At 45.9% G+C, this 115343-nt stretch carries 82 protein-coding genes, 3 tRNA genes and 5 pseudogenes (2 of these 90 only partly in view); 62 read left to right on the top strand and 28 right to left on the bottom strand.

Annotated elements, in window-relative coordinates:
• On the bottom strand, positions 1-1006 hold the 5' portion of the coding sequence (locus tag B5G04_RS02150; protein WP_087395523.1) for a glycoside hydrolase family 125 protein. 476 nt of this gene lie to the left of the window's left edge; only the first 1006 of its 1482 coding nucleotides appear in the window; it begins with the start codon at positions 1004-1006; its stop codon lies off the left edge, out of view.
• A 16-nt stretch (positions 1007-1022) separates the two neighbouring features.
• Positions 1023-2162, bottom strand: a complete 1140-nt coding sequence (locus B5G04_RS02145) for a glycoside hydrolase family 76 protein (protein ID WP_239414004.1) — start codon at positions 2160-2162, stop codon at positions 1023-1025.
• Between the two features lie 642 nt (positions 2163-2804).
• On the opposite strand from B5G04_RS02145, the gene metK reads away from it, so the two are divergent.
• The 10 genes and pseudogenes from metK to B5G04_RS02095 all read left to right on the top strand — a co-directional run.
• The gene (gene metK / locus B5G04_RS02140) at positions 2805-4100 is read left to right on the top strand and encodes a methionine adenosyltransferase (RefSeq protein ID WP_022039956.1); all 1296 of its coding nucleotides are present in this window, start codon (positions 2805-2807) and stop codon (positions 4098-4100) included.
• Positions 4101-4207: 107 nt separating this feature from the next.
• A complete protein-coding gene (locus B5G04_RS02135; RefSeq protein ID WP_087248991.1) occupies positions 4208-4795 on the top strand; it encodes a TIGR00730 family Rossman fold protein in 588 nt (195 codons plus the stop codon).
• The gene (locus tag B5G04_RS02130; RefSeq protein WP_087395516.1) at positions 4792-5595 is read left to right on the top strand and encodes a DUF4271 domain-containing protein; all 804 of its coding nucleotides are present in this window, start codon (positions 4792-4794) and stop codon (positions 5593-5595) included. Before B5G04_RS02135 ends, B5G04_RS02130 begins: the two co-directional genes overlap by 4 nt.
• Positions 5596-5599: 4 nt before the next feature.
• On the top strand, positions 5600-6346 hold the full coding sequence (locus tag B5G04_RS02125) for a uroporphyrinogen-III synthase (protein WP_022039953.1): 747 nt from the start codon (positions 5600-5602) through the stop codon (positions 6344-6346).
• A 107-nt stretch (positions 6347-6453) separates the two neighbouring features.
• Positions 6454-6849, top strand: a complete 396-nt coding sequence (gene rnpA / locus B5G04_RS02120) for a ribonuclease P protein component (protein WP_087248987.1) — start codon at positions 6454-6456, stop codon at positions 6847-6849.
• A 3-nt stretch (positions 6850-6852) separates the two neighbouring features.
• Positions 6853-7074: a membrane protein insertion efficiency factor YidD gene (yidD, locus tag B5G04_RS02115; RefSeq protein WP_013618288.1), complete on the top strand. Its 222-nt coding sequence runs from the start codon at positions 6853-6855 to the stop codon at positions 7072-7074.
• A gap of 44 nt (positions 7075-7118) precedes the next feature.
• Positions 7119-7760 (top strand): TatD family hydrolase, encoded by a 642-nt coding sequence (locus B5G04_RS02110; protein WP_087395512.1) that lies wholly within the window; start codon positions 7119-7121, stop codon positions 7758-7760.
• Positions 7761-7835: 75 nt separating this feature from the next.
• Positions 7836-9128 carry a tyrosine--tRNA ligase gene (tyrS, locus tag B5G04_RS02105; protein WP_013618290.1) on the top strand — a complete coding sequence of 431 codons (1293 nt, stop codon included), beginning with the start codon at positions 7836-7838 and terminating at the stop codon, positions 9126-9128.
• 299 nt (positions 9129-9427) lie between these two features.
• Positions 9428-11551: a M3 family metallopeptidase gene (locus B5G04_RS02100; protein WP_162612713.1), complete on the top strand. Its 2124-nt coding sequence runs from the start codon at positions 9428-9430 to the stop codon at positions 11549-11551.
• A gap of 113 nt (positions 11552-11664) precedes the next feature.
• A pseudogene (locus B5G04_RS02095) lies at positions 11665-11859 on the top strand (sigma factor); the annotation flags it as partial.
• Here the strand turns inward: B5G04_RS02095 and B5G04_RS20350 are convergent.
• Positions 11843-12187 (bottom strand): transposase, encoded by a 345-nt coding sequence (locus B5G04_RS20350; RefSeq protein WP_255395939.1) that lies wholly within the window; start codon positions 12185-12187, stop codon positions 11843-11845. The pseudogene B5G04_RS02095 and the gene B5G04_RS20350 sit on opposite strands and share 17 nt — an antisense overlap.
• Positions 12184-12579, bottom strand: a complete 396-nt coding sequence (locus tag B5G04_RS20345) for a hypothetical protein (protein ID WP_239414003.1) — start codon at positions 12577-12579, stop codon at positions 12184-12186. Before B5G04_RS20345 ends, B5G04_RS20350 begins: the two co-directional genes overlap by 4 nt.
• Positions 12580-12808: 229 nt before the next feature.
• Between B5G04_RS20345 and B5G04_RS02085 the strand changes: the two genes are divergently transcribed.
• From B5G04_RS02085 to B5G04_RS02075, 3 genes are all read left to right on the top strand, one after another.
• Positions 12809-13348 carry an alpha-L-fucosidase gene (locus B5G04_RS02085; RefSeq protein WP_255395960.1) on the top strand — a complete coding sequence of 180 codons (540 nt, stop codon included), beginning with the start codon at positions 12809-12811 and terminating at the stop codon, positions 13346-13348.
• A 66-nt stretch (positions 13349-13414) separates the two neighbouring features.
• Complete coding sequence (locus B5G04_RS02080; protein WP_087395506.1) at positions 13415-15997, top strand: glycosyl hydrolase 115 family protein; 2583 nt, start codon at positions 13415-13417, stop codon at positions 15995-15997.
• 94 nt (positions 15998-16091) lie between these two features.
• A complete protein-coding gene (locus B5G04_RS02075) occupies positions 16092-16739 on the top strand; it encodes a DUF1847 domain-containing protein (RefSeq protein ID WP_087395503.1) in 648 nt (215 codons plus the stop codon).
• Positions 16740-16808: 69 nt separating this feature from the next.
• Here the strand turns inward: B5G04_RS02075 and B5G04_RS02070 are convergent, their stop codons facing one another.
• The gene (locus tag B5G04_RS02070) at positions 16809-18818 is read right to left on the bottom strand and encodes a cytochrome c biogenesis protein CcdA (protein WP_087210603.1); all 2010 of its coding nucleotides are present in this window, start codon (positions 18816-18818) and stop codon (positions 16809-16811) included.
• Positions 18819-18889: 71 nt separating this feature from the next.
• On the bottom strand, positions 18890-20263 hold the full coding sequence (miaB, locus tag B5G04_RS02065; RefSeq protein ID WP_087248970.1) for a tRNA (N6-isopentenyl adenosine(37)-C2)-methylthiotransferase MiaB: 1374 nt from the start codon (positions 20261-20263) through the stop codon (positions 18890-18892).
• A 668-nt stretch (positions 20264-20931) separates the two neighbouring features.
• Between miaB and B5G04_RS02055 the strand changes: the two genes are divergently transcribed.
• Both B5G04_RS02055 and B5G04_RS02050 read left to right on the top strand, forming a co-directional pair.
• The gene (locus B5G04_RS02055) at positions 20932-22428 is read left to right on the top strand and encodes an acetyl-CoA hydrolase/transferase family protein (RefSeq protein WP_087395496.1); all 1497 of its coding nucleotides are present in this window, start codon (positions 20932-20934) and stop codon (positions 22426-22428) included.
• A 121-nt stretch (positions 22429-22549) separates the two neighbouring features.
• Positions 22550-24580 carry a glycoside hydrolase family 65 protein gene (locus B5G04_RS02050; protein WP_087395493.1) on the top strand — a complete coding sequence of 677 codons (2031 nt, stop codon included), beginning with the start codon at positions 22550-22552 and terminating at the stop codon, positions 24578-24580.
• 33 nt (positions 24581-24613) lie between these two features.
• On the opposite strand, the gene B5G04_RS02045 is transcribed toward B5G04_RS02050, so the two are convergent.
• From B5G04_RS02045 to B5G04_RS02025, 4 genes are all read right to left on the bottom strand, one after another.
• On the bottom strand, positions 24614-25600 hold the full coding sequence (locus B5G04_RS02045; protein ID WP_239414002.1) for a DUF3089 domain-containing protein: 987 nt from the start codon (positions 25598-25600) through the stop codon (positions 24614-24616).
• Positions 25593-26609 carry a tRNA dihydrouridine synthase DusB gene (gene dusB / locus B5G04_RS02040; RefSeq protein ID WP_022039134.1) on the bottom strand — a complete coding sequence of 339 codons (1017 nt, stop codon included), beginning with the start codon at positions 26607-26609 and terminating at the stop codon, positions 25593-25595. The genes B5G04_RS02045 and dusB overlap by 8 nt, the downstream gene beginning before the upstream one ends.
• A gap of 807 nt (positions 26610-27416) precedes the next feature.
• Positions 27417-29051 carry a RagB/SusD family nutrient uptake outer membrane protein gene (locus tag B5G04_RS02030; protein ID WP_087395490.1) on the bottom strand — a complete coding sequence of 545 codons (1635 nt, stop codon included), beginning with the start codon at positions 29049-29051 and terminating at the stop codon, positions 27417-27419.
• A 16-nt stretch (positions 29052-29067) separates the two neighbouring features.
• Complete coding sequence (locus B5G04_RS02025; protein ID WP_087395488.1) at positions 29068-32169, bottom strand: TonB-dependent receptor; 3102 nt, start codon at positions 32167-32169, stop codon at positions 29068-29070.
• Between the two features lie 270 nt (positions 32170-32439).
• On the opposite strand from B5G04_RS02025, the gene B5G04_RS02020 reads away from it, so the two are divergent.
• From B5G04_RS02020 to B5G04_RS01975, 11 genes and pseudogenes are all read left to right on the top strand, one after another.
• The gene (locus B5G04_RS02020) at positions 32440-33702 is read left to right on the top strand and encodes a peptidase U32 family protein (protein WP_087395485.1); all 1263 of its coding nucleotides are present in this window, start codon (positions 32440-32442) and stop codon (positions 33700-33702) included.
• Positions 33703-33994: 292 nt separating this feature from the next.
• Positions 33995-34572: pseudogene (locus B5G04_RS02015) on the top strand (RHS repeat-associated core domain-containing protein); the annotation flags it as partial.
• A gap of 32 nt (positions 34573-34604) precedes the next feature.
• A pseudogene (locus B5G04_RS02010) lies at positions 34605-35099 on the top strand (M91 family zinc metallopeptidase); the annotation flags it as partial.
• Between the two features lie 87 nt (positions 35100-35186).
• The gene (locus B5G04_RS02005; RefSeq protein WP_143270415.1) at positions 35187-35921 is read left to right on the top strand and encodes a hypothetical protein; all 735 of its coding nucleotides are present in this window, start codon (positions 35187-35189) and stop codon (positions 35919-35921) included.
• Between the two features lie 374 nt (positions 35922-36295).
• The gene (locus B5G04_RS02000) at positions 36296-37249 is read left to right on the top strand and encodes an IS30 family transposase (RefSeq protein WP_087395476.1); all 954 of its coding nucleotides are present in this window, start codon (positions 36296-36298) and stop codon (positions 37247-37249) included.
• Positions 37250-37273: 24 nt separating this feature from the next.
• Positions 37274-37468 (top strand): annotated as a pseudogene (locus tag B5G04_RS20180) (IS30 family transposase); the annotation flags it as partial.
• A 48-nt stretch (positions 37469-37516) separates the two neighbouring features.
• Positions 37517-38080: pseudogene (locus B5G04_RS19260) on the top strand (RHS repeat-associated core domain-containing protein); the annotation flags it as partial.
• A 51-nt stretch (positions 38081-38131) separates the two neighbouring features.
• Complete coding sequence (locus B5G04_RS20710) at positions 38132-38608, top strand: M91 family zinc metallopeptidase (protein ID WP_343211140.1); 477 nt, start codon at positions 38132-38134, stop codon at positions 38606-38608.
• The gene (locus B5G04_RS01985; protein WP_143270414.1) at positions 38568-39167 is read left to right on the top strand and encodes a hypothetical protein; all 600 of its coding nucleotides are present in this window, start codon (positions 38568-38570) and stop codon (positions 39165-39167) included. Before B5G04_RS20710 ends, B5G04_RS01985 begins: the two co-directional genes overlap by 41 nt.
• Positions 39168-39375: 208 nt before the next feature.
• A complete protein-coding gene (locus B5G04_RS01980; protein ID WP_087395470.1) occupies positions 39376-40710 on the top strand; it encodes a hypothetical protein in 1335 nt (444 codons plus the stop codon).
• 220 nt (positions 40711-40930) lie between these two features.
• Positions 40931-43525, top strand: coding sequence for a glycoside hydrolase family 2 TIM barrel-domain containing protein (locus B5G04_RS01975; RefSeq protein WP_087395467.1), 2595 nt, complete (start codon positions 40931-40933; stop codon positions 43523-43525).
• Positions 43526-43587: 62 nt separating this feature from the next.
• On the opposite strand, the gene murI is transcribed toward B5G04_RS01975, so the two are convergent.
• The 7 genes from murI to ribD form a co-directional block, all read right to left on the bottom strand.
• The gene (gene murI / locus B5G04_RS01970; protein WP_087395464.1) at positions 43588-44415 is read right to left on the bottom strand and encodes a glutamate racemase; all 828 of its coding nucleotides are present in this window, start codon (positions 44413-44415) and stop codon (positions 43588-43590) included.
• A gap of 102 nt (positions 44416-44517) precedes the next feature.
• Positions 44518-45075 (bottom strand): OmpH family outer membrane protein, encoded by a 558-nt coding sequence (locus tag B5G04_RS01965; protein WP_022040406.1) that lies wholly within the window; start codon positions 45073-45075, stop codon positions 44518-44520.
• Positions 45076-45159: 84 nt separating this feature from the next.
• A complete protein-coding gene (locus B5G04_RS01960; protein WP_087211810.1) occupies positions 45160-45675 on the bottom strand; it encodes an OmpH family outer membrane protein in 516 nt (171 codons plus the stop codon).
• A gap of 17 nt (positions 45676-45692) precedes the next feature.
• Positions 45693-48413, bottom strand: coding sequence for an outer membrane protein assembly factor BamA (bamA, locus tag B5G04_RS01955; RefSeq protein WP_087248432.1), 2721 nt, complete (start codon positions 48411-48413; stop codon positions 45693-45695).
• Between the two features lie 5 nt (positions 48414-48418).
• On the bottom strand, positions 48419-49162 hold the full coding sequence (locus B5G04_RS01950) for an isoprenyl transferase (protein ID WP_087395461.1): 744 nt from the start codon (positions 49160-49162) through the stop codon (positions 48419-48421).
• Positions 49163-49178: 16 nt separating this feature from the next.
• The gene (locus tag B5G04_RS01945) at positions 49179-50651 is read right to left on the bottom strand and encodes a DUF6242 domain-containing protein (RefSeq protein WP_143270413.1); all 1473 of its coding nucleotides are present in this window, start codon (positions 50649-50651) and stop codon (positions 49179-49181) included.
• A 98-nt stretch (positions 50652-50749) separates the two neighbouring features.
• Positions 50750-51820: a bifunctional diaminohydroxyphosphoribosylaminopyrimidine deaminase/5-amino-6-(5-phosphoribosylamino)uracil reductase RibD gene (gene ribD, locus B5G04_RS01940; RefSeq protein ID WP_022040401.1), complete on the bottom strand. Its 1071-nt coding sequence runs from the start codon at positions 51818-51820 to the stop codon at positions 50750-50752.
• 38 nt (positions 51821-51858) lie between these two features.
• Between ribD and prmC the strand changes: the two genes are divergently transcribed.
• From prmC to B5G04_RS01900, 8 genes are all read left to right on the top strand, one after another.
• Positions 51859-52701 (top strand): peptide chain release factor N(5)-glutamine methyltransferase, encoded by an 843-nt coding sequence (prmC, locus tag B5G04_RS01935; RefSeq protein WP_087395454.1) that lies wholly within the window; start codon positions 51859-51861, stop codon positions 52699-52701.
• Positions 52698-53177 carry a regulatory protein RecX gene (locus B5G04_RS01930; RefSeq protein WP_022040399.1) on the top strand — a complete coding sequence of 160 codons (480 nt, stop codon included), beginning with the start codon at positions 52698-52700 and terminating at the stop codon, positions 53175-53177. The genes prmC and B5G04_RS01930 overlap by 4 nt, the downstream gene beginning before the upstream one ends.
• Entirely contained in the window at positions 53161-53850 is a 690-nt protein-coding gene (locus B5G04_RS01925) for a ComF family protein (protein ID WP_087211799.1), read from the top strand. The genes B5G04_RS01930 and B5G04_RS01925 overlap by 17 nt, the downstream gene beginning before the upstream one ends.
• A gap of 97 nt (positions 53851-53947) precedes the next feature.
• On the top strand, positions 53948-54583 hold the full coding sequence (gene pyrE, locus B5G04_RS01920; protein ID WP_013618064.1) for an orotate phosphoribosyltransferase: 636 nt from the start codon (positions 53948-53950) through the stop codon (positions 54581-54583).
• Positions 54584-54814: 231 nt separating this feature from the next.
• Positions 54815-55240, top strand: a complete 426-nt coding sequence (locus tag B5G04_RS01915) for an SRPBCC family protein (protein ID WP_087211796.1) — start codon at positions 54815-54817, stop codon at positions 55238-55240.
• A 119-nt stretch (positions 55241-55359) separates the two neighbouring features.
• Positions 55360-56700, top strand: a complete 1341-nt coding sequence (argH, locus tag B5G04_RS01910; protein WP_087395451.1) for an argininosuccinate lyase — start codon at positions 55360-55362, stop codon at positions 56698-56700.
• 195 nt (positions 56701-56895) lie between these two features.
• A tRNA-Gly gene (locus tag B5G04_RS01905) sits at positions 56896-56968 on the top strand.
• Positions 56969-56987: 19 nt separating this feature from the next.
• Positions 56988-57073, top strand: a tRNA-Leu gene (locus B5G04_RS01900).
• A gap of 164 nt (positions 57074-57237) precedes the next feature.
• Here the strand turns inward: B5G04_RS01900 and B5G04_RS01895 are convergent.
• The 3 genes from B5G04_RS01895 to B5G04_RS01885 all read right to left on the bottom strand — a co-directional run bounded on the left by B5G04_RS01895 (position 57238) and on the right by B5G04_RS01885 (position 58975).
• A tRNA-Ala gene (locus tag B5G04_RS01895) sits at positions 57238-57311 on the bottom strand.
• Positions 57312-57398: 87 nt separating this feature from the next.
• The gene (locus tag B5G04_RS01890; RefSeq protein WP_022040389.1) at positions 57399-58106 is read right to left on the bottom strand and encodes an ATP-binding cassette domain-containing protein; all 708 of its coding nucleotides are present in this window, start codon (positions 58104-58106) and stop codon (positions 57399-57401) included.
• Positions 58103-58975 (bottom strand): zinc ABC transporter substrate-binding protein, encoded by an 873-nt coding sequence (locus tag B5G04_RS01885; RefSeq protein WP_087395448.1) that lies wholly within the window; start codon positions 58973-58975, stop codon positions 58103-58105. The genes B5G04_RS01890 and B5G04_RS01885 overlap by 4 nt, the downstream gene beginning before the upstream one ends.
• A 138-nt stretch (positions 58976-59113) precedes the next feature.
• Between B5G04_RS01885 and B5G04_RS19580 the strand changes: the two genes are divergently transcribed.
• The 4 genes from B5G04_RS19580 (at position 59114) to B5G04_RS01870 (ending at position 65427) form a co-directional block, all read left to right on the top strand.
• Positions 59114-59368, top strand: a complete 255-nt coding sequence (locus B5G04_RS19580; protein WP_158100014.1) for a hypothetical protein — start codon at positions 59114-59116, stop codon at positions 59366-59368.
• A gap of 226 nt (positions 59369-59594) precedes the next feature.
• The gene (gene nhaA, locus B5G04_RS01880; protein ID WP_204246987.1) at positions 59595-60956 is read left to right on the top strand and encodes a Na+/H+ antiporter NhaA; all 1362 of its coding nucleotides are present in this window, start codon (positions 59595-59597) and stop codon (positions 60954-60956) included.
• A 418-nt stretch (positions 60957-61374) separates the two neighbouring features.
• Positions 61375-64707 (top strand): DUF2723 domain-containing protein, encoded by a 3333-nt coding sequence (locus B5G04_RS01875; protein ID WP_087395445.1) that lies wholly within the window; start codon positions 61375-61377, stop codon positions 64705-64707.
• 108 nt (positions 64708-64815) lie between these two features.
• Positions 64816-65427, top strand: a complete 612-nt coding sequence (locus B5G04_RS01870) for a polysaccharide deacetylase family protein (protein ID WP_022040384.1) — start codon at positions 64816-64818, stop codon at positions 65425-65427.
• Positions 65428-65720: 293 nt separating this feature from the next.
• On the opposite strand, the gene B5G04_RS01865 is transcribed toward B5G04_RS01870, so the two are convergent.
• From B5G04_RS01865 to B5G04_RS01850, 4 genes are all read right to left on the bottom strand, one after another.
• Entirely contained in the window at positions 65721-66308 is a 588-nt protein-coding gene (locus tag B5G04_RS01865) for a non-canonical purine NTP diphosphatase (RefSeq protein ID WP_087395442.1), read from the bottom strand.
• Positions 66309-66421: 113 nt separating this feature from the next.
• Positions 66422-67318 carry a YitT family protein gene (locus B5G04_RS01860; protein ID WP_013618261.1) on the bottom strand — a complete coding sequence of 299 codons (897 nt, stop codon included), beginning with the start codon at positions 67316-67318 and terminating at the stop codon, positions 66422-66424.
• Positions 67319-67411: 93 nt separating this feature from the next.
• Positions 67412-70246 (bottom strand): leucine--tRNA ligase, encoded by a 2835-nt coding sequence (leuS, locus tag B5G04_RS01855; RefSeq protein WP_087395437.1) that lies wholly within the window; start codon positions 70244-70246, stop codon positions 67412-67414.
• Between the two features lie 131 nt (positions 70247-70377).
• Entirely contained in the window at positions 70378-70890 is a 513-nt protein-coding gene (locus B5G04_RS01850) for a hypothetical protein (protein WP_087395434.1), read from the bottom strand.
• A 479-nt stretch (positions 70891-71369) separates the two neighbouring features.
• Here B5G04_RS01850 and B5G04_RS01845 point away from each other — a divergent pair, with 479 nt between their 5' ends.
• The 14 genes from B5G04_RS01845 to B5G04_RS01780 all read left to right on the top strand — a co-directional run bounded on the left by B5G04_RS01845 (position 71370) and on the right by B5G04_RS01780 (position 90964).
• Positions 71370-71801: a DUF3592 domain-containing protein gene (locus B5G04_RS01845; RefSeq protein ID WP_087211189.1), complete on the top strand. Its 432-nt coding sequence runs from the start codon at positions 71370-71372 to the stop codon at positions 71799-71801.
• Positions 71802-72040: 239 nt separating this feature from the next.
• On the top strand, positions 72041-72946 hold the full coding sequence (locus B5G04_RS01840; protein ID WP_022040379.1) for a class I SAM-dependent methyltransferase: 906 nt from the start codon (positions 72041-72043) through the stop codon (positions 72944-72946).
• Positions 72943-73812: a permease-like cell division protein FtsX gene (locus B5G04_RS01835; protein WP_022040378.1), complete on the top strand. Its 870-nt coding sequence runs from the start codon at positions 72943-72945 to the stop codon at positions 73810-73812. The genes B5G04_RS01840 and B5G04_RS01835 overlap by 4 nt, the downstream gene beginning before the upstream one ends.
• Before the next feature lie 109 nt (positions 73813-73921).
• Positions 73922-74146, top strand: a complete 225-nt coding sequence (locus B5G04_RS01830) for a DUF3098 domain-containing protein (RefSeq protein ID WP_087211202.1) — start codon at positions 73922-73924, stop codon at positions 74144-74146.
• Between the two features lie 199 nt (positions 74147-74345).
• A complete protein-coding gene (locus tag B5G04_RS01825) occupies positions 74346-75203 on the top strand; it encodes an undecaprenyl-diphosphate phosphatase (protein ID WP_087395429.1) in 858 nt (285 codons plus the stop codon).
• On the top strand, positions 75203-75901 hold the full coding sequence (truB, locus tag B5G04_RS01820) for a tRNA pseudouridine(55) synthase TruB (protein WP_022040375.1): 699 nt from the start codon (positions 75203-75205) through the stop codon (positions 75899-75901). The genes B5G04_RS01825 and truB overlap by 1 nt, the downstream gene beginning before the upstream one ends.
• A 146-nt stretch (positions 75902-76047) precedes the next feature.
• Complete coding sequence (queA, locus tag B5G04_RS01815) at positions 76048-77103, top strand: tRNA preQ1(34) S-adenosylmethionine ribosyltransferase-isomerase QueA (RefSeq protein ID WP_022040374.1); 1056 nt, start codon at positions 76048-76050, stop codon at positions 77101-77103.
• Between the two features lie 11 nt (positions 77104-77114).
• Entirely contained in the window at positions 77115-77606 is a 492-nt protein-coding gene (gene folK / locus B5G04_RS01810) for a 2-amino-4-hydroxy-6-hydroxymethyldihydropteridine diphosphokinase (protein WP_087395426.1), read from the top strand.
• A 475-nt stretch (positions 77607-78081) separates the two neighbouring features.
• A complete protein-coding gene (locus tag B5G04_RS01805; RefSeq protein ID WP_087395422.1) occupies positions 78082-81240 on the top strand; it encodes a TonB-dependent receptor in 3159 nt (1052 codons plus the stop codon).
• 22 nt (positions 81241-81262) lie between these two features.
• Positions 81263-83266, top strand: coding sequence for a RagB/SusD family nutrient uptake outer membrane protein (locus B5G04_RS01800; RefSeq protein ID WP_022040371.1), 2004 nt, complete (start codon positions 81263-81265; stop codon positions 83264-83266).
• A gap of 37 nt (positions 83267-83303) precedes the next feature.
• Complete coding sequence (locus tag B5G04_RS01795) at positions 83304-86171, top strand: SusC/RagA family TonB-linked outer membrane protein (protein WP_087395812.1); 2868 nt, start codon at positions 83304-83306, stop codon at positions 86169-86171.
• A 19-nt stretch (positions 86172-86190) separates the two neighbouring features.
• The gene (locus B5G04_RS01790; protein ID WP_087395419.1) at positions 86191-87909 is read left to right on the top strand and encodes a RagB/SusD family nutrient uptake outer membrane protein; all 1719 of its coding nucleotides are present in this window, start codon (positions 86191-86193) and stop codon (positions 87907-87909) included.
• A gap of 97 nt (positions 87910-88006) precedes the next feature.
• A complete protein-coding gene (locus B5G04_RS01785; protein ID WP_239414001.1) occupies positions 88007-88789 on the top strand; it encodes a hypothetical protein in 783 nt (260 codons plus the stop codon).
• Between the two features lie 117 nt (positions 88790-88906).
• The gene (locus B5G04_RS01780; RefSeq protein WP_087212377.1) at positions 88907-90964 is read left to right on the top strand and encodes a hypothetical protein; all 2058 of its coding nucleotides are present in this window, start codon (positions 88907-88909) and stop codon (positions 90962-90964) included.
• A 286-nt stretch (positions 90965-91250) separates the two neighbouring features.
• Here the strand turns inward: B5G04_RS01780 and B5G04_RS01775 are convergent, their stop codons facing one another.
• From B5G04_RS01775 to B5G04_RS01765, 3 genes are read right to left on the bottom strand one after another with little or no spacing between them, the layout of a single operon-like run.
• Positions 91251-92426 carry a thioredoxin family protein gene (locus B5G04_RS01775; protein WP_087395810.1) on the bottom strand — a complete coding sequence of 392 codons (1176 nt, stop codon included), beginning with the start codon at positions 92424-92426 and terminating at the stop codon, positions 91251-91253.
• A gap of 52 nt (positions 92427-92478) precedes the next feature.
• Positions 92479-93969 carry a RagB/SusD family nutrient uptake outer membrane protein gene (locus B5G04_RS01770; protein ID WP_239414000.1) on the bottom strand — a complete coding sequence of 497 codons (1491 nt, stop codon included), beginning with the start codon at positions 93967-93969 and terminating at the stop codon, positions 92479-92481.
• A gap of 21 nt (positions 93970-93990) precedes the next feature.
• Complete coding sequence (locus B5G04_RS01765; RefSeq protein WP_087395416.1) at positions 93991-97068, bottom strand: TonB-dependent receptor; 3078 nt, start codon at positions 97066-97068, stop codon at positions 93991-93993.
• Between the two features lie 249 nt (positions 97069-97317).
• Here B5G04_RS01765 and B5G04_RS01760 point away from each other — a divergent pair, with 249 nt between their 5' ends.
• The 5 genes from B5G04_RS01760 (at position 97318) to B5G04_RS01735 (ending at position 104977) form a co-directional block, all read left to right on the top strand.
• Positions 97318-98013 carry an AraC family ligand binding domain-containing protein gene (locus B5G04_RS01760; RefSeq protein WP_087395411.1) on the top strand — a complete coding sequence of 232 codons (696 nt, stop codon included), beginning with the start codon at positions 97318-97320 and terminating at the stop codon, positions 98011-98013.
• Positions 98014-98263: 250 nt separating this feature from the next.
• Positions 98264-98893, top strand: coding sequence for a ferredoxin family protein (locus B5G04_RS01750; RefSeq protein WP_204246986.1), 630 nt, complete (start codon positions 98264-98266; stop codon positions 98891-98893).
• Between the two features lie 204 nt (positions 98894-99097).
• A complete protein-coding gene (locus B5G04_RS01745) occupies positions 99098-102346 on the top strand; it encodes a SusC/RagA family TonB-linked outer membrane protein (protein WP_087207971.1) in 3249 nt (1082 codons plus the stop codon).
• A 19-nt stretch (positions 102347-102365) separates the two neighbouring features.
• The gene (locus tag B5G04_RS01740; RefSeq protein WP_087248381.1) at positions 102366-103784 is read left to right on the top strand and encodes a RagB/SusD family nutrient uptake outer membrane protein; all 1419 of its coding nucleotides are present in this window, start codon (positions 102366-102368) and stop codon (positions 103782-103784) included.
• Positions 103785-103804: 20 nt separating this feature from the next.
• Entirely contained in the window at positions 103805-104977 is a 1173-nt protein-coding gene (locus tag B5G04_RS01735) for a TlpA disulfide reductase family protein (protein WP_087248379.1), read from the top strand.
• Positions 104978-105121: 144 nt separating this feature from the next.
• Here B5G04_RS01735 and B5G04_RS01730 read toward each other — a convergent pair whose 3' ends face one another.
• Positions 105122-107464 carry a glycosyl hydrolase 115 family protein gene (locus B5G04_RS01730; RefSeq protein WP_087248436.1) on the bottom strand — a complete coding sequence of 781 codons (2343 nt, stop codon included), beginning with the start codon at positions 107462-107464 and terminating at the stop codon, positions 105122-105124.
• Positions 107465-107705: 241 nt separating this feature from the next.
• On the opposite strand from B5G04_RS01730, the gene B5G04_RS01725 reads away from it, so the two are divergent.
• The 5 genes from B5G04_RS01725 to B5G04_RS01705 form a co-directional block, all read left to right on the top strand.
• Positions 107706-108386 carry a hypothetical protein gene (locus B5G04_RS01725; RefSeq protein ID WP_140406875.1) on the top strand — a complete coding sequence of 227 codons (681 nt, stop codon included), beginning with the start codon at positions 107706-107708 and terminating at the stop codon, positions 108384-108386.
• Between the two features lie 351 nt (positions 108387-108737).
• A complete protein-coding gene (locus tag B5G04_RS01720; RefSeq protein ID WP_087395400.1) occupies positions 108738-110600 on the top strand; it encodes a hypothetical protein in 1863 nt (620 codons plus the stop codon).
• 25 nt (positions 110601-110625) lie between these two features.
• Positions 110626-112845 (top strand): hypothetical protein, encoded by a 2220-nt coding sequence (locus B5G04_RS01715; protein WP_087395397.1) that lies wholly within the window; start codon positions 110626-110628, stop codon positions 112843-112845.
• A 39-nt stretch (positions 112846-112884) separates the two neighbouring features.
• Positions 112885-113787 (top strand): hypothetical protein, encoded by a 903-nt coding sequence (locus B5G04_RS01710; protein ID WP_143270412.1) that lies wholly within the window; start codon positions 112885-112887, stop codon positions 113785-113787.
• A 17-nt stretch (positions 113788-113804) separates the two neighbouring features.
• A protein-coding gene (locus tag B5G04_RS01705; protein WP_143270411.1) for a hypothetical protein crosses the window boundary here: on the top strand, positions 113805-115343 show its 5' portion. Its footprint extends 753 nt past the window's final position; the window shows 1539 of its 2292 coding nt (coding positions 1-1539); its start codon is at positions 113805-113807; its stop codon lies beyond the right edge, outside the window.

The raw sequence follows: 115343 nt of genomic DNA, 5'->3' as shown, positions 1-115343 counted from the left end.
GATTGAAGGTGGCATATTGGTCTAAAGCCTGCGCCACTTCATCGGCAAGTGCCGTACATTCGTCGGCAAGTTCCTGCTTTTGGTTGACTTCCGACAAAATCCGAGCTGCTTTCCGCAGAGAAGTTACAGCAAAAAAGTTGGCAGGTATCAGGAACTGGTAGGTTGAGGCATCATCAGAGGGGCGGAAAGAAGAGACAATCAGTCCTACAGGTTTTACTGGATGACCATATCCGTTATTTGACATGGTATCCAGTTGCCGTTCCGTTTTTCGTTGAAATGTATAAGGACCGGGACCGTCCTTTCGTTGTTGTTCACGGAAGGTCTTTACAATGTTGCCGATAGCCTCCAGCCATTCTTCCCCGAAGATAGATGCATCTCCCGTCACTTCCCAATAATGATAGGCAAGCCGTAAGGGATAGCATAAAGAGTCTATTTCGTATTTGCGTTCGTGCAGTTCGGGTTTCATGTCCGTCAGATCATTCATCCACGGACCTCCGGTAGGTCCGTCGTTGAACCCATTGGCATACGGGTCGATGTTGATACATTTCCATTGCCTGAGAATGACACCACGAATCATCTTTTTCAAATCTGCATCTTCGTTGGCAAACAGTACATAAGGCCAGACCTGTGCTCCGGAGTCGCGGAGCCACATGGCATGAATGTCGCCGGTATAGACGAACGTGTCGTCTTCCCCGTCTTGTGTCCGGTAATGAACAGTTGTATCCAGGGTATTGGGAAAGCAGTTTTCGAACATCCATGCTAAGTAAGGATTGGTCAGCATCTGCTTGACCTCCTTTATTTTTTTCTCGATGATTTCCGAATGGAAAAGGCGCTCTTCTTTGGGCGGACGTTTCGATACGAATTGTCCGATATTGTCGCGCACAGCTATCCAGCTGCTTTCTGCCGGTACCGGAGCATGCTCCGATGCGAAGATCGGATAGGAAGTTAAGGCAAGACAGATACAAAGTCCTGCCCGCAATTTGTTGTTGACGAGTTGTTTTTTCATGATAGTGATAGTTTGGTTATTGTTTTTCTATGTCAAAAGCGGATAACCGGGCATACATCTCGATAAGGGCAGCCTGGGTCAGTAACCATTTATGCGTGTCTCCATTTCCGTCGGAATCGGCAAAACGGTTATCATCAAACAATCCTTCTTTATTCTTGTTGCATGCCCATAGTTGGTCCAGTGTCGTGATGAAATCATGCAGATAACGCGGATTGTGATCAATGCGGTACATCTCTTCGAAGCCACGCAACAGGATAGCGGTAAACCATATATTCCCGTCTTTCAATACCTTGTGTGAAGGTTCTTGGGTAGAATGTTGGAAAAAATAAGTGCCGCAGGCTTGAGCCAGCTTCTTGATGGCTTCCAGATATTGCGGTTCGCCGGTCAGCTGGTAAAGCAAGGCACCTGCCTGCAACATTTGTCCGCTATTATAAGCATACTTGGTTTTCCCGATATGGGCATGGGCATCTGCCAATCGGATATTATCGAAATACAAGTCATCCGCCATATCCTGCAAGGTGTTCTTGGTCCAGTGATACAGCTCCTTGCCGGCTTTCAGATATAGCTCGTTCTTCGTAGCACGATAGAGTTTCAAAGCCAATACGGCGGCAGGTGCATTGGAGCAAGTATTTTTCGAGAATTTCTTTTGTTCGCACCAATAGATGCCGTCTCCCAGCAAGGTATCCCGTCCACTTTCAAGGAAATGCCAGATAGCTTCAGCGGACTCTAAGAAAGCAGGCTTTTTAGTCAGTTCATAACTTTCCACGAAGTCGATGCCCAACCAGATGTTATCATCATAATAGCGGTCGGAAAGTCCGGACGATGTCAGATACGACTGGTAAGCATCCGGCTTGCGGACAGTATCGTGGTAGCATTGAAGACCCGGTAGAATCAGGCTGTCCAGCAGGGTGGCATACCGTTCGTCTCCTGTAACTTTGAGCAGGGCATTTATGGCGGAAAACATGCCGGATGTAGGCCATAGATAAGCGGCTTTATGTACGTGTGCCGTATCGGGCTCTGCCAGATACGTGGCGGTTGCATTCTGTTCGGGAGGATAATTTTCCGAGAAAAGATAAGTCTCCTTTATATGATAATACTGTAATGTACTGTCAAGGAGTGAAGTGGCATGTTGTATGAGCAGTTCTTTTGTAGACAAATGTTGTTTACATGCTGTTTGGTTGCATAGATATGTTATTCCTAACAATATAAATAAAAGTGTTTTTGTTTTTACCATATGCGTTAACTTTATATTTAGGATACGCAAATGTAGTATATGATTTTTGTTTTACTAGTTCTGGTATTGACAATAATGTATGTTGTTATTGTTTTTTTTAAAGATGGAACGGCAGAATGTATTCGTTTTTGCAAAAAGTATATGCTTTTAGTCATCCTTATATGCTATTGTTCTTAGGCTAGAATGAAATGTCCTTCATGTTATCTTGCAAAAACTATTTGATTCTTATTGGTAAAGAGAAGAAAAATCCGTACTTTCGTAATCGGATATGTGGTTGATTTTTTTTCGGAAAATTAAAAGCTATATGTATTTTTGTTGTGTCCCAGCTTATTGTCCAGGCAGAAGAGGAAGGTCGTTGCGCCGATATGTTAAATAAGTTTTCACCACACCTGTATTTCAAGGAATATGCGTATCTTTGCATCGAATTTAAAAGTGGAAAGATTTGAGTAGCTTGCAACCACGGAAAAAAATGCTAAAACACATTCATCAGATTCTCCCGCATCTTGCGATTCCTACTCTGTCCGTACACGGCATTTATTAATCCTTTTAATTTATAAAACAGAAATGGGATATTTATTCACATCCGAATCGGTGTCTGAAGGACACCCCGACAAAGTGGCGGATCAGATTTCCGACGCTGTGCTTGACAAACTGTTGGCGTACGACCCCAGTTCGAAAGTAGCTTGCGAAACATTGGTCACTACCGGACAGGTGGTGCTGGCAGGAGAAGTGAAAACAAAGGCTTACATCGACCTTCAACGAGTAGCACGTGAGGTGATTAACCGTATCGGTTATACCAAGAGCGAATATATGTTCGAAGGCAATTCGTGCGGGGTGCTCTCTGCTATTCATGAACAAAGCCCCGACATCAACCGTGGCGTGGAACGTGAAGACCCTATGAATCAGGGTGCGGGCGACCAGGGGATGATGTTCGGTTATGCAACGAACGAGACCGAAAACTATATGCCGTTGTCGCTCGATCTGGCACACAAGTTGCTGATTGTGCTTGCCGAAATCCGTCGTGAAGGTAAAGTGATGACTTACCTCCGTCCGGATGCGAAAAGTCAGGTGACTATCGAATATGATGACAACCGGCGTCCGGTACGTATTGATACAATCGTAATCTCTACGCAGCATGATGAATTTATTTTGCCAGAAGACGATACGCCGGAAGCACAGGAAAAGGCAGATCGGGCAATGTTGGAACAGATTCGCAAGGACGTAATCGGTATCCTGATTCCCCGCGTGATAGCCGAGATTCATCATCCGGAAGTGTTGAAGTTGTTCAACGACCAAATTACGTATCATGTGAATCCTACTGGTAAGTTTGTTATCGGAGGACCTCATGGAGATACGGGATTGACCGGGCGTAAAATTATTGTGGATACTTACGGAGGTGCAGGTGCACATGGTGGTGGTGCCTTTTCGGGAAAAGACCCCAGTAAAGTGGATCGCAGCGCTGCATACGCCGCACGTCACATAGCCAAGAATCTGGTAGCAGCGGGTGTGGCCGATGAGGTATTGGTACAGGTGTCGTATGCCATTGGCGTGGCACGTCCTATAAATATCTACGTCAACACTTATGGACGAAGCCATGTAGCCATGAGTGACGGTGAGATTGCGAAGAAAGTAGACGAGTTGTTCGATATGCGTCCGTATGCCATCGAGGAACGTCTGAAGCTCCGTAATCCTATTTATAGTGAGACAGCCGCTTACGGTCATATGGGACGTGAACCGAGAAAGGTGATCAAGCATTTCGAATCGCTTTACGAAGGCAACAAAGATGTGGAAGTGGAGCTTTTCACATGGGAAAAACTGGACTATGTGGATAAAGTGAAAGCGGCTTTCGGGCTGAAGTAAAATAATTATAATGGAAACGCAGATTTTCGCAGATTAACGCAGAAAGAATTTTTTAATTTATCTGTGAAAATCTGTGTTAATCTGCGTTTCATGAATCACTTGACATTATGAGTGAAATAAAGAATATCTGTGTATATTGTGCATCCAGCCCGCAAATTGCTCCGGTTTATTTTAAAGCTGCCGAAAGGCTGGGATATCTTTTGGCGGAAAAAGGGATAAACTTGATTGATGGGGCAGGTAAGGTAGGGTTGATGGGGTGCCTTAACAATACAGTCCTTGCTGCAGGCGGTACGGTAACGGGTGTTATTCCCCGGTTTATGGTAGAGCGGGGCTGGCATCATTCCGGCTTGACACAGTTGGTGGAGACAGAAACGATGCACGAGCGTAAGAGCTTGATGGCGCGTATGTCGGATGCTGTCATTGCGCTTCCTGGAGGATGTGGCACGATGGAAGAATTGTTGGAAGTCATTACGTGGAAGCAACTGGGACTTTACCTTAAACCGATTGTTGTCTTGAATATCCAAGAGTTTTATAATCCGTTGATAGAAATGTTAGAGAAAGCCATCGGCCAGCAATTTATGCGTCGCGAACACGAATCGCTTTGGCAAGTGGCCTTTACTCCCGAGGAAGCTGTGGAGCTATGCGTTTCTCTTCCGGCATGGGACAAGAAAATCTGTAAATTTGCAGCTGTATGAACGATACATGCTCCGTCGGATTCGAATACATTGTCGAAAAGGTACACGAAGAGTCCTTGCAACTCGATAGTGCCTTGGTGAGAAGTATGCAGACTGTTTCTGGTATGCCGGGTGAGGTTTTACCTTACCAGATTCGTTCCGAATGGTCGGTTACGTGCCTGCTTTTGTTTTGTTTCCTTGTGTTTTCGCATATTGTGAAGAATGGAAAGAAATATATCATCCAGCATATCAGAAGCCTGTTTCAGCGCAAGGACCGCAGTAGCCTGTTCGATGAGGTGCAAGGTACGGACAATGGGTATACGATGGTATTTCCACTCTTGACTTGTATTTGTTACGGTCTGTTTTTCTATTATTATTCGGTGGAGTCATTTCCGGCATTGGTTTATATTACTCCTCACGAGGCATTGATTGGTGGGTACATTTTGTTGTCGATTTTTTATATGTTGTTCAAGTGGGGAAGTTATAATTTTGTCAACTGGGTTTTCTTTGAGAAGGAGCAAAGCAAGGCGTGGATTCAGACATACTTCGACCTTCTTAGTGCCCAATGTTTCCTGTTGTTGCCTATTATCTTGTTCATTATTTACTTTCGTCCCGATGTCATTATTAGTAATATATTGATAGCTTTTACGTTGATTTCCGCTAAAATATTGTTATTTTATAGGGGATTTAGGAACTTTTTCAACCAAAGTTATGGTTTTCTACATTTTATTCTGTACTTTTGTGCCCTCGAAATGGTACCCCTTTTGCTGTTGGCGAAAGGTATCCTCTATATGAACCAGATTGTGATTTTAAATTTTTAGTGCCTTGAAGATTAAAAAAGTCCTCGTTTCTCAGCCTAAACCTACATCAGAAAAGTCACCTTATTTTGACATTGCTGAGAAGTACGGAGTGAAAATAGATTTTCGCCCGTTTATAAAAGTTGAGAGTTTGTCGGCAAAGGAATTTAGACAACAGAAGATTTCCATATTGGATCATACTGCCGTCGTATTTACTTCGCGTCACGCCATAGACCATTTTTTCAACCTTTGTGCGGAGTTGCGTGTAACTGTCCCTGAGACGATGAAGTATTTCTGTACTTCGGAAGCCATAGCTTTGTATATTCAGAAATATGTTCAATACCGTAAAAGAAAAGTATTCTTCGGCGCTACGGGCAAGTTTGTCGATTTAGTGCCTGTAATTGTGAAGCACAGTACGGAGAAGTATCTGATTCCGATGTCGGACGTGCATAACGATGAAGTGAAAGACTTGTTGGATAAACATCACATCCAACATACTGAAGCGGTGATGTACCGTACCGTAAGTAATGATTTCACACCGGAAGAAGATTTTGATTATGATATGCTGATTTTCTTCAGTCCGGCTGGAATCCAATCATTGATGAAGAACTTCCCTAAGTTCGAGCAGAAGGATATCGCCATCGGAAGTTTCGGACCGACTACGGCAAAGGCGGTAAAAGATGCAGGATTGCGTCTGGATTTGGAAGCTCCTACGGTAGCTGCTCCTTCGATGCCTGCCGCATTGGATATGTTTATCCGCGAACATAATAAATAAGATTCATCGGTATATATTGAAACGCAGATTAACGCAGGTTGGCGCGGATAGTATAATATAAATCTGTGAAAATCTGCGTTAACCTGCGTTTCTTTAATATTCAAATTATGACAGAACCGGTAAAAAAAACTTTTCCGAAAAAGGAACATTTAAGCAGCTTGCTGGTGATTGACAAATTGTTTGCAGGAGGCAGCAAGTCATTGGCTGTTTTTCCTTTGCGTGCTGTTTATATGCCGGTGGAAAATGCAGGTCTTCCTGAGGTCTCTGTCTTGATTAGTGTCTCTAAAAAGCGTTTCAAGCGTGCGGTAAAGCGCAATCGGGTGAAACGGCAAATCAGGGAAGCCTACCGTAAAAACAAGTCTCTGCTGACAGATGCTTTAGAAGCGAAAGGCAAGAAACTTGCGGTCGCTTTCATTTGGCTCGATGATGAGCTTCATGCTTCTCCGGAAGTAGATGAAAAGGTGAAAAAGTTGCTCCAGCTGATAGCGGAGCGTGTCGGATGAAGCATGAAAAAGATACTTTCGTTTTTGCTTTTACTTCCCATTTATTTTTATCGGAACTGCATTTCTCCCTTTACGCCTCCATCGTGCCGGTTTACACCCACATGTTCGGAATATGCCGTTCAGGCAATAAAGAAACACGGTCCGTTCAAAGGGCTTTACCTTGCCATACGCCGCCTGTTGCGGTGCCATCCGTGGGGAGGTTCGGGATACGACCCTGTTCCTTAGTTATTCACTACAGAGGACTCTTAATTCTTCATTCTTCATTTATTATGATGTGTTTTGATGTCCATACTCATCACTTATCTGCATGTCCTTCCGAAGCTATATTCAATGCCGATAGCAAGTATATTCCCTTACCCGATGAAGCTATGTGGCTTTCGGTGGGGATACATCCGTGGTATCTTACTTCCGAGAATTATCCGATGCAGCTCCGGTGGATAGAATCTGTGTTGGGAAAAGACAAGCGGGTGATTGCTTTGGGAGAAGCGGGGCTTGATAAGTGTTGCCATGCGCCTTTTTCCTTGCAAGAGGAAGCTTTCCGCATGATAGTTTCTCTTTCCGAACACTACCGCCTGCCTCTGGTTATCCATGCCGTAAAGGTTTATAATGAATTGATTGCCTTGAAAAAAGAAATTCATCCTTCCCAGCCTTGGATTGTCCACGGCTTTCGGGGGAAAAAGGAATTGGCGCAGAGCCTCGTAAGGCAAGGGTTTTACCTCTCTTTCGGCGAACATTATCACGCGGATGCATTGCGGTATATGCCTGAAGGAACCTTCTTGCTGGAAACCGATGAGAGCCGTGTGCCTATCCATATCTTATACCATAGGGCGGCAGAGATACGCGGAATCCATCCGGAATTATTGGCGGATAATGTCAGCCGGACGGTTAACTCGCTCTTTTTTAACCGGTAAAAATTGGTTATTCAGATAAAGTGTCGTACTTTTGCCGTTGACTTTAATATAATGTTAAACTAAGAATCTCATTCGATGAATTTTGTAGAAGAATTAAAATGGCGCGGAATGGTGCATAACATGATGCCGGGCACAGAAGAATTGTTGGAAAAAGAAATGGTAACGGCTTACTTGGGTATCGACCCTACTGCCGACTCCTTGCATATCGGACACTTGTGTGGTGTAATGATGTTGCGGCATTTCCAGCGTTGCGGACACAAGCCTTTGGCTTTGGTGGGCGGAGCTACGGGTATGATTGGCGACCCTTCCGGCAAATCGCAGGAGCGGAATCTGCTGGACGAAGAAACCCTGCGCCATAACCAAGAGTGCATCAAGAAACAGTTGGGCAAGTTCCTCGACTTCGAGTCGGATGCCCCGAACCGTGCAGAACTGGTGAACAATTACGATTGGATGAAAGACTTCACCTTCCTCGATTTTGCCCGAACCGTAGGCAAGCACATCACTGTCAACTATATGATGGCGAAAGACTCGGTGCAGAAACGTCTGAACGGCGAGGCACGCGACGGACTTTCATTCACCGAGTTCACGTATCAGCTGCTCCAGGGATATGACTTTTTGCATTTATATGAAACCCGCGGATGCAAGCTCCAATTAGGTGGAAGCGACCAGTGGGGGAACATCACTACGGGTGCCGAATTGATTCGCCGTACCAATGGGGGAGAAGTGTTCGCCCTTACCTGTCCGCTGGTAACGAAAGCCGACGGCACGAAGTTCGGCAAGACCGAAAGTGGAAACGTATGGTTGGACGCACGTTATACCTCTCCTTATAAATTCTACCAGTTCTGGCTGAACGTGAGCGATGAAGATGCCGAACGCTACATCAAGATATTCACTTCGCTTACGAAAGAAGAAATCGATGCGTTGATTGCCGAACACAAGGAAGCTCCACACTTGCGTGTGCTCCAGAAACGTCTGGCACGAGAAGTTACCGTCATGGTACACTCTGAGGAAGATTATAATGCAGCGGTAGAAGCATCGGGCATTCTTTTCGGAAACGCCACTTCCGATGCCTTGAAGCGTCTGGACGAAGACACGTTGCTTTCCGTATTCGAAGGTGTGCCTCAGTTTGAGGTGGCTAAGAGCGAAATAGAAGCCGGCATCAAGGCTGTAGACTTGTTTGTGGAGAAAGCCGCTATTTTCCCCTCGAAAGGCGAGATGCGTAAGATGACGCAAGGCGGAGGCGTATCGCTGAACAAGGAAAAGCTTACCGCATTCGACCAAGTGATTACCGCCGATGATTTGCTGGATGAGAAATACTTGCTCGTTCAGCGCGGCAAGAAGAATTATTATTTGATTATCGCGAAGTAAGTATAAAGCTATTCACCACAGATTACACGGATTTTAAAGTTATAGTCAATCAGAAATGAGCGAAAAATCCGTTAATCTTTTATATTGAACACAGAGACGCAGAGACACGGAGAAATTGACAATAAAAAAACTCTGTGCCTTTGTGTCTCCGTGTTCAATTTTATTCATAATCAGTTGGGTTTGGCTATTATTTTTACAAAGATAGCGTATTTTGATTTCCTTTTCTTGAAAAATTCCGTAATTTAGCGCACGAAATGAAAAATAAAGGAATTATGAAGATAAATGTTTGTAAAAGACTGATGTTTGTCGTATGCTTTGCTGCAGGCGTGGCGGTTTACGGACAAGACGCAACGGGACATGTCAATCCGTTCCTGAGCGAATTCAATACGCCTTACGGGGTTCCGCCGTTCGAACAGATTACGGTTGCGGATTACCGTGAAGGGTTCCTGAAAGGGATGGAAGAGCAGAAACAGGAAATCGATGCCATAGTAAACCAGCGCTCGATGCCCGATTTCGAAAATACCATTGTGGCACTCGACCGTAGCGGAGCGATGCTGAACCGGGTAGCTTATGTATTCTTTGGGCAGAGCGGATGCAATACGAATGCAGAGATGCAGGCGTTGGAGCAGGAAATGGCTCCGTTGCTTTCGGCTCATAGCGATGATATTTCGCTGAACAAACGTTTGTTCCAGCGGATGAAGGAAGTGTATGAGAACCGTGCGAAATTCAATCTCGATAAGGAACAGGCTAAGTTATTGGAGGAAACGTATAAAAGCTTTGTACGGAGCGGAGCCAACCTGAGCGATGCCGACCAGCAGAAGCTTCGGGCGTTGAACGAGAAGATTTCGACGCTTCAGATTACGTTCGAGCAAAATATGCTGAAAGAAACCAACGCTTTCAAGCTGGTCATTACGGACGAGAAAGACTTGAGCGGGCTGCCAGCCAGCTTGATAGCACAGGCCGCCGAGACCGCTAAGGGCATGGGTGAAGAAGGCAAATGGGTGTTTACCTTGCATAACCCCAGCATCATGCCTTTCTTGCAATATGCCGATAACCGTGTGTTGCGCGAGCGTATTTATAAGGCTTATATCAATCGGGGAAATAACGGGAACGATGCCGACAACAAGCAAGTGGTGCGCGACCTGATTACGGCACGTCTGGAAAAAGCCAAGCTGATGGGCTATGAAGACTATGCCTCGATGGTGTTGGAAGACCGTATGGCGAAGAACGAAAAGAACGTGTACGACCTGCTTAACCAGCTTTGGACACCTGCTCTTGCCAAGGCGAAGGAAGAGTTGGCTGATATCAAGGCGGAAATCAAGCGCGAGGGCAACGATTTTGAGCCGGAAGGCTGGGACTGGCGTTATTACTTCGAAAAAGCGAAAAAGCATAAATACGACATGGACGAGAACGAAATCCGTCCGTATTTGGAACTGAACAACGTGCGCGACGGTGCTTTCTATATGGCAAAACGCCTGTATGGCATTACGTTCCGTCCCTTGGAATACATGCCGAAACCGCACCCCGAAGCGCAAGTATTCGAGTGTATCGACAAGGACGGAAAGCCCTTGGGCATCCTTTATTTCGATTTCTTCCCACGTGCCAGCAAGAGCGGAGGCGCATGGTGCGGCGAATACCGTCCCCAGTCGTATGATGAGAACGGCAACAAGGTGGTGCCTGTAGTTACGATTGTATGCAACTTCACCAAGCCATCGGCAGGTGAGCCTGCCCTTTTGAGCCCGGATGAAGCGACTACGCTTTTCCATGAGTTCGGGCACGGGCTGCATTCGCTCTTTTGCGATGTGCACTATACAGGCGTGAGCGGTGTGCCCCGCGATTTCGTGGAGCTTCCTTCTCAAATCGACGAGCATTTCACCTTCGAGCCGGAAATGTTGCAGGTATATGCGAAACATTACAAGACAGGCGAGGTCATGCCGACCGAACTGGTAGAGAAATACGACAAGAGCAGTAAGTACGGACAAGGTTTCGCTACGGTGGAATACCTTGCCGCATCGCTTCTGGATATGGATTTCCACACGCTGAAGTCGGTGCCTGCCGATATGGACGTGATGGAGTTTGAAGCCAAGACTTTGGGCGACCGTGGTTTGCTGAAGCAGATACCGTCGCGTTACCGCACTACGTATTTCGCGCATACCATGGGCGGGGGTTATACCGCCGGATATTATAGCTACATCTGGGCGGAAGTGCTCGACTGTGATGCGTTCGGAGCATACGTAGAGAGCGGAAACCTGTTCGACCCCGAAGTGGCAAGCAAGTTCCGCAAGTATGTCCTCACGCCGGGCGGTATTGATGACGCGATGGATATGTACGTCAATTTCCGCGGAAAAGGTCCCGATATCAAGTGGTTGCTCGAGAAGCGTGGCTTGGATACTCCTGCGCCTTTGAAACAAGATAAGGAATAAACATAGTTAATTAACAATTAAAAGTGAATAGTTAATAACGGCAATCAGAGACATCCACCGTTATTAACTATTCATTGTTCATTATTAATTATTCACTCTTAATTATCTCCGACATGCCGGACCTATCATTTTCGTTTATCTATACCTCCTATTATAAGAAAGCGTTTAGCTTTGCCAAGTCGTATGTCCACGATGAGGCGGTGGCAGAAGATATTGCTTCGGAAGCGCTGATAGCTTTGTGGGAGAAAACAAAGGTAGAGTCTGCCGAGCAGGTGGCACCTCTTTTGCTGACTATTCTGAAAAATAAGACATTCTTTTGCGCATGTAAATATTGCTCAGATAGGCCTTTAGCAGTCCGATGGAAAGCGAGGGATAGTATCGTTGGCGCATGACCTTTGCGGTGTTTACCGATGCCAGTGAAGCATTGAAAGCGAAATCAAGTTTCCTCAAGTCCCTTGCCTGACAATCGTTGAGTCCGGTGAACTGCTTGGAATCCCGAAAGCAAAACTCAATCTGGAATCGTGTACGGTAGTATTCGATGATGTCTTTGGCCGACATGTCAAGATCGGTGGAGAAATAGATTTTATGTCCTCCTGATCCCGGATAATGAACCACGACTTTGATGTTGCGTTTCATTGCCTTTGAATATGCCTTGACTGAGTAAGCCCTTCCTCCTTCAATGTCGAGAATCTCGCAACGCTGAAGGTCGAGTTTCTCAAAATCAATCTTCCCGCCTTTGATACGCGGCCGTCCACGCTTGCCTGTGCGGACACCGTCATGTGCATACCACAAGGCGGCATCATGCAGTCCCGACTGTCAATGTTGATAATGCCGATGCTGAGAATTTCCACTCCCCGTTTCACCTGAGAAGCACATCCCGACCAGAACTTGCCGATATAAGGAGTCTTCTTTCCAGACTTTGAAATGTAGCTCACGTCTATGGCAATGGCTTTTCTAACGCTTTCTCCAAACCGCTGCCGCATAAGGAAGAGATTGAACTGTATCCAGTCAAACTCACGTTCGAACAACTGCCGGAAGCGTTGTTCCGAGCTGTCTGCGTAACTTTGCTGAACAACTTTTCAAAGCATCGGTTACGAGTTCCTCATATTGGTCAAGTGCTGTTCTGTTCATTGCTTTAATGTGTGGTTAGATACCATTAAAGATACTGAATTTCAGCCACTTGACCTATTTTATTCTGCTAAACTTTATTAATTAACTTATTTGCTATCAAAGGATTAGATATTAATTTAACGAAGTATTAGTTATGATACCTTATATAAAAAACCAGATATGATTATACGTTATTTAACGGATATAGTCAGCAAAGGGGGAAATATGTTATTAAATGTGGCTCCTAATGGTAAGGGAGCTTTCCCTAAGCAGACATTTCCGATTATAAAAGAGTTGCACACTTGGATGCAAATGAATGGCGAAGCTATTTATGGGACGAGGCCTTGGCGTATTTACGAAGAAAAAATGAATCCTAACCAACCTGATGAAGAGATAAAAGCAGAATTTGACGATGCTGTTTTCAATGGGTTTCCTCAGCAACGGATTCCAGACGTGCGCTATACGAGCAAAGGGAATAAAGTATATGTCATTGTGCGCCATGTACAAGATACAGTCTTTAAATTGAGAGCTTTTACAAAACAGGACAAAATAGAAATGGTGAAATGTTTGTCGGAAAGGCAGGATGTGAATTGGAAATTGGATGAAGATGGCTTGATGATTCGTATGGGGGAATTGGTTGATTCTTATCCTATTTACGTATTAGAAGTTTCATTAAAAAATTCTTAAAGAGAGGATTAAATTCGGTTTCAAACTTAATTAATTCATATATTCGTATTAAAATCAGTAAATAGTATGAAACATCTATTCGTTATCTTATTTCTATTCTGTGGATTATCCGTTTTCGCCCAGCCGAAAATAAACGATAAACCTAAATCATCGGTGGACTTCCCTTTATGTGCAGGTGGAGAGTCTTGTGATATTTTTGTAAGTCCTGAAGATTTTGAGGTGGTAAAAAAGGCGGCTTCTTTATTCGCGGAAGACATTGGGCGGGTAACCGGTACAAAGGGGCATGTCCAGGTCGGAAATCCGGGTGAAGGGCAAAATATCGTTGTTATTGGTACATTGAACCATAACTCTTTTATCGACAAATTGGCAGGTGATAATCAGATAGATGTGACTGGTATCCAAAATGGTTGGGAACAATATCTTATTAAGACCGTTGAGAATCCCGTTAAAGGCATAAAACGGGCTTTGATAATTGCCGGATGCGACCGTCGCGGAACGGCATACGGGACGTTTGCTTTATCAGAAGCCATCGGTGTATCTCCTCTTTATTGGTGGGCGGATGTGCCGGTTAAGAAAAAGAATGCTTTATATCTTCAAAAAACAGATTATGTTTCTAAGGCTCCTAGTGTTAAATACCGGGGCTTCTTTATCAACGATGAAGGGTGGGGTATTACACCGTGGGCTTCGAAGACATTCGATAAGGAACTAGGAGACATCGGTCCGAAAACGTATGCGAAAGTCTGTGAACTGATTCTTCGTATGAAAGGAAATATGCTGGCTCCAGCCATGCATCCCAGTTCGGGATCATTTAACAAATATCCTGAAAACAAATTGGTGGCAGACAGTTTTGCCATTGTCATGACTTCTTCGCATTGCGAACCCTTGCTTTTCAACAATGTGACAGAATGGGACGAGAAAACAATGGGTGAATGGAATTATGTAACCAATAAAGACGGCATCAATAAGGTGCTTGATAAACGTATCTCGGAGAATGCTCCTTATGAGAATTTCTATACCCTTGCCATGCGAGGCATTCACGATGCCGGATTGGTGGGAGTGCCTAAGGAACGTGAGGTAAGTTTGATAGAAGAAGTGTTGGCAGATCAACGGAACATTTTGTCGAGATATATTCCGCATCCGATTGACTCCATTCCGCAACAGTTCGTTCCTTATAAAGAAGTGCTGGACATTTACGAACGTGGTTTGAAGGTACCCGATGACGTGACTTTGGTATGGGTAGACGATAATTACGGTTATATGAAACGCTTGAGTAATCCGCAAGAGCAACAACGTAGCGGAAGGGCAGGCGTTTATTACCATACTTCTTATCTGGGTGCTCCGCACGATTATCTTTGGGTATGCACCACTCCTCCTGTGTTGATGTACGAAGAATTGAAGAAGGCTTACGATACGGGTGCCGACCGTTACTGGCTGCTGAACGTAGGCGACATCAAGCCGGCGGAGCTTGCTATCAAGACGTTTTTCGATATGGCATGGGATATAGACAAATATGATATCCATTCCATCAATGAACATCAGTCGGCGTTTATGGCGAAGTTGTTCGGAGAGGAGTACAAGCCTCGTTTCCAGCGGATGCTGGATGAATATTATCGGTTGGCATGGAGCCGTAAGCCGGAATTCATGGGATGGGAACGTGAATGGGATGAGCCGGAATACACAGAATTGGCTTCTACCGACTATTCGTTCCAAAATTATAATGACGCGCTCCGTCGCTTGGACGATTACCAACGTTTGTCGGACGAAGCGTTGCATTTGTATCATGAGCTTCCGGAGGCTTCTCGTCCGGCATTCTTCGAACTGATAGGTTATCAGGCTTTGGCTTCATATCAGATGAACCGAAAGTTCTTGATGGCGCAATTAAATCGTGAATTGCTTGCCGAAGGCAAGGTTGAGCAAGCTAATTGGGCGGCAAGCCAATCGCAATTGGCATACGACAGCATCGCTTCGTTGAACCACCGGTATAATACGCAATTGGATGGGAAATGGAACTACATGATGACGCTGGCACCGGGATGGGTGGCTAAGTATCAGCATATGCCGGAAGTAACTTATACGAAAGGAAAAGGGGAAATGCCTGTGGACTTGTCTCTCCGTCTTGAACAAGATGTGTTGGAGCGTTGTACGCTGGTAGACTTGACACGCTATCAGGTCAAGTCGGCTTCCGGTCATACGTTGCGTTTGGTAAAAGGATTGGGTTACGACTGGAACATCATTCAGTTAGGAGAGGCGACAGAAGCTTTGGCCGATCCCACTTCTCCTTCGGCTCCTCAGATTGAGTATGCATTGCCACAGATAGATGCCGATTCGGTAACCGTACATGTTTATTCGTTGCCGGTATTCCCTATATATAAAGGTAGAGGGACGCGCTTTGGTGTGTCAGTAGACGGACATCCGGTGCAAGTGACGAATAACATACCTAAAGAATACTCTAAATCTTGGAAAGACAATGTGTTACAAAATGGAGTAAAAGCTACGTTTTCTTTCCCGATAGACCCTAGGCGTAAATCACACACTTTGACTTTAAGTTGTGGTGACCCCGGTGTGATGATACAGCGTATCATTGTAGACTGGGGCGGACTGAAGGAAACATACGTCGGGCCGGATATTCGTTTATTGAAAAGCAAATAAGAGAATAGAAAATCGGAGATCATCTTTAACTTCTGATTAGCCTAAGTAAGTAAAAAGCATTATTGTTGTGTAACAAAACATTTTTTCGAAAGTTATGAGTGAGGAAGAAAACAGGCACGATTGGAGTTGTGTGGATTGTGGTACACAGAATTGTAAGTATAAAGACCGTACATATCCCGATTTTTGCCTGACAACCAGTCTGGACACAGAAGATGATGCCTGGGCAATGAATAAGTATGAAGAAGGGAGGAATCATGACATTATGGTGGCAAGTGCTGAGGTGGAATACGAAGGTTATTGCCAGTGGACGCGAGTGCAGGAGATTATGGAGTTTGCCCGGAAGATAGGAGCACACAAGATAGGTATTGCCAACTGCATAGGATTGATTAACGAGGCACGCATTTTTGCGCGTATATTGCGTGTTAATGGTTTCGAACCTTATTCGGTTATTTGTAAGGTGGCAGGAAAGGCAAAAACTTCGGTGGGTATACCGGAAGAATGCGAACGCATTGGCAGTGCGATGTGTAATCCTATTCTGCAGGCAAGGTTGCTTAATCGGGCACAAACCGACTTGAATGTAGTCATCGGTCTTTGTGTAGGTCATGACAGCTTGTTTTACAAATATTCGGATGCGTATGTCACTACGCTTGTAACCAAAGACCGGGTGACTGGAAATAATCCTGTTGCGGCACTTTATACTGCACAATCCTATTACAGGAAAAAGTTTGGTCTTGATAAATGAGGCATGGTGTCCTGATAAGCCAGACGCCTGTTGTTGATGAAACCTACATCAAACAACAGGCGTCTGTTTTTATTTCTTGTAGTTCTTCAGTCCTGTCTGAAGGAAATCAATGTATTTTGCTACATCCTCGTCGTACGAATACGACTTGTTGAGCGGATTGCCTTCATTGTCTAACAAGACATAGAATGGCTGGGCGTTGGCACCAAACTTAGACCGTTGCAGGTAACTCCACTTATCACCTACAGTACGAAGCGTGCGTTCCTTGCCGTTTTCCATTACCTTGATAGGTTCGGGCAACTTGGTCTTTTCGTCTACATAGAGTGTAATCAGCACGTAATCTTCGGTAAGAAGCTTACTTACTTGCGGGTCTGTCCATACTGCAAGTTCCATCTTACGGCAGTTCACACATCCGTATCCCGTGAAGTCTATCATTACCGGTTTGCCTTGTTGGCGTGCATATTCCATGCCGGCATCGAAATCCATGAATTTGGCGTGTACTTCATTCTTGTAAAGATTGAAGTCTTGCGTCTGCATGGGAGGTGCAAAGGCACTTACAGCTTTTAAGGGTGCTCCCCATAGTCCTGGTATCATATAGACAGCAAAGGCGAGAGATATAAGCGCAAGGAAAAAACGACCTACACCTACTTTGTTGCTATCATCATCGTGCGGGAACTTGATTTTACCCAACAGGTACATGCCCAGCAGTCCGAAGATGACAATCCACAGGGCAAGGAAAGTCTCGCGGTCCAGCAGGCGCCAACCGTATGCCAAGTCTGCCACCGAAAGGAACTTAAGGGCAAAAGCCAGTTCGAGGAAGCCCAAGACTACCTTGATAACGTTCATCCAGCCTCCCGACTTCGGCATCGACTTGAGCCACGAGGGGAACATCGCAAAGAGTGTAAACGGCAAGGCAAGCGCTATGGCAAAGCCCAACATGCCCAATGCCGGGGCGATAATACTGCCCGTAGTAGATACCTCTACCAACAGGAAACCGATAATCGGTCCGGTGCAAGAGAAAGATACCAGCGACAAGGTAAATGCCATCAGGAAAATGCTAAGCAAACCTGTTGTGGATTCTGCTTTGCTGTCAACCGCATTGCTCCACTTCGAAGGCAAGGTGATTTCGAACGCGCCGAAGAACGAAGCGGCAAATACCACCAGCATCAGGAAGAAGAAAATATTGAAGATGGCATTGGTCGATAAGGCATTCAGTGCACTTGCGCCGAATATCAATGTAATGGCAAGTCCTAATGCCACGTAAATTACTACAATAGACGCACCGTATGTCCACGCATCGCGGATGCCTTTTTTCTTGTCTTTCGAGCGTTTCAGGAAGAAGCTGACCGTCATCGGAATGATAGGCCATACACAGGGAGTGAACAAGGCGAGCAGCCCGCCGATGAATCCGGCGAAGAAGATGTATACCCACGAATGCGTATCCTGTTGCTGGGTCTCGCCGAACTCGGATAATTCCTTAATAACCGGCTTCCAGTAGTCTGTCGTTCCTTTCAGCTGTGCAGAAGGAGCGGGAACATCGGCTGATGCTACTGAAGTTGTATCGGCAGGAGCAGACGAGACAGGTACCACGTCGCTCTTTACCGGTGCGTTTGCCGAAGGTGCATCAAGTTTTCCACTGTATGAGAAGTCAACAGCGGTAGGAGGCAGGCAGTTTTCATCGTTGCAGGCTCCGTATTCCAAGTAACCTTTTACAGTATAGTCACCTCCTGTAAGTCTCACCTTTTGAGTAAACTTTGCCGTTCCTTCAAAATAACGCACTTGCATGTTGAATATCGGGTCAATCTGCTCTATTTCTCCATTACCAGGAATGAGTTTGCCCACCAGTTCTGCTCCAACTATTTCGTCTACATTAAATGTCGCAGAAGTGGGTCCTCCTTCTTCAAGGTTGGTAGAATATACATGCCAGCCGGCATCGATTGTACCTGTAAAGACAATTTCGGCTTCTGTGGCCGAAAGATTTTTCCATTCAGCTTTGAACTGTACCGGGTCTTGCATTTGGGCAAATATCGGCAAACAGCACAAAAGGGCAAACAGCCAACTGAGTGTCATTCTTTTTTTCATTGTTCGTTTGGTTAATTTTTAGTTAGATTCTTATTTATATTACTTTATTAAATGTAGTGTTCTGCTTTTTCTCAAACCACTTCTATTCCTTTGAGTGTAGCCGAACTTGAGTCGGTAATACGGACTTTTACGAAATCTCCTATCCGATGCATGCCACGGTCGAACACTACGACTTTGTTCTGTTCCGTCCGTCCGAACAATTGCTCTTTCGAACGTTTGGAAACTCCTTCTACCAATACTTCGAATGTCTTGCCTACGTCTTTCGCATTGCTTTCTGCCGAAAGTTGGTTCTGAAGTTCTATCAGCTCATTCAGCCGGCGGATTTTTACCTCTTCGGGTACATCATCGGGCAAATGTTTCGAGGCATATGTGCCGGGACGTTCCGAATACTTGAACATAAAAGCAGAATCGTAGGCACATTCGCGCATCAGCGAAAGGCTCATCTGGTGATCTTCTTCCGTTTCCGAATGAAAACCGGAGAAAATGTCAGTACTCAGTCCGCAATCTGGAATGATGCGTCGGATGGCTGCTACCCGTTCCAAATACCATTCACGGGTATATTTCCGGTTCATCAGTTTCAGAATACGTGAACTGCCGCTCTGCACAGGAAGATGGATATGTTTGCACACATTGGGCACTTCGGCTATTACGTGAAGTGTCTCGTCGCTCATATCCTTGGGATGTGATGTGGTAAAACGGACACGCATATCAGGTATCGCCTCTGCCACTGTGCGCAATAGTATTGGAAAAGTAATAACGCTGCCGTCTTCCTGCTCGAAACGGTACGAGTTTACGTTTTGTCCCAATAAGGTCACTTCCTTATAACCTTTCTGTCGAAGGTCATTCACTTCATTCAGGATGCTTGCCACATCACGGCTCCGCTCACGTCCGCGGGTATAAGGAACAATGCAGTAATGACAGAAGTTATTGCATCCGCGCATAATCGATACGTATCCTGAGATGCGGTTGCCACAAATGCGTGAAGGTATCACATCGCGATATGTCTCGGTAGTAGAAAGTTCCACATTGATGGCTTTCTCTCCTGCTTCTACCGAAGCAATCAGGTCAGGCAAAGCGAGGTAAGCGTCTGGTCCTGCCACTAAATCGACGTGGTGATTAGTTATCAAGTCTTCTTTCACCCGTTCAGCCATACAGCCCAACACACCTACAATAAGGTGTTTACGCTTCTTCCGCAAGGCATGGAAAAATTCCAGCCGGTTTAGGATTTTCTGTTCGGCATTGTCGCGGATGGAACATGTGTTCATAAACACAGCATCGGCTTCATCCAGTGTGTCGCAAGGCGTGTATCCGGCCATCTGCATAATGGAAGCCACCACTTCACTATCGGCTACGTTCATCTGGCATCCGTAGGTCTCGATAAACAATTTTTTTGTTTCTTTTCCGGTCGCGGATTTAAAGTCCGTTCCCGCAATCTGGTTTGTCATACGATTAATTATTTATATTATAGATTCTAAGCACGGCGGGAATGGATGACAAAATTATCTGCCATTCGCCATGTATTATTAATTATTAACAAATTCAAAGTCATCAAGACAGATTGAAATACACAAAAACAGAACCTTTGTTACCCATTTCCCGCATTTCTGCCCACCTGTGACTCACTTTCCTATTATAATGCATACCCAAAACGGGTGCAAAGATAATAATTCTATTCCGTATCGCACAATAAGCAAACAGTTCTTATGATTCTTCGGTGAAAAATTACTATCTTTGGCAAAATCCTTTTTTAATAATACGAATATGTCGAATTTCCTTATCATACTTGCCATTATTGCCATTGCTATTTATAAGCAAGCGACAAAGGAACCTAAGAAACGGCCGTCCAAACAACCGAAAACGAGGGTTCCATTTCTTATAGAATCTGTAGAGGAAGCAGAAAATGTTGTAGAGAAAGTACAACCGGCACAGCCCATTAAGCCGGCACGTCGTGTCTCAAAACCACAGAATACACCACCTCCTGTTTCGTCAGACTTTTCTTGCCAGCCCCGGTCTGGCATTCGGTTCCGTACTCCTTCGGAAGCACGGAAAGCATTCATTTATTCGGAGATATTCAAACGGAAATACTAATACATATTTTTAATACCTGAACACTATGAACTACAACAGAATGACGGCGGCAGAAGCTGCCAGCCTGATACAAAACGATGAAATCATAGCTCTTAGCGGCTTTACTCCGGCAGGAAGTCCCAAAGCCGTTACGGCCGAACTCGCTAAACAAGCCGAAGAAAAACATGCGCGGGGTGAAGAGTTCCGCATTGGAATCATCACAGGAGCCTCAACAGGCGACTCGTGTGATGGGGTATTGACACGGGCACATGCTATCAAGTTCCGTGCCCCTTATACCACCAACACCGATTTCCGCAAAGCGGTGAACAATGGAGAAATCAATTACACCGACATTCATCTTTCGCAAGTGGCTCAACGCTTACGGTCCGGTTTTTTGGGACATGTCACTACTGCCATTGTGGAAGCTTGTGAATTGACTGATGACGGACGTATTTACCTTACTGCCGGCGTAGGCATTACACCTACCATCGCCCGTCTTGCCGACCGGGTCATTATTGAACTGAACGCTGCACACAGTAAACGCATCATTGGTATGCACGACTTGTACGAAATGGAGCGTCCTCCCTACCGTCGTCCGATTCCCATCGTACGTCCCAGTGACCGTATCGGACTTCCTTACATTCAGGTAGATCCTCAAAAAATCGTGGGAGTGGTAGAAGTAGACATTCCCGACGAAGCACGCGGATTCAGTGCCCCCGATCCGGTAACGGATAAAATCGGGCAAAACGTTGCCGATTTCCTTTCGGCAGATATGAAACGGGGCATTATTCCTTCTACGTTTCTGCCTTTGCAATCGGGGGTAGGCAACATAGCCAATGCTGTATTGAGCGCCTTAGGCCGTGATTCGAGTATTCCTCCTTTCGAAATGTATACTGAAGTTATCCAGAATTCAGTCATTACCCTTATTAAAGAGGGACGTATCAAGTTCGGAAGTACCTGTTCGCTCAGTGTAACAAATGATTGCCTGGAAGACATTTACGAAAACATGGACTTCTTCGCCCACAAGCTGGTGCTCCGTCCGTCCGAAATATCCAACTGTCCCGAAGTAATCCGCCGCATCGGAGTCATCTCGATGAACACCGCCATCGAAGCCGATATCTACGGCAATGTAAACTCCACCCACATTTGCGGCACGAAGATGATGAACGGTATCGGTGGTTCAGGCGACTTCACGCGCAGCGCCTACATTTCCATATTCTCATGTCCTTCTACTGCTAAGGGCGGGTGTATCAGCTCTATTGTGCCCATGGTATCGCATCTTGACCACAGCGAACATTCGGTTAATGTCATCATTACTGAACAGGGTATTGCCGATTTGCGTGGAAAAAGCCCGATGGAGCGTGCACAGGCCGTCATTGAAAACTGTGCACACCCCGATTACAAACAACTTCTATGGGATTACCTGAAGATTTCTACCAAAGGACAGACTTGTCATAGTCTTTCTGCTGCTCTGGGTATGCACCAGGTATTCTTGAAGAAAGGCGACATGCGGCTTACCGATTGGAGCGAATTTGATTCTTGAACATATACCAATGAATAAAAAGACACGGAGACACAGGAAAATGTAACGTAAAAAAACAGTGCGTCTTCGTGTCTTTTTGTTTTCATTCATTTTGTTGTAATAACTTCAGTTGCTAAATATTATGAATCTACGTTGGTTAGGTATAGCTTTGTCGTGTATATTCAACTGGAATATAATGAAAGCAAGTGTAGAAAACGATGCCTTGTGGCAGGTACGGGCTACAGATTTGCATGCTTCGTATGCTTCGGCTCCGATGGCAAGCGGATGTATTGGCATTTTGCCGGATAAAGAACCTTTCCGCATAGGGCAGGTAGTGCTGAATCATGTGTTTGATGCAGCTGCTCCAGGTGTGGTGAGCCGGGTGATGAAAGGAATCAATCCTTTTGGAATACAGATGAAAATAGATGGCATGATAATAGATACTACCTGTATCAGGGCTTGGGAGCAGACGGTAGATATGCGCCGGGCAGTGCACCGCACAACATTTGGGGTAGGACAGAAAGTGCAAGTAGTGTCTGAATTGCGTGCTTTGCGAAACCTTCCATACGCTGGATTGGTATCGGTGCAGGTGAAAGCACTGACGGATGTAGTGCTGGAGATACGGAACAGTATGAATGTGCCCGATGACTATGCTGCCGATACCGTACGCTATCGCGAACTGGATGCCGATGGTACACGCTTGTATCTGTTGGAGGCAGAAGCTGTTTCTGCAAGAAAGTACAGGCAGGTAGCAGCGGCATCGACTTTTATGTTCGACGGTGCTGAACACTGGAAACCTTCGTTTGATAAAGCAACCGGCGAGCTGCTTTTTATGTTGTCTCTGAAAAAAGGTGAAACACTTTCGTTCTCGTTGGTAGGCAGTATTTGTTCGTCACGAGACTTTACGGACCCTTATAATGAAGCCGAACGCCAGGTTGTATACGCTGTTCACGAAGGAAAGGCGCAATTGATACAGGCACATGAACGGTTATGGAATACCTTGTGGCAAAGCGATATTCGTATCGAAGGAGATGATGATGCCCAGCGGTTGGTACGTTTCGCCTTGTTCAATTTATATGCATCCTGCCGTGCCGGAAGCCGGTTGAGTATTCCACCGATGGGACTTTCTTCGCAAGGTTACAATGGACATATCTTTTGGGATACTGAACTTTGGATGTATCCTCCGATGCTTTTGCTGCAACCCGATATGGCACGGTCGATGCTTGATTATCGTGTAGACCGAAAAGAGCCTGCACGCCGGAAAGCAATGGCATACGGATATAAGGGAGCAATGTATCCGTGGGAAAGTGATGATACGGGCGAAGAGGCGACACCGACATTTGCCCTGACCGGGGCATTCGAACATCATATCACAGCAGATGTGGGCATTGCTTGCTGGAATTATTATTGTGTGACCCGTGATTCTGTCTGGCTGAAGCGTGAAGGTTTTCCGTTGCTGAAGGAGATAGCAGAGTTTTGGGTAAGTCGTTCGGTATGTAATGCCGACGGTTCCTATTCGATTGTCGGGGTAACTGGAGCGGATGAATATGCCAATGGTGTAACCGATAATGCCTTTACCAACGCTTCTGCCTCGTTGGTATTAGACTATGCTTCCCGTGCCGGATGGGTATGTGGTGAGCAAGTACCTTCTATATGGGGTAAAGTGAGCCGTGGTTTGCGTATCTTGCAGTTTGAAGATGGAGTTACGCGTGAACATGCCACGTATCAAGGTGAAACCATCAAACAGGCAGATGTCAACCTGCTGGCTTATCCGTTGGGAAAAATCACCGATGTCAGGCAGCAGCAAAAAGACCTTGCCTATTATGCTGAACGCATTGACCAGCGCGATGGTCCAATGATGTCGTATGCCGTTTTTTGTGTACAATATGCACGAATGGGCAATGCGGCAAAAGCCTATGAAATGTTCTGCCGTTGTTATCAGCCTAACTGGCGTCCTCCTTTCGGGGTACTGTCTGAAACACCTTCAAGCAACAACCCTTATTTTATGACTGGAGCAGGAGGCTTGCTTCAAGCCGTGCTGAATGGATTTTGTGGGCTTCAAGTAACCGAAGAAGGCATTATACAGTTGCCTTCGGTTTTGCCTTTGCACTGGAAAAAGGTTACGGTGACAGGGGTAGGCGTGGAAAAGAAAGTCTATGTACGGGAGCAGTAAAAGGGTATTCATCTCTTTTCATAGGGAAATGCATTACTGTGCCTGACGGAATGCCCGGATGCGTTGCAATACGTTCTTGCGCAGGTCTTCGTTATAAAGGTTGAACTCTTGCACGTGCAGGTTTCCTTTAGGCAACAGGGCTGCTACGCTGGGGATGAAATACTGCTCTTCATCGATGCCCGTCACGATAAGTGTATGAATCGTAGTGTCTTGCGCGACGGTAAATCCTTGGTAAGAGGTAGCTGGGGTAGCATCGGTGCGCCAGTTGACAGGATTGATGCACACCACATTGTCTCGGAACAAAGGCGATACGGCATCGGGACGGGTTACGCTATTGAATCCGATGAGCACGCCCGTATCTATGGAGTCTTGTGCAGGGCGCAAGGTAGGATAACCGGCAAGCTCTTCCGGTGTCACGGTATAGCCGATAGCGTAAGTGGCGATGAGCTTCCGGCTGATGTCGGGTGTCATTTCCCGTTTCAGGAGTTCGATAACCGCCTTGGCTCCTTGGCTATGTCCGGCAAGGATGAACGGCTTTCCTTGGTTGTCGTGCTCCATATAATAATGGAAAGCGTCCGCCACGTCTTGATAAGCCAGCTTGAAACGCTCTTCGATGAGTGCCGTGTCCAAGGTGAGCCAGCTGTCCATCGAAATCTGGCGGTAATAAGGAGAGAAGAAGTTGCAGCTATCTGCCAATACGCTTTTAGCCAATTGGATGGAAGGGTCTGTCAAGGCACGTTGTTCCGTATTGAAGATGTCCATGTGGTGCCGGGTTTGCCCCAACGAGTCGGTATAGTCCCAAATGCAGGTCGGGACTACATAAAACAGGTCTACGTCTTTTCCCGTAGCGTCTTGCTTATTCTCGAACCAGCATCGGTTGTCCGAATAGTCTATTGTGTCGCTTGCGGGGGCGGATGAGTCTTTTTCGCAAGAAACCAGCGCAAGGAGCAGACAGGCGATGCCCGTCAGGTGAAATAATAGTTGTAAGCTTTTCTTGTAAGTTGTTTTCATGTTATTCATGTCCATAGGTTTGTTGCAGGTTCGCTTGTTCTTCCAATATTGTTTCGATATGGTCCAGTATCGCATAAAGCTCCACTTGGGTTTCGGCACGGAGCATGGCGATACGGGTTTCGCGGAAATTGGGAATACCTTTAAATAAAGGAGAAGCTGCCAGGTGACGGCGTACGTGGAGGATGCCCCGGCGCTCGTCGAGCAGGTTGATGCTGTCTTGTACCTCACGGCGTAATACGTCCAGCTTCCAGCGGAAAGAAAGTGGAGGAAGTTCTTCGCCCGTTTCCAGATAATGCTTCACTTCCTTGAATATCCACGGGCGTCCGAAACTGGCACGGCCTATCATAATGGCATCCACACCGTAGCGGTCGAAACATTCTTTTGCCCGTTGGGGAGTAGTGATGTCACCGTTCCCGATGATAGGAATGCGCATACGCGGATTATTTTTTACCTCACCTATCAGGGTCCAGTCGGCTTCGCCGGTGTACATCTGTGCACGGGTACGCCCGTGTATGGTCAATGCCTCGATGCCGCAATCCTGCAACTGTTCGGCAAGTTCTACGATGACTTTGTGGTTCTCGTCCCATCCCAGGCGGGTTTTTACCGTAACAGGAATCTGCACCGCATTCACTACGGCACGGGTTATCTCCAGCATTTTGGGGATATTCTGAAGCATGCCTGCCCCTGCCCCTTTACCAGCCACCCGCTTTACCGGGCAACCGAAGTTTAAGTCTAGGATGTCGGGGTGAGCCTGTTCAACGATGCGTGCCGCTTCTACCATTGTATCGGTATCCTTGCCATATATTTGGATGGCTACGGGGCGTTCGGCGGCACTGATGTTGAGTTTCGTCATCGTCTTGTCTACCGAACGTATCAAGGCATCGCTCGATACAAATTCGGTATATACCATATCGGCACCAAACTCTTTGCAGAGCAGGCGGAATGCGGGGTCGGTCACGTCTTCCATAGGAGCCAGCACTACGGGTCTCTCTCCTAAGTCGATGGTTCGTATCTTCATGGGGTAAAGTTTCATTAGGATGGTTTTCGTTTGCAAAAGTAGTAAAATAAAAAGAGATGCTCCGTATGAAGCATCTCTTTTTATTTGTCGTACGCTCGGCATGAGCATTGTCTAACGGGTGTAAGTCCCGAGTGAGCCCTAATAGCGGGAATCACATAGCCCAAGGCAAGGGTGTCCATCGCGAGGTGGAATCTGAAGGAAGCCGGCGGCAAACATCTGGTCTAACGAACAGAAACTTCATACAAGGCATTTGACCGTGGGTAAGGTTTCTACACAAACCAAAGCCCGATAGCTATTCGGAACGGTCGGTGTAAATGAAGTAGGCATAAGATGGAAAGACAATGCCCTTATCCGAGGAGGTCTCACGGACGCATGGCGAAGACGTACCCATTCGATGTGCCCTGACGGAGTAAAGCTTGCCGTGAGAAGTCAGCAGAGGTTATAGTACCTAAGACACGTGTGTCTATGGGGAAGGACCGAATCGCGCAGTGCAATAGTAAATGACTGCTACCCTTGAGACTCTTTTGTAGTCAGATGTCCGAAAGGAGCTTCCCTACTCACCACGATAGGACGGAATCCGACAATAGAGTAGGAGTGACGCTAGTCCGAGGGATGGCTGAAAACAACTTGCCACACATCGTGAGATGAGAAAGCGCGAAACCGCCGTATGCGGAACCGCTTGTACGGTGGTGTGGGAGGTCGGTAAATGTGAAAGTAGGAGGCAAATGCCTTTCTATGATTAGCATTTACCTCCTACCCGATTGGCTGGCATTGAAGAGTATTTATGCCTTCCTTCCGTTTGCCAGATTATCTGTAAATATCCAGTTTCGGATGGTCGTTGTACAGATTCAGGTTTTGCAGCTCTTCCTGTTCAGTGATACGGAACAAGTAGTACTTGCTGTTCGGAACAAAATCTGTTCCGTCGGGAAGCTTCACGGTAGAGTGTCCTTGCAGGATAACGCAATATTTGCTTTGGTAAGCCTCGTCTTTATCATCGGCAAAGATGACATCTCCGGTTTCGGTTACGATAGGTGTCTTGTCGGTTACGCTTCCGTCTTCATGTTCGTTATAAGTACATTCTACGAAGTGTTGCCATGCCTTACGCTCTACCGGTTGCTGGTTGCGGATGATATCAGTCAGTGCAAATCCTTCCCCCCACAATTCCTTGCGGCGTTCCAGCCAGATTTCTTTCAGGAGGTCATCACCTGTAGCTGTAATTTCGGCTGCGGTATAGCCCGGTTTCATACGTGCGTCGCGCAGTTCTTTCAACAGGCTTTGTGCCTCACTGGTTTTTCCCGGCAGGTGTGCTGCAGCTTCTGCCTTGATAAGGTACATTTCGGCTACACGCATCATCACAATGTCGGCAAGCATATTGTCGACATCGGCGAATTTGAACTTCGAACTCAGCATGGTCCATTCACCGTATCCGGCATTGGGACCCCAAAAGAACATTCCTTTACGGTAATCATTATCATCAAACAGTTCTTTGAAATAAGGGTCTACATTCAGGCAAGAGTAACCGCTTCCTGGTGTCGTGCTATCTTTGAAATGAAAGTTATAGGCGGGAAGGTTGTCGTCAATAGTACATGAGTAACCCCACATCCATTCCTGATTTAAGGCATTGTTGAATCCGCTCTTGTATTCCGTTTCATTCATCAGGTAACGGTTTTTCAGGTTCATGGCCTCATCGGCATAATTGTAGGCTTCCTGCCATTCGCGGGCGTAGAGGCTGGTACGTGCCAGCAAGCCTGCTACTACTGTATGGTCTATTTTATACTGGTCGGTCGCGTTACTTCCACGGTTATAATCCGTCGGAATCAAATCATATCCGGCTTTCAGGTCGGCAAGTGCCTGCGCATATACTTCCGATACGCTGGATGCGGGTTTCCCGGTTACTGCCATATCGTAACTGGTAGGCTCGGTGTAGATGGGTACACATACGGCATTAGGGTCTTTGTCGATGGCGAAAGAATAGTGGCTTGCCAACAGCATGTAAAGGAAACCACGTGTAGCGTAGGCTTGTCCCTTGATACGGTCTTTCTCTGTTTGTTCGCCTTCGATGTTATCAATGTTTGCCAATACGGCATTGCAGTTGTTGATGGGGTCGTATACCATGTCCCACATCACGTCATTGATTTCGCCGCGTCCATAGCCGTTGGTCAGTTTATAGCTGGAAGAATAGCCGTAACTGGTGGTACGCACCACGTCCGAACCGGCAAAGTCATCATTCATCATGATGGCGCCATAGCCGATGGAAGCATACGTTGAACCGCTATTGAAAATGTAGTTCCATACGCCACGCATCACACGGTCGGCGTTCTCAGTGTTTTTGTAAACGGCATCTGCATCGAGTGAAGTCGTGGGAGCCGTATCCAGGTCGCAGGCTGTAAAGGTGCAGGCAGCCAGTGCCCCAAAGCATATAGTCTTAAAATTCAGTTTCATAGTTTAAAAGTGTTTTTTAAAGTGTTACATTGATACCGAAAGAGAATGTCTTCATTGCCGGATAACGGTATGAAACCATACCATTAATAGGCTGTTCGGGGTCAAGTCCCTGCTGGTGGCAGAAAGTCAGCAGGTTTTCGCCCTGCAGGAAGATGCTTGCCTGCTTGATAGTGGCATAGTGCAGCCATTTCTCGGGCAGGTTGTACGATAATGTAACGGTTTTCAGACGCAAGAACGAACGGTTTACCAACCAGCGGCTGGAACTGCTGGTGAAGTAGCTGGTCTGGTCGTACGACAGACGAGGAATGTCGGTATAGCGGTTTTCAGGTGTCCACCGGTTGAGCATATCCTTGCTTAAGGTAGAACCGTTTCCTCCCGATACGCTAATCATGCTTTTGTAGTCGTTGTTATACAGCTTGCCGCCGATAGCGTATGAGAACAACATCGAGAGTGAAAGGTTTCTCCACGTCAGGTCTGACTGGAAACCACCGCTTACTTTCGGCAACGAACTGCCCATCTTCACCTTGTCGTCCGAAGTCAGGCTGGAATAGTCTTCGGTGATTTTCCGGCTTCCGTCGGTATCGGTATAATACCATTGCGGATTACCGTTTTCCGGATTCACGCCTGCCCATTCATACAACCAGAAGTCGTACAGCGAGCCGCCTTTCACCCATTTCTTGGTGCTTTGCCACATCACGTCAGTAGGCAGTTCTACGATTTCGTTCTTGTATGTCGTAGCGTTGACACTGAGTTTCCATGTCCAGTCTTTGGTCAGTACAGGCGTACCGTTAAGGGTAAATTCCCAACCATAGTTTTTCAGTTTACCGATATTGGCATCGATGCTGGTAAATCCTCCCGACGGAACCAGGTCGCGTGCAAATAACAAATCCTTTGATGCACGTTGGAAAAATTCGATGGTTCCGTTGAGGCGATTGTTCCAGAAGCCGAAGTCGAGGCCCACGTTCAGATTCAGATTGGTTTCCCAACTCAATTCGGGTGTTTCCAGACGTGAAGCGTGCAGGGTCGATTCGCCGAACAGGCTGCCTATTTCATACAGTGCCTTATAGGCGTAATAACCCACATTGTCGTTACCTTGTGCACCGTAGCTGGCACGGAGGGTCAGGTTGGTCAGCCAGTCGTTAGCCGCTTCTTCCAGGAATTTCTCGCGTGAAATCTTCCACGAACCGCCAAACGACCAGAAGGTTCCCCAGCGGTGGTCGGGATGGAAACGTGACGAGCCGTCGGTACGTACCGATGCCGATACGAAGTACTTGCTTTGGTACGAATATTCCGCGCTGCCGAAGAAGCTCAGCAGTTTATATTGGTCGCTGTTGCCATAGAAGGAACTCAGGGTAGAAGCTACATCGGGTTCGTAGTAACCGTCGGTGATGACACCGGTACGCGAACCTCCAAAATTGGACGTGTTGTATTCGTAATATTCCTGACCAGCCATCAGGCGTACGTCGTGATTTTCGTTGAACGTATGGTTCCAGTTGATGACATTATTATAAGTAAGTCCCGTTGTACGCACGTTTTCCTTCTCCACTCCACCGGTCAATGGTTCTTTGCCGTAAGTGGGATTGTCGTAAAAATGTGCGAAGCGGCTGTTGTAGTCGATGTTGAGCGACATTTTGTAGCTCAATCCTTCAAGGGGAGTGATTTGCAGATAACCGCGTATCGAAGCCGCATCGCGCTTGTATTCTTTTTTGTCGTACAACATGGATTGCGCGAAGTTATAACCGTTGTACGAACCTTTGCGGTAGTTTCCGTAATCGTAAATACGGTTGCCATTTTCATCCAGCAAATATTCGCCGGTGGTCAAGTCACGTTCATACACAGGATAAAACGACGGAATACTGCGGGCGGCCAGTACGATGTTTCCGATAGCCGTATCGTCTTGTTTCGGATAATCCTGAACAGAGTGGGTAGCCGATACGTTCAGTCCTACCTGCAACCATTTGCGCAAGTCGGTCGTGATATTGGTACGGAGGTTATAACGCTTGAAGCCCGAACAGATGTAAGCACCTTGGTCGTTCAGGTAGCCCAGCGAGAAATAATACTTGGTACGTTCGCTACCACCCGAGATGCTGGCACTGATATCAGTATAATGGGCATCCTGGCTTAAAGCATCTTCCCAACTGTCATCCCACAGCGGAGTAGCACCTGCCACGATTTTGCCATCCGTGCCTACCGGTTGGGGATATTGTGTGCCGTAAGGGTTGATACCCAAGCCACCTGTTGCCGTAGTGGCAAGAATAGAAGAAGCTGTCTGTGCAGCCGATTCAGCACTTTGACCGTTGTCCATATAGCTGTTGCGGAGTGCCTCCCATTGCAGCATGAAGTAGTCGTTCGTACTCAACTGGTCGTAGTCGCGTACGGCGCGACTCGAAAAACCATACTTGGCTGAAAGCTGGATGGTAGGAGCCGAACCGTTTTGTCCTTGCTTGGTAGTAATCATAATCACACCGTTGGCAGCACGTGAACCATACAGTGAAGCGGCGGCGGCATCCTTCAGTACAGTCACCGAAGCAATGTCTTGCGAAGAGATAGACGACAAGGCACCGTCGTAAGGCACGCCGTCCACTACGTACAGCGGTGTGGTGGTGGCATTGGCAGAACCTACGCCGCGAATGTAGATGCTGGCATCTTCACCCGGTTGTCCGCTGGTAGAGAACGATTGCAGACCAGCTACGGTTCCTTGCAATGCTTTCGACACGCTGGATACCTGTGAGGCGGCAATGATTTTCTTGTCGATTACACTTGCCGAACCGGTGAAGGTAGATTTTTTTGCAGTACCGTAGGGCACGGCGATAACCACCTCATCGATGGCAATACTGGATTCGTGCATTTCTATGTTAATGGTTTTCTGCCCATTTATAGGAACTTCCTGAGTTTCGTAGCCGATAAATGAAAATACCAATGTGTTTTGTGGTTCGGTCTGTAGCGAATAGTCGCCATCCATGGAGGTGATTGTACCGTTAGTACTTCCTTTTACCGCTACTGTCACGCCGGGCAAACCTTCGCCTCCGGCAGTGACTTTTCCCGAAACAGTGATGCGTTGCGCATACGTCGCTATGCAGAACAAAAGCATGCATAGCAGAGTTAGTGACCTGCTCATAAGTGTTTAATTGGTTGTTATGTGTTTATAGTTTACAGTTGGTTTCTCTCTCTCTTGTGGAGAAACATTGTTTATGGTTTATTGAATAGTTTTGTCTGTTTCCCAAAAAACGGGTGCAAAAATAGTAAATTCTTTGAATAAATGACATAGAAAAGTGAAAATATGCGCACATCGGGTTTCGTTTTTGGGTATTTATTCTATCATTATGCATAAAAGATACACAATGATTGCTGGAAAATCGCTACCTTTGCAGCCTAAATCAGAAGAAATATGGATTATTCGATAAAAGACTTTGAGATTATGGCACCGGTAGGTTCGCGCGAATCACTGGCGGCGGCTATTCATGCCGGAGCAGATTCCATCTATTTCGGTATCGAGAGTTTGAACATGCGGGCACGGTCGGCAAGCACATTTACCATTGACGACTTGCGCGAGATAGCACGCACGTGCGACGAGCACGGGGTAAAGAGTTACCTCACGGTGAATACCATCATTTACGACGAAGACCTGGAGCTGATGCGCCGGATTATCGATGCGGCAAAACAGGCAGGCATCAGTGCGGTGATTGCCGCCGATGTGGCGGTAATGGCGTATTGCAACCAAATCGGGCAGGAAGTGCACCTTTCTACCCAACTGAACATCAGCAATGTGGAGGCACTGCGCTTTTATGCCCAGTTTGCCGACGTGGTGGTGCTGGCACGTGAACTGAACCTGAAACAGGTGCGCAAGATATACGATGCCATCCATGAGCAGCACATTACCGGTCCGATGGGGCAACCCGTGCGTATCGAGATGTTCTGCCACGGAGCGTTGTGCATGGCGGTATCGGGCAAGTGTTACCTCAGCCTGAACGAACTGAACGCTTCCGCCAACCGCGGTGCCTGTATGCAGGTGTGCCGCCGCGCCTATATCGTAAAAGACAAGGAAAGCGACATCGAACTGGAAGTGGATAACCAGTACATCATGTCGCCCAAAGACCTGAAGACCATCCGCTTTATGGACGAAATGATAGAATCCGGCGTGCGGGTGTTCAAAATAGAGGGACGTGCCCGCGGACCCGAGTATGTGAAGACGGTGGTAGAGTGCTATAAGGAAGCCATCCGGTCGTACTTGGACGGCACATTTACCGAAGCGAAGAAAGACGCATGGGACGAACGCCTGAAGACGGTATTCAACCGCGGCTTTTGGAACGGTTATTACTTGGGGCAACGCTTGGGCGAATGGAGCCGCAATTACGGTTCGGAAGCCACCGAGCGCAAGGTGTACGCCGGACGGGGCATCAAGTATTTCTCGAACATCGGCGTGGCGGAGTTCCTGATAGAAGCTTCCGAAATCAAAGTGGGCGACAAGCTGCTGATAACCGGACCTACTACGGGAGCGATGTTTGTCACTCTGGAAGAAGCCCGTGTCGACCTGAAACCGGTGGACGTAGTGCCCAAAGGCGTGCACGTGTCGTTCAAGGTGCCCGGACGCATCCGCCCCAGTGACAAACTGTACCGGATGGTCCCGACCGAGGAGTTGAAAAGAAAATAAGCAGGAAGCAAGCAGGAATTGGGAAGTCAATTAGCAGCATGGTCCTTTACATCCCAGTCCTCTTAAAATCCTAAGATACCAGGACTGCAGTCCTAATATATATAGGACTGCAGTCCTGACGCTGTAAGACAGTAGTCCTATACTACTGGGACTGGACATGCAGTTTATTCTCTTCTCTCTTTTGACTGATTGTCTTATGTTGCGCAGCTCGTTATGCACTAAAATCAGCTTATAGCCTTGCACTCCGGTCTACGATTTTAATCAGGTTATAGAGTTCTGCCACCTCGTTGGTAAAAACGGCAACTTGACGAAAGATTTGAACCGGAATATTACGTCTATTCAATACAATTGTTTAAATTTGCCAAGCAAGGTCACGTTTGGGAACGGGAATACGATAACTTATCTGTATGCATCGGACGGCACAAAGCTACGCACGGTGCATAAGACAGGAAGTACGACCACCACGACTGACTATTGCGGCAATGTGGTCTATGAAAACGGCACGCAGAAATACCTGTTGACGGAAGAGGGCTATGTCACCTTGGCTGACAGCAAGTACCATTATTACCTGAAAGACCTCAGGGCAACAACCGTGTGGTTATCAGCTCAACGGGGACGGTCGAAGAAACGAACCATTACTATCCTTTCGGCGGGGTGTTCGCGGCAACGAACAATGTCCAGCCTTATAAGTATAATGGTAAGGAGTTTGACACGAAGAACGGCCTGAACTGGTACGATTACGGTGCACGGCATTATGATGCTGCGTTGGGACGGTTTGTGACGGTTGATCCGATGTCGGAAAAATATTATGGCATAAGTCCGTATGCTTATTGTGCCAATAATCCCATTATGTATATAGATCCGGATGGTAAAAAGTATATTATGCGGCAGAGGTTTCAAATGAATTTAAAAATGATTTTAAACAAGCAGTGCAGTATTTAAATAAATATGGAATGGGCGGTTTGTTAGCAAAACTGCATGCATCTAATAAAATCTATTATATAAAAGAAGGTGCAACGTTAACTTCTAGTTCATTTGATCCTAATACACAAACAATAACATGGAGTTCTCGGACAGGAGTATTAACTAATAATGCTTTTGAGTTATCCCCTACAACTGTATTGAATCATGAAATAGACCATGCTGTACAGTTTGATCAAAACCGCCAACAGCAGATAAAGGATGCTAATATGCAAGATGAGAATTATGGTAATAAAGAGGAAAGAAGGGTGATAACAGGGAGTGAGCAAGAAACAGCGAAAAAAATGGGAGAAATTGGTAAAACAGAAGTCACTCGTACAGATCATGCTGGAACTCTTTATGAGACAGTAGGACCAACAACAACCGAATGGAAAGATCCAATTATCATAAACCCCGAAGAGAAAGATAAGCAATAATAGAATGTAGATAGAATAAGGAACAATGCTTTTGATTGTTGGTATTATAGAATCTTATTCGATACGATATTATAAACAAATTGCCGTATGAAAAAAATATTATGTGCATTCATATTAATAACTTTTGTGAATATAAGCTCACGAACAATTTTTGCGCAAAACCATTATATGGAAATAGATAGTCTACTCATTCATTATGTGGATTTTAATCTTATGACAATGGTTGATATTAGTTGTGACAATTTTGAATCAGCTTTGGTTTATAAAACAGTTGTACTTCGTGATTCAAGTTGCATTGCAGAATTGACAGATATTTTTTTGGGAAAAAAATGTAAAACGGAACAACCTATTGATGTTAGATGCAAGATTTATATGTTTACTCCACAAGGAATAAAGGTGATGTGTTTAGGGAAATATATTTTGTGTTATAATGGTAATTCTTATAAAATAAATACCCTATTCATTGATAAAGTGAAAGAACTTATTTTAAAAGGGGAAAAGGTCTTGAATGATACGATAATAACCCATACTCCTATTTTATTGATAAAGCAGGATGTTTTTTATAATTATGTTAGGCAAAGATGCTTACCTATTATGAAAAAAGAAAAGATAGATTCCTTAAAGATTATAGTTGATTTTTGTATTGATAGAAAAGGTCATACTGTAGATGTATCCATAAAAGGATGGAAAAATCAATTTGTTTCAAATTCATTACAAGATGAAATCACTCGTTTATTTCAAGAACATTTGAAATGGTCTGCGTCAGAAAATCGTTCTCACAAAGTTAGAAAAGTATTACCTTTAGTGCTAGTCTCTGATTAGTTGCTTATAGAAATTTTGTTCGTTTGAAAGAGACAAATGAGAATGTATCAACTGCTTACGGCTTGACTGACAATTGACTTGTATGTTAAATGTCAATCAAGTAATGAAAGTAGACAATGTCATTGGTACAGTAGCTCAACAACAACGGTTTCGAGTTCAAAGATGCCGTAAAGCAGGCAAATGAGTATGCGTATGACAAAAACGGCCCACCGTCAAGTTAGAAGTGCAACTCCGCCACCGCCTTCCTCCGTCCTTGGAGCGTAGCGGAAAGGGCGGAGGAAGGCGGTGGAAGCCCGGAATCAGGGTCATCCGGCAATACAAAATAAAAAAGGGAGACCTCTGTCTCCCACGGATTAATTACTTTTGTATTGTCTATGAAGTATAAGCACTTAACCCGTGAGCAAAGGTACGCAATTTACCTGGGACGACAAAAGGGTGAGACTCTGGAAATGATTGCTCGTTCCATAGGAGTCCACAAATCGACGGTAAGCCGTGAGATAAAGCGTAACTCCACGCCGAGCGGCAAGTATGTATGGAACAAGGCGCATGACATGGCAGAATCCCGCCGGTGTCATACGCCCGGCAACAGGGGGCTGGATGATGTGCTGCAATGGCGCATCATTGAGTTCATAAAAAACGAGCAGTGGTCTCCCCGGCAGATATCCGGACGTTTGAAGCTGGAGGGTATAAACGTCTCCCATGAAGCCATTTACGCCCTCATCCGCAAGGACGAAAGCGGGGAACTGGCTTCCCATTGCCGGCATAAGATGAAATACAAGCGCAAGGCCTCACACCGTCATGAGACTAAGGCCACGAACATCCGTAACCGTGTGAGCATACACGAGCGTCCGGCGGAAGCCGACGGCAAACGTTTCGGGGACTGGGAGATGGACCTCATCGTGGACAAGGACAGCAACGCCATCCTCACGCTGACGGAAAGGAGCACGAACTTCCTGTTGATGGAAAGGCTCAAGCACGGGAAGAAAGCGAAGCCTGTGGCAAGAACCGTGTGGAGGTTGCTGCTGCCATACAAGGGAGAGGCCTTGAAGTCCATCACCACGGACAACGGCAGTGAGTTCGCCGAGCATGAATGGATAACCAAGAAGCTCAACGTGCCCGTGTATTTTGCCGATTCCTATTGCGCATGGCAGAAAGGAGCCATAGAAAACGGCAACAAGCTGATACGGCAATATATCCCGAAAGGAACCGACATCAGTACGGTTACAGAAGGAAAAATAACCAAGATCAGGAAGAAAATTAATGCCAGACCGAGAGAAAAACTCAATTTCTTGACTCCGGCTGAGGTCTTTTTCAAAAATATTTCGTAATGTTGCACTCGCTGGTTGACTCTGCCCTATTGCGCATGGCAGAAAGGAGCCATAGAAAACGGCAACAAGCTGATACGGCAATATATCCCGAAAGGAACCGACATCAGTACGGTTACAGAAGGAAAAATAACCAAGATCAGGAAGAAAATTAATGCCAGACCGAGAGAAAAACTCAATTTCTTGACTCCGGCTGAGGTCTTTTTCAAAAATATTTCGTAATGTTGCACTCGCTGGTTGACTCTGCCCTTAACAAATTTATCGAATGAAATCAAAACAGCTTCTAAAAATATTACGTCTATTCAATACAATTCGTTAAATTTGCCGAGCAAGGTCACGTTTAAAGACGGAAGTACGATAACCTATCTGTATGCGGCTGATGGCACAAAGCTTCGCACGGTTCATAAGACAGGGAGTACGGCCACCACGACAGACTATTGCGGGAATGTGGTCTATGAAAACGGCAGTCAGAAATACCTGTTGACGGAAGAGGGTTATGTTACTTTGGCGGATAATAAATACCATTATTATCTGAAAGACCATCAGGGGAATAACCGTGTGGTCATCAGCTCAACGGGGACGGTCGAGGAAACGAACCATTACTATCCTTTCGGCGAGGTGTTCGCGGCAACGAACAATGTCCAGCCGTATAAGTATAATGGTAAGGAGTTCGACAATAAGAACGGCTTGAACTGATATGATTACGGTGCACGGCATTATGATGCGGCGTTGGGAAGGTTTGTGAGTGTTGACCCGTTGGCGGAAGAGTATTCTTCGACTTCACCTTACGGTTATTGTTTAAATGATCCCATTCGGTTTGTTGATCCGGATGGTAAGAAGATAAGGATTGGAACATTTTGGCAGCGTTTAGGTGTTGCACTCGGGATGAAAATTGAATTTATAGAAAAGGTTTCTGAACAGTTTGAACAAAATAATGAGCTTAATTCTACCGTTAAATCTGTTTATGCAGAATTAGAAAATAGTGATTTGGTATTTGATGTACTTCCTTTATCGGAATCTCCCAAAGGAACAAAAATTGGCAACTATGTTATTCCTGATGAAAAAATCGTGCCAGGAGAAAGTCAAGGTGCAACTTTATATTATGATCCTGATATGAAAGAGAGACCGGATGGTGTGGTACGTGATCCTAAAATTGGTTTAGCACATGAAATGGGACACTTAAAGGATTTGATGGATGGTAAGGCTGTTTCTTCTGATGTAAAAAAAGTCATACAAGAAGATAAGGTTGAAAAAACTAAAATGGAGCAGAATGAACGTACTTCATTGATGTTGGAAAATAAAATAAGAGAAGCTTTAGGATATGAAAAAAGAGAAAAGTATTTTGAAAATATTGATAACTAATTGTCTGTTTTTGACCGTAGTATGTAGTGGCTGCAAGGAAATAGCTTTTGAACGGGAAATTAAAAATTGGGGTGTCTATGGACAGCAGATTCCTTTACCAGTACAAATTTGTACAGCAGATTCTACTATTATATTGGCGTGTGAGAGTTGTATTTCATTGGTTGAGGAAATATGTAAACATGATGGAGTGGATGCGGCTGAGGCAGGCGAGATAGTGTATGATGCGTTTAAGCAAAAGTTACCTGTTCATGTTTCTTTGGCCTACTATCAAGAAGCTTTACAAAATCGTATTATAGTAGTTCCTCGAATAGATTCAATCTATCGTAATGAAGGAATTAAAGGCATAATAGAAAATTGTTTTCAATGGAAAGGTGAATCTTGGTGTTTAGATGAAATATCTTACATCCCTGAATATAAATCCAATCGTTGGAGTAAGTCTGAAACAGATTATATTATCTACTTATTGTCTTTGCATAAAATATACATGACCTATTTGATAAGTGATGAAGTGCCTATTATAACATTTGTACTTGCGGATAGAATATCAAATATGCCTTAAAGGGATGATAAAAATTAGTTTGAATTTAAGATGGTAATTTGTTCAATCCTCTTGTTCTATTTTTGATTTATCTTGAAAATAGAATAAGAGGATTGTTCTATGTGGACGGTAGTTTTGAAATCCAAACAATAACTTAATTAATTATTAATCTGTATTTTTACTTCTGTTAACTTAAAAGGTAAGTACATCTGTCGTTACAAAGCGCATCATGGAGAAGCGTCCCGGCTGTGATGCCGTTTATTACATCTATGACAAGGGTGAACGTCTTGTGTTTTCTCAGGACGGTGAGCAGCGCGGGCGTGGCGAGTGGACGTTTACAATTCCTGATGTGTTCGGACGCACCCTGCTGAAAGGCGTCTGCAAGAATATGTTTTATTACGATGACTATCCGTTCATTAACATTGTGACGGAAGCGAAGCGCACAAATGCCTCGAACAACCTGTACGGGCATACGGTTTCGGGCGTGACGTTAAATAACGCAACACTTCACGGTGTGAACTTCTACGACGACTATGCGTTTATCGGGAAAAACGGCGTCCCGACTTCATTGAATTATGCCACTCCCCCTTCTGGCTACGGCACCCGTTATACAGGCGGCTACAAGGGGTTGTTGACGGGTACGGTTACGGCAAGACTGGATGCGTCGGGTGTGGCAGGATACGACTACACGGCTTATTATTACGATGACCGCGGCCGTATCATCCAGACGAGGAGCACGAACCATTTGGGCGGAACGGATGTGGAGTATGTCGCCTATAACTTCATCGGCGACCCAGTGAAGCGTCAGCACGTGCATACCGCCAGCGGCAAGTCGACACAGACCGAGACTTATACCTATACATACGACCATGCAGGCCGGTTAACAATGACGAAGTATAAGCTGAACAGCAATGCCGAAATTACGTTGGCTAGTAATACGTATGATGAACTGGGTAGGCTGAAAACGAAAAGCCTGCACGGCAGCGCAACCAACAAACTGACATACAGCTACAACATCCGTGACTGGCTGACAGGCATCAGCGGCAGCAAGCTGACGCAGAACCTGTACTATAATACGGGTAATGGTACACCGCAATATGGCGGCAATATCAGCAGCATGACTTGGAAGGCCGGCAATGAAAGCGTGATAAGGGGGTATAAGTTTGCCTACGACGGTTTGGGCCGGCTGACTTCTGCTACATACGGCGAAGTCACAAATATCGGTAGCAACGCCAACCGTTTCACGGAAAAGGTTACGGATTATGACCTGAACGGGAATATCAAGGGCTTGCAGCGTTACGGGCAGACCTCCTCAACCGGTTACGACTTGATAGACAACCTGACCTATACGCTGAGCGGCAATCTGATAACACGGGTGGATGATGCCACAACTGCCACGGCTTACAACAACGGTTTCGAGTTTAAAGATGCTGTAAAGCAGACAAACGAGTACACGTATGACAAAAATGGCAACCTGACGAAAGATTTGAATAAGAACATTACGAGTATTCAATATAATTGTTTAAATTTGCCAAGCAAGGTCACGTTTGATTCGGACAGATGAGGTATTACATAAACGGCTGACAAACGGACACGGATCTTTTTTTGATTTGACTCAGGAGTTAAAAGCAGTTATGTTTTACAGGAGTTATCACTTGGTCCAGAAGTTAAAGCCCCATAGACCTGTTTCTGACTCCTGCCGAAGGCATAACTCCTTCTGACTCTTTTTATCTACTGGTATTTTGAGGATATTCATTTAGATTATAATCACAAATATAAAAACTATGTTTACTATGAGGCATTGTTTATGGGCAATAAATTTTTGGGTACTTTTTTGTTTTTGCAGTGTGGGATATGCCTATTCTCCTCGTGAGGTCATTAATCTGAACCGGGAATGGAAGTATATGCAAGGAGACTTGCAAGGAGCCGAAAAGACGGATTATGACGACAATAACTGGGAGACCATTGGGATTCCTCATTCGTTTAGTATTCCCTATTTTATGTCGAAAGATTTCTATACCGGATATGGGTGGTACCGCAAGCGTGTGTTTTTTACAGAAAGGAATCTCTCGGGAAAAATCTTTCTAGAGTTTGACGGTGTTTTTCAGGAAGCGGAAATCTTTTTAAACGGAAAGTTTATAGACCGGCATTGCGGGGGGTATACAGGGTTTTCGGTTGACATAACTGATGCGGCACAAAAAGGAGATAATGTGCTTGCAATACGGGTTAACAATTTATGGCAACCCACTGTGGCACCGCGCGGTGGGGAACATGTTTTTAGCGGAGGTATATACCGTAATGTCCGTTTAGTGTTGAAATCTTCTACGTATATCGGTTGGTATGGAACATTTGTCACGACATCGGGACTTGATGTAAGTAATGGCAAATATGGAATTGTGGACATTTCAACGGAGATTTGTCATTCGGAGCCTGAAACTGGCAATTTCCGTTTGGTTTCCAATATTCTGTCATCTGAAGGCAGGATTATCGCATCCGCACAAAAGATAATACAATTGAAAGGCAATACGAACCAGGTTGTAAAACAGCAAACAGAAAGAATAGAGCATCCTTTCCTGTGGCACCCGTCACATCCGGTCTTGTACAAGTTGGAAAGTCTGCTTTTCAAAGGTGATGAGCTGATAGACCGAGAGGAAACGTCCTTCGGTTTCCGTTGGTTTGAATGGACAAAAGACCACGGTTTTTTTCTGAATGGGAAACATTTGTATTTTAAAGGAATAAATGTTCATCAAGACCAGGCTGGATGGGGTGATGCTGTGACCGATGCTGCAGCACGCCGTGATGTGGCTTTGGTTAAGCAAGCAGGTTTTGATATGATCCGCGGCTCTCACTATCCGCATTCTCCCGCATTTTCGAAAGCTTGTGATGAAGAAGGTGTGCTTTTCTGGTCGGAAGCTCCCTTTTGGGCTACGGCAGGAGAAAAGAAAGACGGATATTGGACAGCAAGTGCTTATCCAGTCCGCCAGGAGGACTGCAAAGAATTTGAAGAAAATGTCTTGCAGCAGTTGGAGGAAATGATACGTATCCACCGTAATCATCCTTCCATTATCGCATGGAGCATGTGCAACGAGCCTTTTTTTACTGCACCGGAAACAATGCATGGGATAAGAAAACTATTGGAGAGAATGGTGGCTCGTACACACCAGCTTGACCCGACACGTCCTGCTGCCATAGGCGGTGCACAGCGTCCGTTGGGAACAGAGCGCATTGACTTGATAGGAGATATTGTGGGGTATAACGGTGATGGAAGTACCATTCTTGATTTTCAGCAGCCGCCTATACCGAATATGGTAACGGAATACGGAAGCACAACATCCGACCGGCCGGGCGAATATATCCCGGGATGGGGAGACTTACAGAAAAATGACGCCTGGAAAGGTGTAGAATGGCGGAGTGGTCAAGCCATCTGGTGTGGGTTCGACCACGGAAGTATCTTTGGTGAAGAAATGGGCAAAATGGGAATTGTTGATTATTTCCGCATTCCGAAACGTTCTTGGTATTGGTACCGGAATGCTTATGCCAATATAGCCCCTCCGATATGGAGTGTGTCAGGCATTCCGGCAAGGTTACGGTTGGAAGCCTCGCAATATACCGGCATCAGGGCCGACGGTACGGACGATGTTCAGTTGACGGTAACTGTTCTCGATGAAACAGGCAGAGAACTGAGCAATTCGCCGGCTGTCAGGCTGACTTTGCTATCGGGACCGGGCGAGTTTCCTACCGGTAGCAGCATCCTGTTTGAAGCGGATAGTGACATTCGTATCATGGATGGAAAAGCAGCGATTGCCTTTCGCTCCTATTATGCAGGCGAATCGGTCATTGAAGCTACTTCACCAGGCTTGGAGCCGGCTCGCGTTAAACTGACATTTTCCGGAGCTCCCGTATATCAAGAAGGAGAGACTCCCCAAGTGAAAAATCGTCCTTATATTCCCTTTGCTTTGCAGAAACAGCATAAAATGCAAAGTTTCGGATTGAATAACCCAGCTTTTGGTAGCAGTGCTGCACAGGGACATGCCACAGGATATGCTGCTGATGGTAAGCTTGATACTTGGTGGGAACCTGAAAATTCAGACCGAAAGGTATATTGGACACTTGATACGGAACGTTTCTTGATGTTGGATGAGGTTTGTGTCCGGTTTGCAGGTGCAGCTCCGTATCAGTACAAGATTGAAGTGTCTGAGAACAATAAAGACTGGATCGTGGTTTCGGATAAGACCGGCAACCATGTTCCGCTAGATTCGGACCTGATAAAAAGTGACAGGCAGGTAAAAATGCATTATCTTCGTATCAGTTTTCCTCATTCTGAAAGATACGTGACACCGAAGCTTGCTGAAGTGGAGGTACGCGGACAATTATACTGACACATAACACACACTGCACACGGTTGCATACGCTCATGAGGCTGTGTGCAGTGTTTATTTCTTTATTCTAATGCAATGGTACGCACCTGCACTTCCTGATGCAGAAAGACGTGGGCTGACTCACGGAATTTTTCTACCGATTCGGTAGTAAGGAAAAGACAATTCCCTCCCGTTTCGCAATGGGTCCGTATTTCCGGATGTCGGATAAGGTAGTCTTTCAGGCTGGCTGCTACGTATTTGCCTTGTTCTATCAGGCGGATGTGTGACGGAGTGTAACAACGGATTTTATCCAACAAAAGAGGATAGTGAGTACAGCCTAAAATGATGGTATCTATTTCCGGGTCTTGGGAGAGCAGGCGGTCGAGGTATTTTTGTACGAAATAATCGGCACCAGGGCTTTGGGCTTCATTATTCTCTATTAATGGTACCCACATGGGACAGGATACACTTGTCAATCGGATTTCGGGATAAAGCTTGTGGATTTCTAACGGATAGGATTGTGACTTTACAGTACCTTCGGTGGCAAGCAACCCTACGTGGCGGGTTTGAGTCAAGTTGCCGATGCATTCTACGGTAGGACGTATTACGCCCAGTACTCTGCGGGCTGGGTCGAGATGTGGAAGGTCTTGTTGCTGGATACTGCGGAGTGCTTTTGCCGAAGCTGTATTGCAGGCAAGGATAACCAATGGACATCCCAGCTCGAAGAGTTTTCGTACCGCCTGTAAAGTGAATTCGTATACCACTTCGAACGAACGTGTGCCATAGGGGGTACGGGCATTGTCGCCTAAATAGAGATAATTGTACTGAGGAAGCAGGCTGCGTATTTTGTCAAGGATAGTCAACCCTCCGTAGCCGGAATCGAAGATGCCGATGGGTCCTGTGGTTGTCATGATATTTAAATCAGAAACGCAGATTAACGCAGATTGGCGCAGAATGTAAAGTTTTAATCTGCGAGAATCTGTGTTAATCTGCGGTGAATAAACAGAAGGAGATTAGTTTGCCGGAGTAGTAGTTGCGGATGCAGCCGGTGTTGCCGGTACTGCAGTCAGGCTGATACCCAACTTGGTTTTGATATCGTTGGTAACATCTTTCGATACGTTTTCATCGATGTAAGGGATGTCCGTACGGTTCAGGTCGAAAACGTAGGTGTATCCGCCAGCTGCACCGATAGCTTTTACTGCATCTTCCAGTTTCTTGTAAATCGGATCCATCATATCAGTATAAGCTTTTTGCAGCTGCTGCTGTGCTTCCTGCTGAAACTGTATACCTTTTTCCTGCATTTCCTGTAATTCTTTCTGGCGGCGTTCCTGGATGTTTTGCGGAAGTGTCTTTTGTTCTTGTTGGTATTCTGCAAATTTTTTGCTGAACTCGTCTGAAGCACGTTTGATTTCGTCTTCGTACTGTTTCTGCAAAGCTTGAATATCAGTTTGGGCTTTGGCATATTCCGGCATTACCGGGATGATGTCCATAGACTTAAAATGCGCGAACTTTTGCGCGAACAAGCTCATCGGAGCGACGAGCAGCAATAATAAAGCAATTCTTTTCAACATAATCTTGATTTTCTATTAGTTTTTAATTTATTGTTTTTGTTCCTGTTGCGGTTCTCGTAAGAGAACGGCTGCAAATGTATAAAATTAATTTGAATATCCTAAGCGTGAGAGCACTTCATTGCTGATATCAATGCGCGGAGAGGCAAAAATCATACTTTGTGCCGAGGCGCGGTCAATAACTGCATCGTAATTCTGCTCCATAGCAATGTCTTTAACAGCATTATAAATGTTGTCTTGGATAGGAGCGACAAGTTCCCGTTGTTTCTTCATCATTTCGCCTTGAGGACCGAAATATTTTTGCCGGAGTTCGGCTGCTTCTTTTTCTTTTGCCACAACTGCTTCTTCTTTTGCAGTACGTTGTGCATCGGTCAGCGTAGCGGCATCTTTCTGGTAAGCCTCATACAAGGCTTTGGCTTCGTTGCTCTTGGCTTCTATTTCGCTTTGCCATTGTTGGGACAGCGATTCCATTTGCTGGTTTGCCTGTTCATAGGCAGGGATATGTTTCAAGATAAATTCCATGTCTATCAACGCGAATTTCTGTGCCTGTGCCGCGCAGAGGCTTATCACAAGCAGTGCTGCAGAGAAAATCAATCTTTTCATATCTTTGGGTCTTTAGGTTAAAATTCTTGTCCGATAATAAAGTGGAACTGGCTTCCACTGTATTGCGTAGAGCCGTTGATCTTGTCGAAACCGTATGCCCAGTCGATACCCATCATACCAATCATCGGCAGGAAGATACGTACACCGACTCCGGCAGAACGTTTCAGCTTGAACGGATTGAAGTCTGCTACATCCGTCCATGCATTTCCGGCTTCTACAAATCCCAAGGCATAGATGCTGGTAGAGTTTTCCAACATCAGCGGGTAGCGGAGTTCAGCTCCCAGACGGATATAAGCATATCCTTCGCTTCCGTAGGGGGTCAACGAACCGTTCTCATATCCACGTAGGGCGATGGTTTCGGATGCGTAGTTGTAACTGTATCCTGTCATACCGTCACCTCCGACATAGAAGGTTTCGAACGGAGAGCGCTTATAACGGTTGAAGTGTCCTAAGATACCAAATTCAGCACGGGTCATGATGACCGGACACTTCTGGATATCCATCAAAGCGGTATAAGTCTTCGATTTGAATTTCCACTTGTGGTATTCAATCCATTTAAACATACTTGCTGCCTCGTCGTAGTTGTCTCTTCCGTAAGTAGAATAGTCTTTGTTGCTGAAGAGCGAGTAAGGCGGCGTGATTTGCAACGAAGCGGTAAACTCGGAACCACGGCGTGGAAAAATGGGATTGTCGGTAGAGTTACGCGACAAAGTCAGGTTCAAGCTCAAGCTGTTGCAATTACCTGTGTTCATGTATTCCCCGTTGTTCAACCGGATATACAGGTAACTCCAATCTTTCAGCATAAAGCGCTGGTAGGACAATTCTGCCATGAACGTGAAATAGTCATCGGGCCAGCGCAAGCGTTTTCCCCATCCTACCGAGAACCCGAACATCTTGATGGAGCGGTCAGGGTCGTAGTAAGATTCGTAATTGTCATAATAGCCATAGTTGCCGTATCCCCATCCGTACAGATAATTGTAGTAGTTGTTCATGTAAGCCGAGTTGTAATACTGGCTGCTGATATCGGTCTGTACAGAATAGAATGCGGATACTGAAAGTGAGTTCGGGCGCTTACCGCCAAACCATGGGTCAAGGAACGAGATACTGTATGCCTGATAATATTGTCCGTTGGTCTGGCCACTGATGGTAAGGGTCTGTCCGTCACCTTGCGGCAGGAATCCCCGGAAGTTGTCATTCTTGCGGAACAGGTTGGCGAACGAGAAGTTGGTGAATTTCAGGCTCAGCTTACCGATGATACCTGTCTGTCCCCATCCTGCTGAAAATTCTACCTGGTCGTTCGCTTTCGATTCCAGTCCCCAATTAATATCTACCGTACCATCTTCGTAATTGGGCTGTACCTGTGGGTTGATGGTTTCAGGATTGAAGTGCCCCATTTGAGCGATTTCACGGTACGAACGTTCCAAGGCTTCCTTGCTGAACAAGTCTCCAGGACGGGTACGAAGTTCACGGCGGATGACGTTTTCGTACAAACGGTCGTTACCATTGATGCGTACATGGCTGATGCTTGCCTGCGGACCTTCCATCACGCGCATTTCAAGGTCGATGGAGTCACCATCGATATTCACTTCTACCGGGTCGATGTTCGAGAACACGTAACCACGGTTATAATAATTGTTCTTGATGGCATCTTCATCATTCGAAAGGCGGTCGTCCAGCAACTTCTGGTTGTATACGTCACCATGCTTCATCTGCAATTGTTCGTTCAGCAGGTCAGAAGGATAGACGGTATTTCCCACCCATGTAATGTTGCGTAGGTAATATTTGTTGCCTTCGTATATCTTCATATATACATCTACCGTCTTTTCATCGTAAGGTGATACGCTGTCCACTTCGATGACAGCATCGCGATAGCCCAGTTCGTTGTATTTTTCGATGATTTTCTGCTTATCTTCTTCGTAACGTTCATCGATGAATTTCTTGGTGCGGAACAGGTTGATGAGCTTACCTTTTTCATTGGTCTTTTTCATCACACGCTTTAACTTCTTGTCTGTCAATACCGTATTGCCGTCAATCGTGATTTTGTGGACTTTTACCTTTTCTTTCTTGTCAATGTTTACATCAACATACACCTGCTCCTTGTCATTGGGGGCTTCGCGTTCGATAATGTTGATTTCGGCATTTTTAAACCCTTTCTCATCAAAGTATTTCTTGATGATGATTTTGGCACGGTCTACCATATTGGGCGTAATCTGCATACCTTTCACCATATTGCCGAGCTTGTTTTGCAAGTCTTCACGCTCACCTTTCTTGATACCATTGAAATGGATGTCGGCGATACGCGGACGCTGGGTCAGTTCGATGCGGATCCAGATTTTATTTCCTTCTATCTTATCTGCCGAAATACGGACATCCGAAAACAATCCGTGGCGCCAATACCGCTTGACGGCATCGGTGATATCATCGCCCGGCACGGTAATGGTCTGCCCAACGGCAAGTCCGGAGATACCGATCAATACATAATCCTCGTAGTTTTTCACTCCCTCCACCTTGATGTCGGCTATTTCATATTTCTTGGGAGTCCCGTTATATAAAATGACTGGTTGGTTCTCTGGTGTCTCCGATTGCTCTGCCGGCTGTGGTGTATCGTGGTGTAAAGAGGCAGAGCCGTCCTCTTCATCTGTCTGACCTTCCTGCACGTTGTTTTCTTGTGCATGTCCGATAGCCGGAAAGCTGAAACATATCAGTACCAATAGAGTAAGAAAAAAACTGTATCGCATCTTTTTTAGGGTTTCAATAATTGTTCACTTGTTTTGCCAAAACGGCGTTCTCTTTGTTGATAATCGTATATTGCTTTGCAAAATTCTTCTGCCTTGAAGTCGGGCCAGTAGGTGTCGCAAAAATAAAGTTCAGAATAAGCACATTGCCATAATAGGTAATTGCTGAGCCTTATTTCGCCTCCTGTACGTATCAGCAGGTCAGGGTCGGGCATAAAACTGGTTGCCAGATACTGGTCAATGGTCTTGTCGGTTATTTCATCGACGGCAAGTTTCTGGCACGTCACTTGTGCTGCTATCTGTTTGACGGCTTCGGTCAGCTCCCATTTCGATGAATAACTGAGAGCCAGTACCAGACACATGCCTGTATTGACCGATGTGCGTTTGATGCATTGTTGCAGGCGTTCGGCCACATTGACGGGTAACTTGTCCTTTTCGCCGATGATGCGGAAACGGATGTTGTTCTTCATCAGCGTCTCTTCCTCGATGGAATCCATAAGGAGAGCCATCAGGGCAGACACTTCTTCGGCAGGCCGTTTCCAGTTTTCGGTAGAGAAGGTGTAAAGTGTCAGGTATTTCACTCCCAGCCGTGCAGCTTCTTCTGCAATGACATGTACTGTTTCGGCACCTGCCTGATGCCCGAACGAGCGGGCATGACCGCGTTGTTTAGCCCATCGCCCGTTACCGTCCATAATGATGGCAATGTGTGCCGGAATCCGTGATTTGTCTATTAAGTCCTTGTATGATGTCATGATGCTTTACGTTTTTCTACCATTTGGGAAGGAATCCCAGCCGGTTGATTCGTCCTCTGCTCATATATCCGTTGTGCCAGATAATCCAAATAAAGTTGTTCTCATCTACTACACACGAGTAGCTTCCTTCACCCAGTGATTCTCCTTCTTCGTATTTTTGCTTGAATGAGTCTGACTTTGGGAAGCGGACATAGCGTGTCACAGGTTTCCAAGAGAGACCATTGTCGGTCGACTCGAAGAACGTGTTGAACGGGTGCCGGTATTCTTTATGCGGAAGGCTGTTGATGAATCCTCCGAAAGCATATAGTTTCTTGTCGTAATAAATCATTGTTCCGTCGGCGATGTTCGGACAATAGAAAGTATCGGCCTGTGCATAGTCGTAAGCAATCCAATCGTTTTCAGAATTTAGCCGGCTGGCTGCAAATCCGAACTCATTCCCTAGTGCATCGGGATGGAATCCGAATACGACGGCGCGTGTCAGGGTGGAATTATAGGAAACAGGTAATGACGCAAACGAGAAACGTTGGTTTACGTCAGGGAAAATGCTCCCTTCTCCGTCTTCGCTCCACGATGTGCCGTTGTAGGTCACACACCGGTTGTCCTCGGTGTAGGCATACAGGTAAGAAAGTCCGCTTGCCGTAGTGGCATTTGCCAGGAGTTGCTTCAGGCGATATGCTGGTGCAGGAAGGGAGGAAGGCTGGATAACACTACCGGAAAGTTCGTACAAGGTACCGTCGGCAAGGAAATAAACCGTGCCGTTCCATACCATTGCCGAATAAGAGTCGGTTTCTTGCGGAACATTGTCGAGGGCAATCCAGCCGTCTGCCTGTCCGTTGGTACTGACCGTAGTATATTCGATGACAGGTGTATCCCCGTCTTGTCCGAATACGTAGATACGTCCGTCTGTGTATACCGCTTTCTGGCGGGTCAGGCTCTGTGATACGAAAGCTTGTTGTGAGGCTTCTTCGTCCCATGTCAACGAATCGGGTTCTTGCTGGTGTACATTGATTTTTATGTGGTAGGCTTTTCCCATCCGTCCGCTGTAGGACATAACCTTGAAAGTCAGTCCTTCGCTAGGAGCCACCGCAAAATTGATGGAGTCGGTATTGGTCCAAAGCGTATCTACAGGTTCGGTACCTAACGAGTCTATTTTGCCGTATACTATATAAGGAGAATCGGCATTGATGTTGGTAACGACTCTTGAAATGTCGGTCCCTACCGGAAGCGAGTCTTTATTTTCGATAGTCCGGTTCAGCTGGTCGATGGTGAAAGGATAATTCGACATAGACAACGTATCCATATACAAGGAATCGCTTCCGTCTTGAGCCTGTCCGGTTTTTTGCATCCATAGTGTCCCTACCGAGAAATGGATGATGCTCGTTTCGTTGGTATAGGTTACTTCTATTGTATCATCATTCAGGCAAGATGTCATTGAGAATGTAGCTAAAGCCAGGCTTGCTAATAATATGGATAAAAATCTTATTTTCATTATTAGTATATTCTTTGCATTACAAGTTGCAAAAGTAGAAAGTTTTTTTTCCACTTGGAACTTTTATATCAAGTTTTATATAAAATTATGGATAAACTTTACTTTTTTATCTGCGAATCAGGCAATTTGTCGTACCGGTTGACATAGTGCGCTATCACAGACCGGTCTCTTGGCAGGAAAGAGCATGGGAAACCGCAGGGAATGGACGGTGCCTGTACTCCTTCCCCCAATATGGTGGGGACATGTTCGGCATACGTTTCGTCCCATAATCCTGCATCAAGGAAGGACTGGAGCAACCGGTTCCCGCCTTCCACCAGCAGAGATTGGATTTTATGCTCGTATAAGATACGGGCGATCTGGGGCAGAATGTCTTTGTCAAAGTCGAGAGGAATGAAAGTCAGGTTGGCCTTTCCTGTCTGGGGTGCTGAAGTGAACACCCACGTGGGGGTACTTCCGTCGAACAGGTGCAGGGAAGACGGGAGTGAGAGATGGCGGTCGATTACCAGCCGTAGGGGATGCTTGCCATACCATTCGCGGGTAGTGAGTGAAGGATTGTCGAGCAGGGCAGTGCGTCTTCCCACCAGTATTGCCTGATGTTCGGCACGTAGTTTGTGCACGTATGCCGATGTGAGTGGGGAAGAAAGCCGCACCGCTTTTCCTTCCTGACGTATGGTATCGATGAATCCGTCGGCCGATTGTGCCCATTTCAGGGTAATGTAAGGACGTTTTTGCTGGTTGAATGTCACAAAACGCTTAATCAGGTCCCGGCATTCTTGTTCCAGCACTCCGGTCTTGACTTCGATGCCGGCATCTCTGAGTTTTCGGATACCTCTTCCCGATACCAGCGAGAAGGGGTCAATGCATCCTACTACTACACGGGGAATACCTTTGCGGATAATCAGGTCGGCGCACGGAGGAGTCTTCCCGTAATGGGAACAAGGTTCCAGGCTGACATAAAGGGTAGAATCGTGGAGCAGGCTTTCGTCCTTCACCGAGGCAATGGCATTTACTTCGGCATGACCCTCACCGCAACGGGCATGGTATCCTTCGCCGATAATCTTGCCTTGGTGTACGATGACGGCTCCTACCATCGGATTGGGAGGCGTATTGCATAATCCGTTCTTTGCCAACTGAATGCAGCGGCTTATGTATTTTTCGTCTGTAGTCATAAGCGTATGTTTTTTTCTTTTTGTACCTTTGTGGCATTATGCATCCTTTATATACCTATATTATACAGTCGCTTTCGGGCCTGTATCCAGACTTGGAAGTGAAAGCGTTGGCCAAAGGAATCCTGACCGATGTGTTCGGATTTTCTGCCGTTGATTTGTACGCGGGCAAAGATAGGAATTTTTCAACGAAAGAACGCGAGAAGCTTGAAGATATTCTTTCCCGTTTGAAGCGTTTCGAGCCTTTTCAGTACATTACCGGTGAAACTTTTTTCCTTGGACATCCTTTTTATGTGACGCATGACGTGCTGGTTCCCCGTCCCGAAACCGCCGAGCTGGTGGAATGGATAGCCCGCGATTATGCTTCACAGGAGGGTTTGCGGGTGTTGGACATCGGTACGGGAAGTGGTTGCATCGCGGTGTCGTTGGCACGGTTGTTACCTCGTTCTTCGGTGCTGGCATGGGATGTATCTGAAGCAGCCCTTTCCGTAGCAAGGCGGAACGCTGCACGCAATGGGGTGAATGTGGAGTGCGTCCGGGTGGATGTGCTCTCGCATATAGTTGCGATGCCCGATGCAGATATATGGGTGAGCAATCCTCCTTATATTCGTGAGCAGGAGAAGGCAAGTATGGATAGGAATGTGCTCGACTGGGAACCGGGGCTTGCTTTGTTTGTTCCCGATAACGACCCTTTGTTGTTTTACCGGAAAATAGCAGAACTGGGAAGTAAACATTTGTCTTCCAGTGGCGTTTTATATTATGAAATCAATCAGGCATACGGGCGTGAAACGGTGGAATTACTCCGAAGCATGGGATATCGGAACGTAGAGTTGCGGAAAGACCTTTCGGGCAACGACCGTATGGTAAAAGCGGAAAGACCATGAAGATTTATACTGAAAGCGAATTGAAGAATAAGGCTGAGGCTTATTGTGTGCGGACCGAGCGTTGTCCGGAAGAAGTGGCGCAGAAGCTGGAGCAATGGGGAGCTACTGAAGAAGAAAATGCCCGCATCCTTGCTATGCTTCAACAAGACCGTTTCATTGATACATGCCGCTATTGCAAAGCTTTCGTGCGCGATAAATATCGCTTCGCACGCTGGGGGAGAAACAAGATAATCCAGGCATTGCGGATGAAACACTTGCCTTCCGATGATATATCGGCGGGGCTTGAAGAGATAGACGATGAGGAATATAGCCGCATCTTGCGCGAAGTGCTTGCCCAAAAGCGGAAGTCGGTAACAGGAAAGACCGAGTACGAACGAGCCATGAAGTTGCTTCGCTATGCCGTGACAAAAGGGTATACGGTAGACGAAATCAAGCGTTACGTCCATCAGGTGTCAGAAGATGAGTTTATGGACTGACTTGCGCGATTTCTTTTTCCCTCGTCTTTGTGTGGCGTGCGGGAACCGTCTGTTGTCAGGCGAGGAAGGAGTGTGCCTTCGTTGTGCATCTTCGCTGCCTTATACTCATTTATATAATAAGGTAGGAAATGAGATGGAGCAATGTTTTTGGGGACGATTCCCGATAGAACGTGCATCTTCGCTTTTCTATTATGCCAAGGGAGGAACGGTGGCACGTATTTTGTATGCGATGAAATATGATGGCCAGCGAAAACTTTGTGTAAAGATGGGCGAGTGGATAGGGAGTGAGTTGTTGCCTACAGGTTTTTTCGACGGGATTGATTGCTTGCTTCCTGTGCCTTTGTTCCGCACCCGTGAAAGAAAGAGGGGATACAATCAGAGTGAGCTTCTGGCGCGCGGCATAGCCGAAAAGACAGGCTTGCCTGTATGCCGGAATGCCATTTACCGTCTTCGGAATAATGCCACTCAGACCCATAAGAGCGGTTATGCCCGCTGGCTGAATGTGCAGGAGTTGTTTTGTGCTACTGCAGATGCAGCATCTTTGGCAGGGAAACATATCCTGCTGGTCGATGATGTACTTACTACCGGAGCTACGCTGGTGGCGTGTGCTGATGCCTTGTCGGCCATCGGAGACATTCGTATCAGTATTGTCACTTTGGCGTGGACAAAATGAAAGTTTACTAACTTTTTATTAAAAAAATCCCTATATATTTCATATTCACGTATGTTTTGCATATTTTTGCATCGTTATTTATCAGATAAATAAAGTTATGAAAGCTTTGGAAAGATTATTTGCAGAAAAATTGTTGAAGGTAAAAGCTGTAAAGATTCAGCCTGCGAACCCTTTCACATGGGCATCGGGTTGGAAATCCCCTATTTATTGTGACAACCGCAAGACATTGTCTTATCCTGCCTTGCGCAATTTTGTCAAGTTGGAGTTGTGCCGTATCATTATGGAACGGTTTGGAGAAGTGGATGCAATAGCGGGTGTAGCTACAGGAGCCATTCCCCAAGGCGCATTGGTGGCAGAGGAACTGAACCTCCCGTTCGTCTATGTACGTTCGAGCCCCAAAGACCACGGTCTGGAAAACCTGATTGAGGGCGAGCTTCGTCCGGGTATGAAGGTCGTAGTGGTAGAAGACTTGATATCTACAGGCGGAAGCAGCCTGAAAGCCGTAAACGCTATCCGCCAGAACGGATGCAACGTCATCGGCATGGTGGCTTCGTTCACATACGGATTCGATGTTTCTGTAGAAGCATTCAAAGAGGCAAAAGTGGAATTGGTTACCTTGACCAATTACAATGCGGTATTGGATGCAGCCTTGAAGACCAATTACATCGACGAGCAGGATATTCCTATCCTTCAGGCATGGAGAAAAGACCCGGCACATTGGACGGGAAAATAAATAAAGCATGAAAATTATTTACGACTTTACGATTTACTATTTACTATAATAGTCAGTCAGAAACAGAATGCGAAAATATAGTCTGTTTTTAGTAGAGACGTCACATTGTGGCGTCTCTACTGCATGCGGTATTTTTCGCAAACCGATTTTGTTCTGCTATAATTCATCGAAATAGTAAATCGTAAATAGTAAAATCGTAAATAATATTCTGTGTTCAATTAGATACAATGTATGGTACAATTTGAAAGCAGTGTGAAACATGTTCCGTATACACAGGAACGGGTCTATACAAAACTGGCTGACTTAAACAATCTTGCCTCGGTGCGTGAGAAGCTGGGCGAACTGAAAGAAAAATTCCCCGGAAAGGTGGAAGACTTGGTTTTCGACCAGGATTCGCTGACCTTGAAAGTGCAAGGCATCAGCCTTACGCTCCGTATCGTGGAACGCGAGCCGATGAAGTGCATCAAGTTTGAAGGCGACAAGACACCTATCCCGATGAACTTGTGGATACAAATCCTTCCGGAAGGCGAAGCGGAAGCCAAGATGAAGGTGACTATCCGTGCCGAAGTGAACGCCTTTATGAAAGCCATGGTGTCGAAGCCTTTGCAAGAAGGGGTAGAAAAACTGGCAGATATGCTTGCGATGATTCCTTATTGAGTTTGTAAGTTCTTGAGTTTTTAAGTTTGGAGTGTTTTGTGTATGTTTCAACTCAGGAACTTAAAAGCTCAAGAACTCAAAAAACTTACAAACTCAAGAACTCAAAAACTTAATAACGTATGGGACAAAAACTTTGGGAAAAGAATGTACAGGTAAATGCGGAAATCGACCGCTTTACCGTAGGACGCGACCGTGAACTGGACCTTTATCTGGCAAAGCACGATGTGTTGGGCTCGATGGCGCATATCACGATGCTCGAAAGCATCGGCCTGCTGAAGCCCGACGAACTGAAGGTCCTGTTGGAAGAGTTAAAGCAAATCTATGCAACCGCAGAGAAAGGTGAGTTTGTGATTGAAGACGGCATCGAGGACGTACATTCGCAAGTGGAACTCATGCTTACCCGTAAGCTGGGCGATGTAGGCAAGAAGATACATAGCGGGCGTTCGCGGAACGACCAGGTATTGGTGGACTTGAAACTCTTTACCCGTGAGCAATTGAAGCAGGTAGCTGAGGCGGTCGAGACGCTCTTCCGTGTTCTGATTGCGCAAAGCAACCGCTACAAAGACATTCTGATGCCGGGCTATACCCATTTGCAAATCGCCATGCCTTCTTCTTTCGGACTTTGGTTTGGCGCATATGCCGAAAGCCTGGTCGATGATATGCTGTTCCTGCAAGCCGCTTATAAGATGTGCAACCGCAATCCGCTCGGATCTGCCGCCGGATACGGCTCTTCGTTCCCCTTGGACCGTGAGATGACCACCCGCCTGCTGGGTTTCGACTCAATGAATTACAACGTGGTTTATGCGCAGATGGGACGTGGTAAGATGGAGCGCAACGTTGCCTTTGCCTTGGCAAGCATTGCCGGAACCGTATCGAAGATGGCATTCGATGCCTGTATGTTCAGTTGCCAGAACTTTGGTTTCGTCAAGCTTCCCGACGAATGCACCACGGGTTCCAGCATCATGCCGCACAAGAAGAACCCCGATGTGTTCGAACTGACCCGTGCCAAATGCAATAAAATCCAGTCTTTGCCCCAGCAGATTATGATGATTATGAACAACCTGCCTTCGGGCTATTTCCGCGACTTACAGATTATCAAGGAAGTCTTCCTCCCCGCATTCGAGGAACTCTTGGACTGCTTGCGGATGTCGGCATACATCATGGAGCGTATCAAGGTGAACGAACACATCCTGGATGACGATAAATACCTGTATATGTTCAGCGTAGAAGAGGTCAACCGTCTGGCAGCGAAGGGCATGCCTTTCCGTGATGCCTATAAGAAGGTAGGCTTGGACATCGAAGCCGGCAAGTTCACTCATGCCAAGGAGGTGCATCACACCCACGCCGGAAGCATCGGGAACTTATGCAACGATAAAATCGAAGCCTTGATGGCCCAGGTTATGGATGGTTTCGATTTCGAGCGTGTCGCCCAAGCCGAGAAAGCCTTATTGGGGCGTTGAGCTTGTTCGTCTCACCACAGATTGCACAGATTAATAAAGGTGAATTACGCCCCTACTGTTTATCGCGTACAAATGACAACTGAAAATCCCTGTGTCCTCTGTGGTGAATAACGTGAAAAGAGCAAACATCTTGAAAGAAAATACGGAAAATGTTTGGAGTGTAAAATAAAACTCCCTACATTTGCACCCGTAAACGCGGAAATAGCTCAGTTGGTAGAGCACAACCTTGCCAAGGTTGGGGTCGCGAGTTCGAGTCTCGTTTTCCGCTCTTGTTCTTTGAATAGGATGCCCGGATGGTGGAATCGGTAGACACGAGGGACTTAAAATCCCTTGGCCAGTGATGGCTGTGCGGGTTCAAGTCCCGCTTCGGGTACGAAAGACGCTTCATGACTGACAGGTTGTGAAGCGTTTTTTGTTTATCCGCAAAGGAAAATCTGGAAATGTTACAGACAGGTACCGGTAGAGAGAACATTCGCGCCGGGCAAACATAAAAAAGAGGCAATTTCAATTCTTATTTTGAAATTGTCTCTTTATGTGTGGAGCATACCGGACTCGAACCGGTCACCTCGACACTGCCAGTGTCGCACTCTAGCCAGATGAGCTAATGCCCCTTTCTGCGTGCAAAGATAAGAGTATTTCTTGTATATTCCTTATTTTCCCATTGTTAAAAATCCTTGTTTTATTGATTTTATGGATTGTTATCGGTCGAAATGTTCTTCTATCCATTTTCCAGTCACTTCCTTGATTGGCAAATAATCGAGGGTGTGATTTACACAGGCTATATTTTGAGCATGTTGAAGCACTGTATTTATGTCGTGGCTTACTAAGATAATGGCGTGTTCGCGGTTGATTTCTTCCAGCAGTGTATAAAGATGTGTTTCGAATCGCTTGTCAATATATGTATTCGGTTCATCTAATATTAAAATTTGCGGATTCGAGACCAAGGCACGTCCCAGCAAGGCACGTTGCAGTTGTCCGCCACTCAGTTGCCCGATAGGACGTTGCTCTAATCCTTCCAGTCCCACGCGGGAGAGCATGGCACGCACTTTTTCATGTTGCGCTTTTGTGAAGGAACGGAAGAGGGATTTCTGCTTGTTTAGGCCGGAAAGTATCACATCGTATACCGATATGGGAAATTTTTTATCTATCGAGGTATATTGTGGCAAGTAGCCCATGCTGAGTTCGGAGGTCTCTTTGCCATTCTGATAAAAACGAATACTTCCCGACAGAGGATGAAGCAATCCCAAAATGAGTTTGACCAGCGTTGTCTTTCCGCCTCCATTGGGTCCTATGATGCCTATGAAGTCTTGTTCGCAGACAGTAAGGTTTATATCTTCCAGCACTGGTTTGCGGTCATAGGCGGCACAGATATGTTCTAATTGGATAAGAGGAAATGAAACTGTCATGGCATTTCATCGGATTTGGATAACGTGCGAGCTATATGCAACATTTCTTCTTCCCATCTGTAGCTCAGCGGGTTGATGCGGATGAGGGACAAATTTAGTTCACGGGCTATTGCTTCCGCATTGCGTGTATCAAACTCTTTTTGTACGAAGATGGTCCGTACATTTTCTTTTTTACATCGGTTGATTAATGTCTTCAGTTGGGCGGGCGAAGGTTCTTTGCCTCCTTCTTCGATGCTGATTTGTGTCAATCCATAATCGCGTGCGAAATAAGAGAGTGCAGGATGGTAAATCAAGAACGTGCGTTCACCGCCGTTCAGGTAAGCCAATATTTTTTCGTCTATCTGCTTTAGCCTAGTACCCAGCCGGGTCATGCGGGTCATGTAATATTCTTTATTTTCCGGGTCTATTTGGCAAAGTGCCCGGCAAATGTTGGCTGATATTGTATAAGCATTACTGATGGAACTCCATGTATGCGGCTCGACACCTCCTGCATGGGGATGCTCTGTTTTTTCTTCTTCGTGTATCAGGGTAACGCCATCCGATAAGTTAAAAAAAGGGACGTTTGGGGCATTTTGCTTTAATTTATCAGCCCAAGCGAGTTCATAGCCGATGTATCCGGCACGCAGGAAGGCGCGGCTTCGGCTCAGTTCGACCAATTGTTGTGGAGTAGGATCGTAAGTTTCCGGGCTACTGCCTTCGGGTACCATACTGATTATATGGAAATGCTCGCCCGCAATGGATTCAGCAAAATAACGCAAGGGTTCGATACTGACGGTAAGTATCGGTTTCTCCTCGGCAGGCTTCTGCGTTTTACTTCCTCCACACGCAGTAAACAATAGGATAAGTAAAAAAATGATGTACGTTTTCATGTGTCTGTTTCTTGTTTGTGTTGCAAAAATACAGAATCTTGTTCAGATATGCGAACAAAACAGAAAAGAATGCGTACTCTACGAAATGTTGGATAATAAATTCCATTTTTTCAGAAGCTGTTTTGAATTTATCGTGCGATGATTTGGGATGAGTTTTTGAGGCATTTTCGCTTCTGTGATGAGGAAGATAGCGGGCTATCTGACAAAGAACAGGAGCGAAAAGGACCCAAAAATCGCCCAAAGCACGCACGAAAACGGATACATCAAACCAAGAAAAACTTTTTGGAGAAATTCAAAACAGCTTCTCATTGTTTACGCTATTTCCATTTGCAGCTAAACAAAATAAGGCGTATTTTTGTTTTATACTTTGAATGGTGTGAAATTGTACTTTAATATGGAATGCACACTGCCGGTGTCACTCCTGTTGTCAGTGCCACTCATGATTACAAATCCGGCATGACAAGCAAGCATCGTTCTCTCCGGCATATAGCTGCATCGGTTGTAAGATTAATAATCTTACAGCGTGAAGATTAATAATCTTTCGGCATGAAGATTAATAATCTTACAAGCAAGGCAGTCATGCGTTTCTTATTTTTTACACAATAAAACAGTAAATTTTATGAGTAATCCGATGATGAAGACTTTCGATTATGCATTCTTGAGCTTTTTGAAACATCGTGTCAATGGTGGTATGGTGCTGATGGTTGTAGCCGTGCTGGCAATGGTGATAGCCAATTCGCCATGGGCGGAAGCTTACCATGCCTTTTGGAATTATCCTGTAGCTTTACAGGTAGGCGGATTCAACCTGTTCAGCCATCACAGTGAACCTCTGACGCTGATGGCGTTCATCAACGATGCCTTGATGGCGGTATTCTTCTTTTCCGTGGGATTGGAAATCAAGCGTGAAGTGCTGGTAGGCGAACTTTCCAGCCTGCGCCAGGCGTTGCTTCCCATCATCGCAGCGGTGGGAGGGATGATTGTCCCCGTGGCGATTTATTTTGCGATGACCGCCGGAACGCCTGCCGAAGGAGGCCTGGCGGTACCCATGGCGACTGATATCGCATTTTCCTTGGGCGTGTTGAGCCTGTTCGGTAAGCGTGTGCCCCTGAGCCTGAAGATTTTCCTGACCGCCTTTGCCGTAGTCGATGACATTGGAGGCATTCTGGTTATCGCCTTTTGCTATACGTCTCATTTAGCTGGAGGATATTTGCTGGCTGCGGTTGCGGTTCTTGTTATCCTGCTGATAGCTAACCGGATGCAGGTTATGTCGCGCACGTTTTATTGCGTGGCAGGTATTGCGGTGTGGTATCTTTTCCTTCAGTCGGGCGTGCATGCTACGATTGCAGGTGTGCTGGTGGCGTTCACGATTCCTTCCATCCCGTGCCTGAACGTGAAGAAATACATCACGCGCATCCGTGAGAACATTGCCGAATTCCCGCATTTCGACAAGAGCAGTATTCTTCTTACTCCGAATCAGATAGATGCATTAAAAAGTATTGAGTCGGCTTCCGACAAGGTGATTTCGCCTCTCCAGTTTATGGAAGACCGTATGCATGGAATGGTGAACTACCTGATTATGCCACTTTTCGCCTTTGCCAATGCAGGCATTACGCTTTCGGGAGGAGGCGGAGAGATAGCCGGCATAGTGACGTATGCCGTAGTATTAGGTTTGGTAGTGGGTAAGTTTGTGGGGATTTATTCCTTTACGTGGTTGGCTGTACGCTTGCGTGTCACTTCTTTGCCGCAAGGGATGAACTGGCGGAATACAGCGGGAGTGGCATTATTAGGCGGTATTGGCTTTACCGTTTCGCTTTTTATTGCCAATCTTTCCTTTGGGGCAACTGATGAGGTATTGCTGGGTCAGGCAAAGTTAGGAGTGCTGGCAGGTACGGTATTGGCAGGCATCCTGGGGTATGCGATGCTTAAACTGACATTGCCGAAAGCAGATAGTGCCGGAGCAGATAATCCTGACGTTTCATAGCCCCAACCGCCATTCTGATAAGATTGTACTTTGCTCGATATGATGTTATACATTTCGTTGATATTATCATTGAATACGGAACACTACACAGAATGCACGAAGAAATCCAGAAAAAAATATAAAAAATGAATGTCCGCAAACTGTCAATACATCCCCCTGAAAAATGAATATATACTACATCGGCAAATACAGTATTTCAACTCCGGCGGATTGACTAATTGCGGGCATTCATAAAAAGTTTTTAGGCTTAATGTGCCGTTTTCGGGCGTGATCAGGTGTGTTTGGGAATCATTCTAAATCGCCAAGCGATAAATTCAAAACAGTTTCTATAAAAAAACGAAAAACTATCCTACTCTTACCTGCCCTGCGGTGAAATTCACTATCTTTGCGGCAATTATACAAAAATGAAACCTTAAGAATGAAACAGTACAACAAGATCAACAATCTGGTAGGCTGGTTCGCTTTCCTTGTTGCAGCATTTACTTACTGCATGACTATCGAACCTACTGCCAGCTTTTGGGATTGTCCCGAGTTTATCACCACCGGATACAAACTGGAAGTAGGCCATCCCCCTGGCGCACCTTTCTTTATGCTGACAGCCAACTTGTTCAGCCAGTTTGCCAGCGACCCATCGCAAGTGGCGGTCATGGTAAATATCATGAGCGCATTGATGAGTGCAGCATGTATCCTGTTCCTGTTCTGGAGCATTACGCACCTTACTAAAAAACTGATTTGTCCCGAAGAAAAAGAAATGACAACCGGTAAGCTTATTGCCATCATGGGTGCGGGACTGGTGGGTGCACTGGCTTATACATGGAGCGATACTTTCTGGTTCAGTGCCGTAGAAGGTGAAGTATATGCTTATTCCAGTCTCTTTACCGCCGTAGTGTTCTGGTTGATTCTGAAATGGGAAAACCGTGCTCACGAAGCTCACAGCGACCGTTGGCTTATCCTGATAGCCTATCTGACGGGTTTGTCAATCGGAGTCCACTTGCTGAACTTGCTTTGTATTCCCGCCATTGTACTGGTATATTATTATAAAAAGAATCCCAATGCCAACCTGAAAGGAAGCTTGATGGCACTGGTTGGTTCGATGATACTGATAGCCGTAGTACTTTATGGTATCGTACCGGGCATCGTGAAAATAGGTGGTTGGTTCGAACTGCTGTTTGTCAACAGTTTGGGATTCTCGTTCAATACCGGACTTATTATTTATATCATCCTTTTGGCGGCCAGCCTTATATGGGGTGTATACGAAAGCTATACCGTACGTAGCCGGAAACGGATGAACATTTCTTTCCTTACCACTGTAGGATTGTTGGGTATCCCCTTCTACGGACATGGATGGAGCAGTGTGCTTATCGGCATTATCGTACTGGCGGTTCTGGCATTGTACCTGTTTGCCAAACTTCCTGAAAAATATCAAGTCAGTGCCCGCACGCTTAATACTTCCTTGCTTTGCATGATGATGATGGTGGTGGGATATTCTTCATACGCCGTTATCGTTATCCGTTCATCGGCAAATACGCCGATGGATCAGAATTCGCCTGAAGACATTTTTACCTTGGGCGAATACTTGGGACGTGAACAATACGGTACGCGCCCACTTTTCTACGGACAGACGTATGCTTCGAAAATGGCACTCGAAGAAGTCGATGGGGGCTGTGTATATGCCATGACAGAAGGTGCACCTGTCTATCAGCGTAAAGAAAAAGAGCGTCCGGACGAGAAAGACAGTTATGAAATCGTACGCCACAAGAGCGAATACAAGTATGCACAAAACATGATATTCCCTCGCATGTATAGTTCGGATCATGCAGCGGCCTACGAAAGTTGGTTAGGAGGTGTAGAAGGTCGTCAGGTCCCATACGACCAGTGTGGGGAAATGCTGATGGTGAAGATACCTACCCAATGGGATAACATCAAGTTCTTCTTCATCTACCAGTTGAATTATATGTATTGGCGTTACTTTATGTGGAACTTCGCCGGACGGCAGAACGATATTCAAGGTCAGGGCGAAATCGAGCACGGCAACTGGATTACCGGTATTTCGTTCATCGACAAGATGTTGGTGGGTGACCAAACTTTATTGCCAAGCGATTTGAAAAATAATAAGGGGCACAACGTGTTTTATTGTTTGCCTTTGATACTGGGACTAATCGGCTTGTTCTGGCAAGCCTATCGGGGCGAACGGGGCATCCAGCAGTTCTGGATTGTATTTTTCCTGTTCTTTATGACGGGACTTGCCATTGTGCTTTACCTGAACCAGACACCGCAACAACCACGTGAACGTGACTATGCATATGCAGCTTCCTTCTATGCTTTTGCCATCTGGATAGGTCTGGGAGTAGCAGCTATCGCCGAATGGCTAAAGAAGAAGTTAGGCGAGAAACCATCGGCTATTCTTGCCGGCGTGGTATGTCTGCTTGTTCCTTTACAAATGGTAAGCCAGACATGGGATGACCACGACCGGAGCGGACGTTATACGTGCCGCGACTTCGGACAAAACTATTTAAATTCCGTGCAAACCGATGGTAAACCGATAATTTTCACCAACGGTGACAATGACACATTCCCCTTGTGGTACAATCAAGAGACCGAAGGTTTCCGTACGGATGTGCGTGTATGCAACTTGAGCTATCTGCAGACCGATTGGTACATCGACCAAATGCGTCGTCCGGCATACGACTCACCTTCCGTTCCTATAGACTGGGAGCGTATCGACTACGTACAAGGACACAACGAAGCGGTTTATGTACGTCCCGATGCAATGGAAACTATCAACAATTATTACAAGCAATATCCCGAAGAAGCGAAGAAAGAGTTCGGTGACAATCCATACGAACTGAAGAATATCCTGAAATATTGGGTACGTTCGCCGAAGGAAGGCTTGCAAATGATTCCGACGGACAGCATTGTCATCAAGCTGGACAAAGAAGCAATTAAACGTTCGGGTATGCTTACTCCCGATTCGATTCCTGATTATATGCACATCTCACTGAAAGGCAAACGCGTACTATACAAAAGCGAACTGATGATGCTGGAAATGCTTGCCAATACCAACTGGGAACGTCCGATGTATATGGCGATTACCGTAGGTCAGGAAAATCATCTGAACCTGACTAATAACTTCCTGCAAGAAGGTTTGGCATACCGCATCACTCCGTTCGACAACGCCAAACTAGGACGGCGTATTGATTCGGAAAAGATGTACGATAACCTGATGCACAAGTTCAAATTCGGCGGCATTGATAATCCGGATATCTATTTGGATGAAACCGTGCTCCGTATGTGCGATACGCACCGCCGTATGTTCGTTCAATTGGCTTCCCAATTGATAAAAGAAGGCAAGAACGACAAGGCATTGGAAGTTCTTGATTATTGCGAAAAAGTGATTCCGAGCACTACGGTGCGCCATGACTACATCTACAGCAGTTCGAAAGAAATGGCGGATGATTACGCAAAACTGGGTGAAACTGGGAAAGCAGAAAATATCCTCTGCCAGTTAGCGCAAAATTCGGTAGAATATGCTGCTTGGTATATGAGCCTTGACGATATACGTTTGGCCAGTTCGTACGAAGAGTGCATACGCCACTATACCATCTTAGACGATGTCTGCAAAGCGCTTGAAAAGTTGAAGGATGAAAACGGTAAACCACTTGAATCGGCAACTAGCTACCGTCATCAGTTCGACCAGCTATATGGCTTGCTGGAAAACCGTATAGGAAAAGCTAATCCGGCTCATGAATAGTTTATAGTTAACAATTAACAGTTAACAATGAATAGTTAGCAACAGTTATGCAACAAGCCTGTTATATACTATTCATTGTTGACTATTAATTACTTTCAAAATACTGTTATGCTTATCGAACAACCTCCCTTATTGCTTCGATGGATTTATCCACGTGCTTTATGGCGTATGGATAAAAATGAAAAAGCTGTTTATCTGACTTTCGATGATGGGCCTATCCCCAACATCACACCTTGGGTACTCGACTTATTAGACAAATATAACATCAAGGCTACCTTTTTTATGGTGGGTGATAACGTACGTAAGCACCCTGAAGAATTCCGTATGGTAGTAGAACGAGGCCATCGTATCGGGAACCATACTTTCAATCATATTCGAGGCTTCGAATATCTGAGCCAGAATTATCTGGCAAATACCGACAAGGCAAATGAATACCTGCATACAGATCTTTTCCGTCCTCCTCACGGCCATATGCGCTGGGTGCAATATCATGTATTGAAAAAGAAATACCGCATCGTGATGTGGGATCTTGTCACCCGTGACTACAGCAAGCGTCTTACCGGTCCGCAAGTGCTTGCCAAGGTCAAAAAATATGTCCGAAACGGTTCCATCATCACTTTCCACGACTCTATCAAGTCTGAGCCGCGCCTGAAGTATGCCTTACCCCGTGCTATCGAATGGCTGTTGGCACAAGGCTACACATTCAAAGTATTCGAATAACACGGTCGCAGAATATTGTGGTGATGCTCATTCCCCCGTTATTGTAGTAGCCCATCTGTTCGCATGAAGCGAACAGGAGGCTTCATTTTATCAGAAACAGACATACGCTTTTCATCCTATAACTTGATTGTCCTATTACCGTGTTGTTCAGGGATTGTATTGTGAAATGCCATTCGTTATCATGTCTGTATGAATCTTTGCATTCCCATTGAGGCTTCAATAATAAAGATAGCGCACCGATGGAGGAATTGGGTGTCAAGAAGCGATTGACACACCTACATCGGTGCCGCATTTTAGTTTTCAGAGCGTAAGTATTCCACCAGCTGCTGCACGGCACGGGCACGGTGGCTGATTTTATTCTTTTCTTCGTTTCCCATTTCGGCAAATGTCTCGGCATAGCCTTCGGGCTGGAAGACGGGGTCGTAGCCGAAGCCTGCGGTGCCGCGGCGTGCTTCGATGATGTTGCCCTGCACGATGCCTTCGAACAGGTGCTCCTTGCCGCTTTCGATGAGGCAGATGGCGGTGCGGAAGCGGGCACGGCGGTTTTCCTTTCCTTCCATTTCGGAAAGCAATTTGCGCATGTTGGCTTCCGAGTCATGTCCTTCGCCTCCGGCATAGCGTGCTGAATAGATGCCCGGTGCGCCGCCGAGGGCTTCCACTTCCAGTCCCGTATCGTCGGCAAAGCAATCCATGCCGTAGTTCAGGTAGATGTATCCGGCTTTCAGGCGGGCGTTTCCTTCGAGGGTATCGGCGGTTTCAGGAATATCGGCGTGACAATCGATGTCGTTCAGGCTCAATATTTCCAGCTTGTCGCCGAGGATGGCGCGTATCTCTTCGAGCTTATGCGCGTTGTTGGTTGCAAAAACGAGTTTCTTTTTCATTGCGTTGGTGGGTTTATTTTTTAGGAGTTAAGAAGTTAAGGAGTTAAGAAGTTAAGCCAATACTTTAGATAACAAATCACAAACAAAACTATTGACTTAACTCCTTAACTCCTTTATTTCACTTTCAGCTTGTCGAATCCTTCTCCGTATACGCCTACGACGTTGCTTTGCGAGATGAAAGCGTTGGGGTCGATGTCTTTCACGAGGCGGAAGATGTCGAGCGACTGGGTCTTTTTTGCCAGTACCACTACTACCTTGATATTCTGTTTGCTGTACCATCCTTGCCCGTCAAGCAGGGTGACACCGCGGTCTATCCGGGTGGAGATGCCTTCGGCTATCTCTTCGTACTTGCGCGAGAAGATGAGGAACTGCACCGACTGGCGTGCGCTGTTGATGACATAATCAATCACGATGCTCATGATGAAGAGCACGCAGAAGCCGAAGAGCACGCGCCGCCAGTCGTGGAAGATGAAATAGCATGACGAGATGATGACGATGTCGCAATACATCATCATGCGTCCCAGCGTCACGTCCTTGTATTTATTGATAATCCAGGCGATGATGTCGGTGCCGCCCGTGCTTCCGTTGTTGCAGAACACGATGCCGATACCGAATCCAAGCATGCCGGCTCCGATGACACATGCCATGAAGTCTTGTCCCGGTCCGAGGAGTTGGGGCAGGTGTCCGGCATCGTCTTTCAGCAGCCACTGGAAGAGCCAGAGCAGGAAGGTCAGCATAAAGATGGCATATACGGTCTTTACACTGAACTTCGGTCCCAGTATTTTCAGGGCAAAGCCTAAGAATATGGCATTGATAATGAAGTAGGATACTTGTATCTCTACTCCTGTGGCGTAATAGATAATGGCGGAAATACCCGTCACGCCTCCCGTCGTAATCTGGTAGGGGAGCAGGAACATCGCCCAGCCCAGCGCATAGAGTACCAGCCCGAACGTAATGGCAAGGTAATCTTTCGACTCGCGGCTTATCTTCTTGATTAATGCTAACTCCATAGATAATTGGTTTAAACGCAGATTAACGCGGATTGACGCAGATTTTTTTATTTTTAATCTGCGGAAATCTGCGTTAATCTGCGTTTCTTTTATTTATAACACGATGTTTACGATTTTCTTCGGCACGATGATGACCTTCTTCGGAGTCTTGCCTTCAATCCATTTCTGCGATTGCTCTTCCGCCATTACCGCTGCCTGTATGGTATCGTTGTCGGTATCCGCAGGGAATTCCATGGTGAAACGTGCTTTCCCGTTGAAAGAGATGGTATATTTCACCGTGTCTTCCTTCAGGTAGTCTTCGTTCCATGCAGGCCATTGGGCATCGCATACGGTGGTGCCGTGTCCCAACGCTTCCCAAAGCTCTTCGGCAAGGTGAGGCGCGAAGGGAGCAAGCAGGATGACGAGGTCGGTCAGCACTGCCTTGTTGCGGCTCTTCAGCGCGGTCAGTTCATTGACACAAATCATGAAGGCACTGATAGAGGTATTGTATGAGAAGACCTCGATGTCGCCCGTAACTTTCTTTATCAGTTTATGGATAGACTTCAGTTCTTCTTTCGTAGCTTCGCCTTCCGTAGGCAGGAACTCGCCCTGACGTCCGTAGAACAGGTTCCAGAGTTTCTTCAGGAAGCGGTGCACACCGTCGATGCCGTTCGTGTCCCAAGGTTTCGACTGCTCTACCGGACCCAGGAACATTTCGTACATACGCAGGGTGTCGGCTCCGTATTTCTCGACAATCATGTCGGGGTTCACCACGTTGTACATCGACTTGCTCATCTTCTCTACCGCCCAGCCGCAGATGTACTTGCCGTCTTCGAGGATGAATTCGGCATCGTGATATTCGGGACGCCAGTTCTTGAAGGATTCGATGTCGAGCACGTCATTGGTCACGATGTTCACGTCTACGTGTAAAGGTGTCACGTCGTATTGGTCTTTCAGGCCGAGAGAGACGAAGGTGTTGGTATCCTTGATGCGGTATACGAAGTTGCTCCGTCCCTGAATCATGCCTTGGTTCACCAGTTTCTGGAACGGTTCTTCCTTGACACTTACGCCGAGGTCGAACAGGAACTTGTTCCAAAAGCGGGAATAGATAAGGTGCCCCGTAGCATGTTCGGTACCGCCTACGTAGAGGTCTACGTTCTGCCAGTAGCGGTCTGCCTTTTCCGATACCAGTGCTTTATCGTTGTGCGGGTCCATGTAGCGCAGGTAATAGGCACTCGAACCGGCAAAGCCCGGCATGGTATTCAGTTCGAGCGGGAATACATGCACGTTGTCTATCTTCGTATTCTCTACCACTTCGCCTTTCTCTACATCCCAAGCCCATTTTGTAGCGTGTCCCAATGGAGGCTCGCCAGTTTCGGTAGGCAAGAACTTGTCGACTTCGGGCAATTCCAGCGGAAGCTTGTTTTCGTCAATCATGTAAGGCATGCCGTCCTTGTAATATACCGGGAACGGTTCGCCCCAATAACGCTGGCGCGAGAAGATAGCGTCGCGCAGGCGGTAGTTCACCTTTACACGTCCCAAGTGGTGTGCTTTCACATATTCCTTGGTAGCGGCGATGGCTTCCTTAATGGTCAGGCCGTTCAGGTTCAAGTCGCAATAAGGCGTTACACCGGCTTTCGGCGAATTGCATACGATACCTTCCTTGGCATCGAAGCTTTCTTCGCTTACGTCACATCCTTCTACCAGCGGAACGATGGGGAGGTTGAAATGCTTGGCAAAAGCATAGTCGCGGCTATCGTGTGCCGGTACCGCCATAATGGCTCCGGTTCCGTAGCCAGCCAATACATAGTCGCTAATCCAGATAGGTACGGCATCGCCCGTGAAAGGATTGATGGCATACGAGCCGCTGAATACACCCGTCACACGGCGGTCAGAGATGCGTTCGCGTTCGGTACGTTTTTTGGTACGGTCCAGATAAGCTTCCACTTCGGCACGCTGTCCGTCGGTAGTGACTTGCGGAACCAGTTCGCTTTCGGGAGCCAGTACCATGAAGGTCACGCCGAACATCGTATCGGCACGGGTGGTGAAGATGGTAAATTCGAGGTCACGGTCTTTCACTTTGAACCGCACTTCCGTACCTTCCGAACGACCTATCCAGTTGCGTTGGGTTTCTTTCAAAGAGTCGGTCCAGTCGATGTGGTCCAGTCCGTCAAGCAAGCGTCCTGCGTATGCCGACACACGCAGGCACCACTGGCGCATCTTCTTCTGCACTACGGGATAGCCTCCGCGTTCGCTTACACCGTCTACCACTTCATCGTTTGCCAGCACCGTACCCAGTTGCGGACACCAGTTTACCATGGTTTCGCCCAGGTAGGCGATGCGGTAGTTCATCAGCGTTTCCTGTTGCTGCTTTTCGCTCATTGCCTTCCATTCGTCGGCGCTGAAGCTCAGTTCTTCCGAGCAAGCTGCGTCCAGCCCTTCGGTACCCTGCTTTTCGAAGTGCTCTATCAGTTTTTCGATGGGTTGTGCCTTGCCGCAGGTGTTGCAATAGAAGCTGTTGAACATTTTCTGGAAAGCCCATTGCGTCCAGTGGTAATACTTAGGGTCGCAGGTACGCACTTCGCGGTCCCAGTCGAACGAGAATCCTATCTTGTCCAGCTGCTCGCGGTAGCGGTTGATATTGTTCTGGGTTGTGATGGCAGGATGCTGCCCGGTCTGGATGGCGTATTGTTCCGCCGGAAGCCCGTAGGCATCGTATCCCATCGGGTTCAGCACATTGAAGCCTTGCAGGCGTTTGTATCTTGCGTAGATGTCGCTGGCGATGTATCCCAGCGGATGGCCTACGTGAAGTCCCGCTCCCGAAGGATAAGGGAACATGTTCAGCACGTAGAACTTCTGTTTCGATTCGTCTTCGGTAACCTGGTAGGTTTTCTGTTCTACCCACTTCTGTTGCCATTTCTTTTCGATCTCTCTGAAATTATATTCCATGATGATATTGTGTTGTGATTTTGATTTTACACCTTATATTATAAGCTGCGCAAAGATACAAAGAAATCCTTTATTTGCAACGAATGAAGGGCGGAAGAGTTTGAAGTGAGGGAAAGAAACGAGAATACCGGTCAGTTGTCTGAAGATTGTTGCATCATTGCTTTGCGGCTTTCCACTTCTTTTTCTAATGCGGTGAACCAATTTTGGTAAACTTTCGGCTTTGTTACAATGCTGTTGGTGACGGTTTTGGTTTCTGTTTGCGATTCGCCTATCAGGTCTGATGAAACATAGCCTTGATAAAGGGTCAGTTTCACTTCAGTCAGGTCATCCCGCAATTTTTGAATGAAAAACGATGCTTGGGCAGTAGAAGATTCCGTAGCACTGCCAAAAAGGATTTTAGAGACAATGGCGAGATTATCGTCTTCCTGTCTGGATGCGATGATGAACCCGGTCGTTTTATCGGCATCGGTTATCAGGAAACCTTGAGATTGCACAAGCGATACAGTCGAAGAAAAGACCAGATCATAATTTTCATTGATGTGTGTTGTGGTCATGGCCTTGATTTCTTCTGGAGTCAAGCGTTTGAATGTTCCGCACGAAATCAATAAAAAGCTTGTCAGGAAAAGGAGCGTTATTTTTTTCATAAGCAGGTAAATGGTAAAAGTTCAGTTTTTCAGTTTCGGTTTCTCATCAGTACAAAGATACAAAAATATAGAAGACAAGCGTTTCTATCGGTTAAGAATTTTGTTGATAAATGGTAAATAAACAGTTGAAAAACTTGTTGAAACCTTCTTATAGGTGTTTATAGCTTGTGGATAACGTCAAGTGGAATGTGTGGATAAATTGCTTCTTATGCATGCTTCAGAAGCATGTGTTGCATAAGGAAGCTGTAGTTTCAGGGAGTTTTAACAGGTTAAAACGGCAGTTTTATCATGGTGAAACTATAGTTCTTACCAGTTAAAATACTTGAAATAACTGCTTGCTTTGCCGGATGTGTATAGCCTTGTGCGGAAAGGGATTGGCAGGTTGTTGGTATTTTGACAATATCTTTATGCACATGTTTGCTTATGTGTGTACTTTTGTTTATATTTACCCTCGTGAATGTAAACGAACAAGAGGCTTTATGAAATCTCATGATATGGCTTACGTAGCCTGTTTCCTTATCGGCTTTGTGATGCTGGCGCTGGGAATAGGCGGCTTCATTTCGCTGGGCATGATAGTGAAAGACTGGAATCCTGCCCGCGGAGTAGTGGAACGGATAGAGTCGGAACGGGTGTACAAGTACCGCAAGATGCGGTGGGAACATCGTGTCGATGTGCGCTACGAAACGGTGGAGTTCGGCGAGATGTACACCTCAAAGGAAGTCTATCTGACGTTCGGCATACGCGAAGGAGGGGAGATTGCCTTGCTTTACAATCCGGAATATGTGCGTGAGGTACGTTTCCCCGTACATGAAGGCTGCTTGCACGGGTTCTTCAGTGTGGGCGGGCTGGGCATCGCATGGATAGGCTTCGTGTTGCGCAAGGAAAAGCGGAAAGGCACGAAAGCATCGTAGATGTTGTAAAAGAGGATAATGCCGGGCACTTGTCCCGTACTGGCTCGGTTCAACTATGGAAGAACGAGCCACGGCAGACGGCATCGAAAAGCCCGAAAACAAGATGCCGGAAGAAAACGGTGCAGACTGAGTAGGCCAGACAAATGTTTTCCGCTTTTTCCCAATATCCTTAAAGAAGCTTAACAGATAGGTATTCGTACCCGATTTATTTGTTATTTTGCACCAAATTAGGGAATAAAGTGAACAGACTGCATATAGATACGTGCCCGTTATGCGGCAAAGACCAACTGGAGAAGGTGATGACTTGTACCGATCACTATGCCACAAATGAACCGTTCGACATTTGCCGGTGTGCATCGTGCGGATTCCTTTTCACGCAGGATGTGCCCGATGAAAGTGAGATAGGACGTTATTACGAGTCGCCCGATTATATTTCGCATACCGATACGCGCAAGGGACTTGCTAACCGGTTGTACCATTGTGTGCGTCAATACATGTTGCGCCGTAAGGCACGACTTATCAAACGGTGTTGCGGACTGAGCCGGGGGCGTTTGCTTGACATCGGCACAGGAACAGGGTATTTTCCTCACTTTATGTCTGGACGCGGATGGCGGGTTTCGGCTATCGAGAAAAGTCCGCAGGCAAGAGTTTTTGCGCGTGAACATTTCGGATTGGAAGTGAATGCTCCTGAAGCTTTGCCGGCATACGAAACCGGTTCATTTGACGTGGTGACATTATGGCACGTAATGGAGCACCTGCAGAATTTAAATGAAACGTGGGAGAGGATTTATTCCCTGCTGAGCGACCGGGGTATTCTGGTTGTAGCTGTACCTAACCCAACTTCGTTTGACGCCCGTTTTTATAAGGAAATGTGGGCGGCATATGATGTGCCGCGTCATTTGTGGCACTTTGCTCCGTCTGTCATACAGCAGTTCGGAGCCAAGCATGGGTTCATCTTGACCGAACGTCATCCGATGCCGTTTGATGCATTTTACGTATCAATGCTTTCGGAAAAGTATCGGAAAAGCAGTTTTCCTTTCGTAAAAGGGATGCTGAAGGGAATGGAAGCCGGTCTGGCTTCATTAGTGAAAAAGGAACGGAGCAGTTCGATGATATATGTGTTTCAGAAAAAAGTGAAGGCATGAGCAAAAAATCGGGAGCATTGATAGATATGCAGTTCATTACCTCCAGCATCAGCACCATGTTGGTCCTGTTGTTGCTGGGAACGGTGGTTTTCTTCGTGCTGGCAGCAAACAACTTATCTGTATATGTACGCGAGAATATAGCTTTCTCTGTATTGATAAGCGATGATATGAAAGACCCCGACATATTACAGTTCCGGAACAGGCTGAACGCCAAGCCTTACGTAAAGCAAACCGATTATATTTCAAAGAAACAGGCATTGCAGGAGCAATCGGAAGCTATGGGAACCGACCCAGCTGAGTTTTTAGGTTACAATCCGTTTACGGCTTCTATCGAAGTAAAGCTGAATGCGGAGTATGCCAATTCGGACAGCATTGCCTGGATAAAGGACGAAATTCTTTCGGAAAAGGGTGTCATCGAAATCAACTATCCACAAGACCTGCTGGATGCGGTCAACCGTAACATCCGTAAAATCAGTGTGGTATTGCTAGGGCTTGCTGCCCTGCTTACGCTGATATCATTTGCATTGATAAACAATACCATCAGGCTTACCATTTATTCCAAACGTTTTCTTATCAATACCATGAAACTGGTAGGAGCAAGCTGGGCTTTTATCCGTCGTCCTTTTTTGGTACGTAATGTATGGGTAGGTATCCTGGCTGGAGTGATAGCCGACGGGATACTGGTTGCAGCAGCGTATGCACTGGTACGATATGAACCCGATTTGCTGGCGGTAATAACCCCTGGGGTAATGTTGGTGGTGATGGGGGCGGTATTCTTGTTCGGGGTAGTGATAACGACATTTTGTGCATGGATTTCCATTAACCGTTATTTGCGGATGAAGACCAATGAACTATATTATAATTAGGAGAAGGTAAAGAAATTAAAAGGAGAGTGTAAGTTTCATGCCATTTCCAATGGTCTCCAACTTTTTCCACTCTTCAGGTTTCTTTATTATTTCTATAAAAGAACAAATTATGGATAGAAGAAAATTTGCTTTTGACAAGACTAACTTCCTGTTATTGGCAGGAGGGATGGTAGTAATCATCATCGGTTTCTTGCTGATGTCAGGACCGGGTTCTACCGAAACTACATTCGAACCGGACATTTTCAGTGCGCGACGTATCAAGGTGGCACCGGTAGTTTGCTTTATAGGATTTATCGCAATGATTTATGGTATATTGCGCAAACCGAAAGGATAAGTTTGTTACTACTTCGGCTTGCTATTTGCAAATAGACAACTAAATATAATGTGAATCAGGAATTAAAAGTAGTTATGTTTCACAGGAGTTATCACTTTAATTTCCAGTCCGCTTGGCGGGCGATAACTGTTTCTAACTCCCTTTCAACTCCTGATTGGCATAAATAATAAATAGCTGATTGTCAAATTATCAATAAATAATGGAAGGAGATTTGAATTTATTGCAAACAATCATAATAGCGATTGTTGAAGGGTTGACCGAGTTTTTACCTGTCTCATCGACAGGGCATATGATTATAGCACAAAATGTGCTGGGGGTAGAGAGTACCGAATTTGTGAAAGCATTTACGTTCATCATCCAGTTTGGAGCTATTCTTTCGGTGGTATGTTTGTATTGGAAACGTTTTTTCCGTCTGAATCATAAACCGGCTCCCAAAGGGGCTTCAACGCTGAAACGTTTCCTGCATAAGTACGATTTTTATTGGAAATTGTTGGTTGCCTTCATTCCTGCAGCTGTATTAGGTCTGTTGTTCAGTGATATGATCGATGCTATGCTGGAAAGTGTGATTGTGGTTGCGGTAATGTTGATTGTAGGAGGCGTGTTTATGTTGTTTTGCGACAAATTGTTCGGAAATGGAAGCGAAACGACTGAACTGACCGAGAAACGTGCTTTTTGTATCGGACTGTTCCAGTGCATTTCAATGATTCCGGGCGTATCGCGTTCGATGGCCACCATTGTAGGCGGTATGGCACAGAAGCTTACCCGTAAGGCTGCTGCCGAGTTTTCTTTCTTTCTTGCCGTACCTACCATGTTTGCCGCCACGGTCTACAAGATGCTGAAACTGTTTATGGACGGTGGTACAGAAATCATCACGGCAAATATGGAGGCGCTGATTGTAGGCAATGTAGTCGCATTTGTCGTAGCAATGCTCGCCATCAAGTTCTTCATCAGCTTTGTGACGAAATACGGATTTGCAGCTTTCGGATGGTATCGTATCATTGTGGGAGGAGTAATTTTGATAATGACAGCTTTAGGATATAATTTGGAACTTGCTTGATGAACTTTAAAGAAGGAGAGGTGTTGTATTTTGATAAGCCGTACCGATGGACATCGTTTGCGCTTGTCAATAAAATAAGGTATCACGTCAGCCGCAAGCTGGGAGTGAAAAAAATAAAAGTGGGACATGCCGGGACACTCGACCCCTTGGCAACTGGGGTGATGATTGTCTGTACAGGAAAAGCAACAAAGCGTATCGAAGAATTCCAATACCATACGAAAGAATATGTGGCGACCCTACAGTTGGGAGCCACTACGCCGTCGTATGATTTGGAAAAAGAGATAGACGCCACGTATCCTACCGGACACATTACCCGTGAGTTGGTGGAAGAAACATTGCAGCGCTTTGTGGGTGCTATAGAGCAGGTGCCTCCGGCATTTTCTGCATGCAAGGTAGATGGGAAGCGTGCTTACGAACTGGCGCGTAAAGGTGATGAAGTACAACTGAAGCCCAAGACGTTGGTTATCGATGAGATTGAATTGCTGGAATGTGCACTACCCGAAATAAAGATACGCGTGGTCTGTAGCAAAGGTACATATATCCGCGCATTGGCACGCGACATCGGGGAAGCATTACACAGTGGGGCACACCTGACTGCGTTGTGTCGTACTCGCGTGGGTGAAGTGACCTTGGAAAATTGTATGAAAGTAGAAGATTTTGAAAGCTGGTTGAACCAGCAGGATGTAATAGTTGACTAAGTTTAAGTACCTGGTTGGCGGAATGTTCGAATAGGATGGGAATATAGCTCCTTACCGGTTAAAGGGGCTGAAAATATCTGAAAGCCTGTACCCGTTCAACAAGCCGCTTGGTATCTGGAATAATAATATAAGGAAAGGAGAAGAAGATGAAACTGTCACAATTCAAATTCAAGTTACCGGAAGAAAAGATTGCTTTGCATCCGGTGAAGTACAGAGACGAGTCCCGGCTGATGGTAGTACACAAGTCTACTGGTCAGATAGAACATGTTATATTCAAGGACATCCTGAACTATTTTGATGATCAGGATGCATTCATTTTTAACGACACGAAAGTATTCCCTGCCCGTTTGTATGGAAACAAGGAAAAGACAGGGGCGCGCATTGAAGTCTTTTTGTTGCGCGAATTGAACGAAGAACTCCGCCTATGGGACGTACTGGTGGATCCTGCACGTAAAATACGTATCGGAAATAAGTTGTATTTCGGCGATGATGATTCAATGGTGGCCGAGGTAATAGACAATACCACGTCACGTGGACGAACCCTTCGTTTCCTTTATGATGGTCCGCATGATGAATTTAAGAAGGCTCTCTATGCATTGGGCGAGCCGCCTCTTCCTCCTTTTATCCGTCGTCCGGCAGAACCGGAAGACACCGAACGTTTTCAAACCATCTATGCCAAGTATGAAGGGGCTGTAACCGTACCAGCTGCAGGACTCCACTTCAGCCGCGAGCTGATGAAACGTATGGAAATCAAAGGTATCAACTTGGCATTTATTACCATGCACTGCGGATTGGGATGTTTTCGCGACATTGATGTGGAAGACCTGACCAAGCACAAGATGGATTCGGAACAAATGTTCATCAAATCCGAGGCTTGCCGTATTGTAAATGAAGCAAAGGATAGCGGACACAAGGTATGCGCGGTAGGTACCAGCGTGATGCGGGCCATCGAAACGGCTACAGGCACAGACGGACATCTCAAAGAATATGAGGGCTGGACCAACAAGTTCATTTTCCCGCCCTACGATTTCGTATTGCCCGATGCAATGGTGACCAATTTCCACATGCCTTTGTCTACCATGCTGATGCTGGTATGTTCGTATGGAGGATATGAGCTGGTAATGGATGCTTATCAAGAGGCGTTGAAAGAAGATTATCGTTTCGGCACTTATGGCGATGCGATGCTGATATTGAACAAGTAATTCGATAAAGGATGGCAAATGTCTATTTGGGACTGGGTACGAATTTGGGAGACAAAGCAACCAATCTACGTACTGCTGCCAGACTGATAAATGACGAGATAGGGAAAGTGATTTCCCTATCTTCTTTTTATGAAACTGCTCCATGGGGGTTCGCTTCCGAACATAAATTTCTAAATGCAGCGGCATGTGTGGAAACCATTTTACCTCCAATGGAAGTCTTGCACCGAACCCAAGAAATCGAACGCACATTGGGGCGTACCAAAAAATCGGTCGGAGGAGTGTATCATGACCGTTTGATTGATATAGACCTGCTGTTATACGATGATGTAATCTTGTATACACCAGAACTGGTCCTGCCACATCCCTTAATGACCGAACGTGAGTTTGTTATGAAACCTTTGGTGGAGATAGCCAGTGAAACATTGCATCCGGTATTGCGAAAGACATTGGGAGAACTGTTTCTAAATGTCTGCCAACAGTCAATACATACCCCTGAAAAATGAATATATACTGTATTGGCGAATGCAGTACTATTGCGTTTTCAACGCGGTTGGATTGGCTGATGGCAGGCATTTATAAAATATTTTTGCTACAGTAATAGAAGAAAGGATAACTTTATTTAACCTTGAAATGACAACCTAAGGCATGTTTTTCCCAATAGCTTATTTTATCGGATAAAAAACTTATAAAAAAGCCTTTTTTCCCCTTTTTAGGGAAGAATCGTGATAAGAACTGCATTTTTTCTCCTTTCCCAAGTAAGATAGATAAAAATTTCCATTATTATACACGATTTTCCATTTTAAAATTCACCTTTTTTGTGGTTCTTTGCGTCTTATAAATCTTTTGTTAATAAAGATAAGAAACAGATGAAAACAACATATAAAAAATGGATATGTAAAGTGATGATTGCCGGGCCTTGAAAGGCAATACCTTTGTTTAATATAATCTTAATCACAACACTAATCAAACCTTAATAACATGAGAAAGAAAAAGTTTCTAGAAAAGGGGATCTTGCCGTTTGCACTTTTGTGTACAGTAACGGCTGTATCTCCGGCCTTAGGCTTCCAATCTCTTCGTGCTGCGACTGCTTCCCAACAGCAGGGTACGATTACAGGTTCTGTATACGATAGTAAAGGAGAACCAGTGATTGGAGCAAGTGTAGTTGTAGAAGGAACTACAACCGGTACAATAACCGACCTTGATGGTAAATTTCAGTTGAATGTAAAACCGGGTACTAAACTGCAAATTTCTTTTATCGGTTATACTACTGTAACAGTGGTGGCTAAAGAAGGAATGCGGGTAACAATGGAAGATGACTCACAGATGTTGGGTGAAGTGGAGGTCGTAGCGTATGGTACACAGAAGAAAGTGACCGTGACAGGTGCTATCTCCAGCGTGAAAGGTGATGACTTGCTTAAGTCGCCCACCGGTTCTGTATCGAATATGTTGTCTGGACAACTTGCCGGTTTAACCACCGTGCAATACTCAGGTGAACCGGGTGACGATGCTGCCAGCATCTTCGTTCGTGGTCAGGCTACATGGGAAAACTCAGCACCGTTAATCCAGGTGGATGGTGTAGAGCGTAGTATGAACGACATCGACCCGAACGAAATCGAAAGCATCACCATCTTGAAAGACGCTTCGGCTACAGCGGTATTCGGTGTGCGTGGTGCCAATGGTGTCGTATTGATTACTACCAAACGTGGTAAAGAAGGAAAAGCGAAGATTTCATTCTCTACCTCGGCAAGTATCATTGCGCCGACTAAGACACTTGAGTTGGCTAATTCATACCAGTATGCTACCTTTTATAATCAGATGCAGCTGAATGACCATCCCGAATATACAGAAGACCAACTGATGTTCCAACCGGATGTAATCGAGAAATTCCGTACAGGAAGTGATCCGATCCGCTTCCCGAACACAAACTGGGTAGATTACTGTTTGAAGGACATGACGTTGCAGACCCAGCATAATGTAAATATTTCGGGAGGTACCGACCGTATCCGTTATTTCGTATCAGCAGGTGCCTATACACAAGGAGGTCTGTTTAACGGTTTTGATTTGCCTTACGACCTTTCGTATCAGTACAAACGTTTCAACTACCGTTCGAATCTGGATATCGATGTAACCAAGACAACCACCGTATCAATGAATATTGCCGGAAACGTAAACAACGCCTGGAAACCTTATACGGGACAAGGAAGTGCCGGTATGCTATTGGAGATGTATTATGCAACTCCGTTCTCCAGTCCGGGACTGGTAGATGACAAGTTGGTATATACTACCACCGAATATGGATTGCCGTTTACCGGAGGTACAGGTATGGCATATTATGGCGCAGGTTTTATGCAGACCAGCAACAATACATTGAATGCCGATTTGCAATTAAGCCAAAAACTGGATTTCATTACCAAAGGATTAAGCTTCCGTGTCAAAGGTTCTTACAACAGTGGTTTTACATCGTATACACGCGCTACGGCAAGTATAGCAACTTATACACCGGTTTTGCAAGACGATGGTACCATTGTATATAAGAAAAGCGGTACAAATTCGCAATTGAAATACCAAGATGTCGACCCTGCGAAGTCACGTAACTGGTATATGGAAGCTGCTTTCAATTATGACCGTACGTTTGGTAATCACCACGTGACAGCTTTGGCACTGTACAACCAATCGAAGACATATTATCCGACTGAGTTCTCATCTATTCCACAAGGCTATGTAGGTTTGGTAGGACGTGCTACCTATGACTGGAAAAGCCGTTATATGGCTGAGTTCAATATCGGTTACAACGGTTCGGAAAACTTTGCTCCAGACAAACGTTTCGGTACTTTTCCGGCAGGTTCTTTCGGATGGGTCGTCAGTGAAGAAAAGTTCTGGAAACCCATCAAACCGTTTATCGGTTTTATGAAACTGAGATACACCATTGGTCTGGTAGGTAACGATAAGATTGGTGGTAGCCGTTTCATGTACACAGCCGACCCATATTACGTAAATAATACAACAGCATCGAATTTAAATGGTGGTTATAGTTATCTTTTTGGTATTAATAATGCAACAGTAAGTCCAGGTGCGTATGAGGCAGCCAAAAATAATCCTGATGTAACTTGGGAAAAATCGTTGAAACAGAACTATGGTGTAGATATGTATTTCTTAAACGACCGTTTGCAAGGTAGTTTCGATTATTATAAGGAGAAACGAACCAATATCTTGCTGAGCGACGGTACGGCTCCTTCGGTATTGGGTTTCACTTTGCCGATGGCAAATCTTGGTAAAGTAGACAGCTGGGGTTGGGAAATTTCTTTAAAATGGAATGACCGCATTGGCGATGACTTCCGTTATTTTGTCAACTTGAACCTGATGTACAATCAAAACAAGATTATTGAACGCAAGGAAGCTCCGTTGAACCAAGAATATCAATATTCAAAAGGACACCGTATCGGTTCGCGCTTGCAATACCAATTCTTCGAATACTACGATGAGAATACCACTCCGGCTCATTATCGGGAAGTGTTTGGAACAGAAATGCCGACCCAATTGGTAGAGTTGAAGAATGGTGACTGTGTATATGTAGACTTGGATGGGGATGGTGTGATTACCCCTGATGACAAGACGCGTGATTTAGGCTATACCGATGACCCCGAATACATGGCAGGTCTAAATCTCGGATTTAGCTGGAAGAACTTTGATTTCTCCATGCAATGGACGGGTGCCTGGAACGTAAGCCGCAGCATCTCAAGTATTTTCCGTAAGCCGTTTACCGACCGCAACAATGCCAATCAGGGAGGTTTGTTGGTAGCTCAAGTAGAAAATACATGGACAACGGCAAACCCGGATCCGGATGCCGAATATCCGCGTGCTACTTTCGATAATGGTGATTCGAACAACTATCAGGATTCAAATCTATGGGAAAAGGATGCCAAATATCTGCGTCTGAAGAACCTGCAGATTGCTTATAATTTCCATTTCCCTTTGATGGAACGGCTAAAGCTGAGCACTTGCCAACTGGCATTCAGCGGATACAACCTGCTGACCTTTACTCCGTATAAGTGGGGTGACCCGGAATCAAGAGCCAGCAACCAGCCGACTTATCCGTTAACTCGTACTTTTTCGCTGAGCTTGAAACTTGGTTTTTAACCCTTAATAAAAAGATAAAATCATGAAGAAACAACATAAATGGTTTTTCGCTGTTGCCGCAGGACTGACTCTGACTTCAGTTGTCTCCACATCATGTGTGGATGATATCAAGTTCGGAAGTGCTTTCTTGGAGAAAGCACCAGGTGGTGATGTGACCAGCGATACAGTATTCAATAGCCCGGAATACGTGAGACAATTTTTGAATACATTATATACCTTTCAGTATTATGGTCTTCCGTTCCGTAATTCATCGAGCGATGCTTATCCTTGTGAATCTTCCAATCCTTATGTCGGTAAGCCTGAAGCATTGACGGACTGTTATATTTATACTTATTTGTCAAGTGGTATTGTAAACAGCTATTATTATGGAACGCATACGTCAAATTATGGTCAGCGTTCAGATAAATGGGATTATTTGAAAAACCGCGTATGGCAAGCTGTTCGTTATGGTTATTTAATCATAGAAAACATCGACCGTGTGCCTGGAATGGAAGAGTCTGAAAAGGCATCCATTGTAGCACAGGCAAAGTGTATCATCGCTTCGCGTTATTTTGATACGTTCCGTCATTATGGAGGTCTGCCTATTATTGACCATTCTTTTAGCGGTACGGATGCCAGCTATGATTTGCCTCGTGCAACGGTAGAAGAAACCGTTAATTTTATGATTAAATTGCTTGATGAAGCGAAAGAAGTGTTGCCTTGGACAGTAGATAATCCACAAACTAATGCCGGTCGTTGGAATCGCGCAGCTGCAATGGCATTGAAATGTCGTATCCTGCAATTTGCTGCTTCTCCGCTTTTTAATGATGATGTAGCATATGCTGGCGGTTCTTCGGAAGCAGAAGCACAACACTTGGTTTGGTATGGCGGCTATAAGGCTGAACTGTGGACACAGTGCCTGCAAGCTTGTGAAGAGTTTTTCAATGAACTGAACGCTAATGGAGGGTATTCGTTGGTACAGTCTAAAGGAACTCGTCCGGAGGACTACCGCTTGGCTTATCGTACTTCTTATGCGGAATTGGATAGTCCTGAGATACTTATGAGTACCAGACAGTTTGGGTATGATGCCTTTAAGTCGGGTAATTATATTTGGCATCAGTGGGGTGATCCACTTGGTACAACCGATGCAAGCCGAAATGGGATTCGCCGTGGATATACTCCTACACAAGAGTATGTGGAAATGTTCCCATGGGCAGACGGTACACCCTTTGATTGGGACAAGACCGCTGCAGAAGGGCGTTTGGACGAGATGTTCATGACCGGTTCTCCGAATGGAGGTGAAGATGGAAAAAGTAACATCGTCCTGACACGTGACCCACGTTTGTATGAAGAAGCCATTGTAAACGGGCAGCCTACTGCGCTTGACTGGACGACCGGCAATATGTCGGGACGTAGTTTCGAGGCTTGGGTTGGCGGTTACGATGCGCAACAAGAGCCAGATAATCAAACCGGTTCTTTTGCTACGGGATATGCACCGATAAAATATCTGATGGGACCGGATATGCTTCGTCATTATACACAATGGGTCGTTTTACGCCTGTCTGACATGTATTTGACATATGCAGAAGCATTGTGCCAGAACAATCGTTTGGCAGATGCCATAGCACAAGTAGACATTGTACGTGCCCGTGTGGGAATGAAAGGACTGGCAGAATGCAATCCGGATAAGAACCTGACTGGCAATAAAGATGCCTTGTTGGAAGAAATCCTCCGCGAACGTGCTTGCGAACTGGGTATGGAAGACACCCGTTTCTTTGATTTGATTCGTTATAAACGTGCAGACATTTTTGAAAAACAATTGCATGGCTTGCGTATTTCCCGTACGGGTGAATTTGCCGGAGAAGGATGGTATAATGGTGATAAAACACAACCTTATCCTACACATTTTGAATATGAGAAGTATGAATTATCCAATCCGGTACGTTACTGGTGGACAAATGGTTTTGATGCAAAATGGTATTTATCACCTTTCCCGTTGACAGAAGTGAACAAAGGGTATGGCTTGATTCAAAACCCAGGATGGTAATGCGAAACACAATTATTAAAAAGTAATTCGACTTATGATAAGAAAAGATAAACTAATCATACCTGCTGCACTGTTTGCCCTTTGCACAATGCCGGGCTACGCGCAGGAAACAACAGACAGCATCGCTTCGCCGGGGAAACCGGAAAAATATGCTGACCAAGTGGTAGAGATCGGCTATCGTACCGCACAGCGTCTGGAGGAATCCACGTCATCGGTCTCTACTGTCTACAATGAAGAGTTTAACAAACGGAGTGCCAAAAATATTGGAAATTCACTTTTTGGTTACGGTACAGGTCTGATGACGTTGCAAGGGACAGGTACATACGCCAATTATGAACCAACTTTCTTTGTACGTGGCTTGCAGACACTTTCGTCTACTACTCCGTTGGTATTGGTGGATGGCATTGAGCGTGACATTACCGATATTACTCCTGAAGAAGTAGAATCGGTAACAGTATTGAAAGACGCTTCTGCCGTGGCTATTTATGGTTACAAAGGCATTAACGGTGTAGTCAATATCACCACCAAGCGAGGACAATACAATACGCGTGAAGTGAAATTCTCGTACGACCATGGATTCGAATGGCAAGCACGCCGGCCGAAGTTTGCCGACAGTTATACTTATGCTAATGCCATTAACGAGGCGTTGGCAAATGATGGTCTGTCAGCCCGTTATTCGGCAGATGAATTGAATGCTTTTCGTTCAGGAAAGTATCCCTATCTGTATCCGAATGTGGATTGGATAGGTGAGACATTCCGCGATGTGGCTTCTACTAACATTTACAATATCAGTTTCCGAGGTGGATCCGAACGTTTTCGTTACTATGCTATGGGAAACCTGACCACCAATAAAGGGTTTATAGCCAATCCGTATATGAACGATGGTTATTCTACACAAGACGAATATTCGCGTGCCAACTTGCGTACAAATCTGGATATTGATTTGACTTCGAGTACCAAACTGAAACTGAATTTGGTAGGTGTCTTGTCGGAGACCCGTGCGCCGGGTGGTAATACGAGTAGTAATACCAGTGCCGACCTTTGGGGCAGTATGATTTATAAACTTCCTTCGGCTGCTTATCCGGCACAGTTGGAAGACGGAACTTGGGGTGGTAGCTCTACATGGGCAGGCACAATGAACCCGGTTGCCGTATCACAGGATGCAGGATACACCAAATTCCACGAACGTACCTTGTATGCCGATATGACTTTAGACCAGGATTTATCTGCTATCACACCGGGATTGGGTGCCAGCTTGATGTTGGGTTATGACAATTATGCTTTGTATTACGAAGACTATTCGAAAACATTCATTTATGGAAGTGATGCAGTTTCTTCGTGGGTAGACGGTGAACCGGGCGAGCTGACCCGTTATACCGATGGTAAAGAAAGTGCACTGGGTGAAGGCTCGAAAATTACAGCCTTTACACGAGTATTTAATTTTGCCGGTACCTTATATTATAATAAGACTATTAACGAAGCGAACAAAATCTACAGCCAATTGCGTTGGGATTACGAATACCGTAATACGAAAGGTATAGACCAGACTTGGTATCGCCAGAACGTATCTTGGTATACACATTACGGATTGAAAGACCGTTATTTCTTTGATTTGACTTTGGTAGGATCTGCTTCGAACAAGCTGGCTCCGGGACATAAATGGGCTTTTTCTCCTACTGTCGGTGCGGCATGGGTTGTTTCAAAAGAAAATTTCATGCAAAACCAATCTTGGATTGATTTTCTGAAAGTACGTGCATCATTCGGTATCATCAATGCCGACCGTCTGCCGCAAGAAGACGGTTCAGATGTAACCAATTATTGGGAACAGACTTATGGGGGTGGTAGTTTCTATCCGTTCGATACCAACTACTCGCAAGGTACAACCAGTTGGGTGTTAGGACGTCTGGCTTCGCTGAACTCTACGCATGAAAAAGCGTATAAGTATAACTTTGGTTTCGATGCCAGCCTGTTCAAGGGGCTTGACCTGACATTCGATACGTATTACGAACGCCGTTCAGATATCTGGGTTAGTTCCAGCGGTAAATATTCATCGATATTGGGCTTTACAGCTCCGTATGAAAACGGGGGTATCGTAGACAGCTGGGGCGTAGAAATCGGTGCCAATTATACGAAGAAGGTCGGTGACTTCAAGTTCAATATCGGCGGTAACTTTATGTTGGCAAAGAACAAAATTATCGAGCAACTGGAAGAACCGCGATTGTATGACAACCTGATTCAGACCGGCAATCCGGTAAAGCAGACTTACGGTTTGCAGGCCATCGGTTTCTTTAAGGATGAGGCAGATATCGCCAACAGTCCGGCACAGAATTTCGGTACAACTCTGCGTCCGGGTGACATCAAGTATAAAGATGTGAACAATGATGGCATTATTGATGATAACGATAAAGTAGCTATCGGTTACAGCACCACTGCGCCCGAAATCTACTATTCGTTCCACTTGGGAGCTGAATGGAAAGGGTTGGGCTTCGATGCCATGTTCCAAGGAACAGGACGTTATTCGGCTGTATTGAATACTACCAGCTTGTACTGGCCGTTAATCAATAACACAACGATTTCTGAACATGCATACGAAAACCGTTGGACACCGGAGAATCCGGATGCTTTGTATCCGCGTCTAAGCTCAGAAAGCAATGCTAACAACTACCAGACCAATACCGTATGGCTGGAAGACCGTTCGTTCCTGAAGCTGCGTTCGGTAGAACTGTATTATAATTTCCCGGAAAAGTGGATGAAGAAGACCCATGTATTGAGCAAAGCCAAACTCTATGTACGGGGAATCGACTTGCTCTGCTTTGATAAAATCAAGATTGCCGATCCGGAAGCATACGGAGCCACTGCACCGTTGACGCGTAGTGCCGTGATTGGTTTGTCAATCGGTTTCTAATTTATAAAAAGGAAAAAATATGAGAATCAAAAATATCATAGGAGGCGCAGCGTGTGTGGCATTGCTGAGTGCTTGTAACATGGACTACCACGAATACGCCAATTACGAAAAAGACTATTTGGCACAAAGCTATGATGAAGTGATTGGCTTGGTGACCAATATTTATAATGAGCTTGACTACGATTTCGGACAAGTGTATGGAGGCGGTATGCTGGCTTCGGCATGTGATGAAGCCGAGTATGCCTATACCAGTGGCGATGTGTGTGACTTTACCAATGGTTCTTGGAGTCCTTCCAACCCACTTTCGAACACATGGACTACAAGCTATCGTGCCATTCAAGAATGTAATCAATACCTGCAGGAATTTCAGGGATTGACATTTGACGAACTCAAACAAAATGATGATTATGAAGCGCGTATGTTCCGTTATAACAATTCATTCTATGAAGTAAGGTTGTTACGGGCTTACTTCTACTTCAATCTGATCCGTTGCTACGGTGCCGTTCCTTTCTTTACCGAAATGGTGACAGTAGACAATGTGAACAGCCTGACCCGTACACCGGCACAGGAAGTGTTCAGCTTTATCGAAGAAGAATGTGCCGAACTTGCGACTTTATTGCCTGAAGATTATACCGACTTGGGCTTGTTGGGTATTTCTCCAGCAGAAAGTGGCCGTTTGACCAGTTATGCGGCATTGGCACTGAAGGCACGTGCAGCTCTTTATGCGGCAAGTCCTTTATTCAATGAAAGCAACGACCAGGAATTGTGGCATAAAGCTGCACAGGCAAACAAGGAACTGATTGACGCTTGTGTGGCAGGAGATTTCAAATTAGGTACATACGCTGCCTTGTGGGGGACGACCAACTGGCAGAATAGTGAAATGATTTTCATGCGCCGCTATGTCAACTCGAAGGATGCTTCCGGTGCTTCCAGCGTGCTTGAAGAATACAATTATCCTATTGGTATTACCGGTGGAGGTTCGGGCAACTGTCCTTCACAAAATCTGGTAGATGCGTACGAAATGCAGGCAACTGGTTTAGGTATCAATGAAGCCGGCAGCGGATATGATCCGGAAAACCCATACGAAGGACGTGACCCGCGTTTTTCCATGACCGTGGTAAAGAACGGCGATACAGGATGGCCCTCTTATAATACAGCACCGATACAGACTTTCTACGGTGGTACTAATGGCGAACCTATTTCAGGAGCTACTCCTACAGGCTATTACCTGAAAAAGTATCTTGACCCGGCAGTCGATTTACGTGCAAATAGTACGGTTAAAAGTTCGCGTCATACGTGGATTACGTTCCGTCTGGGTGAGTTTTACTTGAACTATGCCGAAGCGGTATTCCGCTATTTGGGTTCTGCCGATGCAACTTCGGCTGAGTTCCCGATGTCGGCACGTGAAGCAGCAAGTGTTACCCGTACGCGTTCGGATGTCAATATGCCGGAATTCCCTACCGGCATGAGCAACGATGCTTTCTGGGCGAAATACCAGAACGAACGTATGGTAGAACTGGCTTTCGAAGGACATCGTTTCTATGACCTGCGCCGTTGGAAAGAAGGGGATAAGCTGAAGAGCATTACTGAAATGAAGCTTACCCAGAATGCGGACGGAACCATCACTTACACGCGTAATGAAGTGAGCCGTACTTGGGATGATAAAATGTATTTCTTCCCCATTCCGCAGACTGAAATCATGAAGAATCCTAACCTGACCCAAAACGAAGGTTGGTAAAAACAGAAATACCGCAGGAGCATATACCTGACAAGAAAGATATTGACTTTCAGGCAATATGCCTCTGCGGTACATGCTATTAATTTATCTACATAAAATGAACAGATTATTCAACATTTTTCGTTTGTCTGTTGTGTGCCTGTCGGTTGTGATGCTTGTATCGTGTCTGGACAACGATGACAACCGGCAAAGTGTTACTTTCAACAACATGGCTGTAACGGTAAGTGGTAACGAACTGGAAGGCTATCGGCTGTATACTGACTTTGATGCGGTATTGGTTCCTTCCAATTTGTCACAAATCTCGTGGCTGAAAGAAGTCAGACGGGCTGTAGTCAGTTTTGATACATCAGATGAAAGCCTTACGAATGTATCGGATTTGGAATCCGGACACACGTATGACATTGTATTGAGTGAGGCTGCAGAGATTCCTACCTACATATCCTGTGTCGATACGTTGAGCGAAGACTACCAGATATTCGGGCAAGATTCTATTGCTCTTAAGAATAAGGCTGTGCAAAGCGTCAACCAGACCGAAGGACAGTATTATATACAAAACGGTTACATGAATGTAGTTCCTACCTTCTATTTTGACCCTTATAGTGCGGTTTCTTTCCTGCTTTATTATGATGGCAACCGTGATATAGACACAACAGGAAAAAAAGCTACATTCAATCTGTATTTTGATAACAATGCACCCAATGCATGGAATACAACCTCATCGCTTATCAGCCTGCGTATGCCCGATGAAGTCTATTCCCGTTTTATCCAGACAGGACTGACAGATGACGATACCATCGATGTCTGTCTGAATGTGCGTACACAGACAGGCACCGTTACACTTGAATATAAAACCGCACTGGAAGATTTCATGCTTCCATAACCGGGTTTATGGATACAAAAGTTAGATTAATTTTCAAAGTCGCGCGAGGCAGGAGCAAGTGATTGTGTGAAGCTTCGGGCGCATTTTTTTACTCACAAACCTACTAAACCTTATAACATGAATAAACTCAATTACTTGATTGGACTGGCTTGCCTTGGAACTGTTTTTGCTTGTTCGGACAATTTACCCCTAGACAATTCTGTGACAGAACTTCCTTCTCTTCCTACTGATATAATTACTGGCGACAGACTGATGTGGGTCAGCTATGATCCTGCTCCTGACGAAGATGCCAACTCAACGACCGGTATACATGGTGCTTTAGTGAGCTGGCGTATGCTTCCTACAGATCCTGCAGGTACAGCTTTTGATATATATAAATCAACTGCAAATAATGCAGAAGAAAAGCTGAACAGCGAACCTATAACCGACTCTTCATGCTGGATTGATGAAGATGTTGACCCGACAAAGGAAAACCATTATCGCGTGACTCTTACCGGAGAGGACGAAACTTTATGTGAAACTACTTTCACTTCCCAAATGGCTCAGACGTTTTATCGTGAAATCAAATTGGATATGAATGTTCCGAATGCCTCAGTAGATTATCAACCCGATGATGTACAAGTCGGTGAACTTGACGGTGACGGATGGCCGGAAATCGTGATAAAACGTGAACCGTATGATGGTGCCAACCAAGGAGGCTGGTATGGGGGAACAACTTTGCTGGAAGCATATAAGTTGGACGGAACTTTTTTGTGGCGTATCGATTTAGGTATTAACATACGCTCAGGTTCTCATTATACTTCATTTATTTTATATGATTTTGATGGCGACGGATTGTGTGAAATTGCTTTTCGTTCATCAGAGGGAACAACTTTCGGGGATGGAAAGACAATAACCAATGAAGATGGAACGGTACATGATTACCGTATCCACTATGATGAAGTCGGTTGGTATTCAGGCAGTGCCTTGCCGACACTTTTAGGACTTATCCTCGAAGGACCCGAATATATTTCTTTATGTCGCGGATATGACGGTCGCGAAATTTGCCGTACGGATAATATTCCTCGCGGTGGAACAGGTTCGAAAGCTTCCCGTGCCCAATATTGGCAAGAATACTGGGGAGATGACTACGGCAATCGGATGGACCGTTTCTTTATTGGAGCCGCTTATCTGGATGGAATACCTGACGAGACAACAGGAACGCGTACAAGCAATCCTTCCTTAATCATTACAAGAGGTATTTACCTGAACTGGCAGGTATGGGCTTTAGATTTTAAAGATAATGAATTGGTTGCTCGCTGGCAATTTGATACAGCTGATGGACATGCGGAAAAATGGTTGGCAATGGGGGCGCATGCTTTCCGTGTAGCCGATTTGGATGAAGACGGAAAAGACGAAATACTTTACGGTTCGGCAGCCATAGATGACGATGGAGGTGAATTATGGTGTACAGGCAACGGACATGGCGATATTCTGAGTGTCGGCAAATTTATCAAAGACCGTCAGGGATTACAGGTACAAGCATCTTTTGAAGAGGAAGATACTTATAGCAATCAAGGATTGGGATATGGTTGTCAGATACTGGATGCACGTAATGGCAATCTGATTTCAGGGCATGGAGCTGGTCCCAGCGGCGATGTTGGACGTTCCATTGTGGCAGATATTGATCCGGATAGTCCAAACTTTGAATATTGGTCCAGCTTGAATACCGGCGTTTATAATTGTGCAAGTTCGGGTAATGTTCCTCTTGAAGGTGTGTCTATTCCTACAGGCATTGGCGGAGGTTCCATGTATAATGTAGCAATATGGTGGAGTGGAGAACTTACCCGTGAATTGTACGACCGGGCTTTAATTGTAAGCGCAAAAGCAAATCCGATGACCAACAAAAACCGGCTTGTCAATTTCAATACGGGATATGGAACAAATCAAGGGAATCATGGAACAAAATATAATCCCTGTTATTATGGGGATATGGTAGGTGACTGGCGTGAAGAAGTGATTTTGCCTTCAGAAGACAATACTTCAATCCGTATTTTTTCTACCAATTATCCGACAAGTTACCGTTTTACTGCATTAACCAATGACCATACTTATGACATGTCGCAAACAATGCAGAATATGGGATATAATCAGCAGACGAATATAGGCTTTTATCTGGGAGCCGACAAAGACTAAGAAGCTTTTTGGAGAAATTCAAAATAGTTTCTTAAAAGGTTGTTATTATCTTCTTCTCCCAGCGCAGATAACTTCGTCTGGTGTAAGATTAATAATCTTCCGCTTGTAAGATTAATAATCTTGCAGCCTGAAGATTATTAATCTTACAGCGGATGGACCTATATGTGTGTCTGCCGCAGCACATTTTTGATGCTGCATAAAGTATAAGAACCTGATAGAATATTACTTTATTGGAAAATTTAAACAGGCTCTAAGAATCAGATGCGTTTGCCTTGATTCAGAAGGCTTATTTCTTTTTCCGTACCGGTTTCATTTTCAATACGTCGGGGCGCATAGAGTAGTTTTTCTTTCCGTATGCGGGCTTTTCAAGCAGGCAGGGAGGGATTTCTTTTCCTTCAGCCTTGCGACGGATTACATCTTCCAACGCTGCTGCATATTCTTGGTGAATGTAAGCATCATCGCGGTCTGTCTGATTGTAGGCAATGTAGCGAAGATATTCTACGCACTTGTTAAACCACGTGTCGGGCGTGCCTGCCTTGCGGCTGTAATAGCTTGGGCGGGCGATGAATTTCAGGCGCTGAATCAGTTCCTGTTGATTGACGGTGGTGTCGGCTATCATGGCATCAATTTCAGCAGCAGCCTGGTCGTAGTGTTGTTGCTGGATGTCTTGATTGATGCGTATCAGGTTGCAATTGAATGCTTTACCATCGAAGTCGCACAACGATTCTATCTGTGACAGGTCACCATAGGTAGTTTCTTTGGCAAGTTTGGCATCCACAGCTTTTTTGCCGAACCGTTGGCAGAAATCTGCATAGTTATCAGAGACTTGTTGCAGATAAGGCGTGAATCCCGATATGGTATTGACAAACACTTCCCATACATCCGGTTCAGTCAGTTTGGCTCCTCCTTGTATCAGTTCGTCGAATGCCGTTGTCACACTTTTACGGTTGTAGATAGTATGTTGGTAGTTGATGTAGCTTACCAGAAAGCTCCGTTCCCGGTTTCCTTTCTGGTACTCTTCTAATAGATAAGGAGAGCGAGTTTTCGGGTCAAGTGCATTTTTACCGGTTTGGATGAACTGTTCCGGAGTCTGCCGGCTGCTGCTGTAGTGTACCAGTGCTTCGGTTTGTGGGTCAACGAAGATATAGGTGGGGAAGAGACGCACTCCGTATTTCTTAGCCAGTGCTATTCCTTCGCCGTTTTCAGCGTCAATCTTCAGGTTGACAAATGTGTTGTTGTAGAAATAGCCTACCGTAGGTAATGAGAACACTTCCTGTGCCATGTTCAGGCACGGACCGCACCATTGGGTGTAGAAATCGATGAAAATTAATTTGTTTTCGGCTTTGGCTTTGTTCACGGCTTCTTGCCATGAGGTATGCAGGAAGTTGATTCCTGCTTCTTGTGCCTGTACATAGAACAGGGTACACAAGGCAATGAGGGTTGTAAAAATATATTTTTTCATAACAGTGTTGGGTGAAGGAGTACGTGTCAGGTTGATACGTACTCCTTTAAAGTTAATATCCGGGGTTTTGTTCTGCCAGTTCATTCGAATTTCGTTCGCTTGAGGGGATAGCTTCTATCCGTCGGTCGATGATACGTTTATAGTATGCTTCCCCTTGGCTTGCCGAAGCTTCGCATTCTTCATCGTAATTCTCTTTCAGTATGGTGTTCAGTTGGAAGAGGCGTGTGAAGTCTGGGCGTTCCGTAAATCCGGCAAAGCGGAGCTGTGCAAACCATTCGTGCCAGTTTTCGAACGACATTTCAATCATCCATTCATTGAATATGGCATCTTCCAGTTCTTCGGCTGTTGTCGGCTGCTGGATGGTTGCACCTGCCCGCTGACGTATTTTTTCGATAGGAGCGTATGCCGTGGCGATGGAAGCTCCGGTACGGTAAAGGGCTTCGGCCTTCATCAGATACAGTTCGGCAGTGCGGCTGAAGATAATAGGCATGTTGTTGGCAGCATTCAGGAATTTCTTGACAGATTTCAGGTTGTATGCCGTAGTTCCGCGGAACTCCAGACTGTCTACGTCCGAGAAAATGGCGTTGGCACGGGGGTCATCGCCTACCAAAGCGACATATTCCTTGCTGGGTCCCCAATAGCCTTGGTTTTTCAGCGTACTGTTTCCGTATGCCGTTTCGCGGGTAGAAGTGTTTGCTGCATCGTTTTGGTCGTAAAAGCGTGCGAACAGGATTTCTTCGGATGTCGTAAATTTATCGAATACGTCTCCGTAATTGGCTTCGGGCAAGTTCTGATTGGTGTCTACCGTTTCGTCTATGACTTGTATAGCTTCCTGGTAGTTACCGCTATAGAAGAGTGCCTTGGCTTTCAGGGCCTGTGCGGCTTCGCGTGAAGCTTGGGCAGCATTCGACCATTCGGGAGCTTTTTCTATGGCTACTTCCACTTGCCGCAGAATTTCTTCGTACGATTCTTTAACGCTGGCTCTTGGTTTTTTAGCATTTTCCACCGAAGGATTTTCGTTACGGATAATTACGCCATACGGGCTGGTTTCATCCCAAAATTCACCATAGCGCGTCAGCAGACGGAAATAGGCGAAAGCACGCAGGTAATAGATTTCGCCGATGATTTCATCTTTCCGGTTGTCGGCAAACGCTCCGGCATCGATGCCATTTAAGGCTTCTTCCAGATAATTGGCATTCTTGATGATACTGTAGTCATCATCCCATTCGTAGGTGTCGCTATAAGATAAAGTCGGATAATAGCGTTCTGAATAATAAATTGTGTTTCCTACTTCGCCGGTAAATTCCTGACGGCGCATGGTTCCTGCCTTGAAAGGTCCTCCAGTAGTAGGGAATATCACGTTGAATCCGCTTCCGGGAAGATTGTAGTAAATACCGTTAAGAGCGAGTTCTACAGTTTCCGGATTGGTGATGGCTCCTTCCAGGTCGGCTTCGAATGCCGGTTTCTTGTCCAGTACATCGACGATATCGCACGAGGCGACTCCTACGATGAGGAGCAGGCTGAATATGTATTTTTTCATCATAGTTCTCTGTTTAAAATGGGATTATAGATTAAACTTGATTCCGACCGACAGGGAGCGGAAGCCGGGATAGCTGGATGTTTCGTAGTTACCTCCATAATTGGACGAAGTAGACACGGTCGCAGGGTCTGTTCCCGGATACGATGTGATGGTAAACAAGTTGGTACCGGCCAGATAGACTTGTCCTTTTACAACATTGCCCAAAGGCAGGTCGTAAGTAAGTCGTACTTCCTGCAGGCGGAAGAAGGAAGCATCGAACAGTTCCAGTTCGGTAAAGCTGGGTACTCCTTCGCCAATGTACAACGCCGGAAGGGTGGCATTCGGGTTTTCCGGCGACCAACGGTCGTTCAGTTCGTAATCAATCAATCCACACAATTGTCCGGGTAGGTTTTGTATGGCTTTATTATACAACTTTTCTCCTCCTATCTGGTAGCCGAAGTTGGCGAATAGGGTAAACCGTTTGTAGCGGACGTTGGCAGTAAAGCCTCCATATACATCAGGGTCGGGAGAACCGATGATGACGCGGTCGTACGATTCTATTTTGCCATTTCCGTCTTTGTCTACCAGTTCCAGATTACCGGGTTTCAGTTCGTTTCCGTTATAATAGTCTTGGTCGTGAGCCTGTGCGTAAGCATTCAGTTCGTCTACGCGGTCCCAGTTCTGGATGATTCCATTGTGTGCATAGCCTAAAAAGGCTCCCATCGGATAACCTTCTGCCAAAACCTGATTGCTGCTTCCTTGTACGATGACTCCTTCCATGGCGGTTTGTGTAGCTCCTTCTGCAACCAGTTTGGTTACTTTGTTTTTGTTGTGTGCCAAGTTGAAAGATAAGGTCAAATCCCAGTCGTTGTTGGCTATCAGGTGAGAAGTCAGGTTGATTTCGACACCTCGGTTGGTTACGGCACCGACGTTGCGGTTCATTGACATACTTCCACCTACCGCACTTGAAGGAAAATCGTATGCCCAAATCAAGTCGTTTGTGTTTTTAATATATCCACCGATAGAACCTGCCAGTTTGTAGTTGAAGAACGAAAAGTCAAGACCGAAGTCGTACAGTACTGATTTTTCCCACCGGATATCGCGGTTTCCTACTTGTGAGTGGATGATGGCAGGACGTCCGTTATAGCTTCCTGCTTCATACAGGTCTCGGTTCGAGAAACTGGTCAGGTTTTGCGTACCCGTGGTACCTGCACTGAACCGGAGTTTCAAGTCGTCGATGAACCGTACGTCTTTCAGGAAGTCTTCTTGCGAAAGGCGCCATGCAAAAGCTCCCGAAGGGAAGAAACCATAACGGTTGTTGGCCCCGAACATGGACGAACCGTCGTAACGTGCGGTAAAGGTAAACAGATAACGGTCCATCAACCGGTAGTTGATACGTCCGAACGATGAAAACAATCCGTACGCATTGTATCCGTTGCTCCATCTGGTCAGGTTGGTAGCACTTCCGATATTGGTGTAGATTTCGTCCAAGGGGTAAGTGTCACCATAGAGGTAAGTGCTGCGGCTGCTGTAGTTTTCGAACGATACACCGATTACGGCATCCAGTGCATGTATTTTGTTGAATACATGATTGTATGTCAGCGTATTGTCGAATACGGTTTTCGACGAACGGTAATGGTTCTCGCTTCCGCCCGCTTCGTCTCTGGTGCTGAGAAAACTGGGGGAGAAGGAAATATTCTGGTTGAACTCCACGTTTGCCGAAAGGCTGGAGCGGAACTTCAGACCTTTGATGATGTCTACTTCGCCATAAACTGTTCCCAGAATACGGTAGATGTCATCGTTGTCTTGATTAAACGTATTGGCTACCGGGTTTGCGCTTCCGGTAGTCAGGTCGAACTCTCCATTGCTGTCATAAATGGGCATGTCGGGACGATAGCCTTGTGCAGCGAATAGGGACGTGCTGGCATTCGACTGGTCGGTATAGCTCATTGTGGCATTGATACCGAAACGTAAGATGGGCAACACGTTCAGTTCGGTTGATACACGTGCATTGTAACGGGTCAGGTCGCCACCTTTTACCATACCTTGCTGGTCGAGTACTGCCAGTGAAAGCAGGTATTTGGCATTTTTGTTTCCACCGCTGACCGAAAAATCTACATTATGTCGGAATGCTCCCTGCTTTACTTCCTTGAACCAGTCGGTATTGGCACTGCCCAAAGCACCTGAATTAGGGTCAAGGATGTCAGGGGCATATTCATTGGACGGGTCGAACACCAAAGTCTGTTCGGCAAATTTCCGTACAGTGTTTCTCCATTCATCTCCATACAGGATGCGGAAGTTCTTGATTTGGAAGTCGGTTGTGAAGTTATAGTTGAAGTTTACCGAAGGTTTGCCTTCTGTTCCGCGTTTGGTGGTAATGATAACTACACCGTTTGCCGCACGTGAACCATAGATAGCAGATGCCGAGGCATCTTTCAGTACGTCCATCGATTGGATGTCGTTGGGCGAGATGGCATCCAACATGGTCGGGTCATCAATAGGCACTCCGTCAATGACATATAACGGTTCATTCGAACCGGTTAGTGAAGTGGCACCACGCACACGTACACGGATGGTTTCGCCTGGCTGACCCGTACTTTGAGATACTTGTACGCCACTTGCCAGATTTTGCAACATCGATGATACATTGGTTGTGTTCAACTGGCTCAACTGCTTGGCTCCTACGGATGCTACCGAACCGGTCAAATCTTTGATAGACGATGTACCATATCCTACAACGACCACTTCGTCCAAATCGGTTGCATCTTCATGTAGCGTAAATTCAAAATGGCGGCGGTCACCTACTTTTTCTTCTACTGTTCTCATGCCGATAAAGCTGACTACCAGCATGTCGTCGCTTTTGAATGAATAAGATAGCTGGAACTTTCCGTCAATGTCGGCTATTGTGCCTACGGTGGTTCCTTTTACTGACACAGAGGCTCCGGGAATGGGATTTCCGGTTTCATCATTTACAATACCTTTTACGGTCACGGTTTGCTGGGCAGCTTCCATAAACGATTGTATGGGAGGCTCAGCCTGCATCGGCACAGAGAGTGCCGGCACAAGGAGGGCAAGGAAAAGATATTTGCCTTTCCTTACCGGATTGGTAAAGCTTTTCATCATTGTGTTGGTTGTAAATAGGTTATATAGTTTTTTAAAAATGCCGCAAATGTAATAAAAATATTAAAAGATAACATCTTTTTTGTCATTTCATTGAATAAATAGGGGGATATTCTTAATTATTCTATGAAATTATGGGTTAATTAGGTGTGTTTTAAGAAATTGTTTTGATTTTATCGTGTGTTGATTGGGGATGACTCAAAAAGTTTCAAAATAAAAACACTATCTTTGTCGGAAATGTAAATAAAGAATATGCCGCAACCGCTTCCACAACATAAAGCCTTTATGCTGTCCGACTTCGGAATACGCCTTCGCAAGATGGTTTTCTCGCAAGATGGAGAAGCGCCCATGACGTATGCCCATCAAGATGACTATTATGTCATAGGCTTGGTTGAGAAGGGAACAGGATGCGGCATCATAGATTTTAATGAAATCTGTGTATCTCATGGAGATGTGTTTATTATTCGGCCAGGGCAAGTGCATCGTTTTGTAAGCTCAAAAGAAATAGAAGGCTGGCTGCTTTTTGCCGACAGCAGTTTTATCGGTCATGGCGAGAAGTGCATTTTCGACAAGTTCCTATTGTATGCTGCAACACCGTCATTAAAAATTGAAGGGGAAAGGCTGGACGAGTTGAGACAAATCATTTCTATGCTTGCGAACCGGATAAACAGTATTACGGACGAGCTGGTAAAGGCTACGGTAAGAAAACTGGCAGAAACTTATATTGGCATTGTTGCCGAATCGGTAAGAGAAGCCGGTTTGCAACAGGAAAGACACAGCCGCAGGCATATCGAAATCGTCTTATCATTTATCCATCTTCTTGCCGAACGTCTTGCCGTCAACCGTTCTCCGTCGTATTATGCTTCGCTGCTGCACATTTCGCCTGTTTACCTGAATGAGGTAGTCAAGGAAGTCACAGGAATGAGTGCCCTTATATATAAGGAATGAGCTGATATTGCAAGCCAAGCGTTTGCTTGTCTATACCGGCCTTGCCGTAAAGGAAGTCTCTGACCGCCTCGGTATAGATGATTATGCATATTTCACACGGATATTTACACAAACAACAGGCATAAGCCCTACTACATTCCGGCAAAAGGCATTCCGGCAAAAGAACCTTGAATAGTCCAAGCATTGCCTTGTTCCGTCCATGTCCTTTTCAGGTTGCGTCCCTTAATTTTGCAGCAAAAAAAGAATGGCAATGAAAAGAACAACAACTGCTTATGTCGCAATGAATCCGCGCCGCTGCATGGCGTGCTGGAAATGTGTAGAAAAGTGCCCGAAGAAAGTAATCGGCAAAACCGGTTTCTTAGGGCACAGGCATGTGATATTCGAAAACGCAGACGCCTGTATCGGATGTAATAAATGTATAAAGACCTGTCTTCAAGGTGTTTTCTTCAAACCGGATGCATCGGTTTCTTGTACGATGAATATGGGGATGGCATTCCGCATAGAGCGGTTGTTGCCATTAGCATTCGTGGCATCTGCCGTTACGGGCATCGGGCTGCACATTGCCGGGCATGGTACCAGTCATGAAACGTGGCACAATTGGGGAGTAGCCCATGTGGTGGCATCTTTCATCTGGCTTTTATCGGTAATGGCTCATGTGAGGCGGCATAAGCATTGGTATAAAACTCTTGTTTCAAAAAGAGTTACGTGCAAACGCCTGATAACCTTTTTCCTGTCCATAGCCTTTTTGATTGTGGCAGTTACGGGCATCTTGCTGGTAGCTTATGTGGAAGGACCAGGCTCTTCCATAGGATTGTGGCATTACAAACTCGGCATATTGTTATGGGTGCTTTCCCTGATTCATGCTCTTTATCGGAAATAGTGGGAAATATTCGTTTCATGCCGAACCACTGGATGGTTGGTAATGTTTAAAGGGAGATTCAAGAAATATCCGGTTGACGTATTCTAGATGCTCTAGTGGCATTCCGTTACAATATTTTCAGGATTTGCTTTCATATATTAAAACAATTTTGTAATATTGCAACAATTTTAGCGAATGAAACACCTTTAAATAACACAAGAAAGTATGAGACGAACGACATTTTATCGCTACCGTTTCTTCCTGACTTTGGCAGCTATTTGGCTGCTCACTCTTGAAGGAATGGCACAAGGTGCGTATAACCGTACCATTCACGGTATCGTGACCGATGAAAATAACGAACCGCTTCCTGCGGCATACGTTAAACAGGTAGTTGAGGCAGAAGGCAATTCCATTGCCGGCATCATCACAGACATGAACGGTCATTTCAGTCTGACACTTCCCAAATCAACACAAGAAATCGAGGTTTCCTTTGTAGGCTACGAAACCCAGCGGGTTCGCCTGACGGCAGCAGTTGATTATGCCATTCACCTCCAGCCTGCTACCGAACTGCTGGACGAAGTGGTAGTGACTGGTTATCAGACCATTTCGAAGGAGCGGGCAACAGGAGCTTTCTCGAAAGTAAATGCCGATCAGCTGGAAACCCAACGCATACCGGACATCAGTTCGATGCTGGAAGGACGGGTGGCCGGATTCAGCGACGGGCAAATCCGTGGAGTCACTTCCATGAACGGACTGACTACTCCTTTGTATGTCATCGATGGTTTCCCTGTAGAGAAGACTACCAATGATGGTTACGGCAACTGGATAGAAAGCGTGCCCGACATGAATCCTGAAGACATTGAAAGTATTACTGTACTGAAGGATGCAGCCGCCACTTCCATTTACGGAGCACGTGCGGCAAACGGCGTTGTGGTTATTACTACCAAGCGTGCCAAGAAAGACCAGCTCAACATTTCATTCTCTGCCACACTTACCGTACAGCCTTATTCTACCTATGCCGACAAGTATCTTGCTGATGCTGCCACTATGATAGGACTGGAAAGAGAATGGGCAGCACAGAATCCTAATTTGCAGGGAGAAGGGGCTTCTGCTTATGCGCAAAGCCTGTTGGATGACAATACCTACACATCGCAAGGAATCCGCGCCCTGTTAGGGTATTATGCCGGAACACTGTCCGAAGCCGATATGAACGCGCGCCTGACATCACTGGCATCGCGCGGTTATCGTTATTACGATGATATAGAACGCTACGGCATGCGCAATCCTTTTACGCAACAATACAACCTGAGCATCGGTAAAGGAAGCGAACGAAACACATTCAATGCTTCGGTCAGCTATCAGGGACAACAGATGAGCGACAAGTTTTCGGATAACCGCTCCATTGGTATCAACCTGCAGAACTCGACCCAAATTACCCGATGGCTGACCTTGGAGGTAGGCACTTACCTCAATTACGGAAGCGGTACAACGCAAAGTTACAGTCTTTTCTCGCCAGGATATACGTATATGCCTTACGATGGATTGATGAACGATGACGGTACGCGGTATACCAACCGGCAGGAAGACCGTTACAACGCATCACAAATGAGTACGCTGGTTTCCAACGGGCTGTATAACCTCGATATTACGCCATTGGACGAAACTGGAATGAATCTGACAGACCATCGTAATTTCAGCAATCGTACTTTCGCTCGCCTGAGTTTTAAGTTCACCGATTGGCTGAAATATACGGCTTCGTTTCAGTATGAATATGCGAACTACACGACCGAACAACTCCAGAATAAGGAATCGTATGATGTGCGTAATACCATTAATACATACGCCTCGGCAAACGGTGATGGTACAGCTACGTTCAATATCCCTTACGGCAATATCTTCTTTACCTCGGGAAATGTAACCCATGCCTATAACTTCCGCCAGCAGCTGGATTTCGACAAGACATTCGGCGGCATACATGAGGTAACGGCACTTTTCGGAACCGAGACGCGCGAAAACAAGAATAACTTCGACAACCGTACCTTATATAATTACGACCCCGACCTGCTGACGTATTCACTCATCGACCAAGCTGCGCTCAGCACCATGGGAAGCATTTGGGGATGGGGCAGTTTCGGAACTGGGAATGTAGCATACATCAATGAACTGACCAACCGTTATGTGTCATTTTATGGTAATGCGGCATATACGTACGACGGAAAATATACCGTGACCGGCAGCATCCGTTGGGATAAAACAAATCTGTTTGCAACTGGTTCGAAATATCAAAAGCGTCCCATCTGGTCAGTCGGTGCGGCGTGGAATGTCAACCGTGAGAAATTCATGCACGATATTGATTGGATAAACATGCTTAAATTACGCTTCAGTTATGGTATCGGGGGTAATATCGCCAAAGATTCGGCTCCTTATATGACTGCTTATTATAACAATAATATGCATGTGGGCGGAATTTCCGGAACCATACAAAGTCGCCCTAATCCTGATTTGCGTTGGGAAAAAACAACCACTACCAATATCGGTATTGATTTTTCTCTTTTGAAAAACCGTCTGAACGGTTCTATCGAATATTACAATAAGAAAGGTTCCGATTTGCTTGCCAATACAAACGGTGTGCCTACCGAAGGTTGGGGGTATAGCACCTATACCATTAACAACGGTAAGATGACCAACCAAGGATTCGAACTTTCGCTTTCAGGCACCGCTATCAGCACGCGAGATTGGACATGGGACATCGGCGGCGTATTGGGATACAACAAGAATAAAGTGACATACGTCAACGTAGAAGCACCTGTTTCTTACTTGGTTATTGATTATCCTTCTGCTTATCCGCGTGTGGGGAATCCTTACAATGCCATTTATGGATATCAATGGGCGGGATTGAGCGCTACCGGTACTCCGCAAGTATATGATGCAGAGGGAAACCTGTTTACTGATATGGAACCGACTGAAATAGAAGATCTCATTTATTTGGGAACCACAGTACCTGTTTACAGTGGTGCTATCAATACTACATTGCGTTGGCGCAACTGGGAATTGGCTGCACAGTTCCTTTTCGAGGGAGGACATAAGATGCGCAATACCAATGTGGCTTATCTCTCCGGTATGGGTCCCGTAAGCAAGCGCATTGCTGACCGCTGGCAACAACCCGGTGACGAAGCACATACGGATGTGCCACGTTATATCTCTTCGGAAAGTACTCTTTACAATTACAATTACTATAATATGTACGCCCGTTCTTCGGTTAACGTTATTGATGCCAGCAATTGGAGGATGAAGAACCTTTCGCTGACTTATCGTCTGCCAAGCAGTGTATGCGACAAATTGTATGTGAAGAACGCACGCATCATGATAGGTATGGAAAACGCGTTTACCGTAGCCAAAAGTGATGATGCCAAATACTTACTGGGTGGCTATGCCAAGCCGAATTACCTCTGTGGTATTTACCTGAACTTTTAACTAAAATGATTACAGATTTATGAAACACGTCATTTACATCTATATGCTTGTATGCGGGCTGGTTTTCAGCTCCTGCAACGATTATCTGGATATTGTGCCAAAAGGCAATAAAATTCCGTCTACTCTTGCCGATTATGAAGCTCTGTTGCGTGATGAGTATGCTATCGGACAGACTTCCATCAGCAATGCCCTTTATTTGCTGAATGACTATTACGTAACGGTCTCTAACCTGAATAGTCCCACCCTGACCCGTGCTAACTATATGTGGGATGAGACTGCTGATCGTATCTTGTTGAACAATGCCGATGAAAGTACATATTATCAGCTTTATGCTGCTATCTCTTCGTGCAACCTGATTGTAGAAAACGTGCCTTCTGCCACCGAAGCCACTGATGCCGAACGTGCCGAAGTCATCGCTTATGCCAAAGTTATCCGTTCCCTTTGTTATTTCGTATTGGCAAACTATTATGCCGATACGTATGATGCGGCAACCGCCGGCGAAAAGCTGAGCGTACCCCTCATCACAAGTGCCAATATCAATGCTCCTTCGCAGCAAGTGACCATACAAGCTATATACGACTTCATCATCCAAGGAGTGCAGGAAGCAATTGACGGTGGATTGCCCGAACAATCGATGACCGTGCTTCATCCCAATCTGGGCGCCGCATACGCCCTGCTGGCACGTGTATATTTGCAGATGCAGAATTACAGCGAAGCATTAAGCTATGCCAACTTAGCTCTTGGACAAAATGACCAGCTTTACGACTGGAACGCTTATTACGATGAACATCGTTCCACGATTGAGAATCCGGAAGACTATACCGGACTACCCACACCTACCGATTACTCGTATGTGGAGAACTATTATTTCCGTTGCGGAAACGGTTCGCCAAACTACACGACCAATGAACTCAATATACCGGTAGAGCGTGCCGAACGTTTTGAAGAGGGAGATGCACGTTTCTTATCCCGTTGGAAACTTTATTCGCAAAACCAAGACACGTACTACCGTGGAGTAGGAAACGGTTATTTCAACTGGGGAGGACTGACCACTACAGAAGTTTATCTTATCAAGGCAGAATGCCAGGCACGTCTGGCACAAGGAGGAGATTTCACAGAAGCGATGAACACCCTGAACGCTGTGCGCCAAACCCGTATCCGTCCCGAAGTATACCAGCCGCTGACTGCCTCGACATTAACCGAAGCTATCGAACTGATTCGCCGTACCAAAGACAATGAACTGATATTCTCCATTGTACCTTTTGCCGATGCACGCCGCTTCAACCAAGAAGGTACGTATGCACGCACCATGACGAAAACCTACGAAGGTGAAACTTATACGCTTCGTCCGGATTCTCATCTGTGGACAATGCCTTTCCCGGCAGGTGCTATTAACAATCCCGGAAACGGAAGCATTCAACAAAACGTGTCTAAATAAAAATACATAAAACAACAAGTATGAAAGTAACAAACTTAATGCAAATCTTGCTGCTGGGAACCCTTACGGCAGCTTGTACATCCCAAGCCCCTAAAGACGGTTATCTGATAAGTGGAACGATTGAAGGACTTCCAGACAGTGCCTACGTGCAACTCATGCCAGTATGTCACGAAGAAAGTGACCCGATAGCCGACACTCTGGCAATCGGAGGCAAATTCACCTTTATCGGGAAAATGGAAGAACCCCGCGCCGTATTACTTACCGTAAAAGACGCCTACGGCTCGCGCCGCCTGATGCTGGAAAATACAGCTATCGAAATCAAAGGTGCGGTTGTATCGGAAGATGTGAATGGAACTCCCTCGTATAGTCTCGACAAGTTATCCGTAAGTGGGTCTCCCCTGACAGCCCGTTACGATTCGCTGATGGCGGTACGCGGTCGTATGGATTCTCTATTCAATGCCAACCAGCAAGAACATAAAGCTCTCCTCGATGCTATACAAGAAGCCTATCAGGCAAAAGACCAGGCAAAAGTGGCAGAGTTGCGTGCAAGCGAGGCCGGTAAGCAAATGGCAGAAGATGAAATGCGTTTCTTCCAAACCGTAGATTCTGTTTATCGCCAAACGGTAATGGAAAACAAGGACACTTACTGGGGACCGTTGCTGATGATTTCGCTCACTTCTTACATGAACGAAGGCATGCGCTCGTGGTACGAAGAACTCTCACCTGCCGCACAAGCCTCTTATTATGGAAAACTGGTGAAAGACGAACTTTACCCGACTGGTAAAATTGGTGATAAGATGCCTGAATTTATGGTAAAAGATGCATCGGGAAAAGAAATCACTCTCCAAGAACTCTGCCAAGGAAAGAAATACATCCTGATTGACTTTTGGGCATCGTGGTGTAAACCGTGCCGCAAGGAAATTCCTAATATCAAAAAACTTTATGCACAGTACGCTTCTGAAGGTTTTGAGGTAATTAGTATTTCCATTGATAAGAAAAAAACCGATTGGGAAAAAGCTGTAAAAGAAGAACAGTTGAAATGGCCTAACTTCTTGGATGAAACCGGAGTGGCAAAGCTTTACAAGGTAAGAGCTGTTCCGACCATGTATCTGATAGATGCCGAAGGTCGGATGGTCGGTGATAATCTGAGAGGAGAAGCGTTGGCAGAAAAACTGGCTGATTTATTCGATTGACTTTGACTTCATTATGCCAATATGCATTTCCGTGATTGTTTTATATACAGCCTCTGGTAAGTTGAGATAATGCATGCATATATCTGCGTGAGGATGTGTAATATGGCTTACGCTTTCATCAACTTGTATGGTATAAGTTTCTGGCTACTGTTTAGCATAAAGATAAACCTGATCCAGCAGTATGCCTTCGTCTAGCGCATGTACCGTCAATCGGTGTGAAGTGGATTTGCCGAGAGGAAAAGTGATGCGTCGCACAGCTTGGTTGGAAAGGATGTTTTGCTTCCATTCTTCGCTTCTTCCATACGTGCGGTACGAAATGATGTCCGACGGCTGACCGTCTACTTCTACCCGGATGCGCAGGTCTTTTCCATTGATGGGATGAGTGGGCAGGAAGCGGAGTTCCACCTCTACTGAATCGGCACGGCAATTCTCGAAGCTGAAGGATACAGCCTCACCTTGGCGGATGCCTGCTGCTTTGCCCTCGTAGCCCAAGTGTTCCCACATCACGGGATTACCTTCAGCGGCTTCCAGTGCGTTCCATTTATAAAGGTACGGGCGGTCGGGCTTCAGTGATTCCGCAGTATGCGTTTCGGGAATGGGCAGAAATACCGCTAAGTTGCGCGGCTTGTAGTCCATAATGCCTTTCCACTTCGGCGTGTTGTAGTGGCGGGTAAGGGAAACGATGCTGTCGAATGCTGCTGTGCTTTGCTTCCAGTCTGCTTTGCCGTGACGTGCCAGTTGGGCATAGAGGCATTTCTTGTTCATTTGGGAAGCTCCCTGAATGGGGTATTGTACTAGCTGGTAATACGTAGCCTGTTTGGTTTCAGGCATGAGTCTGCCCCATATAGCAGCTTTGTCTTCCAGTTCCTGATAGGCGGCAAGCCGTGTGTGGATAAACGATTCGCTCCACGGCAGATCACTTACTATTTTGTACTGTGGGTCTTTCTCCTCAGTGCGTGTGCTTCCCATGAATTCCGGCTTGCGGATATGGGCAAGGCGATAGTGCTCTTGCATCATCGGAAGCAGGTAGGCGGATGCCTGCGTACCGAACTCGCGGGCAAGAAAGTTTTGCAGATGTCGGGTTACTCCTTCCTGTTCTATCTGGTTTATATTCCAAGCCATGTCCATAAACAATTCTATCTGATATTCGGCAGGTTTGATATCTCCTACATTTAGAATCCACATCTTACGGATGCCGTGGTCGTAGGCGGTCTTCATCTGTTGGTAGATGAGATATGGGCTGAGGGTGGATAGCCACAAATAGTCGTGTGGCCGCCCCCAGTAAGATATGTGGTAATAGATACCGTTGCCGCCCGGGCGTGCCGCTTCTTCTGCGGTAGGGAAATGGGTGATATATCCGTAATTGTCATCGCACCACATCAGAGTCACGTCTTCGGGTACTTCCAGCCCTGCATTGTACACATCGAGTACTTCTTTATACGGTATCAATACTTGTGGCACGCGGGTTACATCGCCTTTGTATTTCGCCAGCAGTGCCCGCTGGTCTTTCAATATGTCGGTCAGTGCCCGCTTCTGTTCGTCTACGGTCTTGGCACCTAACATTCCGCTATCGTGTATGCCACGCATGCCTAACGTATAGATGTCATCCGATTGGCGGAGCAATTTTACCCGTTCTTCCCAAAAGGCTAGCACGTTTTCGCGATTGGTCAGGTAATTGTAGTCGCCTTTGCCCACGCGTCGCCATTCACCGTTGGTATTGCGCATCATTGGTTCGCAATGTGAAGTGCCGAGGTAGATGGCGTAACGGTCTGCTATTTCTTTGTTGCCTTCGGTAAAGAAGAAAGGTACCGAACATTCGTGCATTGCCGGCCAAAAGGTATTGGCACGCAGGCGTAAGAGCAGTTCGAAAATGCGTGCATGGGTTTTCGGACCGATTTGTCCCTTTATATTCGAAGGTTCGTGGTTGGTGTAGCTCCAAGGCATCAGTCCCCAGTCTTCATCGTTGATGAAGATGCCCCGGTAGGGTACCGTCGGATAGTCCAGCTTGCAGAAGCCTGCTTCGATGCGCCATTCCGTTTTTTTCTCCGGTGTAGCGTCTGCCCACCATTCCCAAGGCGATACGCCCAGCATACGTGAGAGTTCTAAGATGCCATATGCTGTACCTCGTTTGTCACTACCAGCCACCAATAGTTTTCCGTTTTTTAATACTTTAATGAAAAAAGCCTCCGGATGTCCGTCCAGGCAAGAAAGGTCTATCCCTTCTCTTTTTGCCACTTTTTCCAGAAGTGTACTCTTTCCTTGCGTTCCTATATAGATATCCCCTTCGGTTTCCATAACCGAGAAGGGTTGCGAAAGTACGGCTTCGCAATCCCGTTTCAGTAAGTCCAATGCAACCTGCACTACGGGTTCTTCACCTGATGCACAAGCCACATTCATCGTGCTACCTGTTTTCCATACAAAGTCTGTTGCTCCCAAAGCGCAAGAGGCAAGCCAACAGCACACAACAGTTAACCATAGTTTTCCCATAATTTCTTTATTGATGTTTTCTGCAAAGGAAAGGCATTTTCCAATATCCGTACATGGATTATTGTGCCTTTTTACTGGGAATTTGTGCATTATTGATGTTTGGTCTTTATTGCAGTACGTTTTTTCGGGAACTTGTTGAGGATAATGCGGTATGAACAAAAAACAGGAATGAGTGTTATGTTGTTTATAGGATGAATTGCTTCTATGATAAGTATGTTATTTTGCTATTTTTTACTGTATTATGAGACGATTTTTGTTTGGCTTATGTCTTATATCTTGTTTGCATGTCAGGGCACAGGAAGAGAAACAACAGGTTTGGGGATGCGATTTGTATGCATCGTTTGACAATTACGGATGCTGGAGTGTGGAACCATCCGTCACATTCCGTCCTGTTTGTTATGCGGGGGTGTCGGTGGGTATGTTTTATAGTAGGCCATTTGTCGCAGATTATTCATTCAACGGGGTTACGTCTGATAACCGTTTGCGATGGAGTGTGGAAGATGTGGAAAGCATCGGAGAAATATTTGCCTTTCGCTCTTCTCTCAGCCTGTTTACACCTCCTGTGCTTTTGGGCAGTGATAAAGAGTATGCACTTTATCTTACGGTATCGCCTGGTGCTACCGTTCCTTTTGTTGCAGATCGAAGGGTAGTCATTGATTATTATCCTAATCAAGCTGGAGCCTGGACTGCCATTCATCAGGAATCGGTAAAAAATAGAGGGGCACGTAAAGTGTTTTGGCATATACGTACAGCACTGACTTTGGAAGTTGATGAACATCTGGTTTTTTTGCTGGCTTATACGTGTTCCGATTTTGATCCTTATGCTTCTTTCCGTAATTTGGTATGGGAAGGCAGGTGTTTCGAGGCAAAGAAGCACAGATTGTCGCATATGGTTTCGATTGGAATAGGTATCCGTTTCTGAAGTTTATATACATTAGACAGGCTTGCATCTCTGTATGGTAGAATATGGTATGGATGTTCTTTAGATTAGTCCAATAAGGATGCGCAAAATGAATATATACTTACTTTGCCGTTGCAGTTATCTTCGTAGGCTGTAGCAGTTATCTGAAATTGCTTATGAATATATCTTCGTTTTGCAGACATGTTAAATAGAAGGGGTGTTCATAAATTGTTGAAAAAGCAAAGTGATGACATTGTTTTTTTGTCCCGTCTGAACAAAAAGCGGTTATCGGTTGTTGTATTGCTGGTGCCGGAAAAGAGTTCCGGCCGTTTGTAATTGATTGACTATTTATTTAATCAACCAACTGACAAGATGAAAAAAAGTTTTTGGATTACGTTCTTATGCAGTCTGATGCTGACGGCTTGTAGCCGGGAAGAATGGATGAAACCTCCAGGAGGGGAGGGAAGCAAGGCAGTCTTTGTCTTGCAATGTGCCGATTATGAAGGTGAAGATGTTCCGTCACGCCTTGTTACAAGCAAGGGCAGGACATACGACCGTGTTATTTTTTATGTAGCGGACGAGGCAGGGCGTGTAGTGACCAACCTGAAAGGATTTTATGATTATGCAGCTTCAGAAATACACCTTGAAGGTTTACAGGAAGGAGATTATACCTTGCTGGTATTGGGTATCCGGGGGGATGCCGGACAAGATGGGGTTTCTATCCGCGAACTGAATAATGTATCCGAGCCTTGGCTGATATTTCCTGCTCAATTGTCGAAACCGCTGGAAGCGGATTATTTCTATTCACGTACTTCTTTTTCTGTTTCCCGGAAACTGGGTGTAGACGGAGCCGAGATTATTGTTTCGGCACCCGGGCAGATTGTGCAACGGCGGATAGCCGGCAGGGTGGACTTTTCGTTCGCTTTTCGCAATCCTTACGTGCGTACCGCGGTCGTACACAAGGAAGTGATATGGGATGCAGTGTCTTTTTATACGACTCTTTCGGGCGACGGTTCGCTTTCGGACGAGGTGGATATGCAGCCTGTGGTCTGGCCGCTGGATTCGGTAGCTTCTTTTTGCTTGCCTCCAGCTTCCGGTGAAGTGCCTCTGCAGGGAGCGGTCACGGTATTGACACGCGATTATCGGAAAAATCAGATAGAGCGGACGTATGATTTTACCGTCGATTCGTTGGTTTCAAACCGTATTTATCGGGTGCATACTCCGGTTGTACATCCCGATGATAAGGCAGGAGTGATGTTTGTTACTCCAATGGCGTATGAAGAAGGCGGGCACGCGAAAATCTTGCAAGATGAAGAGCGGAAAGAAATCTATACGGATACCCGCCAGCGTTCGTTCGACACTTCTCAGCCTTTACAGGTAGAGATAACCGATGACGGGCGTTTGCACATGCGCTTTTATTCACCGCGTGATTTGAGTGATGTGCTGGTACGTGCCCGTTTTCCTTCGGTGAGCGATGAATACATTGACTTGGCTTACTTTGATACGGTACCGGCTTTTGCCGATTTTTACGGTCAGATTCCGCTTTTCACTTCAGAATGTATGTATCGTACCGTTTCGGGGAAATGGATAAAAGTGCCTCCGCAACCGTTGACGGCTGCCCTTGATGCCAGTTACGAAGTGATTTCGGGCGATGCTTATTGGGAAAAACTGCAAGCCATCCGTCATGGTTGGAAGGTGACTTTCAACCTGTATGGAGGTGATCCCGACCAGCCTAATGGCGGACCGGCAGGAAACTGGATGGGAATCCGTCCGGTGCATTGCCGTGAAGTGGTGGCGTTTTTCCTTAATTTCACCTATATGATTGATATGCAAGAACACGAGGATATCTTGCGTGCCAACGAGGACCGTCTTTACGGAAATGGAGGAGTAACCGACAAGGTAAGTGCTGAAACCGTATTGAAACAGATGCGCCAGCCTCGTTCATTGCGGGTAGGATTGGTCTATACGGGAAATGGAGTGCTCGGGCTGGGCGGAGGCGATGTGTTCGGGGCGTATCAGGGTGCTTGGCTCAGCCATTATACCGATACGTATGCCTGCGAGGTGATGTTTCACGAACTGGGGCACGTTATGGGGTATAGCCACGATAGTGCGTTTACTTACGGGCCGTGGGCACAGGAGCTGATGAATCAGTTTTATGTAGACCATTTGTATTTGATGCCTATTGATTCGCCTGATTATCTGAAAAGCAAACAGAGTCCGGCTCTTTATAAATAATGAGTAGTTTAAAATGTAAGGAGTTATGAAGAAAAAGAGAATCATATTATATGCATTGGGAGGCCTGTTGCTTGCAGGATGTACCCGGGAAACGATGTCGGTCCCTTCGGTGTCGGAAGGAGAAATCATTGCCCGTGTGTCGGTGGATGATTTGGAAGGGAATGGGATAGAGCAGGATGCACGTATCCTGACGATACAAGGATATCGGTTTGAAGGGGAGGTGCTGAAAGAAATCATTACTTCATTCCGTGTGGGAGAAGACGGCAGCTATATCTTTCATCCCCAAAGGGCGGAAGGAGAAATCTGCCTGCTTGCCAATGCCGGAAAGGTAAGGAATTTGCAGGAGGTGTTGCCTGATGTAACAACCAAATCAGAGTTTCTGAAACTAAGTGCCGATAAAGATGAATTGGCATCCGAAGAAGGTGGTCTGGCAATGAGCGGATGGATGGACCCGAACGGGGTTTCGTCGGGGAAAAGCGAAGTATCGCTGAGGCGTAGCGTGTCGCGGATAGACCTTTCTTCTTTTGATAAAGGAGTAAAGGTACACCGTGTTACGGTTTCCCATATTTACCGGCAAGGTTATTTGAATGGTCAGGAATCGGTAGAAACACCAGATGGTGCCTCTACGTATGATTTTCGGAAAGAATATGTAGCTTTTGAGAATGGTAGTGAATGCTTGTTTTATTTGCCCGAACAGACAAATAACAAGTTGCAGGTGGAAATACTGGCTTCGTTTGATGGAGCGCAGCATCGGTTGGAAACTTCTTTGCCTGCCGCAATCCGGCGCAATGTGGTTTATACACTCTCGGTTTATGGAAGAGGGGGAAACCTGTCGGTATCGGTGACCGAAGACAATTGGCAAGCTGGTGGTGAGACAGAGTCCGGCCTTCAATTGAATGGACTGGTCGATGTGGATGCTTCCCGCTTGTCGGAAGGTGTCCGTGTCAACCTTTCGAGAGATACGGTATTCATTCCTTATACACGTTCCGATTCACATCTGGTATTGCTGGGAGAATCCGGGGCGGATGTAGAAATAGAAGGGCAGGTAGACGGGGTTGTTGTACAACGGGTGGCAGGCAGGGGGCTGCAACCAATAGCCGGCATATCTGTTTCGATCAGTATGCGGATGCCCGGAACAGAAGAGGAATATATATACTTGGAGGTATATCGGCAAAACGTGTATGCGGGCAGAGTCGTTTTGGTGGTCGAACCCAGTCCCATCCGACTGGAAGGACAAATCAAGTTGAACGAGCAGGGAATATGCGATTTCGACCGTTATGTTGAGGGTGAATTGGGACGTTTGACTCTTCCTGCCGGCAAGATAGCCGGTATGGAGTTTGATTCTGGCACTTCCCGTTGGATAAAGCTGGCGCCTGATGGAGAAACTTACCGCATCGTAGGCGGATGGAAACCGAACGACCCTCAGGCGGACGGACGTGTGCAGGAAGGCAGGTTGGTCATATCTGATGCAGATGGAAAGAACCGGGAAGTATATGTGATACGCCGGCGAAACTGGGGGCTTCCGGTGGTGAACATCAACGGTACGTGGTGGTGTAAATACAATTTGCGCGGAAATGTGAAAACATTCAGCGACCAGATATTGGCCGGTACAGATCCGGCAAAGGAAATAGACTTGGCAACTTATTTGAGCACGTGCGACGAAAACGAACTGTTGCATTTGCTGGGATATCAGTATCAGGCAGGTTATCCCGACGGATATCCGTTGAAGCACAACGAAACGGCTTTTTATTATGAAGGTATGCGAAACTCTGCCGAAAATTTCGGTCTGTTATCTTCCGAAGAAATGGCTCCTGAAGGATATCAGATACCTGATTACGATGATTATGCCTTTTTTACCCGGAATACGGATTTCAATTTGGGCGGACAGGGAACGCATACGTACCGGAACGCGGCAGGGCAGGAGCTGACGGTCACGATAACCGAACGGGAAGTATCGTTCGAAGGACATCTGTATGGAGTAATTGCCTTTTATGAGTTTCAGTACGAAGGTGCCCGCTGGGTACTTTGTGGGTTGGGACATCAATGGAACACCACTCCTGGAAACATTGCCCGGATGTCGTTGTTGCTTGCCACGCATGGACATTCTTCGAACACGTGGGTAATGGAAGGATATGCGCATACAGAAAAACCGGGTGAGAACTGGTTGAAGTATGTGCCGCAGAACAATACAAAAACACGTACGATACGTTGCATAAAGAAACCGGTGGAATATATATATGAATAAATGAATGTTGAACAAATGATTATCAAAAACAAAAAGTGTATGAGAAAAATGACAAACGCGAAAACAGTATGGATGGGAAGTTTATTGTTTGGTATGTTCGGAACAATGGCTTGTGCCGATTCTGAGCATCCCGGTAATGAAGAAACGGCTGTAAGGCCTGTTGTCAAAGCCAGAGTAGCAGGTTATGACCAGCTGGCTGACACTGTAGACGGTGAAGACAAGGTAGAGCATATACAGGCTTGTCAGTTTATCGGAGGAACATTGGCTAAGGTGTATGACGACTTGGCTTTCGATGGTTCCGCTTTCAATTTACAGTTGACCGATTATGAAGGGGCGCTGTATGTAATAGCCAATACCGAAGGAATGATTGATTTGAACGCATTGCACGACCGGCGCATCACCGAAGACGAATGGAAACAGACCGTGCTGAACTTGAAGGAAGGGAAGGAAGTGCACTTCTTTAGCGGCAGTTTGAGTCTGGATAGCTTTGACAAGTCGCAGACCGAGCTTCCCTTGTCGATGAAACGAGGAATGGCACGCTTTGACATTGACCTGCAAACGGCAGGTACGGCATCTGTCGAAAGTCTGATATTGAAGAATGTGGCACGTTCGGTTTATCTGTTTGCCAATCCGGATGCCCATTCGCCCACAGGAGTAGAGCGCAAGGATACAACGGTCGTATTCTCCCGGCCGCTTACGGCAAATACTCCTGGTGTGTTGTACGTGTACGAGCAGGCAAATGAAGGGCTGGAGGTAAGTGTTACCGCAGTGATTGACGGCGAGCGGAAGACACTGACCAAGGTTTTATCGGAACCTGTGATACGCAATACAGTCAATCAGATTATCGTGCGTAAAGACTATATCAGTGTGAATCTGAATGTGAGCTTCGATGAATGGGAGCCAGGCAATGATACGGAATTGGAAGCGAAACATGCTTCTTAAACGTTTAAGGCATGTTTATGAAAACAAGGTTGTATATAATCGGTTTGCTCTGTAGCCTGCTGTTTATCTCTTCCTGTTCCGACAGATGGGAACAGGAGGAAACTGTTTCCTCCGGGACAGCGGAACTATGTATCAGCAGATCTTCGTTTCAGGTGGCTGGAAAGCCGTCTCCGCTTTCTGGAGAAGACGAGATAACATCGCTTAGGGCATACCGTTTCGAAGAAGGCGTTTTGCAGAAAGTGTATGAGCCGTTATCGGTCGGGGGAGATGATTATCGTCTGCCGCTCGACCGGCTTTCGGGTACACTTTATGTAATAGCAAATGAAGAACCTGCGTGTGAAGAAGGAACGACAAAAGAAACAGATTGGTTGCAAACTGTACTGACAGCTGACCAGCACCAGGTATCGAATTATTTTACCGGAAAAGCAGACTTGTCAGGCAAGATGGAAAAGGCTGTTTCAATACCGTTGGCTTTAACGCGTGGAGTAGCCCGTTTCGATTTCCGGATAGAAGTACCGGAAGGGACGGTATCGGTGAATCGTTTTGCGGTGAAACAAGTGGCACGGCAGGCTTATCTTTTTCCGGGAGATACAGTGCGTTCGCCCGAAGGGACAGCCAAGGAAGACTGCATCATCAGTACGCCGGATGCGCCCCTGACACGCGATTCGTTAGGGATACTGTATGTGTACGAACAGTCTAATCCGGATTTGTCGGTGAGTCTGGAAGCAGAAATAAATGGCAAGGTGTATGCTTTCGAACAGCCGTTGCCGTCAGATATCCGGCGCAATACGGTATATGCCATCGTATTGCGGAAAGACGTTCTGCAGGTTGATGCACAACTGACGGTGGAAGCTTGGGGAGAGGGAGATAGTACGGCAGCATATCCCGACCTGACTGCCCCTCCGCAAGTAGATGCCGCGGCGTCAGAATTGCCTGCCGGAGCCGAAGTGACCGCAGGGAAAGATGGTGTGAATCTGCCATACGGATCTGTAGAAATGGTATTGGCAGTAGCGTGTGACGATGAATTGGAACTGCTTCCGGTAGATGCTTCGGCATCGTTGGAAGTGGAGCCGCTTGCCGGTCAGGGGCTGTTTGAGGGCAGACAGCGGTTCCGTATCCGCAAGCCGCTTTTCCCTCCCGAACAGCCACCTGTCGAAACCGCTCTTCGCTTTCGCCGTAAAGGAATGCAGTACGTGTATCCTGAAGATGTAATCACGCTGAAGCTTGCCGGGAACCCCAGCCGGCTTTCGGGAAAATTACAGTATGCCGTCGGGACGTATGCCTTCGATTTCGAGCGCTATATAGATAATGAGCTGGGTGTATTTACGTTGCCTGCAGAGAAAGAATTGACGGTGGAATACGAAGCGGGCGAAGATGCGTGGATAAAGCTTGACCCTGTTTCTGTAAGAAGCGGAGAAGGTGCGTATCGGGTGCTGGCAGGCTGGCGGCCGAATGACGTTACGGCAAACGGGCGCAGGCAGTCGGCTACGCTGGTCATCCGCAACCGTGCCGATGGCTCGCAGCGCGAGGAATATACCGTGTCTCGCCGCAACTAT

The organism is Bacteroides sp. An51A, from assembly GCF_002161565.1.
In the GTDB taxonomy this organism is placed as follows: Bacteria; Bacteroidota; Bacteroidia; order Bacteroidales; family Bacteroidaceae; genus Phocaeicola; species Phocaeicola intestinalis.
Note: the sequence above shows the minus strand (reverse complement) of the source record. Positions and strands in the feature narration are given on the sequence as shown.

What these genes read in the sequence shown, in the direction of transcription:
- leuS (WP_087395437.1), bottom strand. Translation starts at nt 70,246, where the DNA reads ATGGAATATAATTTCAGAGAGATCGAAAAGAAATGGCAACAGAAGTGG.
- B5G04_RS01890 (WP_022040389.1), bottom strand. Translation starts at nt 58,106, where the DNA reads ATGACAGTTTCATTTCCTCTTATCCAATTAGAACATATCTGTGCCGCC.
- B5G04_RS01885 (WP_087395448.1), bottom strand. Translation starts at nt 58,975, where the DNA reads ATGAAAACGTACATCATTTTTTTACTTATCCTATTGTTTACTGCGTGT.
- dusB (WP_022039134.1), bottom strand. Translation starts at nt 26,609, where the DNA reads ATGAAGATACGAACCATCGACTTAGGAGAGAGACCCGTAGTGCTGGCT.
- B5G04_RS02030 (WP_087395490.1), bottom strand. Translation starts at nt 29,051, where the DNA reads ATGAAACTGAATTTTAAGACTATATGCTTTGGGGCACTGGCTGCCTGC.
- B5G04_RS01945 (WP_143270413.1), bottom strand. Translation starts at nt 50,651, where the DNA reads ATGAAAATAAGATTTTTATCCATATTATTAGCAAGCCTGGCTTTAGCT.
- B5G04_RS01760 (WP_087395411.1), top strand. Translation starts at nt 97,318, where the DNA reads ATGCCGCAACCGCTTCCACAACATAAAGCCTTTATGCTGTCCGACTTC.
- B5G04_RS01790 (WP_087395419.1), top strand. Translation starts at nt 86,191, where the DNA reads ATGAGAATCAAAAATATCATAGGAGGCGCAGCGTGTGTGGCATTGCTG.
- B5G04_RS01960 (WP_087211810.1), bottom strand. Translation starts at nt 45,675, where the DNA reads ATGAAAAGATTGATTTTCTCTGCAGCACTGCTTGTGATAAGCCTCTGC.
- B5G04_RS01835 (WP_022040378.1), top strand. Translation starts at nt 72,943, where the DNA reads ATGAGCAAAAAATCGGGAGCATTGATAGATATGCAGTTCATTACCTCC.
- B5G04_RS01825 (WP_087395429.1), top strand. Translation starts at nt 74,346, where the DNA reads ATGGAAGGAGATTTGAATTTATTGCAAACAATCATAATAGCGATTGTT.
- B5G04_RS01715 (WP_087395397.1), top strand. Translation starts at nt 110,626, where the DNA reads ATGAAGAAAAAGAGAATCATATTATATGCATTGGGAGGCCTGTTGCTT.
- B5G04_RS02070 (WP_087210603.1), bottom strand. Translation starts at nt 18,818, where the DNA reads ATGAAAAAAAGAATGACACTCAGTTGGCTGTTTGCCCTTTTGTGCTGT.
- folK (WP_087395426.1), top strand. Translation starts at nt 77,115, where the DNA reads ATGGCAAATGTCTATTTGGGACTGGGTACGAATTTGGGAGACAAAGCA.
- bamA (WP_087248432.1), bottom strand. Translation starts at nt 48,413, where the DNA reads ATGCGATACAGTTTTTTTCTTACTCTATTGGTACTGATATGTTTCAGC.
- B5G04_RS02055 (WP_087395496.1), top strand. Translation starts at nt 20,932, where the DNA reads ATGAACTACAACAGAATGACGGCGGCAGAAGCTGCCAGCCTGATACAA.
- B5G04_RS01915 (WP_087211796.1), top strand. Translation starts at nt 54,815, where the DNA reads ATGGTACAATTTGAAAGCAGTGTGAAACATGTTCCGTATACACAGGAA.
- B5G04_RS01985 (WP_143270414.1), top strand. Translation starts at nt 38,568, where the DNA reads ATGAAAAAAGAGAAAAGTATTTTGAAAATATTGATAACTAATTGTCTG.
- B5G04_RS02135 (WP_087248991.1), top strand. Translation starts at nt 4,208, where the DNA reads ATGAGTGAAATAAAGAATATCTGTGTATATTGTGCATCCAGCCCGCAA.
- B5G04_RS02020 (WP_087395485.1), top strand. Translation starts at nt 32,440, where the DNA reads ATGGATTATTCGATAAAAGACTTTGAGATTATGGCACCGGTAGGTTCG.
- B5G04_RS01745 (WP_087207971.1), top strand. Translation starts at nt 99,098, where the DNA reads ATGAGACGAACGACATTTTATCGCTACCGTTTCTTCCTGACTTTGGCA.
- B5G04_RS02000 (WP_087395476.1), top strand. Translation starts at nt 36,296, where the DNA reads ATGAAGTATAAGCACTTAACCCGTGAGCAAAGGTACGCAATTTACCTG.
- B5G04_RS02080 (WP_087395506.1), top strand. Translation starts at nt 13,415, where the DNA reads ATGAAACATCTATTCGTTATCTTATTTCTATTCTGTGGATTATCCGTT.
- queA (WP_022040374.1), top strand. Translation starts at nt 76,048, where the DNA reads ATGAAACTGTCACAATTCAAATTCAAGTTACCGGAAGAAAAGATTGCT.
- B5G04_RS01830 (WP_087211202.1), top strand. Translation starts at nt 73,922, where the DNA reads ATGGATAGAAGAAAATTTGCTTTTGACAAGACTAACTTCCTGTTATTG.
- rnpA (WP_087248987.1), top strand. Translation starts at nt 6,454, where the DNA reads ATGACAGAACCGGTAAAAAAAACTTTTCCGAAAAAGGAACATTTAAGC.
- B5G04_RS01785 (WP_239414001.1), top strand. Translation starts at nt 88,007, where the DNA reads ATGAACAGATTATTCAACATTTTTCGTTTGTCTGTTGTGTGCCTGTCG.
- B5G04_RS01725 (WP_140406875.1), top strand. Translation starts at nt 107,706, where the DNA reads ATGAGACGATTTTTGTTTGGCTTATGTCTTATATCTTGTTTGCATGTC.
- B5G04_RS02050 (WP_087395493.1), top strand. Translation starts at nt 22,550, where the DNA reads ATGAATCTACGTTGGTTAGGTATAGCTTTGTCGTGTATATTCAACTGG.
- B5G04_RS01775 (WP_087395810.1), bottom strand. Translation starts at nt 92,426, where the DNA reads ATGAAAAAATATATTTTTACAACCCTCATTGCCTTGTGTACCCTGTTC.
- B5G04_RS02075 (WP_087395503.1), top strand. Translation starts at nt 16,092, where the DNA reads ATGAGTGAGGAAGAAAACAGGCACGATTGGAGTTGTGTGGATTGTGGT.
- tyrS (WP_013618290.1), top strand. Translation starts at nt 7,836, where the DNA reads ATGAATTTTGTAGAAGAATTAAAATGGCGCGGAATGGTGCATAACATG.
- B5G04_RS01925 (WP_087211799.1), top strand. Translation starts at nt 53,161, where the DNA reads ATGAGTTTATGGACTGACTTGCGCGATTTCTTTTTCCCTCGTCTTTGT.
- truB (WP_022040375.1), top strand. Translation starts at nt 75,203, where the DNA reads ATGAACTTTAAAGAAGGAGAGGTGTTGTATTTTGATAAGCCGTACCGA.
- B5G04_RS02045 (WP_239414002.1), bottom strand. Translation starts at nt 25,600, where the DNA reads ATGAATAACATGAAAACAACTTACAAGAAAAGCTTACAACTATTATTT.
- B5G04_RS01860 (WP_013618261.1), bottom strand. Translation starts at nt 67,318, where the DNA reads ATGGAGTTAGCATTAATCAAGAAGATAAGCCGCGAGTCGAAAGATTAC.
- B5G04_RS01720 (WP_087395400.1), top strand. Translation starts at nt 108,738, where the DNA reads ATGAAAAAAAGTTTTTGGATTACGTTCTTATGCAGTCTGATGCTGACG.
- B5G04_RS01710 (WP_143270412.1), top strand. Translation starts at nt 112,885, where the DNA reads ATGAGAAAAATGACAAACGCGAAAACAGTATGGATGGGAAGTTTATTG.
- B5G04_RS01805 (WP_087395422.1), top strand. Translation starts at nt 78,082, where the DNA reads ATGAGAAAGAAAAAGTTTCTAGAAAAGGGGATCTTGCCGTTTGCACTT.
- B5G04_RS01870 (WP_022040384.1), top strand. Translation starts at nt 64,816, where the DNA reads ATGCTTATCGAACAACCTCCCTTATTGCTTCGATGGATTTATCCACGT.
- pyrE (WP_013618064.1), top strand. Translation starts at nt 53,948, where the DNA reads ATGAAAGCTTTGGAAAGATTATTTGCAGAAAAATTGTTGAAGGTAAAA.
- B5G04_RS01845 (WP_087211189.1), top strand. Translation starts at nt 71,370, where the DNA reads ATGAAATCTCATGATATGGCTTACGTAGCCTGTTTCCTTATCGGCTTT.
- B5G04_RS01850 (WP_087395434.1), bottom strand. Translation starts at nt 70,890, where the DNA reads ATGAAAAAAATAACGCTCCTTTTCCTGACAAGCTTTTTATTGATTTCG.
- B5G04_RS02130 (WP_087395516.1), top strand. Translation starts at nt 4,792, where the DNA reads ATGAACGATACATGCTCCGTCGGATTCGAATACATTGTCGAAAAGGTA.
- B5G04_RS02005 (WP_143270415.1), top strand. Translation starts at nt 35,187, where the DNA reads ATGAAAAAAATATTATGTGCATTCATATTAATAACTTTTGTGAATATA.
- B5G04_RS01750 (WP_204246986.1), top strand. Translation starts at nt 98,264, where the DNA reads ATGAAAAGAACAACAACTGCTTATGTCGCAATGAATCCGCGCCGCTGC.
- B5G04_RS01865 (WP_087395442.1), bottom strand. Translation starts at nt 66,308, where the DNA reads ATGAAAAAGAAACTCGTTTTTGCAACCAACAACGCGCATAAGCTCGAA.
- B5G04_RS01765 (WP_087395416.1), bottom strand. Translation starts at nt 97,068, where the DNA reads ATGATGAAAAGCTTTACCAATCCGGTAAGGAAAGGCAAATATCTTTTC.
- B5G04_RS01800 (WP_022040371.1), top strand. Translation starts at nt 81,263, where the DNA reads ATGAAGAAACAACATAAATGGTTTTTCGCTGTTGCCGCAGGACTGACT.
- B5G04_RS01740 (WP_087248381.1), top strand. Translation starts at nt 102,366, where the DNA reads ATGAAACACGTCATTTACATCTATATGCTTGTATGCGGGCTGGTTTTC.
- miaB (WP_087248970.1), bottom strand. Translation starts at nt 20,263, where the DNA reads ATGACAAACCAGATTGCGGGAACGGACTTTAAATCCGCGACCGGAAAA.
- B5G04_RS01965 (WP_022040406.1), bottom strand. Translation starts at nt 45,075, where the DNA reads ATGTTGAAAAGAATTGCTTTATTATTGCTGCTCGTCGCTCCGATGAGC.
- B5G04_RS01770 (WP_239414000.1), bottom strand. Translation starts at nt 93,969, where the DNA reads ATGATGAAAAAATACATATTCAGCCTGCTCCTCATCGTAGGAGTCGCC.
- yidD (WP_013618288.1), top strand. Translation starts at nt 6,853, where the DNA reads ATGAAAAAGATACTTTCGTTTTTGCTTTTACTTCCCATTTATTTTTAT.
- murI (WP_087395464.1), bottom strand. Translation starts at nt 44,415, where the DNA reads ATGACAACCACAGGACCCATCGGCATCTTCGATTCCGGCTACGGAGGG.
- B5G04_RS01735 (WP_087248379.1), top strand. Translation starts at nt 103,805, where the DNA reads ATGAAAGTAACAAACTTAATGCAAATCTTGCTGCTGGGAACCCTTACG.
- B5G04_RS01980 (WP_087395470.1), top strand. Translation starts at nt 39,376, where the DNA reads ATGGAGAAGCGTCCCGGCTGTGATGCCGTTTATTACATCTATGACAAG.
- B5G04_RS19580 (WP_158100014.1), top strand. Translation starts at nt 59,114, where the DNA reads ATGATTTGGGATGAGTTTTTGAGGCATTTTCGCTTCTGTGATGAGGAA.
- metK (WP_022039956.1), top strand. Translation starts at nt 2,805, where the DNA reads ATGGGATATTTATTCACATCCGAATCGGTGTCTGAAGGACACCCCGAC.
- argH (WP_087395451.1), top strand. Translation starts at nt 55,360, where the DNA reads ATGGGACAAAAACTTTGGGAAAAGAATGTACAGGTAAATGCGGAAATC.
- B5G04_RS01930 (WP_022040399.1), top strand. Translation starts at nt 52,698, where the DNA reads ATGAAGATTTATACTGAAAGCGAATTGAAGAATAAGGCTGAGGCTTAT.
- B5G04_RS20350 (WP_255395939.1), bottom strand. Translation starts at nt 12,187, where the DNA reads ATGAAACGCAACATCAAAGTCGTGGTTCATTATCCGGGATCAGGAGGA.
- B5G04_RS02110 (WP_087395512.1), top strand. Translation starts at nt 7,119, where the DNA reads ATGATGTGTTTTGATGTCCATACTCATCACTTATCTGCATGTCCTTCC.
- B5G04_RS01730 (WP_087248436.1), bottom strand. Translation starts at nt 107,464, where the DNA reads ATGGGAAAACTATGGTTAACTGTTGTGTGCTGTTGGCTTGCCTCTTGC.
- B5G04_RS02025 (WP_087395488.1), bottom strand. Translation starts at nt 32,169, where the DNA reads ATGAGCAGGTCACTAACTCTGCTATGCATGCTTTTGTTCTGCATAGCG.
- B5G04_RS02100 (WP_162612713.1), top strand. Translation starts at nt 9,428, where the DNA reads ATGTTTGTCGTATGCTTTGCTGCAGGCGTGGCGGTTTACGGACAAGAC.
- nhaA (WP_204246987.1), top strand. Translation starts at nt 59,595, where the DNA reads ATGAGTAATCCGATGATGAAGACTTTCGATTATGCATTCTTGAGCTTT.
- B5G04_RS20710 (WP_343211140.1), top strand. Translation starts at nt 38,132, where the DNA reads ATGAAAATTGAATTTATAGAAAAGGTTTCTGAACAGTTTGAACAAAAT.
- B5G04_RS01780 (WP_087212377.1), top strand. Translation starts at nt 88,907, where the DNA reads ATGAATAAACTCAATTACTTGATTGGACTGGCTTGCCTTGGAACTGTT.
- prmC (WP_087395454.1), top strand. Translation starts at nt 51,859, where the DNA reads ATGCATCCTTTATATACCTATATTATACAGTCGCTTTCGGGCCTGTAT.
- B5G04_RS01950 (WP_087395461.1), bottom strand. Translation starts at nt 49,162, where the DNA reads ATGACATCATACAAGGACTTAATAGACAAATCACGGATTCCGGCACAC.
- B5G04_RS01875 (WP_087395445.1), top strand. Translation starts at nt 61,375, where the DNA reads ATGAAACAGTACAACAAGATCAACAATCTGGTAGGCTGGTTCGCTTTC.
- B5G04_RS01975 (WP_087395467.1), top strand. Translation starts at nt 40,931, where the DNA reads ATGTTTACTATGAGGCATTGTTTATGGGCAATAAATTTTTGGGTACTT.
- ribD (WP_022040401.1), bottom strand. Translation starts at nt 51,820, where the DNA reads ATGACTACAGACGAAAAATACATAAGCCGCTGCATTCAGTTGGCAAAG.